We start from the raw sequence: 115,343 nt of genomic DNA, 5'->3' as shown, positions 1-115,343 counted from the left end.
CTCTCCAGGCTTGCTCTCTTTCGCTTTGTGCTAAAATAGTGGCACTTTCTTCAAGTTTATCCACCATATTATTGTAAGATTTGATTAACAAATTAATTTCTTTACTACCGTCTTCAATTACAATTTTTTCATTGCGCTGATTTAATTGTGTTTCTTGCATTTTATCACTAATGATTTTTAATGATTTTGTGATATAACTAGACAAAAAGTATGAAAGAACTATTGAAATTAAAAACATGAACACATAAACTTGTCCAAATCGAATTAAGAAATTTTGAACTTCATTATCATAAAACTCAGTATTTTCTTCATATGGCAAATTTAAAATTCCCATAGGTTTAAACTTGGTATCTTTTAAATAAGTATAGGAAGAACGAAAAGATTGTCCTTCAATTTTTGAAAATTCAATATATCTTTTATCTAATGAAGATTGAATAATTCTTAATGTTGATGGGTTAATTTTAGGCTTGTCTTTATCTAGTTTAAAAATAGCTTTTGATGAAATTAAAAGTTTCCCTTTTAAATCAAAAAAATTAATTTCCATGCTGTGAATATCGGCTAATTCGAAAATCTTTTCCTTAAATATAAGCGGAATATTTTCGGTACTTAACGGATAAGTAGTGGTTTGAAGCACGTAATTTATATGTTCTGCAATGGCAGTTTCTTTTCGTTCTAATCTGTCTTGATGATACTCTCGGGCTTCTTTTCTAAATTGATAAATAGAAACCGTTGCAATAAGTATAGAAGCTATCAATGTTAAGAATATCATGGATAGAAAGATTCTTACACGTAAAGAAAGATTTTTAAAATTAAATATTCTGTCCATTTTATTTAGCAACAATTAACTGTTGTTTTTTTCTCTAATTTTTTTATAAAATTTATATCCTATCATTAAAAGTAGCGAAAAAGCAACAATTCCCAGAACTCCAAAAATCCAGTTGATAGCATTCTTTAAAATTACTAAAAATACTACTGCAAAAAGAATTAGGGTAGCACCCTCGTTCCAAAGTCTAAAAAATCCAGAAGAATGTTTAACTTCATCCTTTTGCAATTGCTTAAAAATTTGATGACATTTTAAATGATAAATGTATAACAACAAAACAAATGCCAACTTTACATGCATCCATGGCATTTGCAACCAAGATTGTCCTAATGGTGTAAAAAACAACATCCAAAAAGCGAAAACACTAGCTAAAACAGCACTTGGCCAAGTAATAATATACCACAAACGGTATTGCATTAATTGATATTGTTTAATTAAAATATCTTGTTCGGGTTGTGGTTTTTGTTTGGCTTCTGCATGATACACAAACAAACGAACAATATAAAACAACCCCGCAAACCAAGTGATTACAAAAATTAAATGAAGTGATTTTATGTAGTTGTAAAGTTCCATTTAGAAGTCTTTTTCTTTGTTCTTTTATCTTTATTATTTTTGGAAATCTTTGATCAAGTTTGCCACCACACCACACCATTCATCGTCGTCGTTTAAACATGGAATTGCCATAAATTCTTCGCCTCCATGATGTAAAAATTGTTCATTAGCTTCCATTGCAATTTCTTCTAAAGTTTCTAAACAATCGGAAACGAAAGCCGGAGTTACAACTGCTAATTTCTTAATTCCTTGCTCAGGCATTTTGTTAATTTCAACATCCGTGTAAGGCGTTAACCATTTATCTCCTGCTAAACGCGATTGAAAGGTTTGACTATATTTTCCTTCTGGAATTCCTAATAATTTTACAACTTGTTTTGTGGTTTCGTAACATTGATGACGGTAGCAAAACTCATGTGCTGGTGAAGGTGTGTTACAACAAGATCCATCTATTTTACAATGTGATTTAGTGACATCTGTTTTACGAATATGACGTTTTGGAATTCCGTGATACGAAAACAATAAATGATCATATTCAAATCCATCTAAGTGTTTTTTAATAGAATTTGCTAATGCCTGAATAAAATCGGGTTTGTTATAAAATGCTGGAACATTAGTAAACGTCATTTCTGGAAAATGCTTCAAGCGCAATTCTTCTGCCAAAACCAAAATAGTAGTGGTTGAAGCCATAGCATGTTGCGGATATAAAGGCATCAACATTACTTCGGTAACACCTTTATCTTTTAATTCTTGCAAACCTTTTTGAATAGTTATTGTTCCATATCGCATTGCCAAAGCAACTGGAACATCAACCAATTTTTGAACCTTTTGGTGCATTTTTTTTGAAATCACAATTAAAGGCGAACCTTCATCTGTCCAAATTCTTGCATAGGCTTCGGCAGATTTTTTAGGACGCGTTTGCAAAATAATTCCTCTAACTAATAAAGCACGTAATAAAAACGGAACGTCTATTACGTATTTATCCATTAAAAATTCATCTAAATAAGGCTTAACATCTTTTGCTGTTGGGCTTTCTGGCGATCCTAAATTTACTAATAATACTCCTTTCATTTGGCGGTTTTTTTTTATAAAAGTAATTAATTTGATTATTTTACTTTTTAAATTATCATTTTTTTATTAATTGTTTGATATTCGAAATTGATATCAAGTGGTTTTATACATTCGTGTTCAAATTCATTAGATATTTTTTTGGTGTAGTACCAAATTTCTTTTTAAAGGCGGCAATAAAATGACTTCCTGTGCTGTATCCTATTTTTAAACCTACTTCGTTTACATTATACGAACCACTATCAAGCAATTGTCGGGCATAATCCATTTTATATTCGAATAAAAAGCCATAAACAGTATCGCCGTAAATTTGTTTGAAACCCATTTTTAATTTTTTCAAGCTTAGCCCCACTTGATCTGATAGCTCTTCTAACCCTGGTGGTTCTGCCATGCTTGAAATCATTATTTCTTTAGCCTTTTTAATTTTTAACACATTTTCTTCATCAATTAAAAACGGGCATTGCTCTGCATTTGGGTCTTCGGAACGGTTAAAATACAAACTCAATAATTCGTACCCTTTTCCTTTGTAATACAAGTTTTTAATAAACGAATTTAAATTGTAATGGAATAATTGACTCAATACAATAGCCATTGATGGGCTAATATCGTTTTCTTTATAATACTTTTTATCTTTATTATCTTCACTCAAAAACGGAATATGTTCTGCTTGTGATGAAAACAAACCGTGAAATTTCTTGATAGAAATAATAACCGAAACCACCCAAGTATGTGGAGCTAATTCTAGATTTAAGGGCAATTCTTTTTGCGGATTATAAAACAAAAGGGACTTTTCTTCTTTTAAATCCAAAGCATAACTTCCTTGATTAAAGATAAATTTTCCTTTTCCTTTTAACCCAAAATGAAACTGAATAAAACCTTGATTTACAGGTTTTTGAATTCGATACATTTCGTCTCCATCATTTTGAAAAAGATATAAAATAAAATCATTTTCAATTTTAATTTCTTCTTGAGAACCCATAGCGATATTTTTTCGGATATAGTTACATACAAAAATCAAATTGTTATTTAGAATTATTCTACATAGTTAAATTCGAAACACTTGATTTTGCTACAAATTTAATAGAAATAACGCTAAAAAGATGAATAAGATGTAAAATATCTTTTATCGACACAAAAAGTACTTTGAGCGTTACTTTTATAAATGATAGTCTAATAATTTTGCTAAACTTTTAGGAAAGAGTAAAAACTATGGAAAACAACACATTTGCGAAACATCCTACATTCTATGCAATTGGTTTGAGTTATAAAAAAGCCGATGCTGAAATGAGAGGTAAATTCAGCTTAGATGATAACGCTAAGCTAAATTTATTACTTCAGGCAAAAGAAGAAGGATTGGAAAGTTTAGTGGTTACATCAACATGTAATCGAACTGAAATTTATGGTTTTGCTCAACATCCATTTCAATTAATCAAATTACTTTGCGAAAACAGTCAAGGAACAGTTGAAGATTTTCAAAAAGTAGCTTTTGTATATAAAAATAACGAAGCTATTGCACACATGTTTCGTGTAGGAACTGGTTTAGATAGTCAAATTCTTGGTGACTTTGAAATTATAAGTCAATTAAAAAATGCATTTGTACAAAGTAAAGAACTTAATCTTGCTAACAACTTTTTAGAACGATTAGTTAATGCGGTAATTCAGGCCAGTAAAAAAATAAAAACCGATACTGAAATTTCATCAGGAGCAACATCTGTTTCCTTTGCATCTGTGCAATATATTTTTAAAAATGTTGAAGATATTTCAAACAAAAATATATTACTTTTTGGAACCGGAAAAATTGGAAGAAATACGTGTGAAAACTTAGTAAAACATACTAAGCACGAACACATTACCTTAATTAATAGAACCAAAGACAAAGCTGAAAAAATTGCCAATAAACTAAACGTAATTGTAAAAGATTACGCCGATTTACAATTGGAAATTCAAAAAGCAGATGTTTTAGTTGTAGCAACTGGAGCCTTAAATCCTACCGTAGATAAAGCCATTTTAAATCTGAAAAAACCTTTATTAATTTTAGATTTATCGATACCTAAAAACGTGAATGAAAACGTTAAAGAATTAGATGCTGTTACACTAGTTCATATGGATCAATTGGCAGAAATGACAGATGAAACATTAGAAAACAGAAAAAAACATATTCCTGCTGCCGAAGCAATTATTGAAGAAATTAAAGATGAATTTTTAGCTTGGACAAAACAACGCAAATTTGCGCCAACAATTCATGCTTTAAAAGCAAAATTGAATTCTATTAAAGATGGTGAATTGAATTTTCAACGTAAGAAAATTTCAAACTTTGATGAGGAACAAGCCGAATTAATCAGTGCAAGAATAATTCAAAAAATTACAAACCATTTTGCAAATCATTTAAAAGATGACGAAACTATGGTAGACGAAAGTATTGAATGGATTGAAAAGATTTTTCAAATAGAAACGGCTGTAAAGTAATGAGTAAAATTATTAGAATTGGCACAAGAGACAGTGAATTAGCACTTTGGCAAGCACATACTGTTCAAAAAAAATTAAACGATTTAGGTTATAAAACTGAAATTATTGCCGTAAAATCTCAAGGAGATATTATATTAGACAAGCCTTTATACGAATTAGGAATTACCGGAATTTTTACTAAAACTTTAGATATTGCCATGTTAAATGGTCAAGTAGATATTGCCGTTCATTCTATGAAAGATGTTCCTACCGCTTTACCAATTGGGATTGTGCAAGCGGCTGTTTTAGAACGTGCCAACACCCTAGATATTTTAGTTCACAAAGGCAATTTAGATTTTTTAACTTCATCAGGAACTATTGCTACAGGAAGTTTGCGCAGACAAGCACAATGGTTAAATAAATATCCAAATCATAAGGTGGTTGATTTACGTGGGAATGTAAATACGCGCATGCAAAAATTAAATGAAAGTGAATGGAATGGTGCAGTGTTTGCTGCTGCTGGCTTAGAGCGAATTAACATTAAACCCGAAAATTATATCGATTTAGACTGGATGACTCCTGCTCCTGCTCAAGGCGCAATGGTTGTGGTTGCAATGGAAAAAGATACTTATTGCACTGAAGCTTTAGCAAAATTAAATGATAGAGAAACCGAAATTTGTACTTTTATAGAAAGACAATTTTTAAAAACATTAGAAGGTGGCTGTACTGCTCCTATTGGTGCATTGGCTAAATTTACTACAGAAAATATTGAATTTGAGGGTGTTTTGTTTTCTTTAAACGGAAAAGAAAAACACATAATCAAAAAAAGTTGTAATTTTGATTCTTATAAGAACTTTGGCGCTGATTGTGCTAAAGAAATTTTAAACAATGGCGGTGCTGCTTTAATGGAAAGTATTCGTCTTGATTTAAAAAAATAACACATTCTAAATGGAGAAAGAATCATTACTTAATTATTTATATCGGTTTTTTGATATTATTGTATTGCTCTTTATAGTTTTTGATTTTGGATACGATTTTGAAGAAAACTATAATTCTCCTCATGTAATTGGCTTACTAATTTTAAGTCTTGGTTTACTTGCTTTTAATGCCTTTAAATTTTTTACTTATAAATATAAAAGCAATAAAAAAGTTGCTTTGGCTAATTTCATATTATTATCGGGAATCTTATCTTTTTCTGGTATTATTGCTATTTTAAATATCGAATTTCCAATACAATATGTTTTACAAAAAATTAAACCCATTTTAGAAGGCGGACTTATCTTTTATTTCTTAATTCGATTGTTGGTTTTAGTTCGTCACATATATGATATTTACTTTAATCCGGCAATTGTATTTGTTGGGAGTTTTGTGATTTTAGCTTTAACAGGAGCTTTTTTATTAATGTTGCCAAGTGCAACCACAAACGGAATATCGTTTACTAATGCGATTTTTACTTCCACAAGTGCTGTATGTGTTACAGGTTTAGCTGTTGTAGATACGGCAAACGATTTTACATTTGTTGGTCAATCTATAATTTTGGTTTTAATTCAACTTGGCGGAATTGGTATTTTAACTTTCACTTCATTTTTTGCCTTTTTCTTTAGAGGAAGTTCGTCATTTAAAGAAGGTTTAAACACGAAAGACTTTATCGCTCAAGAAGGTTTAAAAGATGTTTTTAGAGCCGCTCTTAATGTTGTTATTTTTACTGTTTCGGTAGAAATAATAGGGTCCATTTTTATTTACACCACCATATTAGACAATAATACTATTTCTAATAAATTCTTCTTTTCATTATTTCATTCTATATCGGCATTTTGTAATGCTGGTTTTTCTATTTTTTCTAGCGGATTATATGATGAAAGTATTCGTTTTCATTATGGCTTTCAATGGATAATAATGATTTTAATTATTTTTGGAGGATTGGGTCATAACATTATATTTAACTTCTATCAATATATCAAAACACATGTTTTAGAATTTTTTGATAAAAAAAGAATTCACAAACAAGTCCGAATTATTACTCTAAACACAAGAATAGTAATTTATACAACAATTATTTTGTTACTTGTGGGTTGGATTTTCCTATTTATTTCTGAATACAACAATACGTTATTAGTTCATAAAACACTATTTGGGAAAATTACCAATGCAGCATTTAATGCTGTTACACCTAGAACAGCCGGATTTAATGTTATCGATTTTACAGAAATGACTGTACCCTCTTTATTATTTATAATCTTTTTAATGTGGATTGGAGCATCGCCTGCTTCAACAGGTGGTGGTATTAAAACCAGTACATTTGCATTAGCAACTTTAAATATTTTTGCTGTAGCAAGAGGTAAAAGTAGAATCCAATTTTTAGGAAGAAGAATTACAAGTGAATCAACTTCTCGAGCTTTTGCAATTCTATGTATTTCGTTAATAGTAATAGGAATTGCTATTATGGCTTTATTAATTTTTGAACCAAAAGACACACCGCTTTTAACGGTTGTTTTTGAATGTTTTTCGGCATATAGTACTGTTGGTTTGAGTTTAAACTTTACCCCAACATTATCAGAACCTAGCAAATATGTTATCATTATTGTCATGTTTGTTGGAAGAATAGGAATGCTCAATTTAATGATTGGTTTATTACGTCAGTTAAATCATCAATTTTATGAGTATCCAAAAGAAAATATTTTAATTAACTAATATTATTTTTATGAAAATAATAGTTTTTGGCCTTGGAAACTTCGGAATGTCGTTAGCATTATCACTAACAGAAACTGGAAACGAAGTAATAGGAATAGACAAACAAATGGACAAAGTAAATCTTGTAAAAGATAAAATTTCTCATGCCATTTGTATGGATTCTACTAATGAATTAGCTTATGAAGCAGTTCCTTTAAAAGATGCTGATAAAGTTGTTGTTGCCATTGGAGAAAATGAAGGTGCTGCCATTATTACAACTGCCATTATTAAAAAATTAAGTGACGTGAAAATTATTAGTAGAGCTTTATCTCCTATTCACGACACCGTATTAGAAGCAATGGGAATTCACAGCATTATTCATCCTGAGCAAGAATCTGCAGACAGATTAACCAAGCAAATTAATTTTAAATCTACTTTAGAAAACTATCAATTAGATGATAATTATACGATTTCAGAAGTTAAAGCCAAACCAGAATTTTACGGAAAAACTTTAGGTGAATTAGATTCTATAGATACGTATCATTTAACTCTTATTACTATTATTCGCAAAAGAGAAAAACGTAATTTAATTGGAAAAAAAACAATTGTAAAAGAATCAATTGGTCGTCCAAATCCTGAAACAGTTGTTTTAGAATGTGATATTTTAGTAGTTTATGGATATAATAAAGATATTGAAACCTATTGTCAGGATCAGGAAGAACATCAAATTAGAAGTTAATAATGGTTACGATTCTCGCTACAAAAAAACTACCAAAAGCATTAAAAAAGAAATTTGCTGATGCTAAAATTGTACTTGTAGAGAAAAATTTTATTCAAACTAAATCCATTTCATTTGAAACACCTCAACCAAAGGATTACTTCATTTTTACGAGTAAACAAGCAGTAAAAAGTGTTTTAAAATCGGATGTAAAAAACGTTCATTCCATTTCTTGTTTGTGTGTAGGAAGTAAGACCAAAAGGTTTCTCGAAAAGAAAGGTTTCTCCGTTATTGAAAGTGCTGATTATGCCGAAGATTTGATTCAAATAATCGATTCAAAATACAAAAGCAATTCGTTTATCTTCTTCTGTGGAAATATTAGAAAAAATACAATTCCAAATTATTTTCTACAAAATAAGATTGCATACAACGAAGTTATCGTTTATGAAACCAAACCGAAACCACATCAAGTAAAAGAAAAATTTGATGGCGTTTTGTTTTTCAGTCCATCAGGTGTAAATAGCTTTTTAGAAAACAATACATTAGAAAATAAAACGTGTTTTTGTATCGGCACAACCACCGCAAAAGCATTAGAAAATATCCCCGAAATTTTGGGTCATAAAAATATAATAATTGCATCGCAACCAACAGTTGAAAATGTGATTAATGAAGTCATAAAATATTACAAATAAACAAGACCAGATAGTTTTTAAAACCTGTCTAGTCGGAAAAACAAAAATCATGTTAAAGAACGATTTATTTTTAAGAGCATTAAAAGGAGAAACTGTTGAACGTCCACCAGTTTGGATGATGCGTCAAGCAGGAAGATATTTGCCAGAATTTAGAGCATTACGCGATAAATATGATTTTTTTACACGTTGCGAAACTCCAGAATTGGCGGCTGAAATCACAGTACAACCGATTCGAATTGTAAAACCAGATGCTGCCATTTTATTTTCTGATATTTTGGTGGTACCAAGAGCTATGGGAATTCATGTAGAATTAAAAGATAATTTAGGTCCGATAATTCCAAATCCAATTCGAACAGCCGAACAAGTAAATCAGGTTTTTGTGCCGAATATTCACGAAACTTTAGGTTACGTGATGGATGCAGTAAAATTAACTAAAGAAATGCTGAACGACGAAGTACCATTAATTGGTTTTGCTGGTTCGCCATGGACAATTTTTTGTTATGCAGTAGAAGGAAAAGGTTCTAAAAGTTTTGATACAGCCAAAGGATTTTGTTTTTCAAACCCGGTAGCGGCACATTTATTATTGCAAAAAATTACCGATACGACGATTTTATATTTAAAAGAAAAAGTAAAAGCAGGTTGTAATGCGATTCAGATTTTTGACTCTTGGGGCGGAATGTTGTCTCCAGTAGATTATCAAGAATTTTCATGGCAATACATTAATCAAATTGTAGAAGCTTTAGCTGAAGAAACGGAAGTAATTGTTTTTGGGAAAGGATGTTGGTTTGCCTTGAACGACATGGCAAAATCAAAAGCATCAGCACTTGGAGTAGATTGGACGTGTTCACCAAGAAATGCGCGTTATTTAACGGGTGGTGATATCACTTTACAAGGAAATTTTGACCCAAGTCGACTACTTTCTCCAATACCAACCATCAAAAAAATGGTTCACGAAATGATTGACGAATTCGGAAAAGACAAATACATCGTCAACTTAGGTCACGGAATTTTACCAAATATCCCTGTGGATCATGCTAAGGCGTTTGTTGAGGCGGTTAAAGAGTACAAGAAGTAATTTTTTATAACTAATGATAGAAACCGATTCATTTTATATAATCACTTTACAAGCAGATGACGCAAAAAGTTTATCTGAAATGATGGTTTTGAATTTTGATAACTTTAAACGGTACTTTCCAATTACGTTGTCAAAAAATCAATCCTTTGCTGATAGTTTAAGTTATATTGAAGAAAAAAGAAAAGAAATCACTTTAAAATCTGAATTTACTTTTGGAATTAAAGATATTTCAAATTCAAAAATAGCAGGTTTGATTATCATCAAAGAAATAAATTGGGATACCAAACAAGGTGAATTTGCTTATTGTATAAGTACAGAATACGAAAACAAAGGTTGGATGTCAAAAGCTATTGCGCTAACCTCAAAATATGGATTTGAAGTTTTAGGATTCAATAAATTTCAAATTATTGCTCATAAAACAAATATTGGAAGTTGTAAAGTTGCAGAAAAATGTGGTTTCGAATGGAAAACAACACTTTTAAATGAATACACACCTCCAAATGAAACTCCATTGGATATGGAATTATATGAATTAGAACATGAAAAATAAATTCTACACCTACATACAAACCTTACAAAATCAAATCTGTGAAGGATTAGAAACTATTGATGGTAGCGCCAAATTCAGAGAAGATGTTTGGGAGCGACCAGAAGGTGGTGGTGGACGAACACGTGTAATTGAAAACGGGAATGTTTTTGAAAAGGGTGGTGTAAATATTTCCGCCGTTCATGGCAAATTACCCGATACTATGCAAAAGATGTTCGGTGTAGGAGAAGCGGACTTTTTCGCTTGCGGATTGAGTTTGGTGATTCATCCTAAAAATCCAATGGTGCCAACGGTTCATGCCAATTGGCGCTATTTTGAAATGTATGACGAAAACGGCAACATCATCAACCAATGGTTTGGTGGCGGACAAGATTTAACACCCTATTATTTGTTTGAAGAAGACGCCAAACATTTTCATCAAACCTGTAAAAATGCTTGCGACAAACATAATCCTGAATTTTACCCTAATTATAAAAAGAAGTGCGACGAATACTTTTGGAACGCACATCGATTTGAAGCCAGAGGAATTGGCGGGTTGTTTTTCGATTATTTAAAAGCAACCGAGCAAATGTCGATGGAAGATTGGTTCAATTTCGTATCTGAAGTTGGGAATTCTTTCTTACAAGCGTATGTTCCAATTGTGGAAAAAAGAAAAGATTTACCTTATACGGATGCACAACGCACTTGGCAAGAAATTCGTCGTGGTCGTTATGTGGAATTCAATTTGGTTCATGATAAAGGCACTCTTTTCGGACTAAAAACAAACGGAAGAATTGAAAGTATTTTGATGAGTTTACCACCACATGTGCAATGGGTATATGACCATCATCCGGAACCAGGAAGCGAGGAAGAAAAATTACTAAAAGTATTAGCAAAACCTGTTGAATGGGTATAAAATTAAGCTCCCTGTTTTTTTTTATAGGCACTTTTTTTGGAGTGGCTCAGAACGACTCGTTGTCATCTCCTTTTTTTAAATCATATGACGAAAAAGTAACCAGTAGTTTATATTTTATAGATACTTCTAACAGTTTTGAATTTCTGTTTGATGCTGGTGGACAAGACAAACATTTAAATTTAATTCCAAATCGAAGAGCACAAATTGGCGCAAATCTTAGCTATAAATTTATTGATGTGAGTTATGGATTTTCGCCTCAATTTTTTGATGAAAACAAAGACAATTCAGATTCCAAATTATTTACCATCAGCACCCGTTTTTATCATAAAAAATGGATGCAGTCCATCACGTTTATTAATCAGAAAGGATTTTATATAGAAGATGATGTAACCCTGTTTTTACCTAGATTAAGAACTACAAAAATTGGCGGTACAACTTCTTATGTTTTTAATGATAAATTTTCGTTTAAAACCATTGCCAATCAAAAAGAATGGCAAACCAAAAGCGCAGGAAGTTTTATTCCAAATTTAAGTTTTTATTATACCAATTTTGATCTCAACGATGGAAGTGGCGGCGAACATAGTGATGTTTATTTAGCAACACTTTCGGCTTCCTATTTTTACAATTTAGTCATAAAAGAAAAGTTTTTAGTTTCTGCTGGACTTTCTCCTGGCTTTGGATTTAATGATGTAGACGGAGACGTTTCTCCATTATACGAAGTAACGGGAAGTTTTAAAATTGGGTATAATGTGGATTCATTTTTTAGTTTTATCAATTTAAATTTTACTGATTTTGTTCAAGATACTAATGCAAAAATCAGATTAAATGATAATTTCTCTACCTTTAAATTTACAATTGGCTATCGATTTAATCCACCAAAAAAAGTAAAAGAAGTTTATGAAAAAATTAAGTTGATAAATAAACAATGATTTTTTTTAAATTTATTTAATTCCAAATTACAGCTTTTTTGGTGGTTTCTTTAAAACTGTTACTAATATGAAACATTCGTGCTTTCAACAATAATTTTCGACCTTCCAGAAATCTTGTGTATATAATTTTTGAATTTCCAACATGTCTTTGCCAATGTTCTTCGAAAACTATAATATTAGCTTTCTTATCGCCGAAAATATCAGGTACTGAATAATAATTTTCAATCTCAAAATTTTTCCTAAACCAATTGGTCTTAACAATCAAATATCTTGGGTTTTGAATGGGCTGAATAATTTGTTCTATTGCATTTATAAATAAAGCACTTTCAAATTCTGAAACCCCTTTTATTGAAATAATAGCATCTCCATTCGGATTTAAATAAGATTGTAATGTTATTTGATTTTTTGAAGTTGCAAAAAAGTTGTTTTCAATCATAGCATCAACAAGAGCTTGTCCAATTTTTTCTAAATCTTTATGCAAATAACCAAACTGAATATATGCCTTTATTGCTTTGTATGACCTAACACCAAAAGTAATTCCCAATCCTGTTATTAACGCATAAATAAAGGCTAACATTCCTTTAGTTAATAAAACATTCAAATTTTTGATTAAAAACTGTGGTAAAAATAATGATAAACCAATAGTGATTTCTGCAAATGAAGTTTTAACTACATCTTTAAATTTTTGTTGTTTTTCAACCTGATATTCATTTTCACCTTGGTAATATTGTTTGATTTCTCTTGTTAATAATGCTCCTTTAGTAACTGCTTTGCTCCAAGCTTTAATTAAAAAACCTCTATTTTCAGATGCTTTTAAAGTTTCTTCATTAAAAGTTTCAAATTGGAAATTATCAAAGTACGTTGGTAAATTTAATCGATCTATTCCACTTTCAATAATGATGGGTTCTTTACTTGAAATACCTACATAAGAATCAAATCTTCTTTTTAAAGTAGCAATATCACTTCCTCCATATTTATCAGACGAATCTAAACAGACTAAATGCCAAATGTTACCTGTTTTATTTTTATTTCCTTTTAATGAACGTATTGCTCTACCTCGCATCTGATTTGAAGATACAAACGAACCAACAAATGAAGCTAAAATTAAAGTGTTTATGGATGGTGCATCCCAACCTTCTCCTAAAAGAGATTTGGTTCCTATAACCACATTAATTTTACCTTGCTCAAATAAATTGGTAATCGTTTTAACTATTTGATTGGAAGAACCATTAATTTTAATAACATAAAATTCACTATCAACTTCTAAAGATTCAAAAGAACATTCAATCTGCTCTAATATTTCATTTTTTAAATCGTTATGAACAATTACAATAGAACCTGTTAAGACAGCTATTTCATTTTTAGGTAAAATCTTTCTTAATCTATGAAAAATCGGAAGAACTCCTAACCTATCAATTTCTTCATCATTGGAAACGGTTAAAAATTCCTTTTTTATATAATCTGTTAATATTACAGCTCTTAAGTTCTCAACTAAATTTCTTCTTTCATTTTCGATAATCGAAACAATACTCGAAAGTTTACTACTACTGTTAGATAGTGAACGATATAATTTTTTTGTTCCAACAAAATCAACAAATCCTTCTTCAATAGCATGAATTTTTCTAACATTATTTTCAAGCTTTTCAAGAAAAACTTCTTCATCAATTAAATTTTTTCTGTCGCTAAATAGTAAATTTTGAAGCAATACTTGAGCCCATTGCAAATCAAAATTTGGAATTTCAATCTTATCTTTCTTATCAAATCCTAAGATATAAAAATTTTCAATTGCTATCTCTTTTTTACAATGATTTAGATAAATTAATAATGCCGAAAAATATTCTGGGTTGTTATATATTTCAGAGGTAAATAAAGGTGCTTTTTTAACAAATCTATGATTTTCAATAACACTAATTAATTCAGAATTAAACTCAAGCGAATCAAAAAATGAAGCCACCTTTAATCTAAAATCAGTTATAAAATTTATTTCTATATCTGTTGGTTTAGAAAAATAAACATAGTCTTGATGCGGACATAAATCGCCTTCTTTAATTAAATCAGGAATTGCAATTTCATCATCTATATCACCACAAAGTTTGAAATATTTAGTTACTTCTAATGCATCACTATCGTATGGAGGAGTTGCCGTTAGAGCTACAACCGTTTGTTTTTGATGTTCTTTTAATTCATACAAACATTTCCACCATTCATTTTTAAGATGGTGCGCTTCATCTAAAATTAAAACTTCGATTTTGTTTTTCTCGAAATATTCAAAATAATCTTCTTTGGATTTACATTTTTTAAAAAAAGAATGCAAAGATTGATAGGTCGAAAAAATTACATCTTTAGGTTCGTTGATATCAAAAGAGTAATTCTCAAAATTAGAATTATTTGAAAAAAAACTTTGAAGTCTTTCATTCCATTGATTTCTGATGGTCAAAGTTGGACTCAAAATTAAAGTTTTCTTGTTCATTCGGCGCATTATTTCCAAGCCTAAAATGGTTTTTCCAGAACCCGGAGGTGCAATCACATGAAGATGATTATCATGAATATGAGACTCAAATTGAGAAAGAAATTTTTCTTGATAAGTTCTCCAATTATAACAAAACTTTAATTCTTTAAAAGGCATATAACCTATATATTTTTTAACTTTGCTTCAAATATAATAAATTATGTTCCCATTACACAGAGGTCGTCGTTTAAGAGTAAACGAATCTATAAGAAGTTTAGTACGCGAAACAACATTGAGTCCTAGTGATTTTATGTTTCCAATGTTTATTGCAGAAGGTGAAAAAGTAAAAGTTGAAATTCCATCCATGCCCGGCATTTTTCGTCGCTCGATTGATTTAACTGTAGAAGAAGTTAAAGAACTTTTTACTTTAGGAATTCGAGCGGTGAACATTTATGTAAAAGTTAGTGATGATTTAAAAGACAATACTGGAAAAGAAGCTTGGAACGATAATGGTTTGATGCAAAGAGCCATTCGAGCTATTAAAACGGCTTGTCCTGAAATGATTGTAATGCCCGATGTAGCTTTAGACCCTTATTCGATTTATGGTCACGATGGAATTATTGAAAAAGGCGATGTTGCAAATGATGCTACCAATGATGCTTTGGTAAAAATGGCAGTTTCTCATGCAAAAGCTGGCGCCGATTTTGTAGCGCCAAGCGATATGATGGATGGTCGTGTTTTACGTTTACGCCAAGGTTTAGATGCAGCTGGATTTCATAATGTGGGGATTATGAGTTATTCGGCTAAATATGCTTCTGCTTTTTATGGTCCGTTTCGTGATGCTTTAGATTCGGCTCCAAAAGAGGCCGATGTAGATGCTGAGCCTATAGAAGTACCGAAAGACAAAAAAACCTATCAAATGGATTATGCCAATCGAATTGAAGCGGTTAAAGAAGCATTGTGGGATGTGGAAGAAGGAGCCGATATGGTTATGGTAAAACCCGGAATTGCCTATTTAGATATCGTTCGTGAAGTAAAAAATGCTGTTGATGTTCCAGTAACGGTTTTTCATGTTTCTGGAGAATATGCCATGATAAAAGCGGCTGCTGAAAGAGGTTGGTTAGACCATGATAAAATTATGATGGAACAATTAATGTGTATTAAAAGAGCTGGTGCTAGTTTGATATCAACCTATTTTGCTAAAGAAGCGGCCATTTTATTAAATAAATAATTTTAAAATGAAACTTATATTAAAATCGTTTGTCTTTTTTATAATAGTCTTTTCCATAACGAGTTGTGGCGAAAAAAAAGAAACGGATGCTTACGGAAATCCTGTTGAAGAAAAAACTGAGACATCCGCTAAAACTTCGGTTGATCCATTATTAGCAAAAGGGCAAGAACTTTTTGAAGGAAAAGGAACTTGTATTGCTTGCCATAAAACTGATGTTAAGGTAATTGGACCATCTATAAAAGAGATTGCTAAAATTTACAAAGAAAAAAATGCGAGTATAGCCTCTTTTATTAATGAGGAAACAGGACCAATTGTTGACCCAATACAATATGAAACAATGAAAACCAACTTTGCTATTACGAAAGCCATGACGGCCGAAGAACGCAAAGCATTAGAAATGTATATGATGAGTTTCGAGTAATTATAATTTACTCAACTACCAATTTAAAGCCCACGCGCGGAATGTTTTCAATTCTCACGTGGGTTTCTTCTTTTATGATTTTTCGTAATCGGGAAATAAAAACATCTAAACTTCTACCAAGAAAATAATCATCATTACCCCATAATTCCATCAATATTTTTTCACGTTTTAAAACCGTGTTTGGATTGTCTAAAAACAATTTAAGTAATGATGCTTCTCTTTCAGTTAACGTGATTTTTTGGCTGTCATTTTTCAACAAATAATTCTCGGGTTCAAAATGAAAACTCCCAAAATTATATTCTTTTTGAGTAGTTTTATTATCGGCAGACTTTTGACTTCGGTTTAAGAAAATTTCTATTTTTAAAATTAATTCTTCTATAGAATAGGGTTTTACCAAATAATCATCGGCTCCTAATTTTAAGCCTTTAATTCGGTCTTCTTTCATGGTTTTTGCCGAAAGAAAAATAATTGGAATTTCCTGATTTCGTTTTCTAATTTCGGTAGCTATTTGAAAGCCATCCATATCAGGCAACATAATATCTAAAACACACAAATCAAAAGTTTCGTTACAAAATAACTGAAAAGCTTCTTTTCCGTTATTGCAATGCGTTACATCAAAGTGTTGTTCTAAATTATCGGCAGTTAAAAACGCTAAAGTTTCATCGTCTTCTACATACAAAATTCGCTTCTTACTCATAATCGTTTTTATTTAATTGAACTGTTACTGTAATCCCTTTATCTTCATTATTTGTAACAAAAACTTTCCACTTATGCCATTCACAAACGCGCTTTACATACGAAAGTCCAATTCCAAATCCTTCAATATCTTTACTATCTTCTCGTGCTACTCTAAAAAATTTATCAAACACAAAAGGTAAATCATTTTCAGGAATTCCAACACCATTATCTTTAAATTTTAATAGCAACCCTTTTGGATTTTCTTTAATTAAAACATCAATCACAGCATCAGACTTAGAATATTTTACAGCATTATCTAAAATATTATAAACCATATTGTAAAAATGAAACTCATCAGCCAAAATTTGAAATTTGTTTTCCGATTCAAAATTTATTTGGATATTATTATGATACTTTAAAAGGATATTATCTTTAACTAATTCAAAAGCAGAAATTACATCTATTATCTTTTTTTGAATTAAAATTTGTTTCGTTTCTGTTTTTGCTACGGTTAATATCTTTTCGATATGTTGATTTAATTTGTTACTCTGACTTATAATGATTTGAATATATTTTGCCAATTTTGGGTTTTCTTTTATTTCATTTTGAGCACTTGCATAATTAGATGCAATTAAAATAGAAGCCAAAGGAGTTTTAAATTCGTGTGTCATATTATTAATGAAATCTTTTTGCAAATCTGTATATCTTTTTTGTTGTAACATTAAAAAAACAGAATACACATAAATAATTAATACTAAAAACAAAACGCCTGTAAAGATCCAATATTGAGATATGCTTTTAAAATAAGTTTGCTTTAAATTAGGGAATCGAACAGCAAAATAATAGGTTAAATTACTATTCTTTGAAAAACAATCTGCACAAAAATTTTCCGATTTCCCGTCTATAGAAATATAATTACCATAAACCATTTCATCAGAACCACAATCATAAATGGCATATTCGAAGTCCAATTCTAATTTTACTTTTTCAAACTCAAGTTTTAAATATTGCTCTAAAATTCGGTTTTCAAAAACATCATTTACGTTTACAATAAAGTAATTTTCAGAAACTTTTTTTACTGGATTTGTAATTGGTAATTCAGACTTATTATCAAAGTAGATTTTTTCCACAACATCTTGTAAAGCGAAATGGATTTTATCTTCCATATCCTTTTTCTCAAAAATATAGGCCTGATTAAGCAAAAACAATTGCATAATAATTACACCTACAATGGCTAAGAATCCTATAAATATTACAGTATTAAATCTATTAAATTTCATAATGAGTTCGATATTACAAAAAAAGCGGTTTTAAAAATTACTATTAACATGTCGTTAACAATCATTAAAATTTAATTAACAAGACCAATATAAAAGTTTTTTAGTTTTGTATAACAAATTTAAAATAACTAAAAAAATTATACCTTATGAAATCAATTAAATTATCAATTGCAGCATTATTTATCGTTAGTGCTTCATTTGCTCAGGTAAAAGACGCAAAAATTGCTCCTTTAAAAGAAGTTAAAACAGAAACAGCTAAAGCTATGCAAGTAGCTCCTGCTGATGTTAAAGCTCCAGTTACTCCTGCTCAATCTGTAATTAAATGGGATCAAGAAATGCATGACTTTGGTGATCTTGAAAAAGGAAAACCTGCAACTTATGAGTTTTCTTTTACTAACAATACAAAAGAAACTATTTTAATTACTAATGTTAGACCAGCTTGTGGTTGTACTGCTGCAAATTATACAAAAACTCCAATTAAACCAGGAGAAAAAGGAATGGTAGCGGCTACTTTTAATGCTGCAAATGTTGGTGTTTTCCAAAAATCAGTAACGATTACAACTAATGAAAACGGAACTGAGGCTGTTAAAACTTTATCTTTTAAAGGAAAAGTTCTAGAACCAGCAACTGTTAAAAAAGAAGAGATTAAATCTTAAAAATATTATTAATTCAGCTTTTACATCTTATTTAACCACCTATTTATTTAGGTGGTTTTTTTATTTTTTATTATGAAAACAATTGTGATTAAAACACCTTTAGGAAATGCCATAATTACTGGTGATGCAAATGGAATTTCAAAAGTTCAAATTCTAGATGATGTAATTGAAGTATCTAAAGATATTCCGAAAGAATTTCAACTCGCAGTTGAAGAACTAAATGGCTATTTTAAAGGTACAATAAAAGAGTTTTCGTTTTCTATTAATCCAAAGGGAACAGATTTTCAGAAAAAAGTTTGGGAAGAATTATTACATATACCTTATGGAAAAACTTATTCTTATTTAGAATTATCGAAAAAATTAGGAGATGTTAAAGCGATTCGAGCAGTTGCTTCTGCAAATGGAAAAAACCCTCTATGGATTATAATTCCTTGCCATCGCGTAATTGGAAAAGATGGATCTCTAACTGGTTATGCTGGTGGGTTATGGCGTAAAAAATGGTTGCTTGAGCACGAAAATCCATCAAAACAAGAAAGTTTATTTTAGATTTTTATAAAATCAAATCGCTTTTTGCTACTTTTATAACACAATTTTATAAAAATAGCTCATGAAATTTCTTCTAAAATTCTTTAAATGGTTTGCTATAGTTTTGGCAAGTATTGTTCTATTAATGTACATTTTTAATGTTGATTATCTTTTACGAGCAGTAAAAACAATATATTTTAAAGGATATACTACCGCATTTTTAGAAGATTATAAAGAATTTCCAAATAGAAAAATCAAAAAGGGAATAGCACAACCTTGGGCAATAGCTCGTGATTACAATACTGTTCCAGCAACAGAAACACTTCAAAAAACACATAAAGAACTACAAACTATTGCATTTCTTATTATTAAAAACGATAGTATATGGCATGAAAGTTATTTTGATGGATTTAATAAAAACTCAAAAACCAATTCCTTTTCTATGGCAAAAAGTGTTGTTACTATGGCAATGGGAAAAGCCATTATGGAAGGGAAAATCAAAAGTTTAGATCAAAAAGTAACCGATTTTTTTCCAGAATTAAAAAGTAATTATGCAAAAGACGTAACCTTAGGTGATTTATCTTCTATGGCATCTGGATTGAGTTGGGATGAAAAATATTACAGTCCGTTTTCAATTGTAACTCGTGCTTATTTTGATGATAATTTAAAAAATGTGATTTTAGGTTTAGAAATAAATGAAAAACCCGGACAATCTTTTAAGTATTTAAGTGGGGCTACTCAATTACTTGCAATGTGTATTGAAAAAGCAACCGGAGAATTTTTATCTGATTATGTTTCAAAACACTTTTGGAAACCTATGGGTGCTGAAAACGAAGCACTTTGGCAACTTGATGAAGCTCCAAACGGAATCGAAAAAGCATACTGCTGCATAGGAAGTAATGCTAGAGATTTTGCTCGTTTTGGAAAATTATATTTAAATAATGGAAAATGGAACGGAACACAATTACTAGATAGTACTTTTGTTAAAAAATGTGTAACACCTCGATTTGAAAATAGCCCTGAATATGGCTATGGATGGTGGATGCATAACTTTTTAGGAAAAGATTTATATTATATGCGTGGCCATTTAGGTCAATTTGTAATTGTAATTCCCGAAGACGAGTTAATTATTGTTAGATTAGGCCATTTAAAAGGTGTTCAAACTTCATACGATCCACATAGCGAGGATTTATATTTATATATTGAAGAAACGTACGAAATGTTGAAAATGAAAAAATAAAAAAGATGAGTGGCCATTTTTTTGCTTTTAAGAATAGAGAAAAAATTAGTAAATCAAAAAAGATTGCTTTAAGAGAATCCATAAGCAATAAAAAATCTAGTTTAATTGGAGATAATTTATCGCAAAATGATAAGAATCTCGAGCATTCTGAAATATCTAAAACTGAACTAAAAAAATTAAAAAAAGATATAAGACAAACTATTAGGAATAGAAAAAGAAAACAAGACTTACTTTTTGGAATAAGTTTTTTATTACTTACAATACTTTTACTCTTCTTAAGTAAGAAATATAATGTATTTTAAAATTAACTATTTACCATATAAAAATGATTGAAAAAATTAACTTAAACAACATTCTATTTTTAGATATCGAGACTGTTCCAGAACATCAAAACTATGGAATTTTAGATGAAGAAACTCGATATTTATGGGAACACAAAACACAATACCAACGAAAAGATGAAGTATCTGCTGAAGATTTTTATGAAAGAGCTGGTATTTGGGCAGAATTTGGAAAAATCATTACCATTTCTGTCGGTTACTTTGTAAATAAAGCAGATATTAGAAACTTTCGTGTTACCAGTTTTTGGGGAGAAGAAAAGAAAATATTACAAGATTTTTCTAACTTACTAAACACCCATTTCAACGGAGCTCAACATGTTTTATGCGGTCATAATGCTAAAGAGTTTGACATTCCATTTATTGCACGACGCATGATTATTAATGGAATTGCTTTGCCAAATAAACTAAATTTATTTGGTAAAAAGCCATGGGAAGTAGCACATCTAGACACTTTAGAGTTATGGAAATTTGGTGATTACAAGCACTTTACTTCGTTAAAATTACTTACAAAAGTTTTAGGAATTCCATCTCCAAAAGACGATATTGATGGAAGTGAGGTTGCACGTGTTTTTTATATAGAAAATGACATTGATAGAATTATTACTTACTGTGAAAAAGACGTAATTGCAGTAGCGCAAATTTTCCTAAGATTAAGAAGAGAAGATTTATTGGTAGAAGATGAAATTATTCATGTATAAAAACAAATGAAAAAAATAAAAATTTTTATATTTCTTCTAATAGGATTTATTACTACAGCTCAAAATAATGAGTTAGAGCTTTTAGCCATAAAAAATGATAGCTCACATTATGAGTTTGAGTTTGATCTTAAAATTAAAAATAATAGTAAAAAACCAATTACTCTTTTAAAAGCTAGAGACTTCAATTTTGTAATCGATGTATTTAATCCAACTGTTAAATTTGTTGCAGAAGCATTCGAAGACGGAAAATGGAGAAAACTAAATAATCATAAAGGAAGATTGCGTTGTGGAAATATTAATACAGAAGATGCTAATATTGAAATTAAACCAAATCAAGAAATTTTAATTGGACATTATGTTAATAATTACAGCATAGAAGATAATTTCGATCTTTTAGATGAAAGTACACTTAGAGTTTATTTTGTTTATAAAATTGATAAAAATAAAGCCGAAAATCAAGAAAATGGTGAAATTGATTTTGTTAAAAAGGGAATATCAGAAGTTAATTTGGAATCAAATAAAATAGAATTTGAGTATAAAAATAAACTTCCTAAAAAAGAATATTTAGCTAGAAAATATAATTTAATGGTTACAAAAACACGCAATTTTATTAAAGAAAATTATTCTATCGAAGATCTATCAAAATATTTAATAAAAAAGGAAAATGTAAAAACTTTTGATGATGAAGTACTGTTGCAAGAATATTTAAAAACTGATAAATTTTTAATATTAGAATCGTTCACAGGAATTACTAAAGATGAAAAAACATATAAAGGAATTTTATTTAAACAAAATGATGAAATTAAATTATTTATATTAAACAGTACTTATTTTTCAAATAGAGAAAAGTATAATAAAAAAACCCCAGATTTAGAATTTGGAATACTAGAGCTAGATAAAGAAATTTTTAAATATCTAAATTATGAAGATGAAATTAAAAAATAATTTTTTATTTACTTTTTACCTCATTTCAATTATTGCCTTTTCGCAAAAAAATGAACAAAAGAAGATAAAAGAAGAATATATTGAAAAAACAAGTAATACTAACCATAAAACTAGATGGTTTAATACATTTAATTCAAATGGTGAAATAATAAGTGATGGTGACTGGGAATACTCAAAAGATTCTACAACCTTTATAAAGACTTACACAAGTAAAGTTTTAACTGAAGAAGAAAAAAAGTTAGATTATAAATATAACACAAACAAAAAAATAATTACTAAAACCGAGTTTTTTAAAGCAAAAGATAGTGTTGGCCAATTTTTAGGATTTATTAAAAATTATGAATGCTTTATGTATGATAATGAAAGTAGGTTAGTTAAAACTATTTATTATAAATCAACTATTGACACCACAGATTTTGGTCTAGAAGAAATGAATGAAGATTATCCAGCCTATAAAAATGGTACAAAACTTATTAACATTAACCATATAAAATATAACTTCAGACCTGTCATCTCTAAAATATTTAATAAGAAAGGTCAGCTTGAAAGAGAGGTTTATTTATTAGAATTAGAAGGTTACGATTATTTTTATGACGAAGAAGGAAATTTAAATAGTTACTCAAAATTCCAAAACAGAGGTGAAATTAAAATATGGGATTTAACATATTTTGATTTTGAAAGTGAAATTTTTAAAAAAAATAATTTAGAAGGAGAATATAGTATTAAATTCATATACGACCAATTTGGAAATTGGGTTGAAAAAACAACTTTTAAAGAAGGATATTTTTATTCAAAAGCAACAAGAAAAATTATATATTTAGATATATAAAAAAAGGGAGCTATTAGCTCCCTTTTAATTATATACTAAACATGATTAATTATTAATAACCACCTTTTTAGTTGTTTTAGCACTTCCATTTTGAATGCTTAACATATAAATTCCGTCAGATAAATTTTCAACGTTTAATGTTTCAAAATTATTTGAAGAAACTTTAGTAACCACTTTTCTTCCTTGAACATCAAATAATTCATAAGTAGTATCTCCCGTAACAGCTCCTGCTAAATCAATATTAACAGTTCCTTTTGCTGGGTTAGGGAAAACACTTAACGAATTAAATACATTATCATTTGAACTTAATGATGCAGTTACAGCACATATTTCAATTGTGAAATTAGAAATAGTTCCACCATCACCATTAAATGGATCATCTACCAATAGTGTCCATACACCATCTGCATTTAAACCATTTAAATTAGTAAAAGGATCTACTGGAGCAATATCACCAGAAATTGCAGGAACTCCTGTACAAGCCGGTGTAGTACCTGAGTCAACAAATCGACAACTAATATCATCATTATCTCCACATGGTTGTTGTAATAAAATTACAACTGGACTTCCAATTGAAGCCGGACCTTGTAAAGTTATTGTCATATCTTGAACATAAGTATGTGTCATATCAAATGAAACTCTCATTTCACCAATTGTTAAACCACCTGTAACAGTTACAGGAACACTTGCTGATGAATTAGCAACATCTGCCAATACAGCATCTGAAAAATCAGTAGCAGAAAAAGTATTTCCACAAGATAATATTCCTGTTCTAAATGAATTTACAACTGCAGAATTTTCATTTTCAGCACCACATCTATTAGAAGGCACAATTCTCCAATAATACATTGTATCTTGATTTAAACCAGAAACTATATAATTTGTATTTGGCGTAGACTGATTTACAACAAAAGTTGAAAATGTTGGACTAGTAGATAATTGTACTAATTGATTTTCAACATTAGAATTTGCTTGCCAACGAAGATTAACTGTAGTTGCCGCACCATTAAATCCATTAGTAGGAGATGTTATCACAACTGGTTGAAAAGTTGAACTATAAATTTTTAAAACTTTAGTTCTTGTTTCTGATTCAATTCCATTATTACCAACAATTCCAACATTATATTCTCCAGGAATAACAGCTGGTAAGTTTGATACTGTTAGTGTTACCGTTCCATTTGTATTTAAACTAGTTGGTGAAATAGTTGCATTTGCTCCAGCAGGAATACCTACAGTAGAAAAATTAGTAGTTGCTCCACCTGTTTGATTGTAACTAAAAGTATAAGTTGCTGTTTGGTTACTACATAATTCAGCATTTTCTGATGTAGGAACAAGAGCAAAATTTGAAGCAATTCCTGTAACTACTAATGAGTAATTTTGACTACCAGATACTAAATTTCCTTTGTGAGTAATTGTAATAACATAGTTACCTGCAGCAGGAGCATCTATTTTTATTACCTCAACATTATCCACATCATTATCTCCATTTCTTAATGCTGGAGAAGTAGGAGCATTTACATCTAATCTCCATGGGTAATAAGTAGTACCGTCTTTTGTGATTCTAATATCTAAATCATTAACTAATGATTTAAATGGATCATTTGGCGTTAATCTTTGACCATTATTAGCTTCACCAGGAACATCCGTCCAGGTTATTGATGCAATTAATGGATTGTTTACTCCACCATTTGAAGAAACACTCATTGTAAAAGTTTGACCTTGATTTAATTTTTCTTCAGAAACCCAAGAAGAAAGACCGTTATTTGAAATAGTTTCGGCAGCTTTTTTAGCATTTAATAATCCCCAACCAAATCTAGGATCAGGACCAACTGCACCAGCATCATCCGCAGTATGACAAGCCAAACCTTTTAAAGTTGCAGCAGTCATAAAACTATTCGTTAAATTTTTATAATGTTGTTGTAATAACAAAAGGGTTCCTGTAACATTAGGAGCAGCCATTGAAGTTCCTGTCATTTGACCCGTTGCGGTATCTGAAGTTTCAACAACAGAGTTTACTGAAGTACCATTCCCCGTAATATCTGGTTTAATTCTTCTATCATCAGTAGGGCCTTGACTACTTGAAGAATTAATTGCTACACTTGAAAGAGAACCATCAGCATTAATAACAGCATCTTGAGCATTAGCAACAGTTAATACATTTTTAGCCACTTTATTTCCAACTAATTTATCAAAACCTGCGGCTATAGGATCTGCATTGTTATTATTTGTTCCATCATTCCCTGCAGAATAAATAGGAAGATAATATGGTGCATAATATGCAATCTCATCCCATGCTCTTGAATCCTCCACATATGAACCAATGTACCATGATGGAAGCGTTGTTCCTGTAGAACCGGTAACAGGCACTCCATATGAATGGTTAGAAACCAACATACCTAATGCTACTTCAGACAAAGCTTCTGTTTCATCATCGGTCCAGTTAAAAGTTCTAGCGGTAGCTTGTGTTGCCATCCCTTTAATACTATTAGACCCCACACTCCATCTATTGGCAATAATTGTTCCTGAAACGTGTGTAGCATGATCTGCATATGTTGTTCCTGATGGATCATCTACCGTTGTAAGTCTACCCGTCTCAAATCCTCTGTGTGTTCTTCTAACAGTTCCACCGTCCCAAACCCTAGCAACCATGTTTTGTCCATCCAAAGTAAGTCCTAAACCACCTCCTGTGTTCAAATAATTAGTTCGAGTTGATCTTGCAGCATTAACATTATTGGTAGAATAATAAACTGGATAACCGTCTGGGGTTAATTTCATTAATTCCTGAAAGGTCCCGTCTTCTTTTTTAATTGTAATAGGCCATCCATTAATTCTTGCAGCTTCATAAGCTGCCTTTTTCTCAGCTTCCTCTTTCTTTTTATAAGAAACTTCTAATTCTTTAATTTTTTCTAAATCATAATTTTTGGTTATTTTTTCAGCATCTTCTTTAGTTTGTGAAAAAATGAATCCAGAAAAAATCATAGAAAAAACAAGTAGTAATGTTCTGATTTTCATGTTAATTAGTAGGTTTGGTTAATGATTAATTTACAAATATAAAATTATTTATCTAAATTTCTAAATATTTAATTTTATTTAATATTTGTTCATTTAATATTACATTTACGAAAAATATTGATTTATGGTTTTAAGTAGATTTTGGTTAGTAATATTTATTAGTTCCATTTTATTTGTTGTCATTAGCTTGTTTTCGGGTAGTAATTACACTATAGACTATGTGTTAAATGGCGAAAAAGGCGATCCTATTTTAATTTCTGAAAAGTATATTGATCAAGTTCCTGCTTTCATTAGAGACAGTATCGAATTGAAAGAAGATAAAACAATGATTGTCAATCGTGATTTATCTAATAACGATACAACGTATGTTTACAAAAATAAAGCGGTTCAAATTTATAGCGGTGTTCAAAAATCTGATGGTTTATTAGCAACATGCAAAAGTAGTTTGGTTGATATTATTATTCCGCTTATTGCCTATTTAGCCTTCTTTTGCGGATTGATGGAATTATTAATTATTTCTGGAGTTTCTGGAAAATTAGCAAAAGTATTGAGTCCTGTTTTTGTAAAAGTATTTCCAAGTATTCCCGAAAATCATCCTTCCATTTCCTATATGACGCTAAATTTTGCGGCAAACTTTTTAGGGTTAGACTCGGCAGCAACTCCTTTTGGTTTGAAAGCCATGCAAAGTTTACAAGAAATAAATCCGGATAAAGACAAGGCAAGCGATGCCCAAATTATGTTTATGTGTTTGCATGCATCTGGATTAACATTAATTGCAACTTCTATTATTGGTTACCGCGCAGCAGCTGGTTCTAGTAATCCTGCAGACGTAATGCTGCCATGTATAATTACATCGTTTATTGGCACAATCGCTGCTTTTATTATTGTTGGTATTAAACAAAAAATCAATTTTAAAAGTGCTTCTTTAGCAATTGGCTTAATGACATTGATTGGGGCAATCATTGGGTTATTGATGTATGTAAATCATTTGGATTTAATTGGAAAAAACTATTTTACTTCTAACCTTTCAGGATTAATATTATTAGCCATTATTGGTTTTACTTTAATTTATGCCTTTCGAAAAGAGAAATTATTTGCCGAAGCGAAAACTACTGTTTTTGAAGCCTTTGTTGAAGGAGCAAATAATGGTATAAAAACCGGAGTTACTATTTTTCCATATGTTTTAGCAATGTTAGCAGCAATTTCATTATTTAGAAATAGTGGTTTGTTTGATATTATAAGCAATGGTTTAGCCTTTGTGTTTTCTAATTTTGGAATAAATAAACAAATTGTTGATGCTATACCTGTTGCTTTATTACGACCTTTCAGTTCTGCTGGGTCAAGAGGATTTTTAATTGATTCGATGAATACTTTTGGAGCCGATTCTTTAACAGGAAGATTAAGTAGTATTTTTCAGTGTAGTGCCGAAAGTACTTTTTATGTAATTGCAGTTTACTTTGGCTCTGTAAACATTAAAAATACACGTTACGCACTTACAACTATGCTATTAGTAGATTTAATTTGTGTAATTACGGCGATTTTTGTGGCACTTTGGTTTTTTTAAGGCATGAAAAATATATTCTTTTTACTAATTTTTATTTTCTTTTTTTCTTGTGAAGAAAAAGAGGAAAACCTCTTAATAGGTAACTGGTGTTTTGATGAACAATTAAAAAATGAAGGTTATGATTCCTTCGATGAAGAAATTTTTGGCTTAAATGTTTTAAACGATAGTATTCTTGAATATAAGTTTGGGTTCTATGAAGATGTACCAACTTTAATGAAAGTAATACATTTTGATCGTAAAAACCTAAATATGAAAATTAATGCCAAACGTTTTTTAGGAACAAAAACAAAATATAAAGTAAAAGACTCTACATTACTTTTTTGGGATAAATCGGGTTCTTTTTGGGTAGAATATAAAATTAAAAAGGTAAATCAAAAGAATTTAATTCTTGAAGACCAAAATCAAACAGAATATAATTTAGTTAAAAAAGAAAATAATTATAACAATTCTACGCTATATGACGCCATAGTTGTTGATAGAGAAGGTGGATTTGGATGTTGCGGAATAAATACAACATATATCAATAGAAAAGGAGAAATGTATTTCAAAGGATTGGGTTATAATACAAATGAAAATGATTTTAAAACTCAATTAGATTTAAAAACAGTTACTCAAATATTTGATAATTTTGATAAAATTGATATCCTTAAAATGGATGACTCATACAACAGATCTGTTACTGATGCTCAGAGCAATACAATATCATTCATTAAAAACGGAAAAATTGTAAAGTCTATTCAAGATTATGCAAATAAAGCTCCATTAGATTTTTTTGCTGCTTATAATGAAATAAGTTATTTATATCAAGAAGTTAAAAAGAAAAATGATACTGTTTTTCTTTTTGATAATCGTATACATTTTCCTTCTTTTGAAAATAAAAAAGTCCAAAATAAAATATATAATTCAGAATTATTTTTGCTTGAATTAGAATTAATAAAAGGTAAAGTATGTGATATAAGTTTTAAGCCAAAATACAGATTAAACTTCTCTTATTTGAATCAGGGTTTTCTTTTTAATAAAATAGAAACAGATGGAAGGTATTATAAATTCATTTATAAAAATAACTCTTCCAAAACAATCGATATTGGTTACAATTTTATTGAAGTAAACTCAATAATAAAATCAAGACAATAATTTATTTAAGAAACTAGAATTTCACAAATACTACAAAAATCCGTAACTTTACCTTTCAAAACATACACACAATGGACTTTTTATATCAAGACCCGTATCCTATTTTAAAAGACGATACACACTACAAAAAATTAACTTCAGATTACGTAAAAGTAGAGCAACTTGGCGATAGAGAAATCTTAGTGGTTGACCCAAAAGGTTTAGAATTATTAGCACAAGAAGCTATGGACGATGTTTCGTTTATGCTGCGTTCGGCACATTTACAAAAACTGCGACACATTATCGAAGACCCAGAAGCAACAGATAACGACCGTTTTGTGGCTTATAATTTGTTGCAAAATGCATCAATTGCTGTAGAAGGGCAATTGCCTTCTTGCCAAGATACTGGAACTGCAATTGTAGTTGCCAAAAAAGGTGAAAACGTATACACAGGCGTAGAAGATGGCGAATGGTTGTCAAAAGGAATTTACAACACGTACCAAAATAAAAATCTTCGTTACTCGCAAATTGTTCCAATTTCGATGTTTGAAGAAAAAAACTCAGGTTCCAATCTTCCGGCACAAATTGATATTTATGCTAAAAAAGGAAATTCGTATGAATTCTTATTTTTAACAAAAGGTGGTGGTTCGGCAAACAAAACCTTCTTATATCAAAAAACAAAATCGTTATTGAACGACAAATCAATGGAAGAATTTGTTCGCGAACGTATTTTAGATTTAGGAACAGCGGCTTGTCCGCCTTATCACTTAGCATTAGTAATTGGTGGAACTTCGGCAGAAGCTAATTTAGCAGCAGTTAAAAAAGCATCGGCAGGATATTATGATAATTTACCTACTTCTGGAAACATGGCTGGTCAGGCTTTTCGTGACTTAGAATGGGAAAAAAGAGTACAAATCATTTGTCAAGAAAGTCAAATTGGAGCTCAATTTGGCGGAAAATATTTAACACATGATGTTCGCGTCATTCGTTTACCGCGACATGCTGCCTCTTGCCCAGTGGGAATGGGAGTTTCGTGTTCTGCAGATAGAAATATTAAAGGGAAAATCACGAAAGATGGTATTTTCTTAGAGCAATTAGAAACCAATCCGGCACAATTTTTACCAGCTACAGCTCCTCATTTAGCACCAGCAATTGATGTGGATTTGAACCGACCAATGGCTGAAATCTTAGCCGATTTATCTAAATACCCTATTAAAACACGTTTAAAATTAAACGGAACATTAATTGTGGCTCGTGATATAGCACATGCAAAAATTAAAGAATTATTAGACGCTGGAAAACCAATGCCAGAGTATTTCAAAAATCACCCTGTATATTACGCTGGTCCGGCTAAAACACCAGACGGAATGCCTTCAGGAAGTTTTGGACCTACAACTGCAGGAAGAATGGACGTTTATGTAAACGAGTTTCAGGCAGCAGGTGGAAGTATGATTATGTTAGCAAAAGGAAATAGAACACAAGCGGTTACTGATGCTTGTGCTACTTATGGTGGTTTCTATTTAGGCTCAATTGGTGGACCTGCAGCAATCTTAGCAAAAGAAAACATCTTAAGTGTTGAAGTGGTTGATTTCCCAGAATTAGGAATGGAAGCTGTGCGTAAAATTGAAGTAAAAGATTTCCCTGCGTTTATTATTACAGATGATAAAGGAAATGATTTTTTTATGAATCTTTAAAGTATTAAGATAGAAGAATTAAGTATTAAGATAGCCTGTGAGTTGAAAGACTTGCAGGTTTTTTTAATAACCATTTACAACAACATCAAAACATTCTTTTGTAGTTAAATTAATTTTTAATCTAAAAAAACAATGTCCTCCATCATAAACAGCCCCTATGAAATATTTGAATGACTCTTTAGCTATTCCTGAGCATGCGCAATTAATCCAAACTTCTATTTCATCATTCCTGTTTTTTGTTGCAACACATTGTTTTGAATAGTTGTCTGTTTTCTTCACTCCTTTGAAATAACTTGTTTTATTCATGCAAATTGGTAAAATGGAATCTATTTTAATTAAATCATTTTCTGTTAATTCATAAGGAATAGCAGTTTCGTTAAAACGATTATATTTTTTTGATTTACCAAATGCAAAAGTTGTATAAGTTGGAAATTTTTTAAAATCGATTTTTATATTCGACTTAATTTTTGAATTTATGATTTCATATTTTTCATACTCTTGGTTAGATTCAATAAAGTTATTCTTTATAAGACCATTAAAATTAAAATCGCCATAACAAATAAGAGTATCATTTAGCAACTTAAAGTTTCCTTCAAAGGTTTCATTTTTAATTGAATCAAATTCATAAATTCTTTTAAAAATGTATGTGCTATCAGAATAAAGTCTAAAATCTATTTTCATATTAAATGACTTCATTTCAGCTTGTACTAATTCTGATTTCTGTTTACAACTAAACAAAAAAAGAGTAAAAAGTAAGATGCTGAAAAATCTAATCATAAAGTAAAAACATTTAAAATTAATCTGCGAGATTCCTTCTGAATGACAAACTATGCGCTAAATACTGAACACTTCAAACTGAACACTGAACACTTTAAACTACTCCACAAACAACACTAACCCCTTTAAATAATGCCCTTCTGGATGGTAAATATTCGTTGGGTGATCGGGTCCTTGTTCTAATTTGTGTAAAACTCTGATGTTTCTTCCGGTTTCTATAGCTGCTGCGGCAACCGTGTTGTAAAATAAAACATCGTCAATTACTTGCGAGCATGAGAATGTGAATAAAATTCCGTTAGGTGCTAAGGCTTTTAATCCTGCAATATTTAAGCGTTTGTAGGCTTGCGTTGCGGTGTGCTTGCTTTTGATGCTTTTCGCGAAAGCGGGTGGATCCAAAACAATAATATCATATTGTTGCGTGTGCGCTTTCATGAAGTTGAATACATCGTCAGCTACAGCTTTGTGATTAGCATTTGGAAAATTCAATTCCATATTACTCGCTGCCAAATCTACTGCTTTTTGAGAAATATCCACCGAGGTAACCAATTCTGCTCCTGAGCTCATCGCGTAAATGGAAAATCCGCCTGTGTAACAAAACGTATTTAGTACTTTTTTGCCTTTTGAGAATTCGCCTAGCAATTTTCGGTTTTCGCGTTGGTCTAAGAAGAAACCTGTTTTTTGTCCTTCTACCCAATTTACTGAAAACAAAATGTTGTTCTCTTTTGCAACTGCTTCTGCTCTATTACCAAATAAGAAATAATCGGTTCCTGTATTAGGTAATGTTCCTGAACTTTTACAATAAATGGTTTCGCAATAAGTTGAAAAATTGGATTTTATGGCTTCAGCTATTTGCTCCATTTGAAGAAAAACTCCCGTTGAATGGGCTTGAATAACCCAATTTTTATCGTAATAATCGATGATTAAACCTGGAATTCCATCGCCTTCACCATGAATAACACGAAACGCATTGGTAACTTCCAAATCCAATAATTTCCAACGTAATTCCCAAGCCGATTGTAGTTTGGCTGCCCAAAAGTTCTCAGAGAAAGTTTCATTGGCAAACGTTAAAATTCGAACTACAATACTTCCTTTATCACTGAAATATCCTGTTCCTAAATGATTGTTTTTCGAATCGACTACATCTACCATTTCGCCATCGTTTATTTCACGACTCACGCCATAAACCGCACCACTGAAAATCCATGGATGACGACGTTGAATAGATTTTTCTTTACCTGATTTTAGAATTACTTTTGGGAACATATTAATGTGTCAATTAGTCGATTAGTCAATGTGCCAATTAAATTAGTCAATTTGAAAATGAGCCAATTCCTTTATTGACTAATTGACATATTGGCTAATTGACTCATTAGCCTTTTTTAGTGGTTGAAATGATTTTGTTTGTGATTTTCAATATATCAAAAACTTCGGATAATAATTCTTCTGTATTTGGATAATTTTCCAACTCATTACAAAGGAATAACCAAAATTCGGTTTCATCAGCTTCTTTCATTGCAATTTTCATTTTATGAATAAAATCTGCTTTGCTTTCAGAATTTTGAGCTTCTTTGATATTAGCTCCGATTGAAGTTCCTGATTTTAATAGTTGATTGGCGATTACATACTTTCTGTCTTCTTCTAATTTTTCTGTGTATTGAACCACTTTTTTTGCAAATTCAAATGATTTTAAAAGAATTAAATTGTTTTTGTACTTTTCTTGAAATGTTATCATGGCTTATATATTTAATGTGTCAATTTTAAAATGTGTCAATGTGTCAATCTAATTAGTCAATTTGAAAATGTGTCAATGTGCCAATTCTTATCATTGATTCATTGACTAATTGACACATTCTCTCATTGTCACATTGGCTTATTGCCTCATTGGCTAATAAATACTCATTTCAGGAATATCTCCTTCAATAATTAAATCGGCTTCGGTTGCTTTAATGATATCTTCAACAGAAACACCCGGTGCGCGTTCTAATAATTTGAATCCTTTTGGAGTTACTTCTAAAACTGCTAATTCAGTAACTACTTTTTTAACACATCCTACACCGGTTAATGGAAGTGAACATTTTTTAAGAATTTTAGATTCCCCAGCTTTATTTACATGCATCATAGCTACAATGATATTTTCTGCCGATGCAACTAAATCCATCGCGCCACCCATTCCTTTTACCATTTTTCCTGGAATTTTCCAGTTGGCAATGTCTCCATTTTCAGAAACTTCCATTGCACCTAAAATAGTTAAATCTACTTTTTGCGCACGAATCATTCCAAAACTAAATGCCGAATCAAAGAAACTTGCTCCTGGTAAAGTTGTAATCGTTTGTTTTCCTGCGTTGATGATATCGGCATCTTCTTCTCCTTCAAAAGGGAAAGGTCCCATTCCTAATACACCATTTTCAGACTGAAATTCTACTGAAATATCGGTGCGAACATAATTGGCAACTAAAGTTGGGATTCCGATTCCTAAATTCACATAGTAACCATCTTTAACTTCTTGTGCTATTCTTTTTGCTATATCTTCTTTTGTTAACATATAATTTTTGTTATTAATAAGCGGTTTTCATCTTTACTTTTTATAAATATAATTTATTTTTTTCTTCCTAACTTTAAAATAAAACTATTCTAAAATTTTAATTTCATTATCTGTATTTAAAACAAATTGTATGTGTTTTTTATTTAAAATAACAGAGTTTAATACGTTTGTAAATTGATAGCTACATTGTTCAACGCTTTTACTATTAGAATAATCGATACTATTGTTTTTTATTTGATAAAGCTTATGTTTTTCTACTTTAACATATATGACTGATGGAATGTTTAACTTACCAGAAACAGGATTTGTGTAAGAACCATTAGAAGCATAAATTTCAATAACATTTGCTTCTCCATACATTGGTTTTAAATTAATTAATTTCGAAATCTGATAAATAAATACTGCAATAAAAATAGATATTGGTATAAGAAAAACAAATGCTTTTTCATTATAAAAACTCCAAATAATAGGTGTTAACATAATAATAAAAATTAGAACAATGTAAAGAATAATAGCTTTTTTATTGTTTTGCTTTATCTTTATAATGCTATTTTCAATTTTTTGTGGCAGCGTTTGTTCTACAAATTGTTCTCTATCCTTGTTTTGTTTTAATTTTTTAATTTTTATCTGTTCATCAGATTTTAAAGTAATGATATATTCATCAGAATGAAAATAGTTTACTGCTTGAATTATTTCTTCAATTAATTCATTTGAAAAATTATTGCTGTATAGATTATCTATAACTATACTGTTGTTTTCTATTACTTTTTCTAAATTTTCTTCAATACTTATGTTGTCATAATGTCGATCTGTTCCTTTATTAAAGGAAATCGTTAAATTCGAAGTGTTAATAAAAACAACACAATCGTCTGTTATTTTCCAATATGAATTAGGTTGTTTCACTTTGATGCTGATAAGTTGAATTAATATAATCCCATTCAGAAATTAATTCCTCTAAAAGTTTAATTTTTAAAGAAATATCTTTAATGTGCATTTGATTAACAATATTTCTCCAATTTCTATTAAAGGTTGAAATAGAATTTTCATTTATTTCAGATGACTTAAATTTACCTTTTCCAATTTCAAAATTAAAATCAATATATCCTTTAATATTTGTAAAGTTATCAATTAATATTTGTTGAACTTTAATGTCATTAAAAAATAAGTGTGAGCTACTATTAGATTCAATATATATACCAAAAAGATCATTAAATTTAGTATTGTTAGATATAAAAGGAATTAAATTTTCCATACTGTTTTCAATTTCTAAATTATGAGAAGTTGATATAAAAAATCTATGAGGATACTTTTCATTGATTTGAAAAGTAAATCTTTTATAATAGCCATAATAATGAAATCTTGGGTCAGCATTACTATTCAATTTCATTACTGGATAATCACAAGAACTTAACAAATTAAAATTGTATATCCCATTTAATTTTCCACGATAAAAGATTTTAAATAAATCTAATCTATTATGTTTTAGATTTTCATCAATACCAACAACCTCCAATTTTGTTTGTTTGGCAATTTCTTGAGCGTCTTTGATTTTAAGTTTTATTAAATTAGTATTTAAATATGTTATATCTCTAACAATTAAAAAAAGAAAAGGGGTGAAAAGAAATGCAATGGCAAGAAAATTGGTTTCATCTACAAAAGCTACCCTACCATTATTATTAAAAATTGGAAGATATTGATATAAAATAGAACCTCCAATTATAACTAATAAAAAAATTAAACCCCATTTAGATAGTAATGATTTGGTGTATTTGATTACAAAATAGGTATAGATACACGAAAAAAGAATTCCACCAATCCCATATCCTAAACTTAATAAAATAAAAATATCATCTTTATTCATATAACGGTTATTTTCATCTTTTTAGTAAAAACTAATACGTTTGCTATTGCTTTTTTAAGTTATATTAAAAAACTGACTTCTTGTATTAACTTTTTACATTCTCTTCTTTTACTAATCACAAAACTGAACACTGATTACTTTTTACGAACTGTTCTTTGCTCAATTCTTTTCTCAAATTTCTCTCCTTGAAAAATACGATTTACCATAATTCCTGGGATGTGAATTTCGTTTGGATTTAAAGTTCCAGCTGGGACTAATTCTTCTACCTCAGCAATTGTGATTTTTGCAGCACCTGCCATACAAGCGTTAAAATTACGAGCTGTTCCTTTGAAAATAAGATTTCCTGCTTCGTCGCCTTTCCATGCTTTTACAATAGAAAAATCAGCTTTATACGCCAATTCCATTACGTGCATTTTTCCGTTGAATTCACGAGTTTCTTTTCCTTCAGCTACTTCTGTTCCGTAACCTGCTGGTGTAAAAAACGCGGGAATTCCTGCTTGAGCAGCTCGACATTTTTCAGCTAAAGTTCCTTGTGGAGTTAGTTCTACATCTAATTCACCTGAAAGCATTTGACGTTCAAATTCTGCATTTTCTCCTACATAAGAAGAAATCATTTTTGTAATTTGACGTTTTTGTAATAGTAATCCCAATCCGAAATCATCTACACCTGCATTGTTTGAAATACAAGTTAAATTGGTTACGTTTTTATTTACTAATTCAGCAATACTATTTTCTGGAATTCCACATAATCCAAACCCACCTAACATAATGGTTTGTCCGTCTTGAATTCCTTCCAACGCTTCTTTAACGTTATTAACTTTTCTAGAAATCATATTTTAGTTTGTTGTTGTTTATAATCCGAATTCGTCTAGGTTAGGCTCATCAGTAGGAATCTCTGTTGAATCTACCACTTTTTTTGGTGTCCAACAATCTACTTTAATAGATAAATTTTCAGGTCTTTCAAAAGGTTCTTTTGACACATCTAAATCGCTATCGCCGTAACATTTTTTCATAAAAATTCCCCAAATAGGTAATGCCATGGTTGCTCCTTGACCTCTTCTAGTGTCTCTAAAGTGAGCTGATCGGTCTTCATTTCCTACCCAAATTCCTGTTGCTAAGTTAGGCACCATTCCAATAAACCATCCGTCTGAATTGTTTTGCGAAGTTCCTGTTTTACCAGCAATAGGATTACCAAAACTATAATCGTAATTTTTAAATCCTGCTCCTCCCCATTTTAATCGAGAACCTGTTCCTGATTGTGTAACACCTTCCATTAATTTAATAACAGCATACGCCACATCTTTATTTACAACATCTTTTTGATAAGAAACAGTTTGGTCTAGTACTACACCATTTTTATTTTCGATTTTAATAATAAATGTTGGCTTAACATAAACTCCTTGATTTGCAAAGGTACTGATGGCGCCAACCATTTGCTCTACTGTAATATCTACAGCTCCTAATGCAATTGATGGTTGAACCGGAATGTTTGATGTTACTCCTAGTTCTTTTACCATATCAACAACAGCTTGTGGACCCACTCTATCTATTAACTTAGCAGAAACTGTATTTACAGAATTGGCCAACGCTTTTTGCAAAGTAATGGTGCCTCTATAATTTCCATCTGAATTTTTTGGAGACCAATCGGCATCAATACCCCATTTGCCTTTTGGCATAGTAAAATAACTATCTATAATAGAATCACATGGAGACATTCCTAATTGTTCTATAGCCGTTGCGTAAAGAAATGGCTTGAAAGTAGAACCTACTTGTCTTGCTCCTTGACCAACGTGATCGTATTGAAAATATTTGTAATTAACCCCACCAACCCATGCTTTGATATGACCATTTCTTGGCTCCATAGCCATCATACCCGTTTGCAACATGTGTTTGTAATAAATAATAGAATCTTTAGGTTTCATGATGGTGTCTTTCTCCCCTTCATAAGTAAAGATTTTCATTTTTGCAGGCACTTCAAAAGATTTTAAAATTTCATCTTTAGTTTTTCCATTCAAATCCATTTTTCTCCAACGTTCTGAATTTCTCATGGCCTGCATCATGATTTTTTCTGTTTGCTCTGGAGTAATATCTACAAAAGGAGCATTCTTTTTATCCTTTGCAGCACTAAAAAATTCCTTTTGAAGATTTTTAAGATGTTCAGAAACCGCTTCCTCAGCATATTGCTGCATTTTGGAATCAATAGTAGTATAAATTTTTAAACCATCACGATACAAATCATACTCAGTTCCATCGGGTTTTAAATGGTTTTTGACCCATTTTTTCATATAATCTCTTAGGTACTCTCTGAAATAAGTTGCTCTTCCTTCCGAGTGACTCTCGGGTTTGAAATCTAACTTGATAGGTAATTTACTTAATTCTTCTTTTTGTGATATTGAAATTACACCGTTTTTTAACATTTGGCCAAAAACCGTATTTCTTCTATCCAAAACTAATTTGGCTCTCTTTTTACGATTTGGATTATAAAACGATGGGTTTTTTAACATCCCAACAAACAAAGCCGATTCTTCAATAGTTAAATCTTTGGGTTCTTTGTTCATGTAAATTTTTGCTGCCGAACGAATCCCAACTGCTCCGTTTACAAAATCTACTTGGTTTAAATATAATGCGATGATTTCTTGTTTTGTATATTGACGTTCCAAACGAATAGCAATAATCCACTCTTTAACTTTTTGAATTACCCTGAATAAAATGAATTTAGAACCGTCACTTCCGTGGAATAAATTTTTTGCTAACTGTTGGGTAATCGTACTGGCTCCACCATCTTGAGCTAATTTTACTACTGCTCTCAATGTTCCTCTTGCATCTATACCTGAATGTTCATAAAAACGTTCATCTTCAGTTGAAACTAGAGCTTCAACTAAATGTTTTGGCAAATCTTCGTATTTAACGGGTGTTCTGTTTTCTTTATAAAATTTACCAATAACAACTCCGTCAGAGGAAATTATTTCGGTTGCTACATTTGAATCTGGATTTTCTAAATCGTCAAACGAAGGCATTTTTCCAAAAAATCCCCACGAGGCAAAAAGGAATAAAAAAATAATTCCTAAAAATCCGTAGGCAAATAATTGCCAAAATTTTCTTTTATACTCTGAAAAATCGTTTGTATTTGCTTTTTTGGTAGCCATACTATTTTATTTTTTCTATTCGTAACCCTAATTCTGTAACCCCTTTTAAATCTGCTACTCCATCAACTTTACCAGTTTCTCGAACAGCTTGAACAATCTCTACATTATATTTTCCAACTCTATTGAATTTGTAGTTTTCTAAATACCACAATTTACTTTCTTTAATATCTGAAAAACCTTCTCCCATAAGTGTTCCGTCAGGATTTGCCATTTGGTACTCTAAAGTATCTACTTTTATAGTAGGTTTTATTCCTGGCTCTTTTAAAGAAACAATTAGGTACATATTATTAAACGGATAATCGTTATTGTTTCTAACATTCAAAAATAAATGATACGGATTAATTGTATCGTTTTGTTCAAATGTAAAACGCAGGGTATCTGACTTTTTCCAAGTACCATCTAATTCTTTATACTCGCTAAAAAATTGTTTTTTATCACAAGAGATAAAAAGCAACGCAATTAGCATTAACCCAATAAAATTAGTCTTTTTTAGGTGCATTTTTATAATTTGTAGGTTTCTTTTTTTTGTTTCTATTATTTGATTTTTTCTTAGGTTGATCAAAACGAGTTAAACTATCCTGACCTACTACATTTTCAAATTTTTTCTCTACTTCCTGAACTGTTTCAACTACATAATCTTCTAAAGCAGCTACACGTTCTTTTTTCTTATTTATTGCTAAAATTTCTTTCACTTTTGCAACAGGTAAAACCATCCATTGCGCTGGTGCATTAGCATAAGAAAACCACATGATTTCTTTAAAAATATCGATTTTCTGACAGTACGCATCTCCTTTTTCTGTGTAAAGTTTTGTTTCCATGTCAGGCATATCTTTCAATGCATCTAAATAAGTATCTAATTCATAATTTAAACAACACTTCAATTTTCCACATTGACCCGCTAGTTTTTGAGGGTTTAAAGACAACTGTTGGTATCGTGCAGCAGAAGTATTAACGCTTCTAAAATCGGTTAACCATGTAGAACAACAAAGTTCTCTTCCGCAAGAACCAATTCCTCCTAAACGAGAGGCTTCTTGACGAAAACCAACTTGTTTCATTTCGATTCTTACTTTAAACTCCTGAGCAAATTCTTTAATTAATTGACGAAAATCGACTCTATCATTTGCAGTATAATAAAAAGTGGATTTAGAGCCATCACCTTGAAATTCAACATCAGAAATTTTCATTTCTAATTTTAAATTAATAGCTATTTCTCTAGCTTTCATTCGAACTGCTTCTTCTTTATTTCGGGCTTCTGTCCAAATATCAATATCTCTTTGAGAAGCTTTTCTGTATACTTTTGCTAAGTCTTTATCCGGATTTTCATTCTTCTTCTTCATTTGAACTTTAACTAATTCTCCTGTTAAAGTTACAATTCCAATATCATGCCCAGGCGACGCTTCGGTTGCCACGATATCCCCTATAGACAAGGTTAATTTTTCGGTATTCCTAAAAAATTCTTTTCTTCCGTTTTTAAATCTAATTTCAACCGCATCAAAAGGAGCTTGTCCTCCAGGTAATGTCATATTTGATAACCAATCGAAAACCGAAAGTTTGTTGCAGCTATCGGTGCCGCAAGTCCCATTATTTTTACACCCCTTTGGCGCTCCGCCATCAGAAGTTGAACAGTTTGTACATGCCATAATTTAAATATATATAGTGATTGTCCTTAAAGGACTACGTTTCAAAACGCTTTTGTGTGTAAAGATATTGATTTTTTGTTGAAACTTTCAAACTTCATTTTATTGAAACATACTAAAAATAAAAAACCTATTCCGTATTAAAACGAAATAGGCAAGTTTATAGTATTGTAAAACAGAAAATTATGTTTCTTTTATCGTAATTATATGAACTGGGCAAGCTTTTTCTGCTAACTCACAATTTTCAACAATAGTATGATCTGCCGATTTTAAAGTATAAAAACCTTTAGAATTTACCGATTTTATTAAAACTGATTTACCGTCTTTTTTAGACATTTGAAATTGTGCTGGTGCCATTTCTACACAGTAATTGCAACCAATACATTTATCTCTTTGTAATGTAACAACAACCATTAGTTCTCTACGATTTTATACATTTTATCTGATAAACGAATTCTAAATGGCACTTTTAATGTACAACTATCTCCTTTAGTTGCTTTTTCAGAAGTTGCATCGTTAACAAAAAAATCTTCTAAAATTAATTCTTGAGCTCCAGTTGACGGACCTGTAATTAAAATTTTATCGCCTTTCTTAATGTCATAGGCTTCAATTTTAAATTCAGCTATACTTGATTTTGGAAAATAATGCATTCCTTTCCCAACATATACTTTCTTTTGAGTGGCACTTGAACCTGGGTTATCTGACCATTCTCCTAATTTTTGTCCAAGGTAATAACCACTCCAAAATCCGCGATTGTAAACGGTTGCCAAAGCTTCCATCCAAGTATTTATTTTTTCTTTAGTAAAAGTTCCTTCGTAATGCGAGTCGATAGCTTCACGATACGTTTTGATAACCGTTGCCACATAATCGGCAGCACGTCCGCGTCCTTCAATTTTTAAAACTTTAATTCCAGAATTTATAACTTGGTCTAGAAAATCTAATGTACATAAATCTTTTGGCGACATTAAATATTCGTTATCCACTTCTATTTCGAAACCACTTTCTTGGTCGATTACGGTATATTTTTTACGGCAATTTTGTTTGCAGGCTCCACGATTAGCAGACGAATTATGTGAATGTAAACTCAAATAACATTTTCCCGAAACCGCCATGCATAAAGCGCCGTGACCAAAAATTTCAATTTCAACTAAATTGCCACTTGGACCTTTAACTTGTTCTTTTTCGATATCATCAGTAATCTTTTTCACTTGACGTAAACTCAACTCGCGAGACAATACAATGGTATCGGCAAACATAGCATAGAATTTTATTGTTTCGATATTAGTCACATTCAATTGGGTTGAAATATGCACTTCCATTCCTATCGTTCTGGCCGTCATAATAACCGCTTGGTCAGATGCAATTACAGCCGTAATTCCTGCTTCTTTGGCTTTGGTTAAAAGAGTTTTTACAATTGATAAATCATGATCGTAAATAATGGTATTTAAAGTTAGATACGTTCTAACATTTTTTTCGTTGCAACGACGAGCAATTTCTGGCAAATCGTCTAAAACGAAATTCACTGTTGCTCGAGCACGCATGTTTAATTGTTCAACGCCAAAATAAATGGAATCGCAACCATTATCTAGGGCCGCTTGCATGGATTCGAAATTTCCTGCAGGCGCCATCAATTCTATTTTTCCTGAAGCAGTCATTAGCCAATAATTTTAAATAATTTATCGGATAATCTTACTCTAAAAGGCACTTCAAAAGTTACTTTATCGCCAACTTTAGCTGATGAATTTTCTGTTCCGTTTACCAACATTTTTTCTAAAACCAATTCTTGATTTCCAGTTGTTGGACCCGAAATTAAGATTTTATCTCCTACATTTAAGTCATTGTTTTCAATCATAAAAAGTCCAACTTGTGCTTTTACATAATAATGTTCCGCTTTGCCAAGCAATACTTTTTTTACTTTTATTTTTTGGCGAATGTCATTGGTTGTATTGGCAACTGCTAATGGTTTATCCGAAAGTTCACCTGAATGTTTGAATTTCAAATTTTCTGATTTTCCTTTTCGGAAGACTTTATTTCCAACTTGTTTTCCTCTACGAAGCTTAACTTGTTCGGCTAATGGTAAATGGGTAATTTCTAAACATTCGGTAGAACAACAATTTTCCATTGCGGCTTTACAATCATCACATTGAATGAATAATAAATGACAACCATCGTTTAAACAATTCGTATGATTATCGCATGGTTTTCCACATTGATGACATTGCGAAACAATATCATTAGTAATTCGTTCTCCTAATCTATGGTCAAAAACGAAGTTCTTTCCAATGAATTTACTTTCTAAACCTTCCTCTTTAAGTTGCTTGGCATAATTGATAATTCCGCCTTCTAATTGGAATACATTTTTAAAACCTTGATGTTTAAAATAGGCTGACGCTTTTTCGCAACGAATTCCTCCGGTGCAATACATCACTAGGTTTTTATCTTCTTTAAAGTCTTTTAATTGTTCGTTGATAATTGGTAAACTTTCTCTAAAAGTTTCCACATCTGGAGTAATAGCACCTTTAAAATGACCGATTTCGCTTTCGTAATGATTTCTAAAATCTACTACAATCGTGTTTGGATCTTCTAATATTTGATTGAATGCTGCCGCTTTTAAATGCACACCGATGTTGGTTACATCAAATGTTTCATCGTTTAAACCGTCAGCTACAATTTTGTCACGAACTTTTACGGTTAGTTTTAAAAAGGAATGATCGTCGTGTTCTACAGCTACATTCAAACGAATGCCACGCATAAAATCATACGCTTCTAATGTTTCGCGAAAAGCTTCAAAGTTTTCTGCTGGAACACTCATTTGAGCATTAATTCCTTCTTTGGCTACATAGGTACGACCTAGAGCATCGAGTTGGTTCCATTGGATAAATAAATCGTCGCGAAATTTTTTGGGATCTTCAATTTTGGCATACGCATAGAAAGATAATGTAAGACGTTGTTTTCCGGCTTCATCAATTAATTGAGCTCTTTCTTCTGCGCTTAAGGTGTTATACAGTTGCATGCTATAAACGTTTTAAGATTAAAGACGCGATTAATGGCGTCTGTACAGAATATGTTATGAGTTCTAAATGGAAGAACTCGGCGTCAAAGGTAATAAAATTGATTAAAAATCAAACTATTGATGCTGAATGAAAACATATTAACAATTTTTGGAACAAATAAAAAAAGCTGTATTTTTACGAAAAATATCATATTATGAGTGCAGATAAAGAAGCCAAATTAAAAGCCTTACAATTAACATTAGACAAACTTGACAAAACGTACGGAAAAGGAACCGTAATGAAACTAGGCGATAGCGCTGTTGAAGAAATAGAAGCTATACCTTCGGGTTCATTAGGAATTGACTTAGCGCTTGGAGTAAATGGTTACCCAAGAGGAAGAGTTATTGAGATTTACGGACCAGAATCGTCAGGTAAAACTACGTTAACATTACATGCCATTGCTGAAGCACAAAAAGCAGGAGGAATTGCTGCGTTTATTGATGCAGAACACGCATTTGACCGTTTTTATGCGGAAAAATTAGGAATTGACATCGACAATTTAATTATTTCTCAACCTGATAATGGTGAACAAGCCTTAGAAATTGCAGAAAGTTTAATCCGTTCGGGTGCGGTTGATATTGTAGTCATTGACTCGGTTGCTGCTTTAACACCAAAAAGTGAAATTGAAGGCGATATGGGTGATTCTAAAATGGGATTACACGCACGTTTGATGTCGCAAGCATTAAGAAAATTAACAGGAACTATTCATAAAACAAATTGTACTGTTTTCTTCATTAACCAATTACGTGATAAAATTGGGGTTATGTTTGGAAGTCCAGAAACAACTACCGGTGGTAATGCATTAAAATTTTATGCTTCGGTTCGTATTGATATTCGTAAATCGACTCAGATTAAAGATGGTGATAACGTATTAGGAAACAGAACTAAAGTTAAAATCGTTAAAAACAAAGTGGCACCACCATTCAGAACTGCAGAATTTGACATTATGTATGGCGAAGGAATTTCAAAAGTAGGTGAAGTTTTAGACTTAGCTGTAGAATTTGAAGTAATTAAGAAAAGTGGTTCTTGGTTTAGTTATGGAGAAACTAAATTAGGACAAGGTAGAGATGCTGTAAAAGCTTTAATTAAAGATAACCCAGAATTAATGGACGAATTAGAGCAAAAAATTAAAGATCTAATTAAAGAAAATAACGCTTAGAAATTAAATCACGCCTTGAGCGTGATTTTTTTTGTAAATTGACGCAACCTTTTTAAAAAAATTTAATCTAATAAGTATAATAACCATACAAATGAAAAAATTAGTTTTATTAGTAAGTCTTTTGTTTTTATTCAATTCTTGTCAGTTAGATGAGAATAATTTTACTGTTGAAATTTTACCAGTTCATACTGTTGAAATACCATCAGAATTTGTACTTGGTGAAGTATATCAAATTACTATGGAATATTACAGACCATCAAACTGTCATTCTCCATATGGAGTATACTATGAAAAAGATTTAAACACAAGAACTTGTGCAGTACAAAATTTAGTTGAAGAAAGAGGCAATTGTGCTCCTGTAGAAAATATATTGGTTCAAGAAACATTTAATTTTCATGTTACCAATACCGGAAATTATATTTTTAAATTTTGGACAGGAACTGACGATCAAGGAAATGATACCTTTATAATTCATGATATTCCTGTTAATTAACAAATATCAAATTGGTCATAGAGCAACTTATATATGAGTGTGGTAAAAACAATACAAAAGCACAAGAACATGTTTATCGCTTATTAGCGCCTAAATTATTTTCTGTGTGTTTAAAGTATTCGCGAAACTATGAAGAGGCTCAAGATAATTTGCAAGAAAGTTTTTTAATCATTTTTGAAAAAATAAACCAATATAAAAATTCGGGTTCTTTTGAAGGCTGGGCAAAACGAATCGTTATAAATTATGTTTTACAACAATATAGAAAGCAAACTGTTTTTGAAATTGTTTCAGAAAAAATTCCGGCAGAAGAGGAACTAGAAATTGATGATGATGCCATTAGTCTTGAGTTTTTAACTAAAATAATACAAGAGTTACCAGATAGATATCGATTGGTATTTAATTTATATGTTTTAGACGGATATTCTCATAAAGAAATTTCAGAAATGCTTGAAATTAATATTGGAACATCTAAATCAAATTTAGCTAGAGCAAAAGCTATTTTAAAAACTAAAATAGAATTGAACAACAGTTTTGATGTAAAAAAAAGTAAATGAAAGAAAATAAAAATATAGAACGATTATTTCAAGAAAAATTCAAAAATTTTGAAGCTTTACCGCCTGAAGATTCTTGGGATTTTATTGCTGATCGGTTAAAAGAAAAAAAGAAGAAAAGAATTGTTCCTATTTGGTTTCAATATTCAGGAATTGCAGCTTCTTTATTATTAGTTGGAACGTTAATTTGGAATTTTTTAGGCAATAATGACACTAAAGAATTGCCAAGTTTTGAAAATTCTATTGTAAATAATAATGATGTAAAAAACAACGATAAAAATTTAAAAAACAATAATTCTAACGAAGAATCTTTAGTATACGAATTAAAATCGAACGAAAAAGATTCTGAAAAAAATCCATTTGACACAGACAATCAAAACAATAAGAAGTCTAACATATATAAAGAGAAACTTTCGAATAAAAACTTTAAAAATAATTCTGGAAAATCTAACGCAGTTGTAACAAACAATAAAATAGAAAAAAACACAGATTTAAATTCAAAGTACCAACCGAAAAATACAATTAAAAACAGTAATAAAAAACAACGTCTTTCTAAAGAAAATTCTGAAACAGTAGTTGTTTCTAATACCAAAAAATCTAAGTCTAAAAGAAATTCAAAAGATAAGTTAAATAAAAATAATTCCGATTTTGAAAACCTATTTGACAATAATAACGTAGTTAATAATAAAGAAGATAAAGCTTTATTTAACAAAGAAACGATTGATGCTTTTTTTGAAGATAAAACATCAAACACAAAAGTAATTACAAACAATGATTCCATTAGCAATACAACAACGATTTCAAATGTTGTTGCTTCTAACGAAATTATTGTTCAAGATAGTACTCTAGTTGCAGAAGTTGTAACAGAAACCAATCCGCTAGAAGAATTGCTTAAAGAAAAAGAGGCTGGGAAAAATGAAGATGAAAAAGAAGAAAAAAGAAGTAAATGGGCGATTAGCACTACCGCGTCGCCTGTTTATTTTAATTCTTTAGCAGAAGGATCTTCTATTGATGAGCAATTTAATTCGAACAGTAAAAACTATTCAACAACTTTAAGCATAGGTGTTGCAGGAAGTTACGCAATAAATGATAAATTAAGCTTAAAAGCAGGTGTAAACAACATTAATCTTAGCTATAATACAAATGATGTTATTTTTGAATCTAGAATGAGAGAAGTTGAAAATAACATTCCTTCGATATCAAGAAATGCAAACGCTACTAATATGGCGTTCAGTTCAAAAAATGCAAATATCGATGAAATATCTGGTGATGTAGAAAATGTAATTATAGATAATAATATAGGTGCTTTAAAACAAAACATCTCATACATTGAAGTTCCTTTTGAGTTTAGTTACAAACTAATTGATAAAAAATTTGGAATAGAATTAGTTGGAGGAATGAGTACTTTATTTCTAAATCAAAACAATATTTCTTTAGTAGCAAATGGTTTAGAAATGGAAGTTGGTAGAGCAAATAATTTAAACAATATACATTTTAGTAGCAATGTCGGTTTGGGTTTTAAATACTCGTTCTGGAAAAGCTTTAATGCAAATTTCCAACCTATGTTTAAATACCAGATCAATACTTTTAATGAAAATTCTAGCAATTTCAGACCTTATTTTATTGGTTTGTATTCTGGAATTAGTTTTAGTTTTTAAACTTAAGTTGGTTAAGTTTAAAATTTTTAGTTAAGTTGTTTCGTTTCTAGTTAAAACGAAGCTGAAAAAGTCCAAATGCGTTTGGACTTTTTTATTTTATGTCGTTTTCTAAAGGTGCTAAAATAATTTGACGTACTTGCTTTTTTAACTCATGTCTGTCTTCTAATGTTTTTCCTTTAGTTTCAATTATAGGAAAAATTTTAGCTCGCATTTTACCCGGACTTCCGCTGAAGAAAGTATATGAAAGTCTTTTCTTATTATCAAAAAACACCATAGGAACTATTGGTAAACCATGTTCAATTGCAATTCTAAAAGCACCATCTTTAAATTCATCTAAAATAATATGTTCTTCTGGAACACCGCCTTCAGGAAAAATACAGATACTCAATCCTTGTTCGATTCTCTTTTGTGCTCGTTCAAAAACCTGATAACGACTTTTGCTGTTTGCTCTATCTACTAATATACAAACCCTTTTATAAATAAATCCAAATAATGGAATCTTAGCCAATTCTTTTTTCCCAACAAATACAAAAGGATGATTTTTAACCGCAATTAGCATTAGCATAATATCCGTCATTGAAGTATGATTGGCCACCAACATGTAACTTTTTCCGTCTTCAAAAACTTCGCTTCCTTCAATCTTGTAATTAAAACCCATGCCTATTAAAATAATCTTAGACCATAACCTCGCAATTTTAAAAAATATCGAATAGGTTTTCTCGCTTAAAATAGTGGCAAAAATAAACGGAAACAAAACTATTATTGGAACTAAAACCAAGATATAAAACCAAATTCGATATAATAATGTAAGTGGATATTTTAAAAATTTCATCGATTTTCTTCTATTAGAATTTCAAAAGTAATGATTTTAATAAAACTTAGCGGTTTTACTTTTCCCTTTTTACATTATGGTTTACATTTGCAAAAATTAGTTTAATAATGGCAAAAATTTTAACCGGAGTTCAAAGTACAGGAACGCCACACTTAGGAAATCTGTTAGGAGCAATATTACCTGCTATTCAAATGGCAGAAAATCCTGATAATCAATCGTTTCTTTTTATTGCCGATTTGCATTCGATTACGCAAATTAAAAATGGCGATGAATTAAGACAAAACACCTATAGTACGGCGGCAACTTGGCTTGCTTGCGGATTAAATACCGATAAAGTAATTTTTTATCGTCAATCAGATGTGCCACAAACGGCAGAATTGTCTTGGTATTTAAGTTGTTTCTTTCCGTTTCAACGATTAACATTAGCGCATTCTTTTAAAGATAAAGCGGATAGATTAGAAGATGTAAATGCCGGATTATTTACGTATCCTATGTTAATGGCAGCCGATATTTTATTGTACGATGCCAATATTGTTCCGGTAGGAAAAGATCAGATGCAACATCTTGAAATTACTCGTGATGTAGCTTCGCGTTTTAACCATCAAATGGGTGAAACTTTTGTGTTACCTGAAGGAAAAACAAGCGAAGAAACGATGTATGTTCCGGGGACTGACGGACAAAAAATGAGTAAATCGAGAAACAATTTCATTAATATTTTTGTTGACGATAAAGCCCTTCGCAAACAAATAATGGGAATTCAAACCGATAGTACACCGCTTGAAGAACCAAAAAATCCTGACACTTGTAATTGTTTTGCTTTGTATAAATTGTTAGCAACATCAGAACAAACTGAAGCAATGAAAGCTAATTATTTAGCTGGAAATTACGGCTACGGTCACGCCAAACAAGCTTTATTTGAATTAATCGTTGAGAAATTCAAAACCGAAAGAGAAAAGTACAATTACTACATCAACAACTTGGAAGAAGTAAACCAGTTATTGCTTGAAGGTGCTGCAAAAGCGGGTGAAGTAGCAAATGGCGTTTTAAAAAGAGTGAGAGAGAAGTTGGGATATTAAAAACTCAACTTTAAATAAAGAAAAACCTCAAAGTTTAGAAGTCTAAATTTTGAGGTTTTATTCTTTAATGATTTTTTCTATTTTCCATTTATTCTCCTTTTGAGAGAAATTACAAAATACGTTATAGTGATAATACGTTTTATTACATTGAAAATAAGCTTTTCCGTTTTTGTGAATTAAAACTCTACTCAACCCAGAAAGTGGAAGGTGTTCATCATTTCTTACACCACCTTCAAAAGTGTCTTTGTAAGATACTAAAACAACATCAATATTTGATTTTTCAAATTCCTTTACATTTAGTTTTCGCTGTGGTAATGAATCAAATTCATACTTTAAATCTTGATTAAATGATGCATTTACCGAAAGTAATGTGTCAATAACTGCGTATTTATATTTTTTGAATTCATCTGTTTTTTTGACAGAAGTTTCAATTTTTTGTTTTAATTCTAACTTAAAAGTAATCCAATCCTCATCTCGTTTCTTATTTAATTGTTGAATCTTTTCTTTAGAAAATTTTAAACTATCAGTTTCTATAGGTGGAGGAAGAAAATTGTTTTCATTTTGATTTAATTCATATTTTGCAATTTCCGGTAACACATCGCACAAAACTTCCGCTTCTAATTCTTCATAGGTTTTTTCTTTCTCGGTACAAGAAAACAACATTAATGAAATTAATAAAATTGTAGTATATCTCATAAAATTATTCTTTAATAATTTCTTTAACTACCCATTTATTTTTCACTTTCTCTGAAACTATTTCAATTGAATAAGGCAAACAACCAAAAGGATAAAGTTTAAAAAAAGCTTTTGTTTTTTTATCATCAAACAAAACTCGAGTAACGCTTGATAACGCTTTAACTTCATAATCCTTTATAAATTCACCCCAGATGGCAATAGTGTCGTTTTTAAAAAATTTAACTTTGAGCGTTGAGTCTAATAATTCATTTGGTCGAAATTTTCTTTCCATCAAACTATCAACAGATATAAAATTTTGAAGTCTGTTTTTAAATTCTGATTTATTTACAGAAAACATAAGAGAATTTAAACCAATTTGTATTTTATATTTCTCTAGAGATAATTTTTTAATTTCATCCGTTTGTCTTTCGATATCCTTCATAATCGAATCATTATCTAAATTAAATTTTATTGAATCCGAACTTGGAGGAGGTGGAGGCGGCAAATTAATTTTAATAAATGGATATATAACTTCCGGTAACACATCACACAAAACTTCCGCTTCTAATTCTTCATAGGTTTTTTCTTTCTCGGTACAAGAAAATATAAATAAAGAAAAAAATGTAAGTAGAATTAGTTTTTGCATAAACTTGAATTTATAAAATCAAATACAAAAACTAAGCCGAATTTCTACTTGCGTTAATATTTCCAAACAACGAACGCGTTACTATTTTTTCATAAATAGCAATTTGTTTTTCATCTGGGTTTTCGCTCTCTTTTAATTCTTTAATTTTTAATAATGCATATTGCTGAATAGTTAAAAGTGGCAAAACAATTTTCTCACGAAGTTCAACGGAAGCTTTCCCGTCTGGATAGTTTTCCATTAATGCTGAGTAGCCCGAAAGTTTCAATAACAAACGTTTGGTTTCTAAAAATTCGGTGTAAATCAATTGCCAAAATTCGCCAAATTCTTTATCATTTTTCATATAAGCAGTTAAAGGAAAGAACGATTTGCTCAATGCCATCATACTGTTTTCGATAAGCGTTTTAAAGAATAACGAGTTGTGGTATAAATCGGAAACTTTTTGCCATTCGTTGTTGTCTTCGTAATTTTTCAATGCAGTTCCTACTCCAAAAAACCCAGGAACATTTTGTTTCAATTGACTCCACGAACCTACAAAAGGAATGGCTCTTAAATCGGCAAAATTCAATTTATCAGAAGCATTTCTTTTAGATGGGCGACTTCCAATATTGGTTTTTGCGTAATAATTCAACGTGCTCATTCGTTCCAAATAAGGCACAAACATTTCGTGATTTTTAAAATCGACATATTTTTGATAACTAATTTCCGAAAGGTTTTGCAAGACTTCTTTTTCTTCGGAAGTTAACTCGTTTTCTGATTTAGTAAACACTTGATTTTTTGCTCCTGCACTTAATAAATTTTCTAAATTATAACGACAAGAATCTATTGTGCCAAAATTAGAACTAATGGTTTGCCCTTGCACGGTTAATTGAATTTGCTGGTTTTCGATTGTTGGTCCTAATGAAGCATAAAATTTATTGGTTTTTCCTCCGCCACGAGCTGGTGGTCCGCCACGTCCATCAAAAAACACCACTTTAATATCGTATTTTCTTGAAATTGCAGTTAGCGCTTCTTTTGCTTTGTAAATTCCCCAATTCGCCATTAAATAACCACCATCTTTTGTTCCGTCAGAAAAACCAAGCATAATAGTTTGCTCATTTCCACGCATCTTTAAATGATTTGCGTAAGTTACATTCGTGTATAATTGTTCCATACCACGATCTGCTTTTTCCAAATCTTCCACCGATTCAAAAAGCGGTACAATATCAACGGTAGGATTTTTCCATCCACATAAATGAAACATACTTAAGGTTTCAAAAACATGTAAAGCACTTTCATTATTACTTATTATATATCTATTGGAAGCTTTTTCACCATTATTTTGCTGAATTGTTTTCATGGCTTTAATGGAACCAATTGTTGATTTTACGATTTCATCTTCAAAATCAGTAACGTCTAAATCAGAAAAAACATTTGATAAAAAATTAAATTTATCTTCTTCAGAAAGTGATTTATAATTCTCCGGGAAGTTGGTTTTTTTATTTGCTATTATTGCATCAAAAACACGAGCATGAATTTTACTGTTTTGGCGAATATCAAGTGTTGCAAAATGGAATCCAAATAAATTTAGTTTATTCAATAACAAATCAATTTCATCTATATAAAGTGATTGGTGTTTGGTTGTAACCAACATTTTAACTTGCAATAATTTATCTTTTAAATCTTCTAAAGTGATGAAAATTTCTCCTTGAGAATAAAAAACAGAACGATATAACTTACTTTCAATATCGGCAATTATGATATCAACTCCTGCAAAAGTTAGTTTTCTTTTTAATTTTCGAATGTCATTGTAGTAACTTTTTAAAATAGACGTTCTTAATCTATCTGCCACTTTTAAAGTGATTTCGGTGGTTACGTATGGATTTCCATCTCTATCGCCACCCGGCCAAAAACCTAAATTTAAAATGTCATTTTTCGGCATTTCGCCCTTTAAAATGTTTTTTTGAATGTATTGCATCATCGCTCCAGCGGTTTCATAAAATACGTTTTCCAAATACCATATAAGACTAACTGCTTCGTCATATGGTGTTGGTTTTTCGTGTTTTATAAATGGCGTTTTGCCTAATTGTGCTAATAATTCTTTTATAGAATTTAAATTGTTTTCTCTTATTGCTTCAGTCAAATCAGTTATAATTCCTAAAACCGAACCTGGGTAAAATTGTGTTGGATGTGCAGTTAAAACAGTTCTTATTTTAAAATTTTCCAAAAACTCTTTTAGTTCTTCTTGTTTGTTTTTTTGTTCGGCATTTTCTTTCATGTCACGTAACGAACCTCTGCCTTCCAAATTATTAACAACTGAAAAAGCGGCATCTTCTATGGCATCAAAAAGCACCACTTGACGTTCAATATATTGAATAAATCGAAACATTAACGATTCTTTTTCTTGTTGCGTTGGATTGTCTAAATATTTAGAAACAAAAGTGTCAAATATTTCTTCTGGACTTTGGTTGTTTTTAAATCCGTTTTCACAAACTTCTGAAAATAGTGGTAGTAAAACACCTGTATTGTTTATTTCGTCGAATGGTAAAGTGATAAAAACACTGTTGTAAATATTATATTTTGAAGCAACATTTTGATTAAAACGCTCGATTTTTGGAAGTGTGTACATGGTATTTAAATTTGTACTAATTTACGAGATTTAAATTAAACCACCTCAAACATTTTTCCAGGTAAAGGTCTAACTACTCCTTTTAATTCCATATTCAACAAAATAGAAGAAATCCGATAAATAGGAAAATTACATTCTAAAGCAATAATATCCATCATTTCTTTACCCGTTTTTTGAAGATAATCATAGATTAATTGTTCTTCTTCTGTTAAGGAAATAAAAAGTTGTTTTTGAATTGCATTATTGTCTTTTCGTGCTTTTGAATTAATTTCCCAATTCAAAATATAAACCAAATCTGCTGCCGAAGAAAGTAAATTTGCACGCTGCGTCTTAATTAAATTATTACAACCTTGGCTGTATTTATCAGTTATTCTACCAGGAACTGCAAACACATCTCTATTGTAGTCGTTAGCTAAATTAGCCGTAACTAACGAACCTCCTTTTTCAGCACTTTCAACAACAATAGTAGCTTCACTTATTCCAGCTACAATACGATTTCGTTTGATAAAGTTTTCTTTATCAGGATTGCTCGAACTCCAAAATTCGGTTAAAAAACCACCATTTTGCTCCATTTTCGCCATGTATTTTTTGTGTGTTTTAGGATAAATTTGATTTAATCCGTGAGCCAAAACACCTATCGTTTGCAAACCGCAATCCATTGCTATTTGATGTGCATAAATATCAACACCATAAGCAAAACCACTAACAATTATTGGATTTAATAGTGCAATCTCTTCAATTAATTTTCTAGTAAATTCCATTCCATAAGACGTAATTTGACGTGTGCCGACAATACTAATGATTCTTCTATTTTGTAAATCGATATTTCCCGCTTGGAACAAAAGTACCGGACTATCGTAGCAATGTTTTAATCGTTCGGGGTAGTTTTCTTCTTGAAAATAAGTGGTGGAAATATTTTCTTTAGCAATAAATTGAAGTTCAGTTTCAGCTTTTGTAAAAACAGATTTATCTTGAAGGTTTTTAATTAAAACCGAACCAATGCCATCTATTTTTTGAAGTTGTGATTTACTTGAAGCGAAAACTTCCTCGGCATTGCCGAAATGTTGAATGAGTTTTTTAGCGATTACATCTCCTACTCCTTCTACTTGCATCAACGCAAGCGTGAGGTATAATTCTGACTGTGTCATGGCGGATAAAAATTTATTTGGCGTATAATTGAAGAACAAAAATAGTGGTTTTTAGGAATATTCCAAAGGAATTTACTACATAGAAACATAGAAAATTATCTTAACCGCAGAAGACATTCCATTTTTACATAGAAAACAAAGACCAAGAAAGAAAATAAAATGCTATCTATCCCGAAGTTTCGGGACTGATGGGAGCGGCACCATGAAGAGCGGACAGCAGCCCTTCGACAAGCTCAGGATGACGAATAAAATCACAATCAACTTACTTCCAATTATTTACTTAAAAAATTGCGATTGTTAATAATTTTTGTTGATAAAATTTTGATATTGCTATTGATTATTTAACTTTGTTGTTATGCTTTTAGAAAAACACATTTCCGACTTATTATATCGTTATCAGTGCGTTACTGTTCCTGGTTTTGGTGCATTTTTAACCGAAACTGTTTCTGCTCATGTAACTGGTAGCGCAAGTTCGTTTTTTCCGCCAAAAAAAGTGATATCATTTAATGCGAATGTAAAAAACAACGATGGCTTGTTAGCGAATCATGTGGCATTACAAGAAAAAATGTCGTACGAATTAGCAGTTGTTAAAATTAGTGAAATCGTAAATGAATGGACGTATTTATTACAAAACCGCAATAGAGTTGTTGTTAAAAATGTAGGTGAAATTTCTGTTAATAACGAAATGAATTGGGTTTTTGAACCCGCTAATACTGTTAATTACTTAACGGATTCTTTTGGATTGTCTTCATTTATTTCTCCAGAAATTACTAGAGAAGTTTTAAAGAAAGAAGTGGAAGCTTTAGAAGAAAAAGCGCCTATTGTTTTTACACCTGAAAGAAAAAAAGATTATTCTTATTTAAAATATGCTGCAGTTTTTGTTGTAATGTTTGGCGCAATTGGTGGTGTTGGATTTGGATACAAAATGTATAATGATCAACAAATTGAGACTAAAACTTTAGCGGTTCAAAAAAACGTTCAAGAAAAAGTACAACAGCAAATTCAAGAAGCTACTTTTTTAATTAGCACTCCTGTTAACGCTGTTGAATTAACTGTTGCAACTCCAGTTGAAGAAAAAATGCCTTATCATTTAATAGCAGGCGCATATAGAAGTGAAGAAAATGCTAACAAAGCAATTGCTGAATTAAAGTCAGAAGGTTTTGAAAGTGCTAAAATGCTGCCATTAAATAAGCACAATTTATTTCCTGTTGTGTATGCTAGTTATAAAACATTAGAAGAAGCGCAACTAGAAAGAAAAAATATACAAAAAACACACAATGCAGAAGCTTGGTTAATGATAGAATAACTTTTTAACACTTTGCATAATAATTATTGAAATCCCTGTTTAGGGATTTTTTTTGCATTTAATTATCAAATTACGCATTATCTTTGCAAAAAAAACAATGCAACCAAAATTTCCTTCAGAATCGGTAACTACATTAACCGACTTAGTTTTACCAGGTGAAACGAATCCTTTAAACAATTTATTTGGTGGTGAATTGCTAGCTCGTATGGATAGAGCAGCGAGTATTACTGCTAGAAGACATTCACGTAGAATTTGCGTTACTGCTTCTGTAAACCATGTAGCGTTTAACAGAGCTATTCCTTTAGGAAGTGTTGTAACTGTTGAATCTAAAGTATCAAGAACTTTTAATTCTTCAATGGAAATTTATATTGATGTTTGGATTGAAGATAGAGAATCTGGAATTAAAAATAAAGCAAACGAAGCCATTTATACTTTTGTAGCGGTTGACGAAACGGGAAGACCCATTCCAGTTCCACCAATTGAACCTGAAACCGAATTAGAAAAACAACGATACGAAGCCGCTTTAAGAAGAAAACAACTAAGTTTAGTCTTAGCTGGAAAAATGAAACCAAGTGAAGCAACTGAATTAAAAGCGTTGTTTATGGAATAACAATTTTAGACGTTGTCAAACTGAACTTGTTTCAGTTTCTATCTTTTAAAACCAAGATTTTGAAACAAGTTCAAAATAACAAAATTGATTTTAATTAGCATATTCAGAATATGTTTCTTTTATGAGTTTCTATGTTTTTTATTGGAATAAAAATTGATTTTTCTGTCTAAAAGATTTCATTTCTAAATAATAAAATCGAAGAAAAGCAAAAAATACAAATAACAAGATAGTATTGAATATAACATAAGAAGTAAATCCTTCATTTGCTATTCGATGTAAGGGATTGGCTATTTGATATAACAAAAAAATGATGGAGAAGTTTTTGTCTATGTAATAAAACTTCTTTTTTCGAGTCAATAAGAAATGAATTAATCCAAAGATTAAATAAGTAATTATTAATGTTATGTAAATGTATTTTGTAAAATCATTTATTCCGAAATACTGCGTAAAAAAGTAGACGGTTAGGTACGTGATAAATGCCAAAAACAATTGAAATGGCTGAATTACAAATAACCCAAATTTTTTCAAAGGCTCTTTAAAATGTAAACCCTCCTCTTTATTCCCTTTCAAAATTTCTTTTTTATTTACCACCATATAACTTTTGAAAGCATCGTAAAAATCTAAATTCTCAGCCTCCATTTTTTGTTCCACTGCTGTTGCTACGTGGTCGAGCATTTCCATACGAATGTCGTAATAAATGACTTCGCTATTTTTTAGATAATTATCTATGAATTGGAGATTTTGTGGAGTCAACTTCATCTTAATAACTCAATTTAGGATTTACAATTGTTTGCATGTTTTTGATGAACTCTTCCAATTCGGCTAAACGGTTTACAGTTTCTGTGGTTCCTTTTTCAGTAAGTTTATAGTATTTTCTTAAACGATTATCTACTTTTTCTACCTCAACATCTAATAAACCATCGGCTTCTAATTTGTGTAAAGCAGGATATAAAGCACCTTCCGTAATGTTCAATTCACCTTTGGTAATTTCTTTTACTTTTTGCGTAATTTCATAACCATACATTCTGCCTTTTTCTTCCAAAAGTTTCATAATAATGGTGTTTAAACTGCCCTTATATAATTGTGAATTTTTCATTTTGTATAAAATTTCAAAAAACAAATATACATAATTTTCTTATGCATAACATTCTTAAGTAATATTTTTAAAGTCTTTTTTCTTTTCTCTTACTTCTATTTTCTTGATAAATAGTATTTTTGTAAAAAATAAAATCACATGTCATCATTTTATAAATTAAGCATTAAAGAAATTATTAAAGAAACGGCTGATGGGGTTTCCATTCTTTTTAATGTACCAGACGAATTAAAATCATATTACACTTTTGTTGCCGGACAATATGTAAACTTAAAAGTTACCCTTGACGGACAAGAAATTAGAAGAGCCTATTCGATTTGTTCTTCTCCAAAAAGTGGCGAATTACGAATTGCTGTTAAAGCAATAAAAACTGGATTCTTCTCTAAATTTGCCAATGAAAAACTAGCCGTTGGAAACGTAATCGAAGTAGGAACTCCCGAAGGAAAATTCACTTTTGAACCAAAAGCTGAACGTCAAAAAAACTACGCGGCATTTGTGGCAGGTAGCGGAATTACTCCTGTTTACTCCATTTTAAAATCGGTTTTAGAAGAAGAACCAAACAGTACTTTTGTATTGGTTTACGGAAATAAATCTGAAAAAGACACCATTTTTCACAACCAATTACACGATTTGCAATTACAATATGTTGGCCGTTTGTTTGTGCAATATGTTTATAGTCAATCTACTGCTGATAATGCCTTGTTTGGTAGAATTGATAAACCAAGCGTGAATTTTGTATTGAAGAACAAACACTCAGAAATGACGTTTTCAAAATTCTATTTATGTGGACCAGAAGAAATGATAAACCTAGTTTCAGAAACACTAAAAGAAAATAATGTTTCTGAATCAGATATTAAGTTCGAATTGTTCTCAACTTCTTCTAACGAGAATGAAACTGTAGGTGGAGCTGAAGGTCATACAAAAATTTCGATCTTAGTTGATGATGAAGAAACTAGTTTTGAAATGAGTCAGAAACAAACTTTATTAGAAGCGGCTTTAAAACAAGGATTAGATGTTCCATACTCATGTCAGGGTGGAATTTGTAGTAGTTGTATTTGTAAAATTACAGAAGGTGCAGCCGAAATGAAAAAAAATCAAATTTTAACTGATGCTGAAGTAGCTGATGGATTAACATTAGCTTGTCAGGCGTACCCAACAACAGCTACTATAAAAATTGATTTTGATGATGTTTAAAAATTTTTAAACACAGAAGGCGTTTTGCCTGTTGCTTTTTTAAAAGCCGTATTAAAGGAAGATTTAGAATGAAATCCCGCCATATTTGCTATTGTTTCGATAGTGAAATTGGCGGTTTCTTTTTGTACTAAAAGTTGTTTTGCTTCTTCAATTCGATAGGAATTGATGTAGGTAGCAAAATTCATTTCATATTTAGAATTTAGAAATAATGACACGTATTTTTCATTACTCCCTATTTTTTTTGCCAATTGATTTAATGTTAATTTAGCATCTAAAAAAGGCTTTTCTTCTTGCATTATTTTGGTTAACTTTTCCTCTAATCCTTCAAAAAACGGAGCAAAATTATCAGATTGTTTGGCTTCTAATTGTTCTTGTTTTACTTCGAAATCTAATTTTTCTTGTTTCCAACTAATGTAACCTACATAAATAAAATAAGCTGCAGAATACAATTCGAAAGACAATTTTAGAAATTCAGGCAAAATACCTGTTAGGCTAATTAGCAACAAGATCATAAAAATGACATAACCTAAAATAAAATGAAGCAATTTATCAGGATGAATTCCAGGTGAAGTAGTATCTAATTGTTTTTCTCTTTTATAGTTTTTAAATACTGAAACCGACAAAAACAAATAATAAATACTCAACAAAGGAAACACAAAAAGCAGTGCCAAATAATTGGAATACGTTAATATTTTTTCACTCATTTCTTTCATAAAAAGATTCTTTTTCGAATCCATATATAAAAAGGAAAACGCATTAATAAAGAAAAGTAAAAACACCACATAATAGTGCTTTACATTTTTAGTTTGACGAATTCCAGCCAAAAAGGCACTATAAAGATAAATCGTAGGCGGGATGGCAAGTAAGAAAACAAAGAAAAGCAACATAATTACCTCCGAAATCTTCTCGGAAAGCCAAGTTAGCTTTTCAGTAGCCAAAAAGAAGCATAAAATAGCAAAAGCCCAAAGTAAAAAATACAATCCTAAAAACTGCGAAGTCTTATTTTGCTTGCCTTTTCCTCTAAATAAAAAGAGAAATGCCAATACAAATGCAGTAACTATGGGAAGCAGTAAAGACATTAAATTAGGATATTTTTAAGGTTAATTAACGTTTAAATATACGGAATTTGTATAAATACAGGGAATACAAACATATAGTATTTTATTATCATAATCAACCAAAGTAGTTTTGTTCCGCATCAAAATACAAATGATTATGAAAAAAATATTTTTAACAATTATCACATTTTGCATTTTGCAATCTTATTCTCAAGTGGGTATTGGAACTACAAATCCACATCCAAGTTCTATTTTAGACATTAATAGTGCAACACAAGGGCTATTAGTTCCAAGACTTACTACTATAGAACGTAACGCTATTAGTGCTCCAGCAAATGGATTAATGATTTACAATACCACCATTTCTTGTTTCGAATTTTATAATGGCATAACATGGCAATCCCTTTGTAATACAAGTTTAGAACCTACAATTAGTTCAATTCCTTGTAATGCACCATTTACTGTAACACCTTCTGGAAATGGAGTTGCTGGTTTACCTTATAACAAAACTGTATCAATACCGTATTTAGGAGGAAATGGTGGTGCATATCCTTCAGGAACATCAATTGCTTCAACAGGTGTAACGGGTTTAACTGCTACTTTAAACGCTGGTACATTAGCAAATGGTGCTGGAAATTTTACATTTACTATCACAGGAACACCTGACCCTTTTGTGTCTGTATCAAACACAGCAACTGCAACTTTTCCATTTACTTTTGATGGTAAAAACTGTAGTTTTACTGTTACGATTGATAAAGCAAGAATTGGATCAACAATTTCTTGTACAACCGCTGTTGTTGAAAATCCTGCTACAGGAATTAATGGTTCTCCTTATAATGGAACTATTACAATAACATATTCTAATAGTATCCTTACAAATGGTGGTGCATATGCTGCACAAAGCATAACATCAACTGGTGTTACAGGTTTAACGGCTACGATTTCTTCAGGATTTGTAAACCCAGCAGGAGGGACATTAGTTTTTAATGTAACTGGAACTCCAAATTCAACAGGAAATGCACAATTTAACCTAAGTAATTTTATAAATGGGCTTACTTGTTCTGGCTCTAATGTTCAAATTGTTATTAGTGGAACTCCATTAGTTTCAAGTTTAAATTGTAGTGCAGCAAGTCATTCTCCTGCAACTGCTACACAATTAAGTGCTTATTCTGGCATAACTACTTTACCTTATACTGGTGGGAATGGACTGGCTTACTCTAGTCAATCCATAACTTCTACAGGAGTATTAGGCTTAACGGCAACTTTAACACCAGGAACTTTGGCTTTAGGAAATGGAAACTTGAACTTTAACGTTACTGGGACTCCTACTTCATCAGGATTTGCCAGTTTTTCAGTAACTTTTGGAGGTCAAACCTGTGTTTTTTCAATTCGAGTAAATGGTAGAGTAATTTCAATTGCCTATATTGATGGTAGTTCGTATTATGCAACTTCTGAATTTGGCCAACAAACTGTTCCACAAAACTATGGACCAACTGGTATATTTAATACTATTGGAGGTATTCTACATGACGACTATACTTCAACTTTTAACAGCTCAATCTCTCCATTAACCATGAAGAATACAAGAGAAATTATTGCCTGTGGACCAAATAAATCCGGTGGGGCAAGATCTGTTACAGATTGCCAAAGAATAAGAGATTATGTTGCCTTAGGTGGAATTGCCATAATTACACTAGATGCAAATGATGCAAATGCTATAACTACTTCAACAAATTATCATACAACATTTGGTGGAACAGGGACTTTTATTGCTGGAGCGAATCCAACAACTGTGAATTCTACAATAGCATTAAGTAGTAGTTATTGGGGTACTGCAAACCCAGGTATAAGCATAGAAGGTGTTGGTGTAAGTGCAGAATTTAGCGGAACATCTTACACTCTTCCAATTGGAGCTCAGGTTTTAGCACGATTTACTAATGGTAAGCCTGCTATTTGGACTTGTGGAGAAGGAAATAGAGCTATATTTATTTGTGATAACGGATTTTTAAGAAATTCAACTTATTTTACAACAATCACTGTAAATACTGATCAAGAAAGGTTTTTTCATAATTTACTTAAAAATTATGTTTTAGTTCACTTAGGATTTTGATGCAGAAGCCCTATAACTAAATTGTAAAGGAGCTAAACAGCTCCTTTACGTAATTTAAAATCAGTAGGCGTAAATCCAGATATTTTTTTAAAAGTCAAATTAAAACTAGACTTAGATTTAAAACCAGACATTGAACCAATTGATTGAAGAGTGTAATTTTCATATTCAACATCTAGTAATAATTTTTTAGCATAATTTACTCTGAATTCATTTATAAAATTAGAATAACTTGTTTTGTATTTTTTATTTATCAGTTGAGAAAGATATTTTTCATTTGTTCCTATATCCCTTGCAAGTTGCTTTATGTTTAAATCTGGATTTAAAAAAACAAGACTTTCATTTAAGGCTTTTACAAGATTATCATCAATAATTAATAAAGAATAAGAAAATTCATTACTTGATTGTAAAATATTATTTTTATTAATTGTCTTGAATAAAGTAAATGCAGATACCGGAAGGTAAATAAATATAAAAATTTTAAAAACAAAAGAAGGAAAAATGTAATTTAAAAAACAAGATAAAATAAATAAAAAGTAAAGGGTTATAAATAAAAAAATAGGTTGTTTAACTAAACTAATTATTGATTTAGATTTATTTACCGCTATAACCATTGCCGAAGCTTTGTAAACATAAAAAAACGTGGAAATTGGAAATATAAAAAAAATGACAAGAAAGTTAGAATATGTCATTATATTTTGAATAAACTCATATGAAAATGATTTCGAATCTTTAGAAAAGGAAAAAAACAACAGAGAAAGAAAATTTACTAAAAAAAGGGAAATAGGGATGTAAAAATGATTGAAAGAAAGTTGCTTTTGTTTTATAACATAAAAAACAATTGCATACATAATTGTTGGTAATAAGGTCAACCAAACAAAAAACATTAATGCAAATGCACTAATTATATTTTCATTAAAAAATGTTTTTTTATCAGTAGCAATATAAATACTAATAAAAACTAAAAACCAAACCAGATAAAAAAACATATTTATTTTGATGCTCTTCTTTTTGATGTTTAGAATAAAAAAGAACCCAAATAATAAAAAAGAAATTAAAATTAAGCCTAAAATTAGATCCGTCATGTGTTTTTATATTGTAATATGGTGGAAATTTGTCCTAATTCCGTAATATTAGACGTATAAAATTAAGGAAAAAATACATTAAATAATACATTTGCGCAAAATAAATGTAATTATTATGAAAAAATATTACCTGCTAATTTCTTTAATATCAACTTTTACGATTTTTAGCCAAGTAGGAATAAACACTACAAATCCAACAGCTACATTACACGTTTTTGGTTCAACTACACCAGGTAGTAGCGGTGGTACGGTAAACTTAATCAATGAAAATTTTAGTAGTTATACAGTAACTCAAAATCACACAATAGACAGTGATTGTACAGGAAATGCTACTCAAGGATGGGTAACTGGTACTGGAAACGCAAATGTAAATTGTACTTCATGTACTGGAACTTGGTTATATATCAGTTCAGATGCATTAAGCTGTGGGTTAAATTCAACTGCAATAATGAATTTCTCAACTGCACCTACAACTACAAGCATCTCAATTAGTTTTGCTTACCGATATAACAACTTTGGAGCTGCACCTGATTCATTTAGAGCTTATTTATATAACAATACAACTTCTTCACAAGTTGGAGCAAACTTTTTTAATTTAACAACAGATGCAAATACTACTTATTCAGGAACTGCAACTGTTGTTCCAGGTAATAGTTATTCTTTAAGATTTGAATATCAAGGAAATTACGATTATGGAGCTTCTGTAGATAATGTACTAGTAACTGAAACTGCTATAGCTTCACCTGGTTCATATAGTTTTAGACTTGAAGATGGAACGCAAGGTGATGGGAAAGTATTAACTTCTGATGCTGATGGAAATGGTTATTGGCAAACTCCAGCAGGCGGTGGATCTGGTACAGATAGCCAAACGTTAAGTTTAGTTGGTAGCACACTCTCCATTTCAAATGGTAACTCTGTAACTTTACCTTCTGGAAGCGGATCAAATACTTACACTAACGGTTTAACATTAACTGGATCTACTGTTAGACTAGGAGGCACTTTAACTCAAGGCACTACCTTAAATTTAGACACAAACGACTTAACTTTTAGAAGTAGTACATCAGCAGCTTTTCCTGGCGAAATGATTATTCAAGGAACCGATAGAAAAATAATGGATACTAGATTTGACGACAACTATATTCATTTTGGAGATGACGCATTTTTAGATTCTGATGATGGAACTACATTTAATGACACAGGTAGTACAACATTTACAAAAGATTTTGTTGCAGGATTTAGTAATTCAAATTCGGGAGGTTCTGCAGTAGCTATAGGATCTATTGAATATTTTGTTGATGGAACCAATGAACTATTTTTTGAAGGTTCTGGTTTTAATCCAATGTCAGATGAAACAAGTTCATTTGGTAACACATTAGGAAAAACTAACAGAAGATGGGGAGCAGTTTATGCTACAAATGGAGTTATAACAACATCTGACATGAATCTAAAAACAAATGTTCAGCCTTTGAATTATGGATTAAAAGAATTATTAAAATTAAATACAATAACATATAATTGGAAAAACTATAAATTAGGAAAAACAACAATCCCCCTAGAGAAACAAGAAAAGAAAATTGGATTTTCAGCTCAACAATTATTGGAAATCTTACCAGAAGTAGTGCAAACCCATAGTTGGGTGCCTGTTAACGAAAATGGAGATTACAAAGAGGTTAAAAACGAACATTTAGGTGTTAATTACAGTGATATTATTCCGGTTACTGTAAAAGCAATTCAAGAACAACAAGCACAAATTGAAGAGTTGAAAAAAGAAATTGAGGAATTAAAACTATTAATTAAAGAGTATAAGAAATAGTTATAGTTTGATTTTTGTTAAAGTCGTACCATTTTATATGTTACGACTTTTTTATTTTTTCAACTATTGTTTCTGGAGAAATCGTTCGCATTACATCTTCGTATCCTTCCACTTTTTTATTGCCATAAATTGAGGTTGGTAATAATGGAAACTTGTTTCTGTCAGAAGTAATGCAAAAATCATCGGGTTGATTAAACGGCTTAAAACCTGCATATGGATGAGTTGCACCCCAAAGTGTAATAACTTTTACTCCTAACATTGCAGCAATATGAGAATTACCTGAATCCATAGAAAGCATAACGTCTAAATTAGAAATAACTTCTATTTCTTGTTTGAATTGTAATTTTCCAGCCAAAACAACAACATTATTGTGGTTATTTTGCAATTGATTTAATAACTGTATCTCTTTTTCGCCACCTCCAAACAAGAAGATTTTATAATTTTTATTAGCTAATTCATCAATAACTTCTTGCATTAAATCTAAAGGATAAACCTTACTTTCATATTGTGCAAAAGGCGCAATTCCAATCCAATCTTGATTTTTAATTCCTGTAATTGACAGAATTTCTTCTGATAAAACTGCTTTTTCTGGGAATCGAGCATTCGTTAAATCAATTGAAAATCCAAGTTGCTTGAAAGTATCTACGTGTCTATCGACCATTGGTTTAACTGGAGCAAAAACTTTTTTTGTTAAACTTACTAAAGCTTTCTTTTCGGTTCTTCCTTTATCGGTTGCGGCGACTTTTTTTCCGCTTAAGGTAAATAAAGTGCGAATCACTTTTGAACGAAGTACATTATGCAAATCGGCAACAAAATGAATATCTAATTTTCGCAAATCCGAAAATAATCGCAATAAACCTAAGAATCCTTTGTGACGCTTATTCAAATCCACGCCAAAGAAATTCACATTTGGAATACCATCAAAAAAAGGTTGAAAAAACGGTCGAGAAACTACGGTAATTTTTACGTCAGGATATTGTAAAACTAAGGCTCTCAACACAGAAACTGTCATTGCGACATCACCCATGGCTGAGAGCCTTATTACCAATATGTGTTTTGGTTTAGATAGCAATAGATTACTATTTTTTATTTTGATACAACACCGGATTTAACTCCTCGTCGTTGTACATTTTCATTTGTTTATACACTTTCATGTATTTATCTCCCGCTTCAATATCTTCAATTAATTGACTGATTGAAGTAAACATGTCGTTTTTTTGGTCTAATAAAACGTCTAATTTAACTTGACATTTTGCTCTATGGTCAGCTGAAGCTTCTTCTCTTGTAGCTTCTTCGTTCATGTGGTATATTTTTAAAGCTAAAATCGACAAACGGTCAATTGCCCAAGCTGGACTTTCGGTGTTGATTTTTGCATTTGGTTTTACCTGAACATCTTTGTATTTATCTAAGAAATAACTATCAATGTATTCTACCATATCGGTACGAACTTGGTTAGAAGCATCTATTTTACGTTTTAAATCTAAAGCCGCAACCGGGTCAATATTTGGATCACGAACGATATCTTCATAATGCCATTGCACTGTATCTACCCAATTTTTCGCAAACAACAAATATTCAATAGTTCCTTTTTCGAAAGGATTTACAACGGGTTGATACACATCATCAATAATGTGGTATGTTTTGATACTTTGTTCAAAAATGGGAAATGCAAATTCAGCAAACATAATTATAGCTTTTAAATTGATACAAAAATAGCGATTTTTTGTACTTTTATCCTCAATTACAAAAAATAAAATCGATGCACATTCATTATATCTCAGAAGAAAATAGTATTCTTAATCATTTTTTAGCGCAAATTCGTGATGTAAACATTCAAAAAGACAGCATGCGCTTTAGAAAAAATATTGAGCGTATTGGAGAAATAATGGCATACGAATTAAGTAAGACGCTTGAATATAAAAGTATTGATGTACAAACACCTCTTGGCATCAAACATACTACAACTATAGCCGAACCTGTAGTTTTATGTTCTATTTTACGCGCTGGTTTAGCGTTACACCAAGGTTTTATAAGCTTTTTTGATAATGCCGAAAATGGATTTGTTTCAGCGTACCGTCATCATTATGACAACGACGATAAATTTGAGATTTTGGTGGAATATCAAGCAGCACCATCTTTCGAAGGAAAAAATCTAATTTTAATTGACCCAATGTTAGCCACTGGACAATCATTAGTAGCGGTATTACACAAATTGCATTTGGAACACCAGCCAAAAGAAATTCATATTGCAGTTGTTATTGCAACTCCAGAAGGTATTCAATATTTAGAAGAAAATGTTCCTTCAAATTGTCATTTATGGGTGGCGGCTTTAGATGATAAACTAAACGAACACAACTACATTGTTCCTGGCTTGGGTGATGCTGGTGATTTGGCTTATGGTATCAAATTATAATTGCATTATAAAGAAGAAAATTCCCAAACCTAATAAAGCATAAAGCACAATTTCTTTAACTCTATTATTTTCTATTTTTTCTATAAAATTAGCGCCTATTAAGGCTAAAGGTCCAAAACAAAAAGCCAAACTTCCATTATTTTTATTTGCTGAAAGCACATAAATTCCAACACCTAATATAAAAGAAAACAAAATGGTTTTGTGCGAAGATTGCATATTCAATGCTTTATTTTGAATGTCAAAAAGATGAGACACAAAAAAGAAAAGACTTATAGAAGTAAAAAGAGCTAAAGCAATTCGTTGATAAATATTATCAAAATAATAAAAATCAAAACTTATATATGTCTTGCTCAAAAGCGTACTCATTAAACTATTGTCTAAAATACTATTGGCAAGAAAAAACAAAACTGTAACGGCAAATAGTGCTATAAAAGGAATTATCCAATTTCGGTAATCTTTTGATACGTGGAGAATAATAGCAATAAAAACCAAGATTATATAAAAAATACTCCAAAAATGAAATAAGGCCGCGAGAAAAATCCAAAAAGAAGCGTCGAATATTTTTTCTTTAGTTGATAATAAAGATTTTAATGAAATTAATCTTCTTAAGGCCAAAAGCAATAAGAAATTAGAAATGATTATATTTTTATTCTGAAAAATAGAAGAGAAAAATAATAGAAAAACCAAAAACAAAAATAATGCATAATTGTTGTTTTTAGTTAAACCATTTTTAAGTGTAATAAAATTTAATATAAACAAAGAAGCAAAAAGTAAGACATATAAGCCAAGCTGTTCCATATAATAAACCCAATCAGCAGAAGGTTTAGCTAAAGCATAAATCTTAACAGAAAAGAAAATAAGCGATAGAATTCCTATTACTAAATAATTAAATGGTCTTGTTTTACTAAAAACGCTTGCTAACATTAGAATATTATTATATTTTTGTGGTGTAAATATAATACTTTATCAAAATGAAATCATTATTTGAGGGAATTGCTAGTCTTTTTGTTGACTTTTTGTTTGTTCCAATGGATATGTTAAGAGAATTAGAGTTAACAAATTGGTGGACAGCTAATATTATTAATTGGGTGTTTATTCTTATCTGTTGTGGCGCTATGACGTATTGGATTAAGCAATTAAACATTTTCAAAGCTAATAATGAAGACGAGCAAGATACAACTGCGCACTCGTTTTTAAAATAATTTTTTGATATTGGCAGGATTATAAATCTTTGCCAATATCTGTTCTAAAATACATCTTATCAAATTGTAGTTTTTCTATACTTTGATAGGATTTTTTTATGGCTTCTTCAAAGTCTTTTCCGTACGAAGTAACCGCAATAACACGACCTCCATTAGAAATAACTTTCCCGTTTTCAATTTTTGTTCCCGCATGAAAAGGAATAGAATCGGTAATGTTTTCCAATCCGAAAATCTCTTTTCCTTTTTCGTAGTCTTCAGGATAACCTCCAGACACTACCATAATAGTTGTAGCTGCTCTTTCATCTATTTCCAACGTAATTTTATCTAATTCTTGATTCGCAATTGCTTCAAAAATTTCAACCAAATCACTTTTTAACCTTGGCATTACTACCTCTGTCTCTGGATCACCCATACGAACATTATATTCGATAACCATTGGTTCGCCTTTCACATTGATTAATCCAATGAAAACAAATCCTTTATATTCTATTCCGTCTTTTTGTAAACCATCGATGGTTGGTTTTACAATTCGAGTTTCTATTTTTTCTAATAAAACAGCATCAGCAAATGGAACCGGAGAAACCGCACCCATTCCACCTGTATTTAATCCTGTATCGCCTTCTCCAATTCGTTTGTAATCTTTTGCTGTTGGTAATACTTTATATGATTTCCCATCCGTTAAAACAAAACAGCTTAATTCGATACCATCTAAAAATTCTTCGATAACTACTTTAGAACTTGCTTGTCCAAACTTAGCTCCCACCAACATATTACGTAATTCCGTTTTTGCTTCTTCTAAATCCGATAAGATTAAAACACCTTTTCCTGCAGCCAATCCGTCTGCTTTTAAAACATATGGCGCTTCCAAAGTTTCTAAAAATTGACAACCTTGCTCTACGGTTTCTTTAGTGAAACTTTCATAACGAGCGGTTGGAATATTGTGTTTTACCAAAAATTCTTTGGCAAATTCTTTACTTCCTTCTAATTGTGCCCCAACTTTTGATGGACCAATTACTGGAATGTGGCTAATTTCTAAATCATTTTTGAAAAAATCATAAATTCCTAAAACCAATGGATCTTCTGGTCCTACGACAACCATTGCTACTTTTTCTTGTAAAACAAAAGTTTTAACGGCTTCAAAATCATTCGGATTTAAATCTACATTTTTTGCGATGGTTGCTGTTCCTGCATTTCCAGGCGCAACAAAAAGAGAAGTACATTTTGAAGATTGAAGCATTTTCCAAGCCAATGCGTGTTCGCGACCGCCAGAACCAAGTAGTAAAATAGTCATTTTGTGTGTTGTTATGTTGTTTGGCAAAAGTACTATTTCTTAAGAAGAAAGAAAAAAGAAAAAAGAAGAAAGATTATTTTCAGATTTATTACTTTTGGATAAATTCCAACGAATGTTCAACTTGTTTCATCTTTCTTTAAAATTAAGCGGTTTTCCTATTGCGAAAGCTCAGGCTGATTTTGAGAAAATTCTACAAATTTCAGAAACAGATTATCCCGATTATCTCGAAACTAAAAAGCGAGAAATTGTTGAATTTCATTTGAGAAACAATCCATTTTATCAAAATTTAGTTGGAAAAGACAGCTTTGACAATTGGACAAATTTACCCGTTCTCACCAAAAAAGATTTACAAAAACCTTTAAAAGATAGATTGTCGAAAAGCTACACAGAAAAAACCGTTTTTGTAAACAAAACTTCGGGCTCAAGTGGCGATCCATTTGTTTTTGCTAAAGATAAAGAAGCACATGCTATAACTTGGGCTTCCATAATTCACCGTTTTGGCTGGTATGATGTTGATTTTAATTCGTCCTATCAAGCACGATTTTATGGTATTCCGTTGGATTTTATTGGGTATAGAAAAGAACGTTTAAAAGACTTTTTGAGTAAAAGATACCGTTTTCCTATTTTTGATTTATCGGATAAAATATTAGATGGGGTTTTAGAACATTTTAAAACGAAAAAGTTTGATTATATCAATGGTTACACGAGTTCAATTGTGCTTTTTGGTAAATACTTACAAGCGCGAAATATCATTCTAACCGATGTTTGTCCAACGTTGAAAGTTTGCATGGTAACTTCAGAAATGTTGTTTGAGGAAGATAAAATCTTGCTAGAAAAGCATTTAGGAATTCCAGTTGTGAATGAATATGGTGCTTCGGAATTGGATTTAATAGCCTTCCAAAACAACAAAGATGAATGGCAGGTAAATTCGGAAACTTTATTTGTGGAGATTTTGGATGAAAACAACCAACCTCTTCCATATGGAAAAGAAGGGAAAGTGGTGATTACTTCATTATACAACAAAGCGCATCCGTTTATTCGTTATGAAATTGGAGATGTGGGAATTTTTGATGAAAAAAGCACGCTGAAAAAACCCATTCTAAAAAAATTAATTGGAAGAACTAGTGATGTTGCGCTTTTACCAAGTGGAAAAAAATCACCTGGATTAACGTTTTACTACGTAACTAAAAGTATTATTGAAGACGACGGAAACGTAAAAGAATTTATTGTGCGACAAACCAAACTAGATAGTTTTGAAATTGATTATGTGAGTTCTGAAAAACTAACTTCGGAACAAATTCAGGAAATAGAAAAAGCAATCGCAAAATATTTAGAACCTGGATTACATTTCACCTACAACCGAAAAGAAGTTTTAGAAAGAACAAAAAGAGGAAAATTGAAGCAATTTCAGTCGATGCTTTGAAATTAAACACATAGCCACATAGTTTTAAAAAAATGTAAGTCGTTTAACTTTACATTAAAAACATAGAAAATCCTTTGAATCTTTAAATCTGTGGCAAAGAACCTAATTTCTATACTTCATAAAACCTCTATACATCCAATGTAACATATAATAAAAGGATTGAAAAATAGTCAGCTTTTCAATATCTCTATAAAATTGCCATTGGTACTTTATTAAATCTGATTTTTTGCGAGAAAGGGAATTTTCTCTGATCCGGTAAATAGCTTGTGTTTCTTGGATTCCGTATGCAAAAGGAATTACTTTTAAATAATTCAACCACAATCCCATATCTTGGCGCTTTCGGATAAGTGGCATGTATTTTTTACCTAGTTTTTTTATATCCAAAAATGCCGTTAAACAGCTAATAGAATTAGATTTTAAAATGTCGGTATACGAAACTTTATGAGGTACAATAAAATCGGAATACACAAATTCTAATTGTTCATTGGCTCTTCTGTAAGACGAAAAAACAAATGGAATTCCGGTTTCATTAATAGTTTTGATGTTGTTTTCTATGAAAGTTGGAAACCAAATATCATCGGCATCAATGAACGTCAAATAATCTCCTGACGCTTTTTCAATTCCAGTATTTCGGGCAACAGCGGGACCAGAATTTTGAGTTAATTTATGAAATTGAATGCGATTGTCGTTTTGAATAATGGCAAATACTACACTTTCTGTTTCATCTGAAGAACCATCATCTATAATAATCATTTCCCAATTTTGATAGGTTTGATTTTGTACGGATTGAATGGTTTCGGCAATAAATTTTGCAGAGTTATAAGACGGCGTAATTATGGAAACTAAAGCATTCATTAGTACGCTTTTTCTTCCCCTTTAAAGATATTAACCACCGTTTGAATTATTATTTTAAGATCCATCAATAAAGACCAATTTTCAATATAATAAACATCATATTTAATTCTGTTTACCATATCAATATCCGTTTCTATTTCTCCTCTACAGCCTTTAACTTGTGCTAAACCCGTAATTCCTGGTTTTACATAATGACGAACCATATATTTTTTAATCTTATTACCATACGTTTTGTTTTGTGACCATAAATGGGGTCTTGGTCCTACAACAGACATATCGCCAAGTAAAACATTAAAAAACTGTGGTAATTCATCTATGCTTGTTTTTCTAATAAATCGACCTATACGTGTAACTCTAGGGTCGTTTCTTGAAGCTTCTTTTTCAGTAGTTATATTAAGTTTCATAGATCTGAACTTATAACATAAAAACTCTTGTTCATCTATACCTGGTCGGCTCTGTTTAAAAAAAACAGGCCCTCTAGATTCAATTTTTATTAAAAGTGCCATCAAAGGTGTTAACCAAGAAAGAACTAAAACAACCACTAATAATGAAAAAATAAAATCAAATATTCTTTTGAAATTCTTAATCAAAGGGTCGTGAAGTGCTGTTTTTTGTAAAGATAAAACAGGAAAAAGTTCGTAATAATCTATTTTTAAGTTTTTTGAAAAAATAGCTTTAGAATCTGGAATAAACTTTACACTAATGTTGTTTTCGTCTCCAAATTCGACTAGATCTTTTAGTTTTTCGTTTGAAAGTTCATTTAAAGAACAATAAATTTCATCTATATTATTTTCTAATGAAAATGATTTTATTGCATCAACTTTCCCTAAGATATTCTCATTACTTTTTTTATCTGAAAAATAACCTTTAAAACGATATCCATAATCGGGTCTTTCTTCAAATATTCTCTTTAAGTCTATTGCTTCTTCACTATAACCAATAATAATAGCATTTCTAAAATTATTACCTGTTACTATTCTGTATTTTTTTAAATAATAAAAAAGTAAGCTTTTAATAACAATTATAATTGAGAATAAAGACACCGAATATAATGCTATTGCCTTTCCACTAAAAATAACATCTTTATTAAATGGGAAAAAAGCAATTATAAGTAATACAAAAAATACGCTTTGTTTTGCAATTTTAGTTAAGATCTCTACAGGTGTTGTAAATCTATAAACGTTATAAAAAGCTGAAAAGAAAGATACCACAATCCAAGTAAAAGTAAGATAAACTCCAAAAATATTGAAATTAATATCTAAGCCCTTAAAAAATAAAGGCAATAACCCAAGAATTAAAAATAAATCTATGAGGATACTTATAGGACGAATGTATTTGGAATATCTTCCTTTTTGCATAAATTAATATATAAACTTAGAAAAATCTTTGTGTTCTTCTTTTAAAAGTTCTTCTGATGAAAGTGTCTTAAAGTAATCATACGTAATTTTCATCCCTTCGGATCTTGAAACTTTAGCTTCCCAGCCCAAAATCTCTCTTGCTTTAGTAGTATCAGGTTGTCTTTGCATAGGATCATTAACTGGTAACGGATGATAAACCACTTTTTGATTGGTTCCTGTTAACTTGATAATTTCTTCTGCAAAATCTTTAATTGTTATTTCATCAGGATTTCCAATGTTTACAGGTAAATGATAATCGGAATGTAATAATCTATAAATTCCTTCAACTTGATCATCTACATAACAAAACGAACGAGTTTGACTGCCGTCTCCAAAAATAGTTAAATCTTCTCCTCTAAGCGCTTGTCCAATAAAAGCCGGAATTACACGACCGTCGTTTAATCGCATTCTTGGTCCATAAGTATTAAAAATACGAACAATTCTAGTTTCTACACCATGAAAAGTATGATATGCCATTGTTATAGATTCTTGAAAACGTTTTGCCTCATCATAAACTCCACGAGGCCCAATGGTATTTACGTTTCCATAATATTCTTCTGTTTGTGGATGAACCAAAGGATCTCCGTATACCTCAGATGTTGAAGCAATTAAAATTCTAGCTCCTTTAACACGAGCTAAACCTAATAAGTTATGTGTTCCTAACGATCCTACTTTTAAAGTTTGGATCGGAATTTTTAAATAATCAATTGGACTTGCGGGTGAAGCAAAATGTAAGATATAATCTAATTCACCAGGTACATGAACAAATTTTGTAATATCATGATGATAAAACTCGAAATTTTTATCTTTAAAAAGATGTTCTATGTTTTTTAAATCTCCTGTTATTAAGTTATCCATTCCTATAACAAAGTAACCTTCTTTAATGAATCTATCGCAAAGATGAGAACCCAAAAAACCTGCAGCACCTGTAATTAATATTCTTTTCATTTTAATTTTTTTCTAATTTAGGTTGATTCATAGTGTTAAATAGACAATAAAAAATCATAAAAAACAATACGCCTCGTTGTCTCCATAAAAAAGACTCGGTCAAAAATAAGCTTATCATTAGAATTGCAAAAGCAATATGAACAAAATCTTTGCTTTTTAATGCATTTTTTAAATTAATAAACACCATTATTATCAATAGTACAAAACCAATAACTCCTAGTTCAGCAAAATTTTGAATATATTGATTGTGAAAATTCTTTTTTTGATATCCTTCAGTGTTTTCATCTCCAAGGAAAACGTTATATTTTTCACCTTTTTCTTCTAATTTATTTACTGAGGCGTTTAAACCAAAACCTTTTAATAAAATTGGTTCTTCATTTAAAAACTCAAAAAACAATCTGGCTTGATATACACGAAAAGCCGTTCCTGGAAAAAATGCGTTTGGATAAAATTTTTCATTATTCCAGGCTTCATAAATACTTACATTATGAACATTTTGTACACTCTTTCGAATTACATTATTTGATAAACTTTTAGCTGTGTTTTGTTGAAATTCTGACTGAAATCTTTCTTTAATTTTTCCGAATGAAAACGATAAACCTAAAATTATTAACATAACAATTAAGTTTCTTAGTCTCATTTTATTGGCAATTTTAGAATAAAAAAGGAGATAAACGCAGATTAATATTATTACAACTAAAATTATATTTTTTGAAGACAATAAAGCAATAAAACCAAACAACAAAAATGTTAGAAAAATAGTTAATTTTGATTTTACTTCTTGTGTAAAAAAATAAAAAAAAGCAATTGCAACAAATACAGAAAGATGGATAGCATTTAACAATTTTGGCACTAAACCATAATCGTCATCATTTTCTCCATGGTAAAAGAAAACCCTCGTGTCTTGGGTAATTGCATATCGTATAAATGCTCTAAACAAGAAATATAATACAAAAAACACCATAGCAAAACTGTAGATTCTTATAGAATCTTGTTTTTGTTTTTTTGTAATTGACACAATCAAAAAAGCTAAAGGCAATACTAATAATGCTATTTCTTTTGGAATCGAATGAAGAGTTCTTGTAGCATCAATTGACCAAAAATAGGACAAAATCATCCATAAAAAAAGGAATATAGGTAATAGTAAAACTAACGAGAAATGGAATTTAGATTTGTACTTATTTAATAAAACCGATATAATAAACAACCCTAAAAAAACATTACTAATTCCTAATTGTAAAGGAATTGATACCATTAGCAAAACCAAAGGTAAAAAAGATATATTTGATTTACTTTCGTTTAGAAGATTCTGCCATAGCTTTTTCAAAAAGTTGTAAATAATCGCCATTTATTTTTTCCCAATTAAAGTCGTTTGCAATTGCTTGATAATTGTTTGATATAAACTGCAAGTTATCATTTTTTTTGATAGTATTTAAGATTTTTTTAACCTCTATTGGATTAGAAAAATAATATGCATTTTCTTTAAGCACCCCTTTATTAAAATTATTATTATGTGCAATAACTAATGCTTTAGAAGCCATAGCCTCTAATAAAGAAGGGTTTGTTCCTCCTACACTATGACCATGAAAATACAGATTACTAAAATACCTTAAATTATTAAGGTGTTCTAAATTGTAAACACCGCCAATAAAACGAATGTTTGAAAAATCTTTGAACTTGTTTTTTAAATAAGCTCCATATTTTGTTTCATGCTTTCCAATAACCAAAATAGGTGTTTTGTCTTCTTTATTTAAAGCTACCCCTTCTAAAACCATATCTAAATTGTTTTCAGGTTCAAAACGAGCCATAACCATGTTATAATTGCCTTCCTCTACTTGGTATTGTTGCAAAATACTTTCATTTGGAGAATCAAATAAATGAGCTCCATAAGCAATATAAGTTGATTCTTTTTTATATTTTTCTTTTAAAAATGTTTGAATTCCTAATGAATCTGCCACTAAGTAATCTCCAGATCTTGCGGCTAACCATTCGGCTACTTTTAAAAACTGTTGAATTGGCCATGAATATTTAGAACGTTTCCACTCTAAACCATCCATGTTAATGATATTGATTGCTTTTTTTGGCATTAAAAAGAACCAAATAGAATTGCTTGTATACCCTAATTGTAAAATAATATCGAAATCTCTTTTACGAGCATCCATAATACAATTGTAATCATAAATGAACTGTCCAAAAGTTCCATATTTATATTCTGGATCATGTTGGTGTAAAATATGCACACCATGAAATGTTTTTTCTTGATAGGGATGGTTATGTGAGTTATAACAATAAACTTCGTGACCTCTTTCGGCTAGATAAACAGAAAAAAATTCAGCAAATTGTTCAAAACCTCCGTAATAATTGGGTACTCCGCGTGTTCCTAATATAGCAATCTTCATTAAAAATGTAATATTTTTTCAAATGTAACTATTTTAGAACTATTTTTAAAAGAAAGTTAACGAAAGACTACTAGTGGTTTATTAACAATAGTTATGGAAGAATTTTTCAAATGAATCGACATAATGTGCAACTGAAAATTCATTTATAACCCTTGTATAACCCTTTTCGCCCATTTGTTTTCTTATTAGTTCACTATGAATTAGTTTCTCTAATGCAATTACTAGTTCTTGTTCGTTATTTGGTGTTATTAAGAATCCTGTTTCGTTATTTACAACTATTTCGGTTAAACCTCCATGGTTTGAAGCTACAACAGGCTTTTGAGCCAACATTGCTTCAATTGCAACCATTCCAAAAGGTTCTGGCTCTGTAGAAGGCACTACAGCTATATCGATTGCCTGCCATATTTTATGAATTTCATTTTGAAAAGGAATTATCAAAACTTTATCTTCCAAATGATATAAAGCTATCTTTTCTTCTAAATCTTCTTGAAAATTTTCTTGATTTGGTGGAGGGGCACCAACAAATATTAATTTTATATTTTCTGTTTTTGAAACCATTTTATTAAAGGCTTCTAATAAAATCATTTGGCCTTTCCATCTGCTAATTCTTCCAACTAATGCAATTACTATTTGATTTGAATTTGCTAAAAACTTGTTGGTTCTAATTTCAGAAACTTCTGCAGCGCTAATTTGAGGTAAATTTGTTTCTATTCCATTCCAAATTACTGTCCCTTTTTTTGAAATCTTTTTATTAGTTTCCCAAAAAAGTTGTGTTGCTTTAGAATTGTAAACAATAAAACTATTACACTTTAAAGCCAATAATTTAATAAATCCATTTTTAAATACTTTTGGTTTTTCAATTATTTCATGCACATGCCATAAATGTTTTATATTGTGCTTTCGGGCAAACATTATTCCAAGTAAAACAGCTAATGTATTAGAATAAATTAAACTAAATTGATATTTTTTGTTTAATTCGTTTACGATTTTAAAAGCTAATTCTATTTCTTTAAAAAAATTTAAAATATTTTTTGGAGTAAATAGTTTTCTATACAATTTTAGAACTGGTGCAATTATTACTTCTATATTTTCTTTTTCTAAAGCTTCTTTTAAAGGTCCGTCAAAAGGTAATATTACAACAGGATTAAACTCTTTTTTATCTAAATTTTTTAATAATAACAACAACGTTTTATCGGAGCCATATAATTCGGCAGACTGATGTATGAAAAGAATATTTTTCATTAAAAAGATTTTTTTATAAGCTGATTTTTATAAGCAAATAAAAATCCTATGAGTAATGTTTTAGAATCTAACAAATTATAATAACCCATAAAAACCCAATAGGAAACTATAAGAAACAAACCTGTTCCTAAAAAAAGTAAATTTATATTATTATCTAATTCATTAATATAAGGGCGTTTTTTAAAGAAATAAAATATGGAGCCAAAGAGTAATAAAAGTCCTGGAATTCCTGCTTTAAGGAAAATTGTCATATATCCATTATGTAAAATTGAAATATGTCTTAAATCCATGTCTCCCAAACGAACTTTTTGTTTTAAATCTACTTGAGAACCAATACCCTCTCCAAATAAGTACGAATTATTGTAATACAATTGTTCAATGGTTCTTACATTTTCATAAGAACGATAATGATCATGAAAATCTTTCCAATCTCCTCTATTTATTTTTGTGGCAAATGCTTCTAGTGGGATTAATTTTATTTTGTACAAGAATTCATTAACACTATCGCCATTTCTTTTGGGATTGTATATATATATTGCAGAATACGACAATACTGATACTAAAAAAAGCGATCCCAAAATGATAAAAGATTTTTTATTTAAAATTAACCAACCCTTCATTGCCATAAATAAAATAACAAATTGTATAAAATTAGTTCTGGCTAAATAGAAAAAAGTAGAAAAACCCATAATAACTAAGAAAAGTTTATAGTTTTTTGGTAATATTTCTATTTGAAATTTTTTATGAAACAATAAAATAATAAAAGCATATATTTCATAATCATTGAAATAACCTCCGTATTCTCTAATACTAGCAACACTTTTAGCGCCTTGAAATAAAATTCCGTAACCAACTAAGCAAAGATGGATAATTGCCATAGCTAATCCTGAATACAATAAAAACTTAAATGGGTTTTTAATTTGACTACTAAAAAATTGATAGCCTATAATAAGACCCAAAATTGGTTTTAATAAATATGTAATATCTCTAATTACAAAATAAAGCCTATACTGATAAAAAAAACCAACTATTAATGCTGCAATGAAAATAAAAATGAAATAAGAAACATAACGAATAAAAGGAACAGAATAAGATTTCTTAATTGTTAATCCTAAAGCTATTAACCAAGTAATAAACGAAATTTCGTAATTATTAAAAAAGGGAATAATAACACAAAAAGTGAAGAATATTTGATAATAAAAAGCTTTATTAAGAGTTAACTTCATTATGCAATAGTTTTAATTATTTTTGCTGGAACACCACCAATAACAACATTATCTGGAAAAACTCCATTTACAACTGCTCCTGCTGCTACTACACAATTATCACCGATTTCTGATCCATCTAAAAAAGTAACTTTTGCTCCAATCCAAACATTATTTCCTACTTTAATACCTTTTGAAGTTACTCCTTGTTCTCTAATCAACTTAGATAAATCTCCAAAATTATGGTTTTCCGAATGAAAACTTATATAAGATCCTGCAATTACATCATTTCCTATTTGAATTCCTCCAGCAGCACCAAATTCTGTATATCTTCCAAAAGCTGAATTATTTCCTATAGAAATTCCTTCACCATATTTTGACATATGACTTGTACAAGAAATCCAAGAGTAGGCTCCAATTTTAACATTATTACCAAAAATTAATTTGTTTTTCGCAAAACCATCAATATTTACATAGTTTTCAATAGTAATGTTATTCCCAAAAGCAATATTTCTTTTATTACTTATATGACTTCCTTTTCCTAAAAAAATTTTTCTATACAACCAAAAATAACCTCTGCTCATCATAATTAAACGTTGTAGCAAGTTAGAAACAAGTAAATTGGAAGGAATTAAAGGGTCTATTGTATAATTTTTTCCGGCTTTGTTAAGTAATTTTTGAAATAATAACTTAATCATGAAAGTTTTTGTTTTTCTTTAGTTGGTAAATATAAAAAATAATAACTATTAAATCCGTTGCAATTAAAGAATAAAATACGCCGTAAACTTTAAATTTTGGCAATAAAAAAACAATAGCTAATAAATTAATAATTACCATAACCGATGTTAATCTAACATAAAATATTTTATAATTAAAGGCTAAAATTAACTGTTTTAAAGGAATAGATAGGGCTAAAATTAAAGGAATAAAAACTGCCACTTCGAGCAAATTACTTAAAACATAACGATTGGTTGGATTAAAATAAGAAACTATTTCATAAGAATAAAGATGGAAAAAAAGCATTCCAACTAAGACAAAAACAAAATTTGTGCTATTATAAATAATCCAATTTTTAATTCCTCTTTTGTAATCTATTTCAATTAGGTAACAAATTTTTGGGAAAACAAAGTTGAAAAACAAAAAGATATAAGTTTTAAAAACTACAATAATTTGTTCTACAATTCTATATTGCCCTGCCATTAAATTACTCCCAAAATAACTAATTAATACTACTGGAGCATAAAGTTGTAATGAAAGGAAAATTTGGGAAGAGAACATTGAAAAATCATTAATAATATGTTTGTAAACTTCTTCTTTATTAATTCCTATAAAAGAAAATTGATGTTTTTTTATTATCCAAAGAAATACAAATGCATTAGAAATTATCATTCCTAATCCCCACCATAAATTTACATAAATATAATCTGACTCATTTTTTATGGTTAAAAAGATTCCGAGTAAATAAATAATTTTTGAAATTACATTTAATATAGTTATCCACTTTACATTTTCAATTCCTTGTAAAAACCATGTTGGATTTATAAATTGACCTATTAAAACTGATAACCCAAGAAAAAACATGGTTTTCTCTGTTTTAAAAAAGGGAAAAGAAACAAAAACTATGCTAATAATAAGTAAAACAAAAAACAAAATAATAGCTTTTACAACATATGTTGTAGTGAAAATTTTGTTTAAAATTACTGGATTATCTCTATTTATAGCTACTTCTCTTACGCCAATTATATCTGAGCCAAAGTCGACAAATACTATTAAAAAAAAGGCAATTGCCATTCCAACGGCAGTCTTTCCAAAATTTTCTTCACCACAAACCGATACAATATAAGGAACCACCAATAATGGTGTAACCAAATTGAATAGTTGCCCAAAACCATATACACTTAGTTTATGGAATTGCTGATGAAGTAGTATTTTTTTAAGTAATTTTAGCATTTACTTTTCAGAATACAATTGATTTAATTGTTTATTGAGTTTATCGCCTTTAGGGTATAAAGAGGGACCAACTAATTGATTTTCGTCTTTTCTTTTTAAACTACCAATTAACTTATCTATTAAAGTATTTGATTCATCTACTCTGAATAAATGATAAATTTCTTCTCCTTTTGCAGAAAAACTTTTCTTTTTATAAGAGAAAATAATTTCATTTAAGATAATTTCTGATTGCTTTATATTTCGACCAAAATCGATTCTAAGTTGTTTGGGATGAATAGAGTCTGGAAATACTATTGAAATTGTTTGATTTTTTTTACTTCCTGAAACTTTTTTCCAAAAAGATTGCTTTTCTTTAAATTGAACCGAAGTATTTTGTGTGTAATAGATTTGTATTGAATCTGTTTCTCTAATAACAACATCTAAATCCATTTTTAATGAATTTGTATTCTCGTTTTTTTCACAACTTAGTAAAACAACAAGTGAAAATAACGTTATAAACATTTTAAAAAGCTTCATAGACTTAGTAATTTATATAAAAATAAAAAATCCGATTGAATAATCGGATTTTTTATTTTTAATTTTTTGAATAATTACTTAATAGTAATTTCATTTGGATATTCAATAGCTGACTGAAAAGCAGTTGGCTTATCTGCTAACATAATATGAATGTAATTATCCTGAGTTTCGTATCCAATATAAGGTACTTTTTCACCGCTAGGTAAATTTAATTCTGTTCCTTTAGAAATTAGTTCAAATTTTTCTTTTGAGTAATCTACCAATAACATATTAAACGTTAATCCAACACCGTTTTTCCAATTATCATCTGAATAATTAGCTAATTGAATTGTAGTTAACTCAGGTGAAGCAACTTCACTATTTTCGGTTTTTGTCGCATTTTCTTCTACTTCGCTTTTTTGCTTACAAGAAAAAACTAGTGACAGAGCAAATAACCCAATTAAAACTTTTGTTTTCATTATATTTTCATTTTTTTACCATGCAAAACTATAAAAAAAAAGTAAACAAATTATATTTTTTCAATATTTTCTTGGATATATGATTTTTTCTTAAATACTAACTCTAATATTAATGATAAATACTTGATAATAAAGGCTATTAACAAGAAAAGGCCTGAGAAACTTCCTGATACTAAAAGCATAATTGTTGTCCATCCTTCAATAGGTTTGTCTTCTCCAAAATAGATAAAAACTGTATATATAATAATACTTAAAGTACTTAATAATAAAAGTAACGAAATAGAAACTGAAAGTCTAAAAGCTAAATTGGTATAAATTATTAAAGCATCTATAGCTGTTTTGTTTCTTAAGTATTGTTTTTCACCATATAATTTTGTGGATTTTATTTTTTCAAATTCTATATTAAAAATTTTCAACCCACTATTAATGTACATTGCCTTGCGGTATGGTATTGTAGCGCTAATCGAAAAAGCTCTGTTTATTGCTCTCCTAGACAAAATTCTAAACCTATCGGTTCTTAGTTTATGATTTGATTTTGAAAAAAAGTTATAGGTTTTATAAAATAGTTTTGACGATATTTTATCGTTTTCTTTTGGAGAAACAGTAACAATGTCGTAACCTTCTAGTATTTTTCGATAGGAACTTTCAATTAAATTAATATCAAAATCAACTACTACACTATCAAATTCATACACAAAATCACCGGTTGACAAATCTAATCCGGCATTCATAGAAAGTTCAACACCTTGGTGAAAACTCATTTGAATGATAGAAACTTGAAAAGATTTTAAAAATTCTGCCGATTTTATTTTTTTAACAGAATTATCGGTAGAACAATCGTTTACAATTATTACCTCAAATTGTTCAAACAGCAAATCTGCCTGCTTTGTAATTTGAGATAAAAAATCGAGAATGCTGTTTTCATTATTATATAAATAAAGGATTACAGAGATTAATTTTTTTTCTTTCATTTTATTCTTTATTAGATAAAATAAGGTCTAAATCATAAACCGTATTAATTTTTCCTGACAAAACTGATACTAATTTAGGATTTTTTGAGAACTCTTTTATAACCGTTGGTCTTGAATCGTCTATTTCAGATTCTTGCAAAATAGGTTTAATTGAATATAAAGATTCAACATATTCTATTTTTATATCATCATTTAAGTATTTTTTTGCCAGAGCTAACATATATGGCCAAGATGTTTTTGGTTTTGCTACACAAGTATTACAATTTCCTAATTTATTACTACTACAATTGTTGTTACTTTTCTTTTGACAATCAAATTCAGGAAAAACAGAATAACATGTTTTATGTGGTGTGTAATTTACTGCAGTTAACGAATGATATCCGGTTTGTCCAAAAGGCATTAATGAAAAAAACGGACCATCCATCATTGTAACTCCTACGTTTTTTAAATTATCGCTAACCTTACAAAGAATTACTTCGCAAAGTTCATATTTAATTTTTAAAGGCTCTTCTTTAAATAACTTTAGTATTTGATTTACTGAAGCATACGTTGTGTTTAGAATAAAATTTGATTGATATTCCGAATCTTGATTCGTTTTTAAGCTATATAAATCAGAACTTTTTTCTACTTGTGTTATATATGTATTGTATTGTATTTCAACATTTTGAAACTTGCTAATTTCATCTAAAAAGTACTTTTTTAAAACCAAAGCATCGTAAGTACATTCCTTTGACAAATAAGCGCCTTCACAAAATTCTTCTTTAAAAAATTCATCAATATTGATAGGTTTACATAGAATATCTGTATCTGCACAAAATTTTTTAAATTGAACTGCATTTGTCCAAGAAAAATTCTTAGAAATAGCATAAATTTTATCAAAACTGTTGTGAATGCAAAAATTATAGTCTTCAATAAATCTATCGTAATAATCGGCAGATTTTTTTGCTGTTGTGTAGGATCTAGGGTAATGGTATCCCATATGAACACGAGCTTGATTGATATAAGTTGCTCTAGAGAATGCTTCTGGATCATGTTCTAAAACAAGTACATTCTCTCCTCTTTTTGCACAAAAAAGAGCCGCATAAAGTCCGTACAAACCAGCACCAATTATTATTTTATCAAACTGTTGCATATCTTATTTAATGAATTCTATATGATTTGGATATCCAATTAATGAAACAAAGTCTGAAACCTTTTCGCTAATTGTTACATTAATATAGTTACCAGAAACATAAAAACCTGTAATGTTTAAAACACTACCATTAGAAAGTTTTATTTTTTTAAACTCTTTTAATATTTTTTCTTTTTTAGGCGAATAATCAAACAATATCATATTGTATTGCAAGCTACAACCATTAATCCAGTTTTCATCATTTAAATTTGTTAAAGTAATTCCGTTTCCTTTAAACATTTCTTGTTGAGAGCCATCAGATAAAATAAGTGAGTATTTAGAAATTTTCATTACTTTTTCTGCTCTAAAATTAATTTTTAAAGTAGAACTATTCCACCAATAATAACTATTACTTATTCGTATTGCGTAGCTGTGTTTTCCTGGAACTATACTAAATGCATAACTTGCTTTAACATTGTCATTTGAAATTATTTCTATTGTTCCATTTGAATCGCTTTCCGAATCTAATTCTAAATATGCATAACAACCTTGAGAATATGAATTTAATTTATTTACACTAATACTTGCTGTTGTTTCTTCGGCAATTTCTTTTAACGAATCTACCTTTTCAAAAGCAATTTCTTCTGATTCTTCTGCCCACAATTTAGGCACAAAACCTATAAAATAATCAATTTTTTCAGGCGATTTAATTTCGGATTGTGAGCCATTTGTGATGCTAAATTCCTTTAAAACAATGCCAGAAGTGTTAACTGCTACCATAATTTCTATTGGTGTTTTTGGCAGCTCTAAATTAATTTCTGTGTTTTCTAAATTTGTTATAGGAAACTCTTTTACGAAATTCTCAGAAAACGATTCTTCAGGAGTTAATTTGTAATAGATTTTTATATTTCCTTGAGAAAATGATTGTAAAGAAAACCCAAGTTTACAAGGTAAATTAGATTCCTTAATTTGATTCTGTTTTTTTAAATAATCTAATAATCCTATAAAATTAGGACTTGCTCCAACAGTATTAATTGTTATACTCTTATCAGGATTTGTAACAACTTGAATGTTGTTTTTTGAAATTGCATTGGTGTTGAAAAAAGTGAAATCTGTAAAATTTGTTTTGTTTTCTAAAAACCCAGCTGCTTTAATTTTAGATAAATATTCTTTTTCTTTTCCTTTAAGAACATAAACATCAAAAGTTGGTAATCTATATAATGGAGTATAGTTATTATAGATATACTCGCTCATTTTATAGTATTTAAAATCGGTATATACCTCATCAATAGCATGCCAAATTATCCCTTTTATTGGCATTAAAATAATAGGAATATTCGCCTCTTTAATTTTTTTAATTTCAATGTCTTGTGCCTTATCTCCGTTTATCATTAAAGGAGTCTGATTAACATAAGAAGGGTTTTTTCTGCCTGTTAATGCATGATAAAAGTTTTTGGAAGAAAAGTCGTAATAGGTTTCTTCAGGTAGCAAAACGACATCTAATAACTTTTTAAACATTTTAATTTCACTTTGATCAAAAGCTTCCCTAACTCTTGTGTTATCAAAACGTTGAGCTTCTAAAAATTTCTCATGAAATGAATATGAGTTAATTGCTTCTCTAAACAATGTGGTGTGTTTGTTTTTAAAGTCTGGCTTTGAAGCGTTTAAGATTAAAAAAGAAAACAACAAAATTGTTAATGCACTTATCAATTGATTTTTTTTATTGATAACAAACATCAACATCATCAATGCAAAGGGAACTGTGCTAATAATTTTTTTAATATTGTCATATTCGAAATTATGTCTAACAATTCCTCTCTGAGCATTAAAAAAGAAGAAAAGGACGAAAAATATAAAAAAAGCAAAAGCACTCAAATGTTGCTTGTTTTTAAAAAACTCTAGCTGCTTATCTTTATTAAAAACATATTTTATAATTACTGAAATAAAAGTAATAATAGTTATTACAGGAACAATATAATACGCAATTCTAAACAGAAAATGGTTCATATTTCCCATTCTAGTAACACCCCAGTTTTGATCAGATTTTGCTGCAAGTAAAAACTCTTGCAATCTAAAAATGGGATTTATGCCTTTTAATAAACAAATCGAACAAAAGATAAATAAAAATACTCCACCTACAATAGCACCTGATTTAACTAAAGGTTTAATTGTAATTTTATTATAAATCACATATTCTAGAACTACGTAAGTTAGTAATCCGGATAAAATTGCTGCATATCCGATGTCTAATTTGTATAAACATAAAAAGACTGCGACAATCCAGAAATAATAAAAATTCTTTGTGGACTTGTTATTAATCAATTTCAAAAGCATTAAAATGAACAATCCTGAAAACGTAAATTCATTTAAAACTACGGTTAAAATTGGTAAACAAAGTACTAGAAGAAAACTATTTAATTTTCCAAAAACCTTTCTGAAAACAAAAAACAAAACTAAAACTTCAATTACATAAAAATAATTAGCATACAACATCGTTGCAGCTGGCTCATAACCATTAACAAAACCATAAATGAAAGCGAAAAACTGATAATGCAACATGTGAGCATCAAAGTTTTCAATTATTGGAATGCTACCATATCTAAAAAAATGATCAATAGATAAACCGTGATTTGCCGTTTCAAAAAACTCATTTTCAGGGCTAATCATTCGCCATGGTTGAGCTAAAATTACTAGTAATCCAATTAATAAAATGGATAAAAAATAAGATTCAAAATATGCTTTTGTAAAAGTTGTGTTTTTATACTTCTTAAGTAAAAAATAAAAAATAACAAAAGAGGCTAAAAGTAAAAATGTAAAAAGCAAAAGGGGTGAATTAAAAATATATCCAAACCTTAAATTAACAACATTACTAAGTTCTAGTAAAAGAGATAATACAATTGGAACGCTTACTAATACAATTGAAGCTTTAAATAACGCATTAGGATTGGCTTTATTTCTAAAAGCAACAAAATAAAAAAGAAAAAGAAAAGGAATTAAAAAGAATAAGAAAGCCAATAAAAAAGGCTCAATTGTTAATACGTGAGTTTTTATAGAAACTTCCGGTTTTATCCATTCAAAGAAATTATTTTTTTTAAAATACGTAAAAAATAAAAGTGCCGATGGAATAGCAACTAAAAGTGGCCAAACCGTTAGATTTACATTTTGATTTAATTTTTTAAATTTAATTTCTGTTATTAATAAAATAGCTAATAGCAATAAAAAATAGCTCGAGAAATCAATATTAATAACTAAAAAACCCGATAATACGGAGAAAATTCCAATAATTGAAATGGAATAAATTGCCTTTAAAATATCTTCATTAGCCTCAGAAGCCTTATTTGTTAATTTATTTACAAATGCAAAAAAAGTAAATGTTGATATTATTATTATCATTAATGCTCTGTAAAATAAAGAAACTCTTTTAGAAACATCCAATCCATACAATGAAGCATTTGAAATAATATGATCAGAAAAATCTTTAACTCCTGGCTTAAATTCAAATAAAATATTAAATAGAGGAGCTGCAATTGCAATTGCAAAAAAGATACTCAATGCCCAATATGATTTTGTTGCTTTTTCATTGGTTTGAAAAAGGTTTTTAATAAAAGGAATTAACTTGTTCTTTAACATATTTGAATTGCTTTACGGGTTATATTTCCCAAATAAATTATTAACTAATATTTTTATTAAGTTGAAATTTCCTTTAAAAAAACTTATTTTAGTAGGAACTTTTCCACTTTCAGGATATTTACGTTCAACCGGAACTTCGCCAACTTTTAATCCTAATTGCGATGCTCTAACAGATAAAAAAGCAAGTAATTCATAGGTTGTAAAAATAGGTCTAAAAAGTTGCACTTTTGGATGCGTTAAATACTTTTTAGAATAACATCGGTAGGCATTTGTTGAATCTGTAAAACGATGTCTTGCTGTTAAAGAAATTAATGGCGAATGAATAAATTTTACCGCAAAATGTCTAATTTTTGGCGTATTTATCGCTTTACCGCCTTTTACATATCTGGAACCTTGAACGAAATCAAAATCTTGTTCTAGCTTTTCAATAAATAATGGAACTGATTCAATACTGTCTTTATTATTTCCATCAATGGTTATAATTCCTTCGTAACCTCTTTCTAAAGCAAACCAAAAACCCATTCTTAATTGAGCTCCTTGTTTTCCAGAATCTTTTTTTGTCAAGAGTGTGTTAACCCCAAATGTTTTTAATTGGTTAATTTCTGTGGAACCATCGGTAGAATCGCCATCACAAATAATAATATCAACTAATTTGTCAATGCCATTTTGTTGTGCTCTTTGCAATTGTTTATGAATGCGTTCTCCTTCATTTATGATGGGAATACACAAACAATACTTGGTTTTTCTTTCTTCGATTTCAGTAGAAAGAAACTTGGGCACGCCATAAATTGCTTCGTTAGTTTTTGAAAACATCTTGAGTATATTGAATGATATCTTTAATTTTTTCTAGTTCACTTCCACCTTTCATTTCTATTGAAATGTATTTTGCATATTTTTCTTTTCTTAAAATAGAAGCCAATTCTTTATGAAGCGAACGTTGTTGAATTACTTCTAAATAAGGTTCGCTGATATGTATATGATTAATCCATTTTAAATTATTTTCTAAAATAGTTAAATTTTCTTCGTTATAAATTACCGTTCCTAAATCAAAATTTACCTTTAAACCTTCTACATTACAAGCTTTAACAAAATCTAATGCTTGAATTGTGGTATTTATAAAATTTGTTCCATAAATAACCGGGTTGGGTTCGAAAGCAAAAACAGTGTTTTTATCCGAGGCATAATTTCCTATTTCTGAAAAATATTCAATTGCAATTTCTTCTTGATTTGGATTAATATTTCTATTCTTTGGGGAACCAAAAACTAAATTATTACAACCTAATTCTGATGCAAAATCGATAGATTGTTTGATATATGATAATAAAGAATTTCGTTCTTCTTCTGATGAAAATATAGCTTCGTTTCTACCAAAACAAATCGATTGCATTGAAACTACTTTTAATCCATAATTCGATTTAATTTCCTCTCTAAAATTTGCCACTTTCTTCAAATCTGAATATGGTTTTTCTGGGAAAATTCGGGTTGGAGCAATTTCAATTCCGGTACACTTTTTTTCTTTCAAAAAAGCATACATTTCAGCATCATATTCAGGTTGCCAAGCAATATTTGAAATAGTTACTTTCATTATTGTTGACTTTTGATGAAGTTAACAATATCTTGTAAAACCTCTTGTTTGTTTGTAATATAATTTCCTTTATTTTGAAATAATTGTCCATGAATGGTATAAAAATCGTAATTCGGAACTGGATTATTTAATTCGTTAACGAAATCTTTTTCATAAACCGCTTTGTAAATTTCATTTATCTCTATAGGTTCTGTAGCTAAGTTTAGCTTTTTTACACCGCTTTTTTGTGCAATTTGAATATCGTTCCAAAGATTTTTTAAGTTATAAAATTGGAAACTTCCTCTACTATCTGTAAAATTTAGAGCCGAAAAACCTACATTTAAAAACTGTTGTTTTAAAATTTTTCTATCCGAATCATCAACATTATTCAATTTATAAAACCCGTTTTCTTGTAAAGTATAGTTGTTTACAATCCAATTGTTTGAAGCTAATTCTTGATATTTTGCTTCGTTTAACATAGAAGGAATAACCGAAATTAAATCGAAAATAAAATTCTTTTTAATGTTTTTACCAAATAAACCCGGAAGTCTAACAATCAAATAATCATCAAAATTTGAAGCGACCCAATTTTCTAAATACAATCTGTTTTTTCCGTAAGGTTGCACTGTGTCTAAATCAATTTCAGTGTTTTCATCAACCGCAACAGGATTAGGATATACATCAACTGTAGAAATTAAAACAATTTGCTTTGGATTAATTTTTTTTATGTTATCAATAGCCTCCAAAATGATTTCGAAGTCTTTTTCTGGTTCTTTGTTGGCAAGAAATTTTTCAGCTCTAACTCCAGAATAAACTAATATATCTGGATTGAGTCCAAAGGATTCATTTATGTTTTTAGAGTTAAAACAAAAATCAAAAGAAGTGCTTTCTAATAAATTAGAACCTACAAAACCGGTATGACCAACTAATACTTTCATTTATTTTTTTATGTAATGTCTTGCAATTGCACCTAAACCATCATACGTTTCTTGTAATCTAAAATGGGTGTCTAAAAACTGCTGATCTTCATCTGATAATTTAACAACATCTTGATAGCCATCTACAATCCAAAATGATTCAAGTAATGCTGGATTCGATTGCATTTCTTTTACTAAAACAGTTAAATTTGGCATATCTACTACTTCAACCTTTTGACCATGTTTATTAAAAAAATAACTATACCAATATTTTAAACTTGTATATACCTTGTCTTTATTTGGATTATAGAACTTAACCATATCTGAAGCTTCTCTAAACTGGGCCTTAAGAGGAGTACTATAGTATCTTTTTACAACTACTAAATCAAAAATTAGAAAAAATAATAATAGAGATAGAAATGAATATCTTACCATAAGATTTTTCATTTGAACAAAAGCAATAGAAATAGCTAATAAAAACGGAGGTACAACACTTATAAAATATCTTGAAAGATATATAGAAGAGCCTGTATAAGATTTTACAATTATCACCAATAATACGAATGTAATCCATGAAAATATTATTAGATAACTAAATATAAGTTTGTCTGATAAAAAATCTTTTACGTTTTTTAATTGTTTTTGACTGAATACTTTTATTATAAAAAAAGTAAAAAGAATTGAAAATATAAAAATCAAATAAATAGAACTACCTATAATTTCTTTTAAAATATCTATTAATGCTTCATTTGAAGCTTGCGGAATCCAAGGAACTTTTAACTTAGTTAATAGATAAAACTTGTAAGCATTTGGAATAAAAAATAAAAACACAATTCCTACAATAACCAACATTTTTTTAAAATATGCTTTTTGATTGCTTTTATCTAAAGTCATTAAAACAAAAACCATAAAAAATCCTTGAGACAAAACATTTAAAACACTAAAAAAATTTGTATTCAATAGAAATCCAGCACTTATTGCATACAAGTACATGTTTTTTCTACTATCTTCTTTTATAAATTTAATAAAATAATAATACGATAATAACAAGCCAAATAAATAAAATGTATAAGCTCTACCGTCTTGAGAATGATAAATAACATATTGGTTTAATGTTAATAAAATTGCTGCGATTAAACCTGCATTTTTTGAATAAAGTTCCTTACCAATTCTGTAAATCATCCAAATGGCTAAAACTCCAAAAATTACAGATGGTATTCTAACCACAATTGAAGTGTCGCCAAATAAAATAAACAAAGCATTCATTATATAGAAATACAAATAAGGATAACTTTCTCTCAAGTTTACTTCAGAAATAATTTGCAAAAAAGAATGATCAGGATTGGCTACATTTAGTGTATAAATTTCATCCATCCATAAACTTTGATAATCTATTCTAAATAACCTTAAAATTATAGCTAATAATAAAATTACCGTCAAAGCTTTATTTTCTATTAATAAATTAATCGTTTTTTTTATGGTTATCATTTTGTAAATCTTAAATATTTAAAATTGTTTTAACTTATTGGTTATATTTTTTTTCAGCCCAAACGCTAAATCCTGTGGCCATGTTTTTACTCATTGGATAAAATTGTAATAGAATATCTAAAAACTTTATTGGAAAAGTAATCAACATAAAAAATAAATATAAAAAAGTATGCAAAGGTTTTATCCCAAAAGAAAAAACTAACGCAAACCATTCTTGAACCACCCACAACATTCCAGATGTTGGTCCTATTGATTTGATTTTTATAATATTAAAATCTTTAAATTGATGTTTCATTCCTTCATATGTGAACCTTTGAAAATCATATGGAGATGCGTGAAAGGGTTGCATAAATGGTATAAAACAATAAATTTTTCCAGTCGGTTTTAAAATTCTGTGAATCTCAGAAATTACTTTTTGAGGATTTGGAACGTGTTCTAAAACCGCTATGTTTATTATGTAATCAACAGAATTATCTTTAAAAGGGATGTTTTCAATATCACAAATTACATCTACATTTTGATATGGTAATAAATCAACATTTATTAAATCATTTCCAAAATCAGAGTTACCACTACCAAGATTTAAAGCAACAACGTTTTTTCCCTTTATTTCATTACGTATAATTTTTCTTGCATCAAAAAAAGGCTGAGGATAAACGGGGCTAACAACTTCAATCAAAGCACTATAAATCTTGTTGAATTTTTTTAGTTTATATTTTATCTTATCCAGAAAGTCTGTTACAATTTCTTCTTGAACAGGAATAAAGATATATTTTCCGTTATTTATTTTATATTCATCTTTAAATATTTCTTTATTTAGATTTTTCATTTAGATTTCGTTTATAATATTAATAACCGTTTGTACATCAAGTTCATAAAACAAAGGTAATCGTACCAAAGTATCTGTAAAATTATCTGTTTCTGGCAACACTCTACCATCATGCTTATTCTCGTAAAATGGACTTTTATGCAAACTTATATAATGAAAAACCGCTAAAATATCATTTTGTTTTAAATGATTAATTAATGCTGTTCTTTGCTCTAAATTTTTACATACCAAATAAAACATATGGGCATTATTTGTTGCATAACTAGGCAATTGAGGTAATCTGATTTCGTGTTTTTTTGCCCAATCATCTAATTTTAAATTATAGCTTTCCCAATGTGATTTTCTGGTATTTTGAATGCTCTCTAGATTTTCTAATTGTGCCCATAAAAATGCCGCAACAATTTCTGATGGTAAAAATGAACTCCCAATATCTACCCAACCATATTTATCTACTTCGCCTCTAAAAAAAGAAGATCGGTTGGTTCCTTTTTCCCAAATAATTTCGGCTCTGTTTATAAATTGATCATCGTTGATAGCTAACATTCCTCCTTCGCCAGAAATAATATTTTTTGTTTCATGAAATGAAAAGGCAGCTAAATGGCCTATAGACCCTAATGCTTTTTTTATACCATCTTTTCCAGTGTAATAACTATCAATGGCTTGAGCAGCGTCTTCTACTACAAATAAATTATATTTATTTGCTAACTCCATAATCAAATCCATATCACAAGCTACGCCGGCATAATGAACAGGAACAATTGCTTTTGTTTTAGAAGTAATTAAAGATTCGATTTTAGAAGCATCCATATTTGGATGATTTTGCATACTATCTGCAAATACTATTTTTGCTCCTCTAAGCACAAAAGCGTTAGCAGTTGATACAAATGTATAAGAAGGCATAATTACCTCGTCTCCTTCTTTAATATTAATTAAAATAGCTGCCATTTCAAGCGCGTCTGTGCATGAAGTGGTTAATAATGATTTTTTAAAACCATAATTCGACTCGAAAAACTGTTGGCATTTTTGTGTAAAAATACCATTTCCAGATATTTTTCCAGACTTAACAGCTTCTTCTATATACTGTGTTTCTTTACCTGTTAAATAAGGTTTGTTAAACGGTATTTTCATTTTAATCTAGTTCTAAATTTTTTAAAATTTACTTCTTCTCCATTTTCTAAATAATGTGCTTTTTCTATTTTAATTAGCCCATTACCGCATACTATTGTAGGTTGATTATTGTCTAAAAATAATATTTTTCCTGATGTTCTATTTTCAATTTTAACATCGTTTAACGCTTTAACTTCATCTAAAATAATAATTTTATCATCCATTTTAGATCTGGCACCTCCATATGGAAATCCTAAAGCATTAATAGTTCTCTCTAAAACTAGAGCATCTAAACTCCAATCTATATAATAATCTTCTTCATCTCTCCATAAACTAAAAGTGGCTTGATTTTCATCTTGTGGTGTTGCAACTAAAGTATTGCTTGCTATTTCTTTACCAATTTTCATTACTAAATCTTGATAACAAACACTAATAATATCAATCGCTTCGCTAATTTTTATTGGATATGAAATAGGTGTTTTTTCTGTGCCTAAAATAGCGCCATTATCAAATTCTTTATTCGCAAAAATAGCGGTAACTCCAATTTCTTCATCTCCATTAATTAATGCGGTTACTAATGGATTAAACCCTCTATATTTAGGTAAAATTGAATCATGAAATACTATTAGTTTTTCTAAATCTGATTTAATTAACCACCTCCAAGAAATAGCAATATAGTAGGAAACTGAATTTAATAATGTTTCGTCGAAAGAATTTCTGTTGTAACACAAAATATTGTGCTTATTACATAATGCGATAATTTCATCAGCATAATCTTTTTCAACATTTTTATCAGTAGCGTAAATAACAAATTTTAATTCAACAGAAATGCAATTTAACATTGTTTCTAAACAAGCTAAACCTTTTTTACCCATTATAAATAAAGCAATACTATTCATTTGTTGATTTTTCAATAATATAACTAGGTCTGTTTTTTACACCTTCAAATATTTTCCCAATATACAATCCAACAACTCCTAAAGTTGTTAATAAACAACCACTCAAAAACCAAATACTAATAATTAAACTTGCATAACCGCTTACAGAGACTTTTCCTGTAAATTTTTCAAACAATACATAAATTACCATTAAAAAGGAAATTAATGCAATTGATAATCCAAATTTAATAATCAATCGCAATGGCTTATCTGAATAAGCTAATATAATATCTAAAGCTAGGTTGAGTAGTTTTTTTAAATTATAATTAGATTTTCCTTCGGATCTAGATGCGTGCTCTACATTGACATAAGTAGTTGAAAATCCTACCCATTTTACCATGGTTGGAAAATATTTAATTTTCTCTTCTAACTTTACAACTTCATTAATTACTTGCCTAGAATATATTCCAAAATTTGCTACAGTTGCATCTTGTTTTGTTCCTGTTAAATAGGATAATGTTTTGTAAAATAACTTTGAAACGGTCTTTTTGTATAATGAGTCTTTGCGCTCGTATCTTCTGGCTAATACAATATCAAATCCCTTTTGGGATGCTTTGAATAGTTTTTCTATTTCTTCGGGTTGATCTTGCAAATCGCAATCTAAAACCACAATATAATCTCCTGTTGTTTGATTTAATCCGGCTGTTATTGCATAATGTTGGCCAAAATTTCTACTTAACTTAAAACCTCTTACATTAGAATTATTATTAGAAATTGCAACTATTTTATCCCATGATTTATCGGGACTAAAATCATCTACCAAAATAATTTCAAAAGAACTAAATGCAGAAGGAATATTGTTTGATATTCTTTCTACTAATTCGTCTAAAACCAATTCCGCTCTATAAACTGGGGAAACTATAGATAATTTCATATTTTTTAATAAATTATTCTTCCTGTGTAAACTTCTTCTACATTAACAATTGGTGGCACATTTTTTAAAATTACATTTCCTGTGGCATAAATTGTTCCTTCTATTTTTTGAATGGGAAAAACCATCATATCGTTAGAACCACGATGAAATAGTTTAATATTTTCTGCTAATAATTCTTCGCCATAAAAACGGCCGTTTCCAAAATAAAAATTTAATAACATTTCATTACAATGACCGTTGATATAAAAATTTGAAACCGTATTACTTTCAACTACAAATTGATTATTATCAATATGTATATAAAAATCGCTTGTTCCTGCTTCATCACCATCGTCTCCTAATGAAAATAAACGAACAATTGGCGAGTGTAATATTCCATCTGATTGTATTTTTTGTTCTGTTTTACTATGTAATTCTAGTTCTTGAATTAATGGAAATGTTGATATTGTACCATCTGGAATAGTAATATAAACCGTTGTTTGTCCATAATCTCGAGCAATATTACAAGTTGAGTTGTCTTTTACGACTAACATTTCTCCGTTTTCGCCAGTTAAACTAATATCTATTTTGTCTAAAATATTATCCGATGTGGTTACATTAACTTCATAGTTTGGTCCTTCTTTTACAACTAATCCAATTCCGTTATAGACTTTTATTTTAGTAAATCCGCTTATAGGAAAAGATTGTGTTACTTGATTACCATTCCCTTTAAAACAATCTTCAGAAATACCGCAGCTTCCTAAAAGAAGTAATAGTAGAAAATATAATGCGTATTTTTTCATAATTAGATTTCTCGACTTTACTCGAATTGATAAATTTATAATCTTATTCCTACTGTAGCTTCAATTGCTTCAGCTCTTCCACCATGTGTTTTTAAACCCACCCCTGTGAAAATGTTTTTGTAAATATAATATTTTGCTCCAACTCTTTGATAAATGTCTGTTTCATAATCAAATGGTTTGTAAACATAATAACCTAATTGTGTTTCTATAGATAATTTATTAATAAATAATTCATGTCCAATAAAAACACCTACACGTTTATAATCTGTATTTGAATCTGCGTAATTTTTATGTCCTTCTGGATAGGCAACAGAAACAAATTTAATATAATCTTGTAAATAGCGGGAGAAAAAAACATCAGTTCCTACTTGTAATGCGCTTTTTCTGCCAATTCTTTTATCTGCATAGAACCCAATATGGTAAAACTGACGTTGTCCTAAATGCGGAATTGGTCCTTCTGAAATTCCAGTTCTAAAAGCAATATTATATTTTATTTTTTCTTTGTACGTTTCTTTAGATGGTAAAGAATCTTTTATAAATTCTTGTTTATCTGCAAAATTATAGTTTAAACCCACATTAAAGGCAAAGGTGTTTATACCGCTATTCGGCGCTTTAAACCTACCATTAGAAAAATGTGTTAACATAAAACCTGCTTGAAATCCAATTTTATCAAAAATATTTTCCTTCTTATATTGCAATAAAAAGTAGTTATTGTCCATGAATTTAGTCCCGAAAGCATTGTTTTTGTTGTTGGTTTCTTTATCATATGGATGCGAAGTCATTCCAATTCCTTGTGAAATTCTAAACATTAAATTTCTATTGAAAAAATAAAAATTGTAGTGTAATCCTAAAGCAACATTATATCCTAAATAATTATTTTTAAAGTCTAAATAATGAAAAGAAATACCATAATCTGGATAATTATAAACCTGTTGCCACTCTTTTTTTCCAAAGGTCTTCCAATTATAACTCAACATAAAACCATCTGGATGTCCTGTTATTAGATGGCCAATATCATCTGTGTGTTTATAAACATTTCCTCTAAAAAGTTGAACATCTAAATAGGTAGCTGCCTTTTCTTGAGAAAAAGTATAGAAGAAGGAAAAACAAAATATAAGGATTGCTTTCTTCATAGTTTTACATTTGATTTAAACAAGATGATAAACTTTCTTCCCATGTTTTAATTTCTATTCCAAAAATGTTTTTAATCTTACTTTTATCTAAAACACTATACGCAGGTCGTTTTGCTGGTGTTGGATAGGCAGTTGTTGGAATAGGATTTAAAGTTATAGAAATTTTATTTTGATTGAATATTTCCTTAGCAAAATCATACCAAGAACATACACCTTCGTTTGAGAAATTGTAGATTCCGTAATTAGATGCTGAAACAAGTTCAGCATGACAAGATTCTATTATTTTTATCAAAACCTCAGCTAAATCAAAGGCGTTTGTAGGGGTTCCTATTTGATCATTTACAACTGAAATAGTATCTCTTTCTTTAGCCAAACGCAACATGGTTTTAAGAAAATTATTGCCAAATTGAGAATATACCCAAGAAGTTCTAATGATGAAATGTTTTTCCCAAGTAGCTTGAATAGCTTGTTCTCCTTGTAATTTGGTTAGTCCATAAATTCCTGAAGGAAAAGGCACATCTGTTTCTAACAACCCTAAATTACTTTTTAAAGGTAAACGAAATTCCCTGTCATAATAAGCAACTCCTTCTGAAAAATAAGCATCAAAAACAAAATCAGTAGAAATATGAATTAGTATCGTATTGTGCTTTTTTGATGTAATTGCTAAGTTTTCTGCTCCATTTGCATTGATGTTAAAAGCATTTGCTGGTTCGCTTTCGGCTTTATCAACAGCAGTGTATGCTGCTGCATTAATACAAAAATGGGGTTGATAGGTTGAAAAAACAGTTTGACAATTTTCTAAATTAGTAATGTCTAATTCAGATGAAGAACAAAACACAAAATCTATTTGCTGCGCCTGTTCGCTGTATTGGCTCGAGTCAGGATATTTTCCAGAAATAGATTGAATCGCTTGTCCTAATTGTCCGTTTGCTCCTGTTACAAGTACTACCATACTTTTTTTGCGTTTTGTAAATTAGGTAATACTTTGTCTTTATCTGAAATGATTAATTCTTGAAGAGGAAAATTCCAATCGATATTTATAGTTTCGTCGTTATATATAATTCCTCCTTCACTTTCTTTATTGTAAAAATTATCACATTTATAAAAGAAAGTTGCCGAGTCGCTTAACACTAAAAATCCGTGAGCAAAACCTCTTGGTACAAAAAATTGCATTTGATTTTCTGCCGATAATAAAATAGCTTCGTATTGACCGTATGTTTCAGAATCTGGACGTAAATCAACTGCTACATCTAATACTTCTCCTTGTAAAACGCGAACTAATTTAGCTTGTGCATGTTCATCACACTGATAATGTAAACCTCTTAAAACACCTTTTGAGGAAAATGACTGATTATCTTGAACAAAATTTACGTTTTGACCCACACCATTTTGAAAAGTATTGTGGTTAAAACTTTCCATAAAATAGCCGCGTTCATCCTGAATTATTTTTGGCTCAATTATAAAACAGCCTTTAAGTTTGGTTTCTTTAAAATTCATATTAGCTTACTAAACTCATTAAGTGTTTTCCATAACCACTTTTTAATAATGGTTCGGCTAATTTTTTCAATTGGTCGGCATTTATGAATCCCATTTTGTAAGCTGCTTCTTCAATAGCGCCAATTTTTAATCCTTGACGTTCTTCTATAACCTGAACAAACTGTCCGGCTTGCATTAAAGATTGAAATGTTCCTGTATCTAACCAAGCTGTTCCTCTATCTAAAATAGAAACTTTTAAATTTCCTTGTTCTAAATAGGCTTTGTTAATATCTGTAATTTCTAACTCTCCGCGCGGACTTGGTTTAATGTTTGCTGCAATTTCAACTACTTGATTGTCGTAAAAATAAATGCCTGGAACCGCAAAATTAGATTTAGGATGTGTTGGTTTTTCTTCAATTGAAAGTACATTTCCTTCTTTGTCAAAATCAACTACACCATAGCGCTCAGGATCGTGAACATGGTAGGCATAAACAACACCTCCAACGGGGTTACTGTTTTCTTGTAATAATTCGGCTAAACCTGTTCCGTAGAAAATGTTATCACCTAGAATTAATGCTACTTTATCGTTTCCAATGAATTCTTTTCCAATAATAAATGCTTCTGCTAAACCATTTGGATTTTCTTGAACTGCATATTCAAATTTACATCCTAATGATGTTCCATCGCCTAATAATTGACGAAATAAAGGCAAATCGTGCGGTGTTGAAATAATTAAAATTTCGCTAATTCCTGCCCACATCAATGTTGATAATGGATAATAAATCATAGGTTTATCATAAATAGGCATCAATTGCTTACTAACCGCTAATGTTAACGGATGTAAACGAGTTCCGGAGCCTCCTGCTAATATAATTCCTTTCATAAATTCAATGTGTCAATTAGACAATATTCAATGAGCCAATCTTATTTGATTAATTGGCATATTTTTTTAAATACCATTCTATTGTTTTTTTAATGCCTGATTCGAAATTTTCATCGGCTTTCCAGCCTAATTCATTTTCAATTTTGGTGGCATCAATGGCATAACGCAAATCATGACCTGGTCTGTCTTTTACAAATGTAATTTGGTCTTGATATTTACCTTCTGTTTTAGGTTGTAATTCATTCAAAATAGAACAAACAACATCTACAATATATAAATTATTTCGCTCATTTCTTCCGCCAATATTGTAGGTTTCTCCTGATTTTCCTTTTTTAAAGGCTAATTCTATTCCTTTACAATGATCTAAAACGTATAACCAATCGCGTACATTTTTACCATCGCCATAAATAGGAATGTTTTCTCCTGAAATGGCTTTACGAATGATGGTTGGAATCAACTTTTCATTATGTTGTTTTGGTCCATAATTATTAGAACAATTTGATGTAACCACATTCATTCCATAGGTATGAAAATAACTTCTTACAATCATATCGGAACCTGCTTTTGATGCCGAATATGGACTATTTGGTGCGTAAGGTGTGGTTTCTTCAAACAAACCGGTTTCTCCTAATGTTCCATAAACCTCATCGGTAGAAACATGATGAAAACGTGAATTTTCAAATCCAATATTATATTGATTAGGAGCCGACATCCAAAGTTTTCTTGCCGAATCTAACAAATTAAATGTTCCTAAAACATTTGTTTTTATGAATGCTTCCGGACCTGAAATAGAATTATCTACATGGCTTTCTGCTGCAAAATGAATTACATCGTGAAATTGAAATTTTTGAAATAAATCTTCCACAAAACTTCTATCGCAAATATCACCTTTAACAAAAGTATATCTAGGATGATTTTCAACCTCTGAAACATTTTCTAAATTTCCAGCGTAGGTAAGCAAATCTAGATTAACTAAATGATAATCTGGGTTTTTTTCTATGAAATAAGGAACAAAATTGGCTCCAATAAAACCAGCTCCACCGGTTACTAATATTGTTTTCATTAACTATTAATTCTTGCTAATTGTTTTTTGTAAAGTGTATAAAATTTATAAAACCCTAAATAAAGGAATACAAATAAGATTGGTAAAATGAATTTCATTTTGTTTTTTAAACCCGAAGAATTTATTTGATTAGAAACAATACTCTGGTCTTTTACAATTTTGTCATACTCTACATTATGTAAAAGTTTGTATTGATTTTCTTTTATCAATTCGTCTTTTTTATTAATAATCCCATTTAGTCCACTATTTTCAGAAATTGTAACACTACCTGATGGCTTGCTCTGAGAAAACGAAACAATTAATTCATCTATTTGCTTAATTAATTCATTATTTATAGCAATTTTAGCGGTAATATTTTCTTGATAAATAGTTTTTAATTTATTAAAATGATCTGAATCTTGAAGAAATTTTAAAATAGGATCTATAAGTTCGTTTCTTTTAAAAGCTTTTGAGGTATTTATTACCAATTCGTGTTGGTAATAATTTTTACTTGTTACATCTTCTTTAATAATTTTTTCAATGTTTCCATCTTCAGCCATTAATTTAATGAACTCAAAATTTAAGGCATTATCTTTAGAATTAATAAAACTGTAAATTCCGTTAATAGGTTTAATTTCTATTTTTCCAATTTCTTCTATATTAGTAATACCTATTGATTTGAAAAAAGCAGAATCTTGCTCTTTTAATTTTGATTCTAATAGACTTATTTTATTATATAAATACTCATTACTTCCAAAATTAGGAATCAGAATCATCTTTTGAATGTAACTGTGCTTTTTATCTATAACAACTCCTAAAACAATTCCTGCAATAAATAGAATTCCAATTAGTATTATTTTCTTTTTTACAAAAAATATAAAATCAAAAAAGGTGTTTAAGCAGTTGTTAAAAAAGTTTTTAATTCCACTTCCGATTTGTCCTAAATCAATTTCTTGGTCTTGAGAATTTGTACTCATTTATTTTTATTTTACGTTAAAGATTTGCTCTAATATTTTAATCGTAATTAAATACGTTGGTTTAACACCAGTAGTTCCTAATCCTCCTGATGCTAATGTACTTCCAGTTTCCAATGGATTATCTGAAGCATAGTAAGCATATCGTACTTTTACATTTGGATTAATACTTTTTCTAATTTTTGATGCTGATTGAATTGCTTTTTGATAATAAGCGCCTTCCATTTCAAGCCCAATTGCTTCCCAAGTAGATTCGTGGAAAAATTTCAATAAATCTCTATTTTGAAGCGATGTTCCTAAAACCGTAATCATTGGTCCTTCAAAAACTGGAATATCATTTCCTTTCAACATTTCTGCTTTTAATTCATTTTCAAAGAAATAATTATCTGCCGTTCCTTCATTCACATGTGCTGTTGGAATCATGATATCGCCTTTTCCACCTTCTAAAATTCCGGCTTTCCCCATAATAGAAACCGATTCTACATTTAAAAACAGTTTGTTTTTAGCAATTTTATAAGGCTTCAATAATTCATCAATAGTTTCGTAAGCTTGCTCTCCAAAAGCATAATCCATAACAATTAATACCGGTTTGTTTTCGCCTAAATTAGCTTTTGCAAATGCCGACTTTTTAATGTCAATTTTAGCGGTATCAAAAATTTGCACATCGATATTTGTCCCAGAGGTGTCAGGCAATGAAATCATTCCTTGTTGTAACGCTAAATCTTCAACTTTCTTGCGTAATTCTTTATTATTTGAACTACTTAAATCTTCAAATATTTGAAAATCAGCTGCGTCTTTATATTTTTTTCCTAAAACAGGTTCTGCAAATATAGAATTCATAACACTGTGCATGTTAGCACTAATAATATGAATGGGTCTTTCAATTAAATAGTTTTTAACTAAAACTTCTTTAATGTTGTTTGCCCAAATTTCGCCATAAATATGATGTCCTAATCGTTCTCTTAAAATAGGACTAAACGTTATGGTTCTTTTATTGTTGTCTAATACTTCTTCAATAGCTAATTTTCCTAACCAATACACTATATGTAAAAAACGTTCTGGTGTTTCTGATGTTCCAAAATCGTCATAAATATCTTTTACTTCGGCAAAGGTTCTTCCTAAAATATTTGAAGCATGAGAAATTGCTTTTTCTCTATCAACTAATGTAAGCTTTTTGTTTTGTAAAACTACTTGTTCTAACTTTTCCCAATCGCGAGTAAATCTTCCATCTTCATCTATTAATACTCTGTCTTTAATTTTATGCGATTCGATAAAAATAAAAGTCAAATGTGTTAAAATATCATAGATGTCTGAACGTCCACGAGTAATTTCAATGTTCATTTGCTCATCATCGATTCGGTAGCAATTTCTTCTTCTTTTTGGTGGAACAATTGCTTTAAAATGTGAATTAGAATAGCCTTCATCTGAAGTTAAATTGATATATCTACATTGCTCAATTCCTACTGGTAATCGCTCAATTACATACAATAATCCGTTTAATTCTACTTTTTCTTCGGCAATACTTCCATAAATTTCTGGTCGAAGCGCTAATAAAGCTTCTCTTAAGGTTTCTCCTGAAACACCCATTGGTTTATAAAAACCTCTGTTGAATAAATGTCTCATGGTAATGTACAGTCGTTCAATAGCTGCTGACGACTCTTGCGCTCTAGAACGCGAAATGTTTTTAATGTCTTTCATTATATATGTTTATCTAACCTACAAATGTACAATTTTTATTTTTAGTTCGTTAAAATTAGGTTTATTGCTGGTTCATTTAATTGTAATTTATTTGGTAATTCAGCGGTTAATTTTGTCCATTTTCCATAAGCATACGTGTAAAAAAAGTCTCTTTCTACATAATTATACAGCACATAGGGTTGGTATTTTGTTCCTGTTTTATTGCTTTCAATTAATAATTTTTCATAAGCTACAAACATTCCTTTTTCAGGAAAAACCAAATCAAATTGCGAGATGTTAAATCGGTGCTTTATAACTCCTTTGTTCAAAGTAACGATATAATCTTTTGTTAACAATTCTTCGCCAGGATATCCGTTTTCATCTACACTATAAAAGTGAATTTTAATGGTGGCGCTGTCTATTCTACTATCGGTAAAAATGGTAACTTCTTTTATAAATTTCGTTTTACTATAAGAAGATTGATACGGAAAAAACTTGGCTTCTATTTTAGGACCATTATCAAAAGATTGAAAAATAGCATTTTTAATGTCGCCTATTTCTATTTTTTTGGATTGTTTTTTATTTAAAATAACTACTTCTCTTAAATCGTAAGCCATTGGTTTTAAATAAACAATTGCAATTTCTTTTCCTTTTAGTGTTTTTCGTTCATAACCCAAAACCGAAATCACAATATTCTTTTCATTTGACGCTTCTAAGAAAAAAGATCCGTCTATTTCTGACGTAGTTCCTATCGTTTCATTTTCTACCCAGATATTTACAAAAGGAATAGGTTCACCTGAAATGCTGTCTTTGACTACGCCTCGAATTTGGGCGGAAAGAGAACATGAGATTAAGTATAAAAAAATGAAGTATTTCATTAGTTGGTTAAAATTAGATTTATGGCTGGAATTGGTATTCTGTAAGTTTCTTTGAATTTTTCTTTATAAGCCTTATTAAAATATAACCATTTACCTGATCTATAAACGTAATTCTCCACAAAATCATTATAAAAATACATGATATGAGGAGAATAATTTTTCACCTTAAACTTCTTTTTAGGCTTTTGACTATGAACTTCTTGTTCAAATTTATTTTGCTCAATTATTAAACTTTCAAATCCAACAATAATTCCATTTTCAGGAATTTGAATTGTAAACCTTGAAACATCTACAATTGTTTTCTTTTTTCCTTTTTTTACTGTAACTAAAATGTCTTCATCTATTAAATCCATTCCTGGTATTCCTTCTGCATTTACTTCAAAAATTCTTACTCTAAAAACTCCGTTATCTACTTCGCTATTCGTAAAAAATTTTAAACTTTTTATGAATTTACTATTGCCTCTTATCTGATTAAATTCAAATTTTCTTGCATGAATCCATGGTGAGGTTTGAGATTCTGGCAAATAATTAGGCTTATTTACATCTCCAATTTCTATTTCTTCCTTAAATCTTGGTTGTTCAATCACCACTTCATTCAGCTCAAAAACTTTAGGTTTTAATAAAATTAGCTCGTTTTTAGAAGATAATTTCTTGCTTTCATAACCCAATGCCGAAAAAACCAATACTTTTTCTTCTTTTATATCCAATGAAAAACTACCATTAGTTTCCGAAGTAGTTCCAATGGTTTCATTTTCTACCCAAATGTTTACATACGGAATCGGTTCGCCCGAAATGCTGTCTTTGACTACGCCACGAATTTGGGCGGTGAGGGAAAAAGAAATGAAAAAGAATAAAAATTTATACATATTCATAAGAGATAAAAACACCGCTAAATTCCGAATATTCGGAACCCTTAAGGGGACAATCCTACAATTGACTATTTGTGAAAAAATCCGCAATCTTCCTGTCGTTAGAAAGTCTAGGTAATTTATTTTGACCGCCCAGTTTGCCTATTGATTTCATGTATTCCTGGAAACCGTTTTTTGGAACAACTGTAACTACTAACGTTCGCAATACATTGCCTACTATTAAATCGTCGTAATACATGTTTTGTTTTCGCATGGCGGCATCAATTTTTAACGCAAAAACTTCTAAATTATTTGGTTGTTCCGAAACTTCGGAATCAAATTCAATAAACCATTCATGATAAGGTAATCCTTCTTTTGGTGTAATTTGTGGCGCAACCGTAAATTCGTTTACTCGAACATTAGTTCCTTCCATCGCTTCTTTAAGTGCCGATTCTACTTCTTTTCCGATAACATGTTCGCCAAAAGCAGAAATATAATGCTTAATTCTTCCCGAAACGATTACACGATACGGTTTTAAACTTGTAAACTGAATGGTATCGCCAATATTATACGCCCAAAGTCCTGCATTAGTTGAAATGATTAAAACGTAATTAATTCCTAATTCTACTTCGCCAATCGTGTAGCGTTTTGGTCCCGAACCTTCGGAATCGGTATAAAACTCATCTGCTTTAATAAATTCATAAAATATTCCTGAATTCAATAATAACAACATGCCTTCTTCATTCTTGATCCCGAAGTTTCGGGATTGATAAGCAAAAAAGCCTTCGGAAGCAGGAAATAACTCAATCGAATCGACTTTTCTTCCAATTAAATTTTCAAATTTAGATCGATAAGGTTCGTAATTCACGCCTCCGTAAATAAACAAATTAAAGTTTTTGAAGATTTCGCCAACAGGTTTATTTGCTTTTTCTTTTAACTTTTCAAAATACATTTGCACCCAAGACGGAATGCCTGAAATCACCGACATGTCTTCATTAACGGTTTCTTCAACAATCGCATTAACTTTCGTTTCCCAATCTTCAATACAATTGGTTTCCCAACTTGGCATGCGGTTTTTTTGTAAATATTTCGGAACAAAATGTGCTACAATTCCGGATAATCTTCCGAGTTTGATGCCGTTTTTTTCTTCTAAAATAGGACTTCCTTGTAAGAAAATCATTTTACCTTTTACAAATTCTGCTTTTCCTGTTTCGTGAATGTAGCTTAAAATAGCGTTTCTAGCCGCCTGAATATGAAAAGGCATTGATTCCTTAGTAAGTGGAATATATTTAGCGCCAGAAGTAGTTCCAGATGTTTTAGCAAAATACAATGGTTTTCCTTTCCAAAGTACGTTTTCTTCGCCTTTTACTACCTTATCAACATAGTGTTTTAAACCTTCGTAATCTCTTATAGGCACTTTTTGAGCAAAATCTGAAAAGGTTTTTATAGCTGAAAAATTGTGGTCTTTTCCAAATTGGGTTTGAGATGCTTCTTTAATCAACTCTTCAAAAACTTTTTGTTGGGTTACTAAAGGATTATTCGCCCATTTTTGGGTTTTAGCGTGTATTCTTTTAGCAAATAATTTTGCTGCTAAGCCTTTTAACGACATGTTAATTGAAATTGATAAATTGTGTTGGATCTATAGGGAAACCATCTTTCCATAATTCAAAACGAAGTGTTGCGCCTGAATTTTGACCATTATTAGCGTTTCCGGCAAGGGCAATTACTTCACCCGATCTTACGATATTTCCTTGTGATTTTGTTACCGAAGCTGCGTTTTTATATACCGATAAAATATCATCTTTATGACGAACAATTATCACATAGCCCGAACTCGGTGTCCAATCGGAAAAAATGATGGTTCCAGCCGCAACGGCTTTTATAGGTGTATTATTTGTTAAAGCAATTTTAACTGCTAAATATTTATTTGCTACATTATATTTCTGTAAAATAGCACCTTGAGCCGGCGGAAATAAAACAAAACTTACTTTAGGTTTTGAAGTTTCAAATACATTGTATTTGTCTTCTTTAATTACTTTATCTCTTAATTCTTGCTCTTTTTCTGTTGGAGAAAGTTCAGAAACATCAATATCTGAAACCTCTAATGCTTTAATAGAATCTTTGTTAAGTTTTGCGTATTCTAAATCGCCTGTTAATACTTTTTTGATAGAAGCAATATAGGCATTGTTGATTTTTACCGATTTTTCAAGAGAATCTGATTTTATTGCCATTTCTAATGCTTCTTGTTTTAATTTTGAAGAAGCATACCCCGGAATATATTCGCGCAAAGGTGTAAATGCAATAATGTAAGTCGTAACAAAAATGATTAAAATAGCTCCAATTGTTCCCACAACAAAAACATTCATTAAGTTTAATTTTAATGAAAAGGTTTCTTCAAAAGTGTCTTCGTTAAGAATAACTAATCTTCTTTTATTATATAACTTTTTTAGAAGTAGTTGTCGTTTTAGCTTTTTGTTAGCCATTTTTTGAACTAATTTATATCACAAATATACTAAATACAACGTGTTTGTAAATTGAAAGCTGATAATAAATAGTTAAAAAATAATCATTTGTTAATTTCTTTATATCTTTGTACTTTAAATTTATGAAATCATGAACACATTAGCTATATTTTTAGGAGTTGTAGGAATGCCTCAAATAATTTTAGTAATTGTTATTGTCGTATTACTTTTTGGAGGTAAAAAAATTCCGGAATTAATGAAAGGAATTGGAAGCGGAATTAAAGAATTTAAAAACGCTGCCAAAGACGACCAACCAGCAAATTCTAAAAAAGAAGAAGAAAGTAAAGAAAAAGAATAGTTTTTCTTTTCAATATTTAAAATCCCAAATTCCTTTTATTGGCATTTGGGATTTTTTTATTTTCTATAAAATCATCGTCAACTGAATTCTCTTTCTCGCTTCGTCTACCTCAACAACTTTTACTTGCACATGTTGGTGCATTTTTACTACTTCGTTTACATCGGAAACAAAGCCCTCTTTTAGTTGGGATATATGTACCAAACCACTTTCTTTGATGCCTACATCTACAAAACAACCAAAAGCGGTAATGTTATTTACAATACCAGGTAAAATCATGCCAGTTTTTAAATCTTTAATAGAACGAACGTTGGGGTCGAATTCGAAAATTTTAGCTGCTTTTCTTGGATCTAATCCTGGTTTTTCTAGCTCTTTTAAAATATCTTTTAAGGTTAAAATTCCAATTTCAGCAGTGATGTAATTTTCAGGTTTTATCTGCGCTATTTTTTCTTTGTTAGCGATTAAATCCGTGGTTTTGATGCCTAAATCTTTTGCCATTTTTTCTACAATTGGATACGCTTCAGGATGAACAGCCGAATTATCTAACGGATTTTTTCCTTCTTTTATTCTAATAAATGCCGCAGCTTGTTGATACGCTTTTTCACCCAAACGCGGTACTTTTTTCAATTGTTTTCTATCTTCAAAAGGGCCATTTTCTGAACGATAGGCAACAATATTTTCCGCCATTTTTTCACCAATTCCAGAAACATAACTCAACAATGATTTACTTGCGGTATTGATGTTAATCCCAACGGAATTCACACAACTCATCACAGTACTATCTAATGCTAATTGTAATTTAGTTTGGTCTACATCGTGTTGATATTGTCCAACACCAATCGATTTTGGATCAATTTTTACCAATTCAGCCAACGGGTCACTTAGTCGTCTTCCAATCGAAACCGAACCACGAACGGTTACATCATAATTTGAGAATTCTTCTCTAGCAATTTTACTTGCAGAATATACTGATGCTCCTGCCTCGGAAACCACAAAAACTTGAACTGGCTTATCAAAAGCGATTTTTTTAATGAAAAATTCCGTTTCGCGAGAAGCGGTTCCGTTACCAATAGAAATCGCTTCAATATTATAGGCATTCACCATCGAACGGATTTTTTTCATCGCCATAGCGGTATCGTTTTGTGGCGCATGTGGATAAATAGTTTCGTTGTTTAATAAATCACCTTTTTCATCCAAGCAAACCACTTTACAACCTGTTCTATACCCAGGGTCGATGGCTAGGATTCGTTTTTCGCCTAATGGTGGCGCCAATAATAACTGACGTAAATTTTCCGAAAACACATCAATCGCTTTTATATCGGCTTTTGCTTTTGATTCTTGTAAGGTTTCGTTTGAAATAGCAGGTTCTAACAAGCGTTTATAGCTGTCTTTAATTGCCAATTCTAAATGTTCCGTTGCATCCGAATTTTTATTTTTAATGATGTTTTCTTCGATGAAATCTATTGCTTCTTCTTTTTCGATGGCAACATTCAATTTCACAAAACCTTCGGCTTCGGCACGTAACATGGCTAACAGACGATGCGATGGCGCTTTGGAAATGGGTTCTGCCCAATCGAAATATTGAGAGAATTTTTGAGCCGCTTCGTCGTCTTTTTTGGTTTTAACAACATTGGTTGTGATTTCCGCTTTTCGTTGGAACATTCTACGAAGATTTTTACGAATAAAGATATTTTCGTTAATCCATTCGGCAATAATATCGCGAGCGCCTTGTAAAGCCTCATCTTCGTTTTTGATGTTTGCATTCAAATATTTGGAAGCCAAAAACTCAATATCATCATTTCTTTGACTCATGATGATTTTTGCTAATGGTTCTAATCCGTTTTCACGAGCTTTATCTGCTTTGGTTTTACGAGACTTTTTATAAGGCAAATAGAAATCTTCCAATTCTTGTAAATCGAAACTGTTTTCAATTTTTGATTTCAATTCGGGTGAAAGTGCATTTTGTTCTTCAATAGATTTTAAAATGCTTTCTTTTCGTTTGATGATTTCATCAAATTGCTTGTTTAACTTCGAAATGGCCTCGATTTGTACCTCATCTAAATTTCCAGTTTGATCTTTTCGGTAACGCGAAATAAACGGAATGGTGCAATCTTCTGAAAGTAATTTTATAGTAGCTTCGATGCTTTTTGAAGCAATGTTGGTTTGGTTTTGAATGAATTGAATATTGATCATTGTAAATAAAATTGAACTGCTAAAATACTATCTTTGGACAAAATTATTAGCTTTTGGGAGTACTATTTATTTATTTAATTGTGATTAATAGCCTCTGTTTCTTAACTTATGGCTACGATAAATGGCAAGCTAAAAACAATAAAAGACGCATTTCAGAATTCAATTTGCTTTTATTAGCTGGTGTTGGTGGAACTATTGGAGGATTAATAGGAATGAATTTTTTTAAACACAAAACCAATAAATTTTCTTTTATTTTGAGTTACTACGCTATTGTGATACTTCAGATTGTTTTATTGTATTTCGGAATTCAAACTTTTAAAAGCTAAACCAATATTATCGATTACATCAGTTATTAACATGCTTTCTTCGCTTTGCGTTTGAAGTGTAATATCAGCTGCTAATCCATGAAGATAAACACCTAATTTTGAAGCTTCTAAAGCAGTATAACCTTGTGCTAAAAATGAAGTAATCATTCCGGTTAAAGCGTCGCCAGAACCTCCTTTAGCTAAACCTGAATTTCCGGTAGTGTTCTCAAAAGTCTGAATTCCATCCGTGATAAACGTTTTATGTCCTTTTAAAACAATGACACAATTTAATTCCTTAGCTTTTTTTATAGCTGTATTTCTTCTTTCAGATTCTGAATGATGTTCACCGAATAATCTGTCAAATTCTTTTGGATGTGGCGTGAGAATAAATGGGAAATTAAAGTTCTTCCAATCAATTTTAAACTTCGCAACTAAATTCAAAGCATCGGCATCAAAAACAACGGGAAGTTTATTTTCGTACAATTCGTAAATGTATTGTAGACTGATTTCATCTACGCCAATTCCGGGACCAATTCCAATCGCTTGATAAGGAGATAAATCATTCATCACACATGTATTTTCATACATGGCTTCGGGAATAGAATTGAAAAGTACATTTTTGTTTTCAGGAGAAAAAGCTACAGTTAACAATCCAACACCCGAACGCAAACAAGCTTTGGAAGCAATAATAGCAGCACCCATTTTGTTTGTGCTTCCTGCTATTAACAAAGCATGACCTTGTGTTCCTTTATGAGAATCACAAGGTCTTTTTTTATAACTTTTTTGAATACAATTCAAATCTAATTTTACAACTTCCATTTGAATTGATTTTAAGATTATTGATTATTTACAGGCGATTTTTTTCACGCGATTTCCGTGTCTTCCGCCTTCAAAAGAAGTATTTAAAAAAGTATCTACCATTTCAATAGCTTGCTGAATAGAAGTATAACGAGCTGGAATACTTAAAACATTAGCATCATTATGTTGACGAGCCAAAGCTGCGATTTCTTTTGTCCAACACAAAGCCGCACGAATATCTTGATGTTTATTCACTGTCATAGCTATTCCGTTTCCAGAACCACAAATAACAATTCCAAAATCTGCCTTTTTACTTTCTACATCGTAGGCTACAGGATGACCAAAATCAGGATAATCTACACTATCAAAAGTATCGGTTCCGTGGTTATAAATAGTATGTCCTTTTTCTTCAAGAAATTGAACAATTGCTTTTTTGTAGTCAGGACCTGCGTGGTCGTTTCCAATTGAAATTTTCATAAGTTGTTGTGTGTTTTATCTATGCAAAAATACTAAAGATATAGGAGTAATAATAATATGATTTGTATTTTGATATTTTTTTAACCAAATCATTTAAAATCAATTAATTATATAATAAAGTAAACTAAAAATTACACATTGTTAATTTCTTTATGTAAATCGTTGATAATCAGTTAACCTTAATTTAACATTAATTGTTAACAACTTTGGATAGAAATTTAGAAGTTTTTTTAGGTTGTAATAAAAAAATTAGTAATCCAAAATTGAAATTAAAAATCCTAATTTAGTTTCGTGAATTTTTAGAAAAGTTATCAATAGAAAAAAATCAGTTTTCAACAGAAATCAATAATTGAAGTTATTTACAAAACGAATATAAAATCAATTTTTAACAACTGTTAATAACTAAAAATTAAAGGATTTAGAAGGTCTTATTTTCAGCTCTTTACTATTTTTATATATTGTTAATTACGTTGTATAAGTAACGATAACTTTTAAAAACTACTTCTGTAAAAAAACTTATTCTACATATTAACAGGCTATAATAACCATCATAAATTTAAATTTAATTAAAAATATTTTTTGTTGTATTTAATAAATGTTGAAAACTTTTGATTTTAAAAAAAAATAAAAATATTTCTTATTCAGATTTTGATACTTATTACACTTATACTTTTTAGTAATTTAAAATTTTAATAAAATAAAAAAAGGACTTACAGTAATGTAAGTCCTACTATTTTTTTAATCAATTATAAATTTTTCTTTTTTCTTTTTGATTAAAATATTTTTAACTACTTCAATATTTTCCTCTCCAACTTTTAAACTAATATTTCCTAAACTCATACTTGATAATGGATCAACAGAAACTACCGTTTCATCTTGAATTATATATGGAATTTTTTTTCGTTCCAAAATACTTCTTAAACTCATTGTTTCTCGTTGGTTGTTAAAAATAGCTACTACTACAAAATCATTCATATCTTTTACATTTTTCGTTAGATAACAAATATACGAAAAGTTATTTTTTCATTAAAACTAAGGTTTCAATAGTGTTAAATTATAACTATTTCGTAACTTTCAACTTTAATAAGAAAAGATACAATGAGTAAGAAACCAAAAAAATTAAATAAAAAAGTAAAAGATTTCACTGCACAAATATTTAAAATACTTTCTAAAGAACCTTCTAAATCATTTAATTACAAACAAATAGCTGCTGTTTTAGAATTAAATGATACTAAAAGTAGAAATGAAATTATAAGAGATTTAAAAATTTTAAAAGCGCAAGATAAAATACATGAAACTGAGATTGGAAAATATCAAATAATTTCAAAATCAGAATATTATGAAGGAGTTATTGATATGACTTCTCGTAAAACAGGTTATTTTGTTTGTGACGAATTAGAAGATGATGTTTTTGTTCCGTTTATTAACTTAAATCATGCGTTAGATGGTGATAAAGTGAAAGCTTATATTTACAATAGAAGAAGTTCACGCAAACCAGAAGCTGAAGTTTTAGAAATTTTAGAACGTAAAAAATCAGAATTTGTTGGCGTTATCGATGTGCAAAAAAACTTTGCTTTTGTAACAACAGCCAATGCTAAAATGTATACCGATATTTTCATTCCAAAAAATAAAATTGGTGATGCAGAACACGGAGATGTTGTTTTAGTAACCTTAGAAGATTGGCCTAAAAAAGCCGATTCTCCTTTTGGTTCAGTGATAAAAGTATTAGGAAAACCAGGCGAACACAATACAGAAATTCACGCGATTTTAGCAGAATATGGTTTACCGTATGATTTTCCAATTGAAGTAGAAGCGTATGCAAATAAAATAGATACTTCAATAACAGAAGAAGAAATAAAAAAACGTCGCGATATGCGTGATGTTTTAACCTTTACGATTGATCCAAAAGATGCCAAAGATTTTGATGATGCATTATCGTTTCAAGTGTTAGAAAATGGAAATTACGAAATCGGAGTTCATATTGCCGATGTTTCGCATTATCTTCAAGAAGGAACTATCTTAGATGATGAAGCGTATAAAAGAGCTACTTCAGTTTATTTAGTTGATAGAGTTGTTCCAATGTTACCAGAAGTGTTATCCAACTTTGCTTGTTCGCTTCGTCCACATGAAGAAAAATATACGTTTTCAGCGGTTTTTCAATTGAATAATAAAGCGGAAGTTTTAGATGCTTGGTTTGGACGAACCGTAACGTATTCTGATCAACGTTTTGCGTATGAAGAAGCACAAAGTATCATCGAAACAAAATCAGATGTTATTCCAGTTGAAATTTCATTAACTGGAAACGAATATAGTGTTCCAAAACCAATAGTTGATGCTACTTTAAAAATGGATGAATTAGCTAAAATTCTTCGAAGAAAAAGAATGGCAGCAGGCGCTATTTCGTTTGATAAAGTAGAAGTAAAATTCAATTTGAATGAAGATGCAGAACCAATTGGTGTGTACTTCAAACAAAGTAAAGATGCGAATCATTTGATTGAAGAATTCATGTTGTTAGCGAATAGAAAAGTAGCAGAATTCATTGGAAAACAAAAGAAAACATTTATTTACAGAATTCACGATGAACCAAATGAAGATAAATTAATCAATCTTCAAACCGTGATTGCTAAGTTTGGTTATACAATAAATTTCCGATCTAAAAAAGATATTTCGAGTTCTTTGAATAATTTACTTTCGGAAGTTGTGGGTAAAAAAGAGCAAAATTTAGTAGATACACTTACGATTAGAAGTATGAGTAAAGCTGCGTATTCTACTGAAAATATTGGTCACTACGGATTAGCATTTGATTATTACAGTCATTTTACATCGCCAATTCGTCGTTATCCGGATGTTATGGCACACCGTTTGTTACAATTTTACATAGATGGTGGAAAAAGTGTAAGTGAAGATGAATACGAAGAAAAATGTGTGCATTCTTCACAAATGGAAGGTTTAGCCGCTCAAGCCGAAAGAGATTCAGTGAAATACATGCAAGTAAAATACATGCAAGATCATAAAGATGAAGAATTTTTAGGTGTAATTTCTGGTGTAACCGAATGGGGAATTTATGTAGAAATCATTGAAAACAAATGCGAAGGAATGGTTAGAATTCGTGAAATTAGA

At 30.1% G+C, this 115,343-nt stretch carries 109 protein-coding genes (2 of these 109 running past the window's edge); 37 read left to right on the top strand and 72 right to left on the bottom strand.

Annotated features, from left to right (window positions below; translation table 11 throughout):
* The 4 genes from GFJ99_RS01290 to GFJ99_RS01275 all read right to left on the bottom strand — a co-directional run.
* Positions 1–769, bottom strand: the 5' portion of a protein-coding gene (locus GFJ99_RS01290) for a PAS domain-containing sensor histidine kinase (RefSeq protein ID WP_153207410.1). It extends 650 nt beyond the left edge of the window; the window shows 769 of its 1,419 coding nt (coding positions 1–769); the start codon lies at positions 767–769; its stop codon lies beyond the left edge, outside the window.
* Positions 770–841: 72 nt separating this feature from the next.
* A complete protein-coding gene (locus tag GFJ99_RS01285; protein ID WP_153207198.1) occupies positions 842–1,396 on the bottom strand; it encodes a CopD family protein in 555 nt (184 codons plus the stop codon).
* 33 nt (positions 1,397–1,429) lie between these two features.
* Positions 1,430–2,443, bottom strand: a complete 1,014-nt coding sequence (gene hemH / locus GFJ99_RS01280) for a ferrochelatase (protein ID WP_153207197.1) — start codon at positions 2,441–2,443, stop codon at positions 1,430–1,432.
* A 103-nt stretch (positions 2,444–2,546) separates the two neighbouring features.
* Positions 2,547–3,419 carry an AraC family transcriptional regulator gene (locus GFJ99_RS01275; RefSeq protein ID WP_153207196.1) on the bottom strand — a complete coding sequence of 291 codons (873 nt, stop codon included), beginning with the start codon at positions 3,417–3,419 and terminating at the stop codon, positions 2,547–2,549.
* Between the two features lie 230 nt (positions 3,420–3,649).
* Between GFJ99_RS01275 and hemA the strand changes: the two genes are divergently transcribed.
* From hemA to GFJ99_RS01230, 9 genes are read left to right on the top strand one after another with little or no spacing between them, the layout of a single operon-like run.
* Positions 3,650–4,906 (top strand): glutamyl-tRNA reductase, encoded by a 1,257-nt coding sequence (gene hemA, locus GFJ99_RS01270; protein ID WP_153207195.1) that lies wholly within the window; start codon positions 3,650–3,652, stop codon positions 4,904–4,906.
* A complete protein-coding gene (gene hemC, locus GFJ99_RS01265) occupies positions 4,906–5,823 on the top strand; it encodes a hydroxymethylbilane synthase (RefSeq protein WP_153207194.1) in 918 nt (305 codons plus the stop codon). The genes hemA and hemC overlap by 1 nt, the downstream gene beginning before the upstream one ends.
* Before the next feature lie 10 nt (positions 5,824–5,833).
* Positions 5,834–7,576, top strand: a complete 1,743-nt coding sequence (locus tag GFJ99_RS01260) for a TrkH family potassium uptake protein (protein ID WP_153207193.1) — start codon at positions 5,834–5,836, stop codon at positions 7,574–7,576.
* A gap of 10 nt (positions 7,577–7,586) precedes the next feature.
* Complete coding sequence (locus tag GFJ99_RS01255; RefSeq protein WP_153207192.1) at positions 7,587–8,294, top strand: TrkA family potassium uptake protein; 708 nt, start codon at positions 7,587–7,589, stop codon at positions 8,292–8,294.
* Positions 8,295–8,296: 2 nt separating this feature from the next.
* Complete coding sequence (locus GFJ99_RS01250) at positions 8,297–8,965, top strand: uroporphyrinogen-III synthase (protein WP_153207191.1); 669 nt, start codon at positions 8,297–8,299, stop codon at positions 8,963–8,965.
* A gap of 49 nt (positions 8,966–9,014) precedes the next feature.
* Positions 9,015–10,040: a uroporphyrinogen decarboxylase gene (gene hemE, locus GFJ99_RS01245; protein WP_008255560.1), complete on the top strand. Its 1,026-nt coding sequence runs from the start codon at positions 9,015–9,017 to the stop codon at positions 10,038–10,040.
* Between the two features lie 13 nt (positions 10,041–10,053).
* Positions 10,054–10,590, top strand: coding sequence for a GNAT family N-acetyltransferase (locus GFJ99_RS01240; RefSeq protein WP_153207190.1), 537 nt, complete (start codon positions 10,054–10,056; stop codon positions 10,588–10,590).
* Positions 10,580–11,482, top strand: a complete 903-nt coding sequence (hemF, locus tag GFJ99_RS01235; protein ID WP_153207189.1) for an oxygen-dependent coproporphyrinogen oxidase — start codon at positions 10,580–10,582, stop codon at positions 11,480–11,482. Before GFJ99_RS01240 ends, hemF begins: the two co-directional genes overlap by 11 nt.
* Positions 11,483–11,523: 41 nt before the next feature.
* A complete protein-coding gene (locus GFJ99_RS01230; RefSeq protein WP_370513982.1) occupies positions 11,524–12,411 on the top strand; it encodes a DUF4421 family protein in 888 nt (295 codons plus the stop codon).
* A 16-nt stretch (positions 12,412–12,427) separates the two neighbouring features.
* Here GFJ99_RS01230 and GFJ99_RS01225 read toward each other — a convergent pair whose 3' ends face one another.
* Positions 12,428–15,037, bottom strand: a complete 2,610-nt coding sequence (locus GFJ99_RS01225) for a DEAD/DEAH box helicase family protein (protein ID WP_153207187.1) — start codon at positions 15,035–15,037, stop codon at positions 12,428–12,430.
* Between the two features lie 43 nt (positions 15,038–15,080).
* Here GFJ99_RS01225 and hemB point away from each other — a divergent pair, with 43 nt between their 5' ends.
* Positions 15,081–16,091 (top strand): porphobilinogen synthase, encoded by a 1,011-nt coding sequence (hemB, locus tag GFJ99_RS01220; protein WP_153207186.1) that lies wholly within the window; start codon positions 15,081–15,083, stop codon positions 16,089–16,091.
* Positions 16,092–16,098: 7 nt separating this feature from the next.
* On the top strand, positions 16,099–16,512 hold the full coding sequence (locus GFJ99_RS01215; protein ID WP_153207185.1) for a c-type cytochrome: 414 nt from the start codon (positions 16,099–16,101) through the stop codon (positions 16,510–16,512).
* Between the two features lie 7 nt (positions 16,513–16,519).
* Here the strand turns inward: GFJ99_RS01215 and GFJ99_RS01210 are convergent, their stop codons facing one another.
* Both GFJ99_RS01210 and GFJ99_RS01205 read right to left on the bottom strand, forming a co-directional pair.
* Positions 16,520–17,209, bottom strand: a complete 690-nt coding sequence (locus GFJ99_RS01210) for a response regulator transcription factor (RefSeq protein ID WP_153207184.1) — start codon at positions 17,207–17,209, stop codon at positions 16,520–16,522.
* Positions 17,202–18,470, bottom strand: a complete 1,269-nt coding sequence (locus GFJ99_RS01205) for a sensor histidine kinase KdpD (protein ID WP_153207183.1) — start codon at positions 18,468–18,470, stop codon at positions 17,202–17,204. Before GFJ99_RS01205 ends, GFJ99_RS01210 begins: the two co-directional genes overlap by 8 nt.
* Positions 18,471–18,616: 146 nt before the next feature.
* On the opposite strand from GFJ99_RS01205, the gene GFJ99_RS01200 reads away from it, so the two are divergent.
* The 7 genes from GFJ99_RS01200 (at position 18,617) to GFJ99_RS01170 (ending at position 23,704) form a co-directional block, all read left to right on the top strand.
* A complete protein-coding gene (locus GFJ99_RS01200; protein WP_153207182.1) occupies positions 18,617–19,126 on the top strand; it encodes a DUF1573 domain-containing protein in 510 nt (169 codons plus the stop codon).
* Positions 19,127–19,198: 72 nt separating this feature from the next.
* Positions 19,199–19,672, top strand: a complete 474-nt coding sequence (locus GFJ99_RS01195) for a methylated-DNA--[protein]-cysteine S-methyltransferase (RefSeq protein ID WP_153207181.1) — start codon at positions 19,199–19,201, stop codon at positions 19,670–19,672.
* Between the two features lie 61 nt (positions 19,673–19,733).
* The gene (locus tag GFJ99_RS01190; protein WP_153207180.1) at positions 19,734–20,891 is read left to right on the top strand and encodes a serine hydrolase; all 1,158 of its coding nucleotides are present in this window, start codon (positions 19,734–19,736) and stop codon (positions 20,889–20,891) included.
* 5 nt (positions 20,892–20,896) lie between these two features.
* Positions 20,897–21,193: a hypothetical protein gene (locus GFJ99_RS01185; protein WP_153207179.1), complete on the top strand. Its 297-nt coding sequence runs from the start codon at positions 20,897–20,899 to the stop codon at positions 21,191–21,193.
* A 23-nt stretch (positions 21,194–21,216) separates the two neighbouring features.
* Positions 21,217–21,930 (top strand): 3'-5' exonuclease, encoded by a 714-nt coding sequence (locus GFJ99_RS01180; RefSeq protein ID WP_153207178.1) that lies wholly within the window; start codon positions 21,217–21,219, stop codon positions 21,928–21,930.
* Between the two features lie 6 nt (positions 21,931–21,936).
* A complete protein-coding gene (locus GFJ99_RS01175) occupies positions 21,937–22,875 on the top strand; it encodes a hypothetical protein (protein ID WP_153207177.1) in 939 nt (312 codons plus the stop codon).
* The gene (locus tag GFJ99_RS01170; protein ID WP_153207176.1) at positions 22,859–23,704 is read left to right on the top strand and encodes a hypothetical protein; all 846 of its coding nucleotides are present in this window, start codon (positions 22,859–22,861) and stop codon (positions 23,702–23,704) included. The genes GFJ99_RS01175 and GFJ99_RS01170 overlap by 17 nt, the downstream gene beginning before the upstream one ends.
* A 45-nt stretch (positions 23,705–23,749) precedes the next feature.
* On the opposite strand, the gene GFJ99_RS01165 is transcribed toward GFJ99_RS01170, so the two are convergent.
* A complete protein-coding gene (locus GFJ99_RS01165) occupies positions 23,750–26,716 on the bottom strand; it encodes a S8 family serine peptidase (RefSeq protein WP_153207175.1) in 2,967 nt (988 codons plus the stop codon).
* Between the two features lie 124 nt (positions 26,717–26,840).
* On the opposite strand from GFJ99_RS01165, the gene GFJ99_RS01160 reads away from it, so the two are divergent.
* The 3 genes from GFJ99_RS01160 to GFJ99_RS01150 all read left to right on the top strand — a co-directional run bounded on the left by GFJ99_RS01160 (position 26,841) and on the right by GFJ99_RS01150 (position 31,087).
* Positions 26,841–28,280, top strand: a complete 1,440-nt coding sequence (locus GFJ99_RS01160; protein ID WP_008255530.1) for a nucleoside recognition domain-containing protein — start codon at positions 26,841–26,843, stop codon at positions 28,278–28,280.
* Positions 28,281–28,283: 3 nt separating this feature from the next.
* Positions 28,284–29,414 carry a DUF6438 domain-containing protein gene (locus GFJ99_RS01155; RefSeq protein ID WP_153207174.1) on the top strand — a complete coding sequence of 377 codons (1,131 nt, stop codon included), beginning with the start codon at positions 28,284–28,286 and terminating at the stop codon, positions 29,412–29,414.
* A gap of 71 nt (positions 29,415–29,485) precedes the next feature.
* On the top strand, positions 29,486–31,087 hold the full coding sequence (locus GFJ99_RS01150; protein WP_153207173.1) for a fumarate hydratase: 1,602 nt from the start codon (positions 29,486–29,488) through the stop codon (positions 31,085–31,087).
* Positions 31,088–31,150: 63 nt separating this feature from the next.
* On the opposite strand, the gene GFJ99_RS01145 is transcribed toward GFJ99_RS01150, so the two are convergent.
* From GFJ99_RS01145 to GFJ99_RS01085, 13 genes are all read right to left on the bottom strand, one after another.
* Entirely contained in the window at positions 31,151–31,768 is a 618-nt protein-coding gene (locus tag GFJ99_RS01145) for a hypothetical protein (RefSeq protein ID WP_153207172.1), read from the bottom strand.
* A 195-nt stretch (positions 31,769–31,963) separates the two neighbouring features.
* Positions 31,964–33,127: a class I SAM-dependent rRNA methyltransferase gene (locus tag GFJ99_RS01140; RefSeq protein WP_153207171.1), complete on the bottom strand. Its 1,164-nt coding sequence runs from the start codon at positions 33,125–33,127 to the stop codon at positions 31,964–31,966.
* Between the two features lie 106 nt (positions 33,128–33,233).
* The gene (locus GFJ99_RS01135) at positions 33,234–33,596 is read right to left on the bottom strand and encodes a four helix bundle protein (RefSeq protein WP_153207170.1); all 363 of its coding nucleotides are present in this window, start codon (positions 33,594–33,596) and stop codon (positions 33,234–33,236) included.
* A 153-nt stretch (positions 33,597–33,749) separates the two neighbouring features.
* Positions 33,750–34,406, bottom strand: a complete 657-nt coding sequence (locus GFJ99_RS01130) for a CoA transferase subunit B (protein ID WP_153207169.1) — start codon at positions 34,404–34,406, stop codon at positions 33,750–33,752.
* Positions 34,407–34,490: 84 nt separating this feature from the next.
* Positions 34,491–35,309, bottom strand: coding sequence for a hypothetical protein (locus GFJ99_RS01125; RefSeq protein WP_153207168.1), 819 nt, complete (start codon positions 35,307–35,309; stop codon positions 34,491–34,493).
* Positions 35,296–36,267 (bottom strand): hypothetical protein, encoded by a 972-nt coding sequence (locus tag GFJ99_RS01120; protein WP_008255520.1) that lies wholly within the window; start codon positions 36,265–36,267, stop codon positions 35,296–35,298. The genes GFJ99_RS01125 and GFJ99_RS01120 overlap by 14 nt, the downstream gene beginning before the upstream one ends.
* A gap of 134 nt (positions 36,268–36,401) precedes the next feature.
* Positions 36,402–37,100, bottom strand: a complete 699-nt coding sequence (locus GFJ99_RS01115; protein WP_008255519.1) for a CoA transferase subunit A — start codon at positions 37,098–37,100, stop codon at positions 36,402–36,404.
* Positions 37,101–37,118: 18 nt separating this feature from the next.
* Entirely contained in the window at positions 37,119–39,413 is a 2,295-nt protein-coding gene (locus tag GFJ99_RS01110; protein WP_153207167.1) for a penicillin-binding protein 1A, read from the bottom strand.
* A 1-nt stretch (position 39,414) separates the two neighbouring features.
* Complete coding sequence (locus GFJ99_RS01105; RefSeq protein ID WP_008255515.1) at positions 39,415–39,912, bottom strand: gliding motility lipoprotein GldH; 498 nt, start codon at positions 39,910–39,912, stop codon at positions 39,415–39,417.
* Positions 39,893–41,053, bottom strand: a complete 1,161-nt coding sequence (locus GFJ99_RS01100; protein ID WP_153207166.1) for a regulatory iron-sulfur-containing complex subunit RicT — start codon at positions 41,051–41,053, stop codon at positions 39,893–39,895. The genes GFJ99_RS01105 and GFJ99_RS01100 overlap by 20 nt, the downstream gene beginning before the upstream one ends.
* Before the next feature lie 180 nt (positions 41,054–41,233).
* A complete protein-coding gene (locus GFJ99_RS01095) occupies positions 41,234–41,464 on the bottom strand; it encodes a ferredoxin (protein WP_153207165.1) in 231 nt (76 codons plus the stop codon).
* A complete protein-coding gene (locus tag GFJ99_RS01090; protein WP_153207164.1) occupies positions 41,464–42,705 on the bottom strand; it encodes a peptidase U32 family protein in 1,242 nt (413 codons plus the stop codon). Before GFJ99_RS01090 ends, GFJ99_RS01095 begins: the two co-directional genes overlap by 1 nt.
* On the bottom strand, positions 42,705–44,063 hold the full coding sequence (locus GFJ99_RS01085) for a rhodanese-related sulfurtransferase (protein ID WP_153207163.1): 1,359 nt from the start codon (positions 44,061–44,063) through the stop codon (positions 42,705–42,707). The genes GFJ99_RS01090 and GFJ99_RS01085 overlap by 1 nt, the downstream gene beginning before the upstream one ends.
* A 194-nt stretch (positions 44,064–44,257) precedes the next feature.
* On the opposite strand from GFJ99_RS01085, the gene recA reads away from it, so the two are divergent.
* From recA to GFJ99_RS01065, 4 genes are all read left to right on the top strand, one after another.
* Entirely contained in the window at positions 44,258–45,262 is a 1,005-nt protein-coding gene (recA, locus tag GFJ99_RS01080) for a recombinase RecA (RefSeq protein ID WP_008255507.1), read from the top strand.
* Positions 45,263–45,353: 91 nt separating this feature from the next.
* A complete protein-coding gene (locus GFJ99_RS01075) occupies positions 45,354–45,755 on the top strand; it encodes a hypothetical protein (RefSeq protein ID WP_008255506.1) in 402 nt (133 codons plus the stop codon).
* An 11-nt stretch (positions 45,756–45,766) separates the two neighbouring features.
* The gene (locus GFJ99_RS01070; protein ID WP_008255504.1) at positions 45,767–46,309 is read left to right on the top strand and encodes an RNA polymerase sigma factor; all 543 of its coding nucleotides are present in this window, start codon (positions 45,767–45,769) and stop codon (positions 46,307–46,309) included.
* Positions 46,306–47,964 carry a hypothetical protein gene (locus tag GFJ99_RS01065; protein WP_153207162.1) on the top strand — a complete coding sequence of 553 codons (1,659 nt, stop codon included), beginning with the start codon at positions 46,306–46,308 and terminating at the stop codon, positions 47,962–47,964. Before GFJ99_RS01070 ends, GFJ99_RS01065 begins: the two co-directional genes overlap by 4 nt.
* A 91-nt stretch (positions 47,965–48,055) precedes the next feature.
* Here GFJ99_RS01065 and GFJ99_RS01060 read toward each other — a convergent pair whose 3' ends face one another.
* Positions 48,056–48,796 carry a 1-acyl-sn-glycerol-3-phosphate acyltransferase gene (locus GFJ99_RS01060; protein ID WP_153207161.1) on the bottom strand — a complete coding sequence of 247 codons (741 nt, stop codon included), beginning with the start codon at positions 48,794–48,796 and terminating at the stop codon, positions 48,056–48,058.
* A gap of 107 nt (positions 48,797–48,903) precedes the next feature.
* Here GFJ99_RS01060 and trpS point away from each other — a divergent pair, with 107 nt between their 5' ends.
* A complete protein-coding gene (trpS, locus tag GFJ99_RS01055) occupies positions 48,904–49,872 on the top strand; it encodes a tryptophan--tRNA ligase (RefSeq protein WP_153207160.1) in 969 nt (322 codons plus the stop codon).
* 57 nt (positions 49,873–49,929) lie between these two features.
* Here trpS and GFJ99_RS01050 read toward each other — a convergent pair whose 3' ends face one another.
* The 4 genes from GFJ99_RS01050 to dprA are packed head-to-tail and all read right to left on the bottom strand — an operon-like array spanning position 49,930 to position 54,946.
* Entirely contained in the window at positions 49,930–50,568 is a 639-nt protein-coding gene (locus GFJ99_RS01050) for a hypothetical protein (protein WP_153207159.1), read from the bottom strand.
* Positions 50,569–50,572: 4 nt separating this feature from the next.
* Positions 50,573–51,193, bottom strand: coding sequence for a hypothetical protein (locus GFJ99_RS01045; RefSeq protein WP_153207158.1), 621 nt, complete (start codon positions 51,191–51,193; stop codon positions 50,573–50,575).
* Between the two features lie 31 nt (positions 51,194–51,224).
* Positions 51,225–53,798, bottom strand: coding sequence for a phosphoenolpyruvate carboxylase (locus GFJ99_RS01040; RefSeq protein WP_153207157.1), 2,574 nt, complete (start codon positions 53,796–53,798; stop codon positions 51,225–51,227).
* A 35-nt stretch (positions 53,799–53,833) separates the two neighbouring features.
* Complete coding sequence (gene dprA / locus GFJ99_RS01035) at positions 53,834–54,946, bottom strand: DNA-processing protein DprA (RefSeq protein ID WP_153207156.1); 1,113 nt, start codon at positions 54,944–54,946, stop codon at positions 53,834–53,836.
* A 355-nt stretch (positions 54,947–55,301) separates the two neighbouring features.
* Between dprA and GFJ99_RS01030 the strand changes: the two genes are divergently transcribed.
* A complete protein-coding gene (locus tag GFJ99_RS01030) occupies positions 55,302–56,252 on the top strand; it encodes an SPOR domain-containing protein (RefSeq protein WP_153207155.1) in 951 nt (316 codons plus the stop codon).
* Between the two features lie 97 nt (positions 56,253–56,349).
* Positions 56,350–56,862 carry an acyl-CoA thioesterase gene (locus GFJ99_RS01025; RefSeq protein ID WP_040470335.1) on the top strand — a complete coding sequence of 171 codons (513 nt, stop codon included), beginning with the start codon at positions 56,350–56,352 and terminating at the stop codon, positions 56,860–56,862.
* Between the two features lie 138 nt (positions 56,863–57,000).
* Here GFJ99_RS01025 and GFJ99_RS01020 read toward each other — a convergent pair whose 3' ends face one another.
* Together GFJ99_RS01020 and GFJ99_RS01015 are read right to left on the bottom strand one after the other, a co-directional pair.
* Entirely contained in the window at positions 57,001–57,621 is a 621-nt protein-coding gene (locus GFJ99_RS01020) for a hypothetical protein (RefSeq protein ID WP_153207154.1), read from the bottom strand.
* A gap of 1 nt (position 57,622) precedes the next feature.
* Positions 57,623–57,958: a PadR family transcriptional regulator gene (locus GFJ99_RS01015; RefSeq protein ID WP_153207153.1), complete on the bottom strand. Its 336-nt coding sequence runs from the start codon at positions 57,956–57,958 to the stop codon at positions 57,623–57,625.
* A gap of 138 nt (positions 57,959–58,096) precedes the next feature.
* On the opposite strand from GFJ99_RS01015, the gene GFJ99_RS01010 reads away from it, so the two are divergent.
* The gene (locus GFJ99_RS01010; RefSeq protein WP_153207152.1) at positions 58,097–59,149 is read left to right on the top strand and encodes a ferredoxin--NADP reductase; all 1,053 of its coding nucleotides are present in this window, start codon (positions 58,097–58,099) and stop codon (positions 59,147–59,149) included.
* Here the strand turns inward: GFJ99_RS01010 and GFJ99_RS01005 are convergent.
* On the bottom strand, positions 59,146–60,228 hold the full coding sequence (locus GFJ99_RS01005; protein WP_153207151.1) for an AraC family transcriptional regulator: 1,083 nt from the start codon (positions 60,226–60,228) through the stop codon (positions 59,146–59,148). The two genes, GFJ99_RS01010 and GFJ99_RS01005, sit on opposite strands and share 4 nt — an antisense overlap.
* Positions 60,229–60,364: 136 nt before the next feature.
* Between GFJ99_RS01005 and GFJ99_RS01000 the strand changes: the two genes are divergently transcribed.
* Positions 60,365–62,317, top strand: a complete 1,953-nt coding sequence (locus GFJ99_RS01000) for a hypothetical protein (RefSeq protein WP_153207150.1) — start codon at positions 60,365–60,367, stop codon at positions 62,315–62,317.
* 32 nt (positions 62,318–62,349) lie between these two features.
* On the opposite strand, the gene GFJ99_RS00995 is transcribed toward GFJ99_RS01000, so the two are convergent.
* A complete protein-coding gene (locus GFJ99_RS00995) occupies positions 62,350–63,303 on the bottom strand; it encodes an AraC family transcriptional regulator (RefSeq protein WP_162524023.1) in 954 nt (317 codons plus the stop codon).
* A 211-nt stretch (positions 63,304–63,514) separates the two neighbouring features.
* Here GFJ99_RS00995 and GFJ99_RS00990 point away from each other — a divergent pair, with 211 nt between their 5' ends.
* Positions 63,515–65,212, top strand: coding sequence for a tail fiber domain-containing protein (locus tag GFJ99_RS00990; RefSeq protein WP_153207148.1), 1,698 nt, complete (start codon positions 63,515–63,517; stop codon positions 65,210–65,212).
* A gap of 40 nt (positions 65,213–65,252) precedes the next feature.
* On the opposite strand, the gene GFJ99_RS00985 is transcribed toward GFJ99_RS00990, so the two are convergent.
* On the bottom strand, positions 65,253–66,239 hold the full coding sequence (locus GFJ99_RS00985) for a glycosyltransferase family 9 protein (RefSeq protein WP_153207409.1): 987 nt from the start codon (positions 66,237–66,239) through the stop codon (positions 65,253–65,255).
* A 52-nt stretch (positions 66,240–66,291) separates the two neighbouring features.
* Entirely contained in the window at positions 66,292–66,897 is a 606-nt protein-coding gene (locus GFJ99_RS00980; protein ID WP_153207147.1) for a DUF4254 domain-containing protein, read from the bottom strand.
* A 74-nt stretch (positions 66,898–66,971) separates the two neighbouring features.
* On the opposite strand from GFJ99_RS00980, the gene upp reads away from it, so the two are divergent.
* A complete protein-coding gene (gene upp, locus GFJ99_RS00975) occupies positions 66,972–67,625 on the top strand; it encodes a uracil phosphoribosyltransferase (RefSeq protein WP_153207146.1) in 654 nt (217 codons plus the stop codon).
* Here upp and GFJ99_RS00970 read toward each other — a convergent pair.
* A complete protein-coding gene (locus tag GFJ99_RS00970; RefSeq protein ID WP_153207145.1) occupies positions 67,620–68,549 on the bottom strand; it encodes a DUF6427 family protein in 930 nt (309 codons plus the stop codon). The genes upp and GFJ99_RS00970 overlap by 6 nt on opposite strands.
* Positions 68,550–68,596: 47 nt before the next feature.
* On the opposite strand from GFJ99_RS00970, the gene GFJ99_RS00965 reads away from it, so the two are divergent.
* Entirely contained in the window at positions 68,597–68,827 is a 231-nt protein-coding gene (locus tag GFJ99_RS00965) for a uracil phosphoribosyltransferase (RefSeq protein ID WP_153207144.1), read from the top strand.
* Positions 68,828–68,846: 19 nt separating this feature from the next.
* Here GFJ99_RS00965 and purD read toward each other — a convergent pair whose 3' ends face one another.
* Complete coding sequence (gene purD, locus GFJ99_RS00960) at positions 68,847–70,118, bottom strand: phosphoribosylamine--glycine ligase (protein WP_153207143.1); 1,272 nt, start codon at positions 70,116–70,118, stop codon at positions 68,847–68,849.
* Between the two features lie 112 nt (positions 70,119–70,230).
* Between purD and GFJ99_RS00955 the strand changes: the two genes are divergently transcribed.
* Positions 70,231–71,541: a phenylacetate--CoA ligase family protein gene (locus GFJ99_RS00955; protein ID WP_153207142.1), complete on the top strand. Its 1,311-nt coding sequence runs from the start codon at positions 70,231–70,233 to the stop codon at positions 71,539–71,541.
* A 102-nt stretch (positions 71,542–71,643) separates the two neighbouring features.
* On the opposite strand, the gene GFJ99_RS00950 is transcribed toward GFJ99_RS00955, so the two are convergent.
* From GFJ99_RS00950 to GFJ99_RS00785, 34 genes are all read right to left on the bottom strand, one after another.
* Entirely contained in the window at positions 71,644–72,396 is a 753-nt protein-coding gene (locus GFJ99_RS00950) for a glycosyltransferase family 2 protein (RefSeq protein WP_153207141.1), read from the bottom strand.
* Positions 72,396–73,754 (bottom strand): undecaprenyl-phosphate glucose phosphotransferase, encoded by a 1,359-nt coding sequence (locus GFJ99_RS00945; RefSeq protein ID WP_153207140.1) that lies wholly within the window; start codon positions 73,752–73,754, stop codon positions 72,396–72,398. Before GFJ99_RS00945 ends, GFJ99_RS00950 begins: the two co-directional genes overlap by 1 nt.
* Before the next feature lie 3 nt (positions 73,755–73,757).
* Positions 73,758–74,741, bottom strand: a complete 984-nt coding sequence (locus GFJ99_RS00940; protein WP_008255455.1) for a UDP-glucuronic acid decarboxylase family protein — start codon at positions 74,739–74,741, stop codon at positions 73,758–73,760.
* Between the two features lies 1 nt (position 74,742).
* Entirely contained in the window at positions 74,743–75,996 is a 1,254-nt protein-coding gene (locus GFJ99_RS00935) for an O-antigen ligase (RefSeq protein ID WP_162523897.1), read from the bottom strand.
* 34 nt (positions 75,997–76,030) lie between these two features.
* Positions 76,031–77,140 (bottom strand): DUF1972 domain-containing protein, encoded by a 1,110-nt coding sequence (locus tag GFJ99_RS00930; RefSeq protein ID WP_153207138.1) that lies wholly within the window; start codon positions 77,138–77,140, stop codon positions 76,031–76,033.
* An 81-nt stretch (positions 77,141–77,221) separates the two neighbouring features.
* Complete coding sequence (locus GFJ99_RS00925) at positions 77,222–78,382, bottom strand: glycosyltransferase family 4 protein (RefSeq protein WP_153207137.1); 1,161 nt, start codon at positions 78,380–78,382, stop codon at positions 77,222–77,224.
* Positions 78,382–79,608: an O-antigen ligase family protein gene (locus GFJ99_RS00920; protein ID WP_153207136.1), complete on the bottom strand. Its 1,227-nt coding sequence runs from the start codon at positions 79,606–79,608 to the stop codon at positions 78,382–78,384. The genes GFJ99_RS00925 and GFJ99_RS00920 overlap by 1 nt, the downstream gene beginning before the upstream one ends.
* The gene (locus tag GFJ99_RS00915) at positions 79,608–80,285 is read right to left on the bottom strand and encodes an acyltransferase (RefSeq protein WP_008255446.1); all 678 of its coding nucleotides are present in this window, start codon (positions 80,283–80,285) and stop codon (positions 79,608–79,610) included. Before GFJ99_RS00915 ends, GFJ99_RS00920 begins: the two co-directional genes overlap by 1 nt.
* On the bottom strand, positions 80,278–81,537 hold the full coding sequence (locus tag GFJ99_RS00910; RefSeq protein WP_153207135.1) for an oligosaccharide flippase family protein: 1,260 nt from the start codon (positions 81,535–81,537) through the stop codon (positions 80,278–80,280). Before GFJ99_RS00910 ends, GFJ99_RS00915 begins: the two co-directional genes overlap by 8 nt.
* Positions 81,538–82,053, bottom strand: a complete 516-nt coding sequence (locus GFJ99_RS00905) for a hypothetical protein (RefSeq protein WP_153207134.1) — start codon at positions 82,051–82,053, stop codon at positions 81,538–81,540. It lies immediately after the preceding gene.
* A 74-nt stretch (positions 82,054–82,127) separates the two neighbouring features.
* Positions 82,128–82,511, bottom strand: coding sequence for a hypothetical protein (locus GFJ99_RS00900; RefSeq protein WP_153207133.1), 384 nt, complete (start codon positions 82,509–82,511; stop codon positions 82,128–82,130).
* Positions 82,512–82,561: 50 nt separating this feature from the next.
* Positions 82,562–83,482 carry a glycosyltransferase gene (locus GFJ99_RS00895; protein WP_153207132.1) on the bottom strand — a complete coding sequence of 307 codons (921 nt, stop codon included), beginning with the start codon at positions 83,480–83,482 and terminating at the stop codon, positions 82,562–82,564.
* Position 83,483: 1 nt separating this feature from the next.
* On the bottom strand, positions 83,484–84,614 hold the full coding sequence (locus tag GFJ99_RS00890) for an FAD-dependent oxidoreductase (RefSeq protein WP_153207131.1): 1,131 nt from the start codon (positions 84,612–84,614) through the stop codon (positions 83,484–83,486).
* 3 nt (positions 84,615–84,617) lie between these two features.
* Complete coding sequence (locus tag GFJ99_RS00885) at positions 84,618–88,223, bottom strand: hypothetical protein (protein ID WP_153207130.1); 3,606 nt, start codon at positions 88,221–88,223, stop codon at positions 84,618–84,620.
* A gap of 12 nt (positions 88,224–88,235) precedes the next feature.
* Positions 88,236–89,036, bottom strand: coding sequence for a glycosyltransferase family 2 protein (locus GFJ99_RS00880; protein WP_153207129.1), 801 nt, complete (start codon positions 89,034–89,036; stop codon positions 88,236–88,238).
* Positions 89,020–89,808, bottom strand: a complete 789-nt coding sequence (locus tag GFJ99_RS00875; RefSeq protein ID WP_153207128.1) for a sugar phosphate isomerase/epimerase — start codon at positions 89,806–89,808, stop codon at positions 89,020–89,022. Before GFJ99_RS00875 ends, GFJ99_RS00880 begins: the two co-directional genes overlap by 17 nt.
* Positions 89,808–90,725, bottom strand: a complete 918-nt coding sequence (locus GFJ99_RS00870; RefSeq protein ID WP_153207127.1) for an NAD-dependent epimerase/dehydratase family protein — start codon at positions 90,723–90,725, stop codon at positions 89,808–89,810. The genes GFJ99_RS00875 and GFJ99_RS00870 overlap by 1 nt, the downstream gene beginning before the upstream one ends.
* Positions 90,726–92,192, bottom strand: a complete 1,467-nt coding sequence (locus GFJ99_RS00865) for a glycosyltransferase family 39 protein (protein ID WP_153207126.1) — start codon at positions 92,190–92,192, stop codon at positions 90,726–90,728.
* Positions 92,193–92,226: 34 nt separating this feature from the next.
* Positions 92,227–93,021: a class I SAM-dependent methyltransferase gene (locus GFJ99_RS00860; protein WP_153207125.1), complete on the bottom strand. Its 795-nt coding sequence runs from the start codon at positions 93,019–93,021 to the stop codon at positions 92,227–92,229.
* Positions 93,022–94,149, bottom strand: coding sequence for a dTDP-4-amino-4,6-dideoxygalactose transaminase (gene rffA / locus GFJ99_RS00855; RefSeq protein ID WP_153207124.1), 1,128 nt, complete (start codon positions 94,147–94,149; stop codon positions 93,022–93,024). It lies immediately after the preceding gene.
* Complete coding sequence (locus GFJ99_RS00850; protein WP_153207123.1) at positions 94,146–95,027, bottom strand: formyltransferase family protein; 882 nt, start codon at positions 95,025–95,027, stop codon at positions 94,146–94,148. Before GFJ99_RS00850 ends, rffA begins: the two co-directional genes overlap by 4 nt.
* Entirely contained in the window at positions 95,020–95,940 is a 921-nt protein-coding gene (locus tag GFJ99_RS00845) for a glycosyltransferase family 2 protein (RefSeq protein ID WP_153207122.1), read from the bottom strand. Before GFJ99_RS00845 ends, GFJ99_RS00850 begins: the two co-directional genes overlap by 8 nt.
* Positions 95,941–95,945: 5 nt before the next feature.
* Positions 95,946–96,722, bottom strand: coding sequence for a GIN domain-containing protein (locus GFJ99_RS00840; protein ID WP_153207121.1), 777 nt, complete (start codon positions 96,720–96,722; stop codon positions 95,946–95,948).
* Between the two features lie 35 nt (positions 96,723–96,757).
* Entirely contained in the window at positions 96,758–97,855 is a 1,098-nt protein-coding gene (locus GFJ99_RS00835; protein ID WP_153207120.1) for an acyloxyacyl hydrolase, read from the bottom strand.
* 4 nt (positions 97,856–97,859) lie between these two features.
* Positions 97,860–98,807, bottom strand: a complete 948-nt coding sequence (gene rfbD / locus GFJ99_RS00830; protein WP_153207119.1) for a dTDP-4-dehydrorhamnose reductase — start codon at positions 98,805–98,807, stop codon at positions 97,860–97,862.
* Positions 98,801–99,352: a dTDP-4-dehydrorhamnose 3,5-epimerase gene (rfbC, locus tag GFJ99_RS00825; RefSeq protein WP_153207118.1), complete on the bottom strand. Its 552-nt coding sequence runs from the start codon at positions 99,350–99,352 to the stop codon at positions 98,801–98,803. Before rfbC ends, rfbD begins: the two co-directional genes overlap by 7 nt.
* Before the next feature lies 1 nt (position 99,353).
* Positions 99,354–100,214, bottom strand: a complete 861-nt coding sequence (rfbA, locus tag GFJ99_RS00820) for a glucose-1-phosphate thymidylyltransferase RfbA (protein ID WP_008255391.1) — start codon at positions 100,212–100,214, stop codon at positions 99,354–99,356.
* 49 nt (positions 100,215–100,263) lie between these two features.
* Positions 100,264–101,277 (bottom strand): dTDP-glucose 4,6-dehydratase, encoded by a 1,014-nt coding sequence (rfbB, locus tag GFJ99_RS00815; protein ID WP_153207117.1) that lies wholly within the window; start codon positions 101,275–101,277, stop codon positions 100,264–100,266.
* Entirely contained in the window at positions 101,277–102,233 is a 957-nt protein-coding gene (locus GFJ99_RS00810; protein ID WP_153207116.1) for a hypothetical protein, read from the bottom strand. The genes rfbB and GFJ99_RS00810 overlap by 1 nt, the downstream gene beginning before the upstream one ends.
* A 6-nt stretch (positions 102,234–102,239) precedes the next feature.
* Complete coding sequence (locus GFJ99_RS00805; RefSeq protein WP_008255385.1) at positions 102,240–103,928, bottom strand: hypothetical protein; 1,689 nt, start codon at positions 103,926–103,928, stop codon at positions 102,240–102,242.
* Positions 103,929–103,969: 41 nt separating this feature from the next.
* Positions 103,970–104,785, bottom strand: coding sequence for a carboxypeptidase-like regulatory domain-containing protein (locus GFJ99_RS00800; protein WP_153207115.1), 816 nt, complete (start codon positions 104,783–104,785; stop codon positions 103,970–103,972).
* Positions 104,785–105,651 (bottom strand): carboxypeptidase-like regulatory domain-containing protein, encoded by an 867-nt coding sequence (locus tag GFJ99_RS00795; protein ID WP_162523898.1) that lies wholly within the window; start codon positions 105,649–105,651, stop codon positions 104,785–104,787. The genes GFJ99_RS00800 and GFJ99_RS00795 overlap by 1 nt, the downstream gene beginning before the upstream one ends.
* A gap of 61 nt (positions 105,652–105,712) precedes the next feature.
* Positions 105,713–107,242 carry a GH3 auxin-responsive promoter family protein gene (locus GFJ99_RS00790; RefSeq protein WP_153207113.1) on the bottom strand — a complete coding sequence of 510 codons (1,530 nt, stop codon included), beginning with the start codon at positions 107,240–107,242 and terminating at the stop codon, positions 105,713–105,715.
* Position 107,243: 1 nt separating this feature from the next.
* Positions 107,244–108,116: a murein hydrolase activator EnvC gene (locus tag GFJ99_RS00785; protein WP_008255372.1), complete on the bottom strand. Its 873-nt coding sequence runs from the start codon at positions 108,114–108,116 to the stop codon at positions 107,244–107,246.
* 130 nt (positions 108,117–108,246) lie between these two features.
* Here GFJ99_RS00785 and tatA point away from each other — a divergent pair, with 130 nt between their 5' ends.
* Complete coding sequence (gene tatA, locus GFJ99_RS00780) at positions 108,247–108,453, top strand: twin-arginine translocase TatA/TatE family subunit (protein WP_008255371.1); 207 nt, start codon at positions 108,247–108,249, stop codon at positions 108,451–108,453.
* A 63-nt stretch (positions 108,454–108,516) separates the two neighbouring features.
* Here the strand turns inward: tatA and GFJ99_RS00775 are convergent, their stop codons facing one another.
* Positions 108,517–110,643 carry a Tex family protein gene (locus GFJ99_RS00775; protein ID WP_153207112.1) on the bottom strand — a complete coding sequence of 709 codons (2,127 nt, stop codon included), beginning with the start codon at positions 110,641–110,643 and terminating at the stop codon, positions 108,517–108,519.
* A gap of 53 nt (positions 110,644–110,696) precedes the next feature.
* Here GFJ99_RS00775 and GFJ99_RS00770 point away from each other — a divergent pair, with 53 nt between their 5' ends.
* A complete protein-coding gene (locus tag GFJ99_RS00770) occupies positions 110,697–110,969 on the top strand; it encodes a DUF1294 domain-containing protein (protein ID WP_153207111.1) in 273 nt (90 codons plus the stop codon).
* On the opposite strand, the gene GFJ99_RS00765 is transcribed toward GFJ99_RS00770, so the two are convergent.
* The 3 genes from GFJ99_RS00765 to GFJ99_RS00755 form a co-directional block, all read right to left on the bottom strand.
* Positions 110,934–111,767, bottom strand: a complete 834-nt coding sequence (locus GFJ99_RS00765; RefSeq protein ID WP_153207110.1) for an NAD(P)H-hydrate dehydratase — start codon at positions 111,765–111,767, stop codon at positions 110,934–110,936. The genes GFJ99_RS00770 and GFJ99_RS00765 overlap by 36 nt on opposite strands.
* 24 nt (positions 111,768–111,791) lie before the next feature.
* On the bottom strand, positions 111,792–112,223 hold the full coding sequence (gene rpiB, locus GFJ99_RS00760) for a ribose 5-phosphate isomerase B (protein WP_153207109.1): 432 nt from the start codon (positions 112,221–112,223) through the stop codon (positions 111,792–111,794).
* A gap of 738 nt (positions 112,224–112,961) precedes the next feature.
* Complete coding sequence (locus GFJ99_RS00755) at positions 112,962–113,198, bottom strand: DUF2007 domain-containing protein (protein WP_153207108.1); 237 nt, start codon at positions 113,196–113,198, stop codon at positions 112,962–112,964.
* A gap of 123 nt (positions 113,199–113,321) precedes the next feature.
* Between GFJ99_RS00755 and rnr the strand changes: the two genes are divergently transcribed.
* A protein-coding gene (gene rnr, locus GFJ99_RS00750) for a ribonuclease R (RefSeq protein ID WP_153207107.1) crosses the window boundary here: on the top strand, positions 113,322–115,343 show its 5' portion. Its footprint extends 156 nt past the window's final position; only the first 2,022 of its 2,178 coding nucleotides appear in the window; its start codon is at positions 113,322–113,324; its stop codon lies beyond the right edge, outside the window.

Origin of the sequence: Flavobacterium sp. LMO6, assembly GCF_009495795.1 — a bacterium.
In the GTDB taxonomy this organism is placed as follows: domain Bacteria; phylum Bacteroidota; class Bacteroidia; order Flavobacteriales; family Flavobacteriaceae; genus Flavobacterium.
This window is presented reverse-complemented; position numbering and strand designations above follow the sequence as displayed.

Excerpts from the sequence above, each read along its gene's own strand:
- GFJ99_RS01285 (WP_153207198.1), bottom strand. The coding sequence starts at position 1,396 with ATGGAACTTTACAACTACATAAAATCACTTCATTTAATTTTTGTAATC.
- hemH (WP_153207197.1), bottom strand. The coding sequence starts at position 2,443 with ATGAAAGGAGTATTATTAGTAAATTTAGGATCGCCAGAAAGCCCAACA.
- GFJ99_RS01275 (WP_153207196.1), bottom strand. The coding sequence starts at position 3,419 with ATGGGTTCTCAAGAAGAAATTAAAATTGAAAATGATTTTATTTTATAT.
- hemA (WP_153207195.1), top strand. The coding sequence starts at position 3,650 with ATGGAAAACAACACATTTGCGAAACATCCTACATTCTATGCAATTGGT.
- hemC (WP_153207194.1), top strand. The coding sequence starts at position 4,906 with ATGAGTAAAATTATTAGAATTGGCACAAGAGACAGTGAATTAGCACTT.
- GFJ99_RS01260 (WP_153207193.1), top strand. The coding sequence starts at position 5,834 with ATGGAGAAAGAATCATTACTTAATTATTTATATCGGTTTTTTGATATT.
- GFJ99_RS01255 (WP_153207192.1), top strand. The coding sequence starts at position 7,587 with ATGAAAATAATAGTTTTTGGCCTTGGAAACTTCGGAATGTCGTTAGCA.
- GFJ99_RS01250 (WP_153207191.1), top strand. The coding sequence starts at position 8,297 with ATGGTTACGATTCTCGCTACAAAAAAACTACCAAAAGCATTAAAAAAG.
- hemE (WP_008255560.1), top strand. The coding sequence starts at position 9,015 with ATGTTAAAGAACGATTTATTTTTAAGAGCATTAAAAGGAGAAACTGTT.
- GFJ99_RS01240 (WP_153207190.1), top strand. The coding sequence starts at position 10,054 with ATGATAGAAACCGATTCATTTTATATAATCACTTTACAAGCAGATGAC.
- hemF (WP_153207189.1), top strand. The coding sequence starts at position 10,580 with ATGAAAAATAAATTCTACACCTACATACAAACCTTACAAAATCAAATC.
- GFJ99_RS01225 (WP_153207187.1), bottom strand. The coding sequence starts at position 15,037 with ATGCCTTTTAAAGAATTAAAGTTTTGTTATAATTGGAGAACTTATCAA.
- hemB (WP_153207186.1), top strand. The coding sequence starts at position 15,081 with ATGTTCCCATTACACAGAGGTCGTCGTTTAAGAGTAAACGAATCTATA.
- GFJ99_RS01215 (WP_153207185.1), top strand. The coding sequence starts at position 16,099 with ATGAAACTTATATTAAAATCGTTTGTCTTTTTTATAATAGTCTTTTCC.
- GFJ99_RS01210 (WP_153207184.1), bottom strand. The coding sequence starts at position 17,209 with ATGAGTAAGAAGCGAATTTTGTATGTAGAAGACGATGAAACTTTAGCG.
- GFJ99_RS01205 (WP_153207183.1), bottom strand. The coding sequence starts at position 18,470 with ATGAAATTTAATAGATTTAATACTGTAATATTTATAGGATTCTTAGCC.
- GFJ99_RS01200 (WP_153207182.1), top strand. The coding sequence starts at position 18,617 with ATGAAATCAATTAAATTATCAATTGCAGCATTATTTATCGTTAGTGCT.
- GFJ99_RS01195 (WP_153207181.1), top strand. The coding sequence starts at position 19,199 with ATGAAAACAATTGTGATTAAAACACCTTTAGGAAATGCCATAATTACT.
- GFJ99_RS01190 (WP_153207180.1), top strand. The coding sequence starts at position 19,734 with ATGAAATTTCTTCTAAAATTCTTTAAATGGTTTGCTATAGTTTTGGCA.
- GFJ99_RS01185 (WP_153207179.1), top strand. The coding sequence starts at position 20,897 with ATGAGTGGCCATTTTTTTGCTTTTAAGAATAGAGAAAAAATTAGTAAA.
- GFJ99_RS01180 (WP_153207178.1), top strand. The coding sequence starts at position 21,217 with ATGATTGAAAAAATTAACTTAAACAACATTCTATTTTTAGATATCGAG.
- GFJ99_RS01175 (WP_153207177.1), top strand. The coding sequence starts at position 21,937 with ATGAAAAAAATAAAAATTTTTATATTTCTTCTAATAGGATTTATTACT.
- GFJ99_RS01170 (WP_153207176.1), top strand. The coding sequence starts at position 22,859 with ATGAAATTAAAAAATAATTTTTTATTTACTTTTTACCTCATTTCAATT.
- GFJ99_RS01165 (WP_153207175.1), bottom strand. The coding sequence starts at position 26,716 with ATGAAAATCAGAACATTACTACTTGTTTTTTCTATGATTTTTTCTGGA.
- GFJ99_RS01160 (WP_008255530.1), top strand. The coding sequence starts at position 26,841 with ATGGTTTTAAGTAGATTTTGGTTAGTAATATTTATTAGTTCCATTTTA.
- GFJ99_RS01155 (WP_153207174.1), top strand. The coding sequence starts at position 28,284 with ATGAAAAATATATTCTTTTTACTAATTTTTATTTTCTTTTTTTCTTGT.
- GFJ99_RS01150 (WP_153207173.1), top strand. The coding sequence starts at position 29,486 with ATGGACTTTTTATATCAAGACCCGTATCCTATTTTAAAAGACGATACA.
- GFJ99_RS01145 (WP_153207172.1), bottom strand. The coding sequence starts at position 31,768 with ATGAAAATAGATTTTAGACTTTATTCTGATAGCACATACATTTTTAAA.
- GFJ99_RS01140 (WP_153207171.1), bottom strand. The coding sequence starts at position 33,127 with ATGTTCCCAAAAGTAATTCTAAAATCAGGTAAAGAAAAATCTATTCAA.
- GFJ99_RS01135 (WP_153207170.1), bottom strand. The coding sequence starts at position 33,596 with ATGATAACATTTCAAGAAAAGTACAAAAACAATTTAATTCTTTTAAAA.
- GFJ99_RS01130 (WP_153207169.1), bottom strand. The coding sequence starts at position 34,406 with ATGTTAACAAAAGAAGATATAGCAAAAAGAATAGCACAAGAAGTTAAA.
- GFJ99_RS01120 (WP_008255520.1), bottom strand. The coding sequence starts at position 36,267 with ATGAATAAAGATGATATTTTTATTTTATTAAGTTTAGGATATGGGATT.
- GFJ99_RS01115 (WP_008255519.1), bottom strand. The coding sequence starts at position 37,100 with ATGATTTCTAGAAAAGTTAATAACGTTAAAGAAGCGTTGGAAGGAATT.
- GFJ99_RS01110 (WP_153207167.1), bottom strand. The coding sequence starts at position 39,413 with ATGGCTACCAAAAAAGCAAATACAAACGATTTTTCAGAGTATAAAAGA.
- GFJ99_RS01105 (WP_008255515.1), bottom strand. The coding sequence starts at position 39,912 with ATGCACCTAAAAAAGACTAATTTTATTGGGTTAATGCTAATTGCGTTG.
- GFJ99_RS01100 (WP_153207166.1), bottom strand. The coding sequence starts at position 41,053 with ATGGCATGTACAAACTGTTCAACTTCTGATGGCGGAGCGCCAAAGGGG.
- GFJ99_RS01095 (WP_153207165.1), bottom strand. The coding sequence starts at position 41,464 with ATGGTTGTTGTTACATTACAAAGAGATAAATGTATTGGTTGCAATTAC.
- GFJ99_RS01090 (WP_153207164.1), bottom strand. The coding sequence starts at position 42,705 with ATGACTGCTTCAGGAAAAATAGAATTGATGGCGCCTGCAGGAAATTTC.
- GFJ99_RS01085 (WP_153207163.1), bottom strand. The coding sequence starts at position 44,063 with ATGCAACTGTATAACACCTTAAGCGCAGAAGAAAGAGCTCAATTAATT.
- recA (WP_008255507.1), top strand. The coding sequence starts at position 44,258 with ATGAGTGCAGATAAAGAAGCCAAATTAAAAGCCTTACAATTAACATTA.
- GFJ99_RS01075 (WP_008255506.1), top strand. The coding sequence starts at position 45,354 with ATGAAAAAATTAGTTTTATTAGTAAGTCTTTTGTTTTTATTCAATTCT.
- GFJ99_RS01065 (WP_153207162.1), top strand. The coding sequence starts at position 46,306 with ATGAAAGAAAATAAAAATATAGAACGATTATTTCAAGAAAAATTCAAA.
- GFJ99_RS01060 (WP_153207161.1), bottom strand. The coding sequence starts at position 48,796 with ATGAAATTTTTAAAATATCCACTTACATTATTATATCGAATTTGGTTT.
- trpS (WP_153207160.1), top strand. The coding sequence starts at position 48,904 with ATGGCAAAAATTTTAACCGGAGTTCAAAGTACAGGAACGCCACACTTA.
- GFJ99_RS01050 (WP_153207159.1), bottom strand. The coding sequence starts at position 50,568 with ATGAGATATACTACAATTTTATTAATTTCATTAATGTTGTTTTCTTGT.
- GFJ99_RS01045 (WP_153207158.1), bottom strand. The coding sequence starts at position 51,193 with ATGCAAAAACTAATTCTACTTACATTTTTTTCTTTATTTATATTTTCT.
- GFJ99_RS01040 (WP_153207157.1), bottom strand. The coding sequence starts at position 53,798 with ATGTACACACTTCCAAAAATCGAGCGTTTTAATCAAAATGTTGCTTCA.
- dprA (WP_153207156.1), bottom strand. The coding sequence starts at position 54,946 with ATGACACAGTCAGAATTATACCTCACGCTTGCGTTGATGCAAGTAGAA.
- GFJ99_RS01030 (WP_153207155.1), top strand. The coding sequence starts at position 55,302 with ATGCTTTTAGAAAAACACATTTCCGACTTATTATATCGTTATCAGTGC.
- GFJ99_RS01025 (WP_040470335.1), top strand. The coding sequence starts at position 56,350 with ATGCAACCAAAATTTCCTTCAGAATCGGTAACTACATTAACCGACTTA.
- GFJ99_RS01020 (WP_153207154.1), bottom strand. The coding sequence starts at position 57,621 with ATGAAGTTGACTCCACAAAATCTCCAATTCATAGATAATTATCTAAAA.
- GFJ99_RS01015 (WP_153207153.1), bottom strand. The coding sequence starts at position 57,958 with ATGAAAAATTCACAATTATATAAGGGCAGTTTAAACACCATTATTATG.
- GFJ99_RS01010 (WP_153207152.1), top strand. The coding sequence starts at position 58,097 with ATGTCATCATTTTATAAATTAAGCATTAAAGAAATTATTAAAGAAACG.
- GFJ99_RS01005 (WP_153207151.1), bottom strand. The coding sequence starts at position 60,228 with ATGTCTTTACTGCTTCCCATAGTTACTGCATTTGTATTGGCATTTCTC.
- GFJ99_RS01000 (WP_153207150.1), top strand. The coding sequence starts at position 60,365 with ATGAAAAAAATATTTTTAACAATTATCACATTTTGCATTTTGCAATCT.
- GFJ99_RS00995 (WP_162524023.1), bottom strand. The coding sequence starts at position 63,303 with ATGTTTTTTTATCTGGTTTGGTTTTTAGTTTTTATTAGTATTTATATT.
- GFJ99_RS00990 (WP_153207148.1), top strand. The coding sequence starts at position 63,515 with ATGAAAAAATATTACCTGCTAATTTCTTTAATATCAACTTTTACGATT.
- GFJ99_RS00985 (WP_153207409.1), bottom strand. The coding sequence starts at position 66,239 with ATGGGTGATGTCGCAATGACAGTTTCTGTGTTGAGAGCCTTAGTTTTA.
- GFJ99_RS00980 (WP_153207147.1), bottom strand. The coding sequence starts at position 66,897 with ATGTTTGCTGAATTTGCATTTCCCATTTTTGAACAAAGTATCAAAACA.
- upp (WP_153207146.1), top strand. The coding sequence starts at position 66,972 with ATGCACATTCATTATATCTCAGAAGAAAATAGTATTCTTAATCATTTT.
- GFJ99_RS00970 (WP_153207145.1), bottom strand. The coding sequence starts at position 68,549 with ATGTTAGCAAGCGTTTTTAGTAAAACAAGACCATTTAATTATTTAGTA.
- GFJ99_RS00965 (WP_153207144.1), top strand. The coding sequence starts at position 68,597 with ATGAAATCATTATTTGAGGGAATTGCTAGTCTTTTTGTTGACTTTTTG.
- purD (WP_153207143.1), bottom strand. The coding sequence starts at position 70,118 with ATGACTATTTTACTACTTGGTTCTGGCGGTCGCGAACACGCATTGGCT.
- GFJ99_RS00955 (WP_153207142.1), top strand. The coding sequence starts at position 70,231 with ATGTTCAACTTGTTTCATCTTTCTTTAAAATTAAGCGGTTTTCCTATT.
- GFJ99_RS00950 (WP_153207141.1), bottom strand. The coding sequence starts at position 72,396 with ATGAATGCTTTAGTTTCCATAATTACGCCGTCTTATAACTCTGCAAAA.
- GFJ99_RS00945 (WP_153207140.1), bottom strand. The coding sequence starts at position 73,754 with ATGCAAAAAGGAAGATATTCCAAATACATTCGTCCTATAAGTATCCTC.
- GFJ99_RS00940 (WP_008255455.1), bottom strand. The coding sequence starts at position 74,741 with ATGAAAAGAATATTAATTACAGGTGCTGCAGGTTTTTTGGGTTCTCAT.
- GFJ99_RS00935 (WP_162523897.1), bottom strand. The coding sequence starts at position 75,996 with ATGGTATCAATTCCTTTACAATTAGGAATTAGTAATGTTTTTTTAGGG.
- GFJ99_RS00930 (WP_153207138.1), bottom strand. The coding sequence starts at position 77,140 with ATGAAGATTGCTATATTAGGAACACGCGGAGTACCCAATTATTACGGA.
- GFJ99_RS00925 (WP_153207137.1), bottom strand. The coding sequence starts at position 78,382 with ATGAAAAATATTCTTTTCATACATCAGTCTGCCGAATTATATGGCTCC.
- GFJ99_RS00920 (WP_153207136.1), bottom strand. The coding sequence starts at position 79,608 with ATGAAGTTAACTCTTAATAAAGCTTTTTATTATCAAATATTCTTCACT.
- GFJ99_RS00915 (WP_008255446.1), bottom strand. The coding sequence starts at position 80,285 with ATGATTAAGTTATTATTTCAAAAATTACTTAACAAAGCCGGAAAAAAT.
- GFJ99_RS00910 (WP_153207135.1), bottom strand. The coding sequence starts at position 81,537 with ATGCTAAAATTACTTAAAAAAATACTACTTCATCAGCAATTCCATAAA.
- GFJ99_RS00905 (WP_153207134.1), bottom strand. The coding sequence starts at position 82,053 with ATGAAGCTTTTTAAAATGTTTATAACGTTATTTTCACTTGTTGTTTTA.
- GFJ99_RS00900 (WP_153207133.1), bottom strand. The coding sequence starts at position 82,511 with ATGAAAACAAAAGTTTTAATTGGGTTATTTGCTCTGTCACTAGTTTTT.
- GFJ99_RS00895 (WP_153207132.1), bottom strand. The coding sequence starts at position 83,482 with ATGAAAGAAAAAAAATTAATCTCTGTAATCCTTTATTTATATAATAAT.
- GFJ99_RS00890 (WP_153207131.1), bottom strand. The coding sequence starts at position 84,614 with ATGCAACAGTTTGATAAAATAATAATTGGTGCTGGTTTGTACGGACTT.
- GFJ99_RS00885 (WP_153207130.1), bottom strand. The coding sequence starts at position 88,223 with ATGTTAAAGAACAAGTTAATTCCTTTTATTAAAAACCTTTTTCAAACC.
- GFJ99_RS00880 (WP_153207129.1), bottom strand. The coding sequence starts at position 89,036 with ATGTTTTCAAAAACTAACGAAGCAATTTATGGCGTGCCCAAGTTTCTT.
- GFJ99_RS00875 (WP_153207128.1), bottom strand. The coding sequence starts at position 89,808 with ATGAAAGTAACTATTTCAAATATTGCTTGGCAACCTGAATATGATGCT.
- GFJ99_RS00870 (WP_153207127.1), bottom strand. The coding sequence starts at position 90,725 with ATGAAAGTATTAGTTGGTCATACCGGTTTTGTAGGTTCTAATTTATTA.
- GFJ99_RS00865 (WP_153207126.1), bottom strand. The coding sequence starts at position 92,192 with ATGATAACCATAAAAAAAACGATTAATTTATTAATAGAAAATAAAGCT.
- GFJ99_RS00860 (WP_153207125.1), bottom strand. The coding sequence starts at position 93,021 with ATGAAAAATCTAAATAAAGAAATATTTAAAGATGAATATAAAATAAAT.
- rffA (WP_153207124.1), bottom strand. The coding sequence starts at position 94,149 with ATGAAAATACCGTTTAACAAACCTTATTTAACAGGTAAAGAAACACAG.
- GFJ99_RS00850 (WP_153207123.1), bottom strand. The coding sequence starts at position 95,027 with ATGAATAGTATTGCTTTATTTATAATGGGTAAAAAAGGTTTAGCTTGT.
- GFJ99_RS00845 (WP_153207122.1), bottom strand. The coding sequence starts at position 95,940 with ATGAAATTATCTATAGTTTCCCCAGTTTATAGAGCGGAATTGGTTTTA.
- GFJ99_RS00840 (WP_153207121.1), bottom strand. The coding sequence starts at position 96,722 with ATGAAAAAATACGCATTATATTTTCTACTATTACTTCTTTTAGGAAGC.
- GFJ99_RS00835 (WP_153207120.1), bottom strand. The coding sequence starts at position 97,855 with ATGAAGAAAGCAATCCTTATATTTTGTTTTTCCTTCTTCTATACTTTT.
- rfbD (WP_153207119.1), bottom strand. The coding sequence starts at position 98,807 with ATGGTAGTACTTGTAACAGGAGCAAACGGACAATTAGGACAAGCGATT.
- rfbC (WP_153207118.1), bottom strand. The coding sequence starts at position 99,352 with ATGAATTTTAAAGAAACCAAACTTAAAGGCTGTTTTATAATTGAGCCA.
- rfbA (WP_008255391.1), bottom strand. The coding sequence starts at position 100,214 with ATGAAAGGAATTATATTAGCAGGAGGCTCCGGAACTCGTTTACATCCG.
- rfbB (WP_153207117.1), bottom strand. The coding sequence starts at position 101,277 with ATGAAAACAATATTAGTAACCGGTGGAGCTGGTTTTATTGGAGCCAAT.
- GFJ99_RS00810 (WP_153207116.1), bottom strand. The coding sequence starts at position 102,233 with ATGAGTACAAATTCTCAAGACCAAGAAATTGATTTAGGACAAATCGGA.
- GFJ99_RS00805 (WP_008255385.1), bottom strand. The coding sequence starts at position 103,928 with ATGAAAGACATTAAAAACATTTCGCGTTCTAGAGCGCAAGAGTCGTCA.
- GFJ99_RS00800 (WP_153207115.1), bottom strand. The coding sequence starts at position 104,785 with ATGAAATACTTCATTTTTTTATACTTAATCTCATGTTCTCTTTCCGCC.
- GFJ99_RS00795 (WP_162523898.1), bottom strand. The coding sequence starts at position 105,651 with ATGTATAAATTTTTATTCTTTTTCATTTCTTTTTCCCTCACCGCCCAA.
- GFJ99_RS00790 (WP_153207113.1), bottom strand. The coding sequence starts at position 107,242 with ATGTCGTTAAAAGGCTTAGCAGCAAAATTATTTGCTAAAAGAATACAC.
- GFJ99_RS00785 (WP_008255372.1), bottom strand. The coding sequence starts at position 108,116 with ATGGCTAACAAAAAGCTAAAACGACAACTACTTCTAAAAAAGTTATAT.
- tatA (WP_008255371.1), top strand. The coding sequence starts at position 108,247 with ATGAACACATTAGCTATATTTTTAGGAGTTGTAGGAATGCCTCAAATA.
- GFJ99_RS00775 (WP_153207112.1), bottom strand. The coding sequence starts at position 110,643 with ATGATCAATATTCAATTCATTCAAAACCAAACCAACATTGCTTCAAAA.
- GFJ99_RS00765 (WP_153207110.1), bottom strand. The coding sequence starts at position 111,767 with ATGGAAGTTGTAAAATTAGATTTGAATTGTATTCAAAAAAGTTATAAA.
- rpiB (WP_153207109.1), bottom strand. The coding sequence starts at position 112,223 with ATGAAAATTTCAATTGGAAACGACCACGCAGGTCCTGACTACAAAAAA.
- GFJ99_RS00755 (WP_153207108.1), bottom strand. The coding sequence starts at position 113,198 with ATGAATGATTTTGTAGTAGTAGCTATTTTTAACAACCAACGAGAAACA.